The organism is Acidobacteriota bacterium (genome assembly GCA_020853395.1).
GTDB lineage: Bacteria > Acidobacteriota > Vicinamibacteria > Vicinamibacterales > SCN-69-37 > JADYYY01.
In genome coordinates, this window is record JADYYY010000002.1 from 403,701 (window position 1) to 488,929 (window position 85,229).

An 85,229-nucleotide genomic window follows, 5' to 3' on the forward strand; every position below is an offset into this window, starting at 1 on the left:
GGCAGCGAACGCAGCGTCACGAGTCGAGCTCCTTTGCCCCGCCGATCAGGGCAGTTCGCGGGCCCAGATGTTCCGGAAGCTGATCACCGGGCTGGGATCGCCATGCGCCTGCAGCTTCAGCGGCGCGCGATCGTAGGCTTTGTAGCTGGGCGGCCCGATGTACACCGTCTCGCCCTTGAGCTGCGCGTGATCCTGAATCAGCACGCCGTTGTGGAACACGGTCGCGTACGCCGGCGTCTTCACCGATCCGTCCGCGCCGAACGTCGGCGCGGTCCAGACGACGTCGTACGACTGCCATTCGCCGGGCTTGCGCGACGCGTTGACGAGCGGGATGTACTGCTTGTAGAGGCTGCCCGCCATGCCGTTGACGTACGTCTTGTTCTGATACGAGTCCAGCACCTGCAGCTCGTAGCCGGCGTCGCCCGGCCCGGTGCTCGCGAGGAAGACGCCGCTGTTGCCGCGCGCTTGGTCCGTGCCGGTGATGCTCGCGGGAATGCGCCACTCGATGTGGAGCTGGTAGTTCCGGAACGTCCGCTTCGTCTCGATGTTCCCGGCCGACTTGTCGACCGTGAGCACGCCGTCGGCGACGGTCCATTTCGCCGGCGACTTGTCGCGCGTCGCCACCCACTCGTTCAGGTTCGTGCCGTCGAACAGCACGATCGCATCCGAGGGCGGCACATGGTCCGTGGCGCCTGGTGTCACGACCCGCGGCTCGGGCGACCAGACCTCCGTGTCTTTCGGACTCGGCTTCGGGGCCTGACCACCCGCGCCCTGCCTGGCGAACACGGGCACGAGCGCACACGACACGAGCAGTACGAACGCAGCAATCGAGCTGGACAGGCGCATCGGCAAACTCGCTGAAGGGGTATGCAGCCGCGATTCTCCGCCCGAGCCGATAGCCTGTCAACTGCTGCGGCTCGCGAGGCGATTCGTGCTGGCACCCCGATGCCCGAGCCTCATCGTTCAGCGGGCGACGACAGGTGCTCGCCTTCCGATGAGCCGGTCGAGCACGAGCGCCGAACCGCCCGTGATGCCGGCGCCGACGAACGCGTACCACGTCCAGGCCACACCGTTCGTGGCCCAGAGCCACGCGAGCGCGGCGGTTCCGACGAGCATGCCCGCCAGCATCGCCCGGCTTCCGACCCTTTTGGTCAACACGCCGACGAGGAACGCGCCGAGGACCGGCCCGGCCGACAGCGACAGCACGGCGAGGCCTGCGTCGAGCACCGATCGATCCATCCAGCGGCAGCCGATCGCCACCGCGAGCTGGACGATGCCCCAGAACACCGTCGCCCGCCGCGCGACGCGCATCCGGTCGGTGTCGCTCGCCAGCGGACGAACGAACGGCACGTAGAAATCGTTCACCGTCGTCGCCGCCATCGCGTTGAGCGACGGCGACAGCGCGGCCGCGACGATGGCCGCGACGATGAAGCCGGCGACGCCGCCGGAGAGCGACGTCACGATGAACGCGGGCAGGATCTCGTCGCCGCGCGTGATCGCCGGCGCGGGAACCTGCTGGTAATACGCGTAGAGCATCACGCCGATCGTCAGGAACAGCGTGAACTGCGCGAACACGAGCACGCCGCTCAACACCAGGCCGAGGCGCGCCTCGCGAGCCGACCGCGCGGCGAGCAGCCGCTGCACGAGAAACTGGTCGGTGCCGTGCGTGGCGAGCGTGAGCGCGACGCCGCCGACGACGCCGGCCCAGATCGTGTAGATCGCGTGCGGGTCGGTGGACAGATTGATCATCGCGAACTTCCCTGCCGCCTCACCGCTCGCGACGACCGCCGCCCAGCCGCCCGGCACGCGCTCGAGCAGAGCGCCGAACACGAGCCACGCGCCGGCCAGGTACACGAACATCTGGACGACGTCCGTCCAGATGACGGCCGCCGCGCCGCCGCGCACCGTGTAGACGATCATCGCGGTGCCGAGCAGCACCACCGTCCAGCCGACCGGCACCTGCGTCACCACGGCGATCACGAGCGCCGTCGCGAAGAGCCGGATGCCGTCGGCCAGCGACCGTGTCAGCAGGAAGATGCCGGAGGCGACCGTCTTGACGCCAGGGCCGAAGCGCTGCTGCAGGAGCTGATACGACGTCATCAGCTCGCCGCGAAAATAGGCGGGGATGAAGAGCACGCCGACGATGATGCGGCCGATCACGTAGCCGAGCGCGAGCTGGAGGAACGCGTAGTTTCCGGCGTACGACATCGCCGGCACGCCGATGAACGAGAGCGTGCTCGTCTCGGTGGCGACGACCGTGAAGCAGATCGCCCACCACGGCGCCGACCGATCCATCAGGAAGTAGTCGCGCGTCGTCTTCTGGAACCTGGCGAACCACGATCCGAAGAGCGTGATGGCGACGAGGTACGCGCCGATGACCAGGTAGTCGGCCGAGGTCAGCACCATAGTGGAGCCGCGTGGCGCGCCGCATCGCGCGCGCGCAGGTCGGCCGGTAGTGTTTCGGGAGCGCGGGCTGGAGTCAAGCCTCGTCGGGCCGTGGACGCTCCGTCGGCGCGGCCGAGCCGGGGCCCGGCAGCGGCGGGCCCTCGACGCCCGCGGCTTCGCCGCGCAGCAGATCGTCGATCGACCCGTACTTGTAGATCACCCGCGCGCCGTGCCTGGGCAGGCCGCCCGTGTCGGCCGTCGGGCCGTAGGTCGAGTAAAGCGAACGGCCCAACAACCGCAGGTACGCCGTCAGTTGCCCGCGATGATGCGCCGAGTGCGCGATGCGCCGCGTCATCACCCATGCCCGCGATCGCTCGACGTCGAAGAAGCGGATCGTCTCGTCGTACCAGACGTCCGGCTGCTGCCGCAGCCCGGCGAGCCGGGCGGCCGAGCACGCGTCGTAGTGCGCGAGGAAGGCCTGCCGCGTTTCCTCCGGCGGCAGGGCCGGGTGGGCGATGCCGATGCCGAGCACGCCCGACATCCACGCCTCCTCGCTCAGGCACTGGTGCACCATGTGCTCGAGCGGCGTGCGTGCGCGCGGCTCCGGCCGGAACTCCATCGCATCGTCGGGAACCTGCGCCCACACGCCGAGCGTCTTCAGCCGTTCGGTGGCGTAGGTGTCGGCGAGGAACGAGAAGCGGGACAACGGTCAGTTCATCGAGCAGGCGCCCGGGCCGCGCGGATCGCCGCACGCCCCGCACGCACCGACGGGCGCCGGCGACGCGTCGCGCGACTTCGTCGAGAGGGCGAAGACCGAGAGCTGCTTCTCGAGCGCCTGACTCTCGCAGCTCGGGCACGACGGCAGGCGGCTCGCGGTGACGAGCGCCTCGAACGCGTGGCCACAGTCTCGGCAGATGTACTCGAAGAGCGGCATGCGACGATTCTACCTCGCACAGCTTGGCCGCCGCCGGCGCGCAGCCGCCATCAGCCCACGGCGACGTAGCGCCGGCACCTCGCCCGACTAGGGCGTCGAGACGTCCTGCCGTCGTGCGCGGTACGGAACATTGGTCGGACAATCTCCATGTCCGACTCGTGCCGTACACGTCTGGCTCGAGCCTGCCGGCGCGATCCTGCGCGCACTGTCGCATCGGGCGGGCCCGCGTGCTGTCCCGCCCGCCCTCCGGCCGGCGAGCGCCGGCCGTCAGCGCTCCGCGCCGGCGCGGCGTTTGACCTGCCCGCGCCGGCGCCGCAGGTAGTCCTGCAGCCGGCGGCGCGCGGCCCGGAACGCATCGTGGATCGCGAGCTCGATGTCCTTGTGCTGCGGCGCAGGCTCGTCCTGCTTGCGGAGGCTGCGCGCGCCGGTCGCGCGCGCCCCGCCTCGCGCGCTCGTCTCGTGGGAGATGATGACGTCCTCCCCCGGCACGCTCAGCTCGACGCGGACGTGGATCCGATGGGGGCTCCGCTGGCTTCGCTCCACCGGCTCAACGAGCACGCGCGCGCCGATGATCGTCGGGCAGAACCTCTCGAGCGACGCGACGCGCTTCCGGATGTCGCCATCGAGCGCCGGATCCGCCTTCATGCGGCGGAAGGTGATGACAGGTTCTACGGGCACAGCAGCAAGTTTCCGTCCGGCCATGAGCTACTCGACTTCGAACGTGATCTTCGCGTTCACGCGGTACTGGACGATCGTTTCGTTCGACACGACGCCCTCGAAGTTGGCGATGTAGATCGACTTGACGTTCCGCACCGTCCGCGACGCGTCCCTCACCGCCGCCTGCGCGGCGTCCTCCCAGCTCTTCTCCGACTGCGAGATCACTTCGATGACCTTGTGAATGGCCATGGGCCCTCCTTCCGAGCGTCCCCGCTCATCTCATCCCTTGATGCACACGATTGGCTCCAGCCGCGCGACGGCGCGCGACAGCCCCGCGCGATCGGCGGCTTCGACGACCGCGGTCACGTCCTTGTAGGCGCCGGGCGCCTCCTCCGCGACGCCGCGCGACGACGGGCTGCGGACGAGGATGCCGCGCCGCGCCAGGTCGTCGACGACCTGCCGGCCGCGAAACCGCTTCACCGCCTCGTGCCGGCTCATGCGGCGGCCCGCGCCGTGACACGACGATCCGAGCGACGTGCGCTCGCTGGCCTCCGTGCCGGCGAGCACGTACGACGCCGTGCCCATCGTGCCACCGATCAACACCGGCTGGCCGGCCGTTCTGAACGCCGGCGGCAGATCCGCGTGCCCAGGACCGAACGCGCGCGTCGCCCCCTTGCGGTGCACGAAGAGCTGGCGCCGGTGCCCATCGATCTCGTGCGCCTCGAGCTTGCAGGTGTTGTGCGAGACGTCGTAGAGCAGCGCCAGCCGCGCCTCCGGGACGACCCGGGCGAACGCCTGCCGTACCAGGTGCGTGAGAATCTGCCGGTTCGCCAGCGCGCAGTTGATGCCGGCGCGCATCGCGCCCAGGTACGCGCGGCCAGTCGGCGAGCCGAGCGGCGCGCACGCCAGCTCGCGATCGGGCAGGGTGATGCCGTGCTGCGGCGCCTCGATGGCCATCTGCCGCAGGAAGTCGGTGCCGATCTGGTGGCCGAGCCCGCGCGAGCCGCAATGGATGCTCACGACGAGCCCGTCCGGCTCGAGTCCGAACGCCCGCGCAGCGTCCTCGTCGAACACCGCGGCGACCTTCTGCACTTCGAGATAGTGGTTGCCGGAGCCGAGCGTGCCCATCTCGTCCCGCTGGCGCCGCTTCGCCTGGTCGGACACCGCCTCGGGGCGCGCGTCAGCCGCGCACCCGTGCTCCTCGATGCGATCGAGATCCTCGCGCTCGCCGTAGCCCTGCGAGACCGCCCACCGTGCGCCGCCGGTCAGCATGGCCTCCATCTCGTCGGCGTCGAGCGAGATCCGCCCCACGCTGCCGACGCCGGCCGGCACGACGCGCGCCAGCTCGTCGGCGAGCGTTCGCCGGCGATCGCCGAGGTCGGCCTCCCGCAGGCCCGTCGTGAGCGTGCGGACGCCGCAGGAGATGTCGAAGCCGACGCCGCCGGCCGAGATCACGCCGCCCCGCTCGGCGTCGAACGCAGCGACACCGCCGATGGGAAACCCGTAGCCCCAGTGCGCGTCGGGCATCGCGTAGGACGCCCGCACGATGCCGGGCAGCGTGGCGACGTTCGACACCTGCTCGTAGACTTTCTCGTCCATCTCGCGCACGAGCGCCTCGCTCGCATACAGCACGCCGGGCACGCGCATCGCGCCGTGCGGCTCGATCCACCATTCGACGTCGGACTTCCTGACGAGCCGGTCGAGATCCATGGCACCGTGTCCTGCTCGACGCGCCGCGGACGGCGACGTCAGTTCCGCGTGTCCGGGCCGCACGAGGTGGGCGCATCATGCGCAGCGGACGACGTGACGTCGGGCGCGGACCGACGTCACACGTCCACCACGCACTGCGCGATCCACCGCCCGTCGGCCTGCTGCGCAACCTCGAGCGCCGTGTGCGTCGCGCCCTTCACCTCGACGGCTGGCTCGTGTCGCAGCGGATCCACCGGTTCGCCGCGGACGAGCGCGTGGACCTCCGTGCCCTCGACGCGCACCTCGAACTCCCCGAACAGCAGATGCTCGGTCGCCATCGCGTACACCAGCGCGTTCAACCAGTCGACGAACAGCAGGTCCAGGGCCGGGGCGCGGCAGACGATCTCCGACACCTGACGGGAGCGCACCGCGGCCGGGTCGCAGACGACGGCGGTCAGCGCGACGGCGGCTTGCGCGAACGCATCTGCCAGCGTCCGCCCGACCCCGCGGACGCCGACGTCCGCGCCGTGGGCGAAGTGCTCCCAGTAGTTCCGCTCCGATCCCGGCCGGCCGCGCGCGCGAGCACCACCTGCCGTCGCCATCGGCTCCACCGTCACAGCCGGCCCGATCGCATGATGCCGATCGCCAGCCGGATGCCGAACACCGCGGCCACGACGAAGCCCGCAAGGCCGAGCACCGGGTATCCGTACGCCGCCACGCCGCGCCCTGCCTGGATCACGAGCGACGACCCGACGATCAACGCGGCGATGATCATCGCGAACGCCAGCCGGTTGCTCGATCGATCCATCTCGGTGACGAAGTGCTCGAGGTTCCGGTGCACGAACCGGATCTCCAGCCGGCCGTCGCGCACCTTGCGGCCGATGACGTCGAGGTGCTGCGGCATGGCCCGCACCGCGTGCAGCGTCTGCTGCAGCGCCTCGAGCACGCGACGGCCGAGCGCATCGGGCGCGAGCTCGCGCTGCCAGAGCCGCTCGGCGAGGGGCGCCGCGTGCTCGATCATCTTGAACGCCGGGTCGAGCCGCCGGCCGACCGCCTCGATGGTGACGAGCGCTTTCACCAGGAGCACCAGGTTGGACGGCATGCGAAGCTGGTGCCGCCGCAGCGTCGCGACGATGTCGGCGAGCACGTCGGCGGCCGACAGATCGCCGAGCGCGAGATTGCCGTACGTCTCGACGAGCGCACCGAGATCGCGCTCGAGCGCGCGCACGTTCACCTCGCCCTGCGGCTCGGTAATCTCGAGCGCGAGGCCCGCCAACTCGGCCTGATCACGCCGCCAGATGGCTCGGATCACGCGCGCCAGCGCATGCCGCGTCCGCTCGTCGAGCCGACCGACGATGCCGAGGTCGAGGAAGCCGATGACGTTGCCGTCCATCACGAGCAGGTTGCCGGGATGCGGATCGGCATGGAAGAAGCCGTGGACGAGCACCTGGGTCAGCATCGCGTCCGCGCCGCGCCGGGCGATCACGGCGCGGGCGTAGGGTCCCACGCCGGTCGCGTCCAGCTCGGCCGCCTTCAACCCCTCCAGATACTCCATCGTCAGGACACGCGTCGTGGTGCGATCCCAGTGGACGCGCGGGAAGCGGACGGTGGGATCGCCGGCGAAGTTGGCCGCACAGCGTTCGAGGTTCCGGCCCTCGCGGACGAAGTCCAGCTCGGCGCGGATGGTCCGCGAGAACTCCTCCACGAGACCCGACGGATCGAAGAGAGCCGCCGCCGGCACGTGACGTTCGAGCAGCCGCGCCAGATGACGCAGGATGTCGATGTCGCCTGCGATCGTGCGCTCGATGCCGGGCCGGCGGACCTTGACGGCGACGGCCTGGCCGTCGAGCGTGACCGCCCGATGCACCTGCGCGATCGACGCCGCCGCGATCGGCTCGCCGGCGAACTCGGCAAACCGGGACGCGAGTGGCCCGCCCAGCTCTGCTTCGATGGCGGCTTGGGCCGCGCCCGCCGGAAGCGTCGCCACGTGTTCCTGGAGCTTGGCCAGCTCCTCGACGAGGTCGGCCGGCAGCAGATCGGATCGCACGCTGAGGGCCTGACCGAACTTCACGAAGGTGGGCCCGAGCTCTTCGAGCACGAGCCGCACGCGGGCGGCGCGCGAGATCGCCGGATCGATTCGGGCGCGCTCGGGCAGCACCCGTGCTCCCCAGCCGAGGTACCGATCGAGGCGGAGCGCGTGGACCACGTCGGCAAAGCCGTGGCGCGCCAGCACGCCGGCGACCTCGCGGGTCCGCCGGGCAGTCGAGGTCCCGGCGCCGGTGGACATCACCGTTCGTCGCCCGGCGCGGCGACGCGAGCGAACGCGTGCTCGATTGCCGCGATCCGGCGCTCGAGATCGACCACGCTCGCCTGCGACGCGACGTTCGCCTGGCCGAGCGCGTCGACGACGGCCTCGCGGATCCGGTCGTCCAGCTCGTCGCGGCGAGTGGCCCGCCCGCGCACCCATTGCGCGGTCAGCTCGCGCGCCTCGTCGGCGGCCAGCTCACCGCGACGGACGAAGTCGTCCGCAATGGCGCGGACTTTCTCCTCGGTCAGCTCGATCGCGCCCGCCGCACCCAGCAACAGCATCCGAACGGTGTTCAGCACGTCGCCCTCCCCTCTGCGGATGTGGCCCGACAGATGGATCAGGCACGAAGCAACGACCTTGCCACGACGCGGCGCGGAGGAGGGCGAGTCGGCGCCGGCGGTCGAACGCTGCCAATCGGGCCCGCCTCGAAGAAATCACGGCGGGCCGTGGGAATGGCCGGTGCACGGGCCGCCGATCGGCTCGCGCGCGCGTGCTCGACACGACAGCTCGGCTCCGGTCGCGGCCGCGCGGGCGCCGCACCGCGCCGATGCTTGTCGCCGCTCAAAGTTGCCTTCGCGGATGGCGGTCTATACTGACCAATCATCCTCGAGCGCATGGGCTGACTCGAGCGGGAGTCAGCATGCACACGTTACCGGCGATTATCCAGGGCGGCATGGGGGCGGGCGTCTCGGACTGGCGCCTCGCGAACGCGGTGTCGTCGCTCGGACATCTCGGCGTGGTGTCGGGCACGGCGCTCGACGTCATCCTCGTCCGGCGCCTGCAGGTCGGCGATCCCGGGGGGCACATGCGGCGGGCGCTGGCCGCGTTCCCCGCGCCCGGCATCGCCGAACGGATCGTGTCGCGCTACTACGTCGAGGGCGGCAAGGCGCCGGCACGCCCCTTCGTCGTGCTGCCGCTCCACGAGCGGCACACGCCGCGCGACCTCGCCGAGCTCTGCATCGCCGCCAACTTCGTCGAGGTGTTCCTCGCGCGCGAGGGACATCCTGGCGCCGTCGGCATCAACTTCCTCGAGAAGATCCAGGTACCGCACCTGCCGTCGATCTACGGGGCGATGCTGGCCGGCGTCGACTACGTGATCATGGGGGCGGGCGTGCCCGTGAAGATTCCGGGCGTGCTCGATCGACTCGCCCGCCACGAGCCGGCCGAGTATCCGCTGCAGGTGACGGGCGCGGCCGACGAGGACACGACGCTCGCGTTCGATCCAGCGGCGTTCCTCACGGAGGCCGAACGCGGCGGGCCGCTCCGGCGGCCGACGTTTCTCGCCATCGTGTCGTCGCACGTGCTCGCCGCCGCCCTGCTCAAGAAGTCCAACGGCGTCGTCAACGGCTTCGTCGTCGAGGGCCCGACGGCCGGCGGCCACAACGCGCCGCCGAGAGGCCGGCTGCAGCTCAACGAGCGCGGCGAGCCGGTGTACGGCGAACGCGACGTCGTCGACCTCGAGCGGCTGCGCGCGCTCGGGCTGCCCTTCTGGCTGGCGGGCGGGTTCGGCCGGCCCGGTGCGCTGTGCGAGGCGCGGGCGCTCGGTGCCGCCGGCATCCAGGTCGGCACCGCGTTCGCCTTCTGCGACGAGTCCGGGTTGCGCGACGACCTCAAGCAGGCGCTGATCGAGGAGGTCGGGCGTCGGACGGCGCGCGTCTTCACCGATCCAGTCGCCTCGCCGGCCTCGTTTCCGTTCAAGGTCGTGCGCCTCGAGGGGACGCTGTCGGAGGCGCCAGTCTACGACGCGCGGGCTCGCGTGTGCGACCTCGGGTACCTTCGCGAGGCCTACCGGCAACCGGACGGCCGCGTCGGTTTCCGATGTCCAGCCGAGCCGGTCAGCGCCTACGTCTCGAAGGGCGGCACCGTCGAGGACACCGCCGGACGCAAGTGCATCTGCAACGCGCTCATGGCCAACATCGGCCTCGGCCAGATGCGCGGGCGCGAACCGGAACCCGCGTTGGTGACCGCCGGCGACGCCCTCACGGGCATCGGCGTCTTCCTGCCGCCCGGCCGTCGGCGCTACAGCGCGTCGGACGTCATCGCGCGTTTGACGGAGCCAACGCCAGCCTGAACGGACGCCAATCGGCTCGGCGGCGTCATCGCACCGGTCGCACACCTCGATCCGCTTCGCACGTCAGCTCCGCTCCATCTCCGGCAACGCGGGGTCTCCAGGGTAGGTCACGCGCGTGCCATCGACATGAGCCCAAGGCGTGAGCTCGTGAAGGGTCGCCGACGTGGCGCTGGCGATCTCTCGCACCTCGATGCCGTGAACCATGAGGGCGTCGGCCAGCAACGAGCGATGACAGCGCCACGGCACGGCCTCGGCGCACATGAACGCGCACCGTTCGGCGCGGGTGAGCGCGAGCGCTTCCCTCAGGTACGACTGGAACTCGAGTGTCTGCATGTAGTCGGCATAGCCGCGGAAGCTCGCGTTGCGCCAGGCGGTGTTCGGCGAGTCGCGCCGCGGGCGCCGCAGGCCACCGAGCCCGGGCATGTGCGTATAGCGGACTCCGGCAGCGTCGAGCGACGCGGCGAGCGCCTCGCGCGCGAACTGCGGGTTGTGCCGCGACTTCGGGATCGTGCGGACGTCGACCAGCCGCGCCACGTCGTGTCCCTTCAGCATCGCGAGAAAGTCGTCGATGGCACGCGTCGAGTGGCCGATCGTGAACGCGACGAGCGAGAGGTTCCTGGTCGTCACATCACCAGCCTACACGGCGGGCCACGCTCGGCACGCGGTCGGGTGAGCACCCAGCGGTGCGGTTGAACTCGCGACGAAGCCGGCTGCACGGAGGCGGTTCGCCTGAGAGCGCCGGCGAGGCCACTCGACGGTCGCCACCGGAGTTCGGCGGTATTCCACGAATGACGCCGATCGGCCGTCTCGTCGCGCTGGCGGGCTCGCCCCACCTTTTTCCACGTCGTCGCGGCCCAAGCAGGCGTATCGTCGACCAGGTGATCCCTCTCATGCCGAATCGCGCCATCGTCTTCACGTCAGCGGCATTGCTTGCCGCCTGCTCGGTCAGCCGCGTCTCGGACGGTCCGACGACACGCGAGCACCGGACAATCGCGCTCGCGAAGGCGGAGGTCGCGCGCGTGAAGGTCGACGTCGGCGCGGGCACGCTCCAGGTGCGCGGCGGCGCGCCGACGCTCCTCGAGGCCGACTTCGCCTACAACGTGCCGGAATGGAAGCCGTCGATTGAACAGAACACGTTCGGATCGGCCGTGGAGATCGCGGTTACCCAGCCATCGAAGTCGATCGCGGTCGGACGGCCGGAGAACCGCTGGGACCTCGCGCTCAACGACACGGTGCCGGTCGAAGTGGAGGCGCACCTCGGTGCCGGCGAAGCCAAGCTCGAGCTGGGCAGGCTCCGGCTCCGGGACGTGAAGATCAGCGTCGGCGCCGGACGGGTCGATCTCGACCTGCGCGGCACGCCGGCGCAGAGCTACAAGGTGGAGGTCGAGGGCGGCGTCGGCCAGGCGACGATCTACCTGCCTGCGACCGTCGCGATCTCCGCGATGGCGACCGGCGGCATCGGCTCGGTCGAAGTCCAAGGCCTGGAGCGCGCCGACGGCCGCTGGAGGAACCCACGCGTGACGTCCGGGCCGGTGACGATCGGCGTCGATGTGCACGGCGGCGTCGGACAGGTCCGGCTGATCGCCGAGTGAACGGCCGGCGGCGGACGCGCGCGCGAGGCTTCGAGCGCGGGCCCGATCGCGCTCACGCGGCCCTCTGTCCTTGCCTCTCGCCCGCCATCGCTGATGCCTTGACATCCTACATGTGTACATGTAGAACGTCTTTGCATGCCGGCCGACTCGCCGAAATCGGATCTGCTCCAGGGCACGCTCGACGTGCTCATCCTCAAAGTCGTCGCGCTCGGCCCGATCCACGGGTACGCCATCGCGCAGCGGCTACAGCAGATGTCGGCGAACGTGCTCCAGGTGCAGCAGGGCTCGCTCTACCCCGCGTTGCACCGGCTCGAGAAGCGCCGCTGGCTCGAGGCCGAGTGGGCGGCGTCCGACACGGGACGCGAGGCGCGCTTCTACACGCTCACCCGTCTCGGCCGGGCGCAACTCCAGGAACAGCGCGCGAACTGGGACCGGCTGTCGGCGGCCATCTCCGGCGTGCTCGCCGCAGCCGAGTGAGCCATGTGGCGGCTGCGCCGAGCTCGCACGCGTGACGAGCTCGCGTTCCATCGGGATCGGCTGATCGACGACTACGTGGCAGGCGGCCTGGACCGCCGCGCGGCCGAGCGCCGCGCCTTCCTCGAGTTCGGCAATCTTGCCAGCCTCGAAGAGGCCTCTCGGGACGTGCGCGGGCGGTGGATCGAGGATGGTGCGCGCGACGTGCAGTACGCGCTGCGAACGCTGGGCCGCAGCCCGGGCTTCGCCGCGGCGACCGCCCTGTCGCTAGCGCTCGCCATCGGCGCCACCAGCGCGGTCTTCAGCCTCGTCAACGCGGTGCTGTTGCGCCCGCTGCCGGTCGCCGATCCGGATGGGCTCGTTCAGATCACGCGGTTGACGCCGGATGGACGAGCGGCGAACGTCTCGTTTCCGCTGTTCGAGCACCTGCGCGACCACCTGCGGTCGATCACCGCGGCGTTTGCCTTCAGTTCCACGCGCACCACCATCCTCGTCGACGGCGAGCCCGAGCTCGTGTCGGCCGATCTCGTGTCCGGCGCCTACTTCGACGTGCTCGGCATCCGGCCCGCCGCCGGCCGGCTGCTCGCCAATGAGGACCGGCACCCTGCACCGGAACCGGCCGCCGTGATCAGCGACGGCTATTGGCAGCGGCGCTTCAGTCGCGATCCGTCGGTCGTCGGCCGGACCGTCAGGGTGGCCGATCGCGTGTTCACGATCGTCGGCGTGCTGCCGGCGTCGTTCCGGAGCGTCCGCGTCGGGACCGCGCCGGACGTCGTGCTGCCGCTCGTGCTGATGACGAGTGCCGCGCAACGCGGCGAGGCGACGAACAACTTCCTGAAGCTGATGGCACGGCTCGCACCCGGCGTCACGATCGCGCAGGCCGGCGCCGAAGCCCAGGGTCTGTGGCAGGCGTTCATCGAGCCGATCGCCGGCGCGGCGCCGAGCGGGCTGCGCGACGAACTGCGCAACCGGCGAGTGGGCGCCATCGCGTCGCCTGACGGCATCAACGAGTTCCGCGCCGACTTGGGTCAGCCGCTGATCATCCTGATGGGCGCGGTCACGCTCGTGCTGCTCCTGGCATCGATCAACGTCGCCGGCCTGCTCGTGGCGCGAGCGGTGGCGCGGCATCGCGAGATCTCGATCCGCTTGGCCATCGGCGCGGCGCGGGGCCGGCTCTTGCGTCAGTTCCTCGCCGAGAGCCTCGTGCTCGCCGTGATCGGCGGCGGTGCCGGGCTCGTGGCCGCCGGCTGGCTCAGCCAGGGCCTCGCGGTGATGTTCGTCAACGGACGCGAACTGGATCTGTCAGTCGCGCCCGACTGGCGGGTGCTCAGCTTCACGGCGATCGTCGCGCTTGGCGTCGCCGTGCTCGCGGGCTCCCTGCCGGCGCTCCAGGCCCTGCGCGAGAGCGTGATGCCGGCGCTCAGGCAGGTGCGGGCCGTCGGCCGCGGCCGCCTGGGACGCACGCTCGTCACGACCCAAATCGCGATCTCGATGGTGCTCGTCGTCTGCGCGACCTTGTTCGTCGGCTCGCTCATCAAGCTCTACGCGGTCGAGCGCGGGTTCGACGCCAAGGGCGTGTTGGTCGTGTCCATCCGCGCCATCACGCCGATTCCCGCCGAACGCAACGTGCCCCTCGTCGACCATCTCGTCAGCAGCCTGACGGCGATTCCCGGTGTGCGGTCGGCCGCGGCCGCAGTGGTGCTGCCGGTCAGCGGCAACAACTGGACCAGGGCGATTGAGTTGCCGGCCGACGCGTGGCGACCCGGCGGCGCGAACACGACGTTCAATGCCGTCACGCCCGGCTACTTCGCCACGCTCGGCATCCGCGTGCTGGCGGGCCGGGACTTCGACCGCCGTGACACACGCGTTGCGCCGGCGGTGGCCGTGGTCAACGAGAGCTTCGCGCGGCGATTCTTCGGAAGCCAGTCGCCCATCGGCCGCCGGGTGACCTCGGTGAACACGAGCTACGACATCGTTGGCGTCGTCGGCGACGCCACGTACGACGACCTGCGCGATGGGCACGAGGAGACGATGTACGTCGCGGCGGCGCAACGCGCGACCGAAGACCAGGCAGCCGGCTATGCCTACTTGGTGCGCGCAGCCAGTGGCGGCGATCCTGCTCGCCTCGCGTCGGCGGTCGCGTCCGCGATTGGCCGGACCGATCCCGCGCTGCAGGTGCAGCGCACGCTGACCTACGACACGCTCATCGACCGCGCGATTCCCGCGGAGCGAATCCTCGCGACGCTCGGCGGCCTGTTCGGCGTGCTCGCCCTCGTCATCGCCGGCATCGGCATCTTCTCGATGCTCGCCTTCCAGGTCGCGCGGCGTACCACCGAGCTCGGCGTGCGCATGGCGCTCGGCGCCACGCGCGGCTCGATCGTTGGTCTCGTGCTCCAGGACGTCGCGTGGATGCTCGTACCCGGTCTCGCCGCCGGCGCCGCCGGTGCCGCCCTGGTGACGCCCCTCGCACGCGACCTCGTCTTTGGCGTCGGGCCGATCGATCCGGCGGTCTTCACCGTCGCGGCGGCCGTCCTCACGACGGCCGCCCTGATGGCCGCTTGGGTTCCAACCCGCCGGGCTGCTCGTGTTGATCCGCTGATGGCGTTGCGACACGAGTAGACCTCCGTACGCTGCGCGGGTCGATCGCACGCCCACACGACGCGGGGATCGATGCGATGGCCGCGCCGACGCACCGTGACGTCCGTTCACGTCGCTGACTTTCTCGCGATTCTGCGGTCGAGTGCTCGCGGAGCGCCGATCACCCGCTGCTGACGGCTCTTTCCTCGCTCGTGACTGCTCTTTTCTCGCTCCTAACGGCGCTTTCCTCGCTCCTGACGGCTCTTTTCTCGCTCCTGACTGCTCGTTCCTCGCTGCTGACGCCGCCGCACTGACGTCTGAGGCTGCTTCGTCGCGTCCTGCACGTCGAGCACTGGCCGCGCGTGCACCCGCATCGAGAAGTGAACGGTCGTTTCTCGGTCGAAAGGCTTCAGGACGCTCGTTCCTCGCCTCCGGTCCCTGTCATCTCTGCCGTACAATGATGCGACGCGAGGGACTCGAATGGACCGACGGACATTTCTCCTGGGATCGACGGCAGCGGTGGGGGCAACAGCGCGTGTCTGGGGACGTCAGGCAGGGCGCGGTGGCGCGTCGGCCGCGACCCTGGACCGCATTGGGATCATGGCTTACAGCTTCGCGCGCGTCCTGAAGGTGCCGGGCCAGGCCGCCAGCCCAGAGCGCACGCTCGAGGTGCTCGAGCTGCCCGAGATGTTCGCGGATCGCTACAAGGTCCACAACATCGAGATGCAGCACAACTACTTCGAGTCCACCGAAGCGTCGTTCTTCAAGACGTTCCTCGATCGGCTCGCGAAGACCAGGTCTCGCATCAGCAACATCAACCTCGAGCTCGGCAACATGAACATCGCGGCAACGACCCCGGCGCTGCGGGCGCAGGCCGTGGATCTCACTCGCGCCTGGATCGATCACGCCGTCGTGCTCGGGTCGCCGCGCGTGATGATCAATCAGGGCCGGCTGACGCAGGAGAACAAGGCGACGGCCATCGAGGTGCTGCGCCGGATGACGGCGTACGCGAAGACGAAGAACATCATGGTCGGCGCCGAACCGCGCGACGACGACTTCGTGCTCCTGACCGAGGTGCTGCGCGGCGGCGGCGCCTACACGAACCCAGATGTCGGCGGCTTCGGCGGCGACGAGGCGCACGTCAAAGCCGGGATGCGGGCGATGTTCCCGTTCACCGACGGCAACTGCCACATGAAGATGCTGAATCCGCCGACGTACGACCTGGCCGACCTCGTGCGCCTCACGAAGGAGCTCGGCTACCGCGGTTTGTACTCGATCGAGAACGAGCTTCCCGGCGATCCCTACAAGAACGTCCAGGACGTCTACGACGTGTTGGTCGCCACGCTGTAGATCGGCGTCGCGGCTGGCAAAGCGCGGACGCGCGTGCGGCGGCTGGAAGCGATCGACGCGGCGCTCGAGGGACATCGATTGCCAGCGCCTACGACGACCCGCGGTTCCATCAGGGGCTGAGAATCCAGCGGGACGGCTCCGACTCCCGCGGCGGCGGTGGCGCCGGACGGGGCCGACCTGCGTGGCGCGCAGGCGACGCCCCGTGATCACGACCGTTGCGCCGAGCACCACGTGGGCTGTCCGGCGACAGGACCGCGCTCACCGAGTTGTGACACACACTCTGGGCGCTCATCGCGCGCGGCCCGGTGTGGAGCTTCGAGCGCCTCGAGGCGGCCTCTCGACCGCGCGGCTTCTTGCTGTTGACAGTCGACACCAACAGCGATAGTGTCGTCATTCGACATCAATGGCTGCCGCACCGGATCTGCTTCCCGGCACCCTCGACATGCTGATTCTCCGGACGCTGCAGAAGGACACGCTGCACGGCTGGATGATCTCGGAACGTATCCAGCAGATCTCCGGGGACGTGCTTCAGATCACCCAGGGGTCGCTGTATCCGGCGCTCCATCGCCTCGAGCACCGCGGCTGGATCGAGGCCGAATGGGCGGTGTCCGAGCTCGGCCGGCGCGCGAAGTTCTACCGGCTCACGGCGTCGGGCCGGCGCCAGCTCGCCGTCGAAACGCGCGCGTGGGCGCGCATGGCCGCGGCCATTGGCCGCGTCATGAAGCTGGCGTGAGCGATGGACCTGCGCGACGTGAAGCTTCGCGCGCGGGCGCTGCTCGCGCCCCGCCAGGCCGAGCGCGACCTCCGCGACGAGCTCGCCTTCCACGTCGATCGCGAGGCGCGAAAGCTGATCGACGAGGGCATGGCGCCCGCGACGGCGCGCGCCCGCGCGCACGCGCGGTTCGGTTCGGTTCCGCTCGTCGCCGACGAGTGCCGGGACCAGCGCGGCACCGCGTTCGTCGACGACGCCCTCCGCGATCTTCGCTGCGCGGTGCGCTCGTTCGCGCACGCGCCGCTCGCCTCGGCGACCGTCGTCGCGACGATCGCCATCGGCCTCGGCGTCGTCGCGGTGCTGTTCACGTTCCTCAATACGTTCCTGTTCCGCACCGATCGCGTCCCGGACGTCGAGCAGTTCTACGCGGTCGAACGGCTGCAACCGGGCACCGACGGACAATCGTCGCTCACCCGTGCCGATTTCGAGTCGTTGCGCCGGGACACGTCGGTGTTCACCGACGCCTACGCCGCCGTGTCCGGCATCGATCTGCGTGTGGATGGCCGGGCGATGGCCGTGACGCTCGTCACCGCCAGTTTCTTCGATCTGGTGCGTGTCCGCCCGTCGATGGGACGCGCGCTGACTGCCGCTGATGACGCGCCGAATGGCGGCAACCCGGTCATCGTGTTGAGCGACAAGGGATGGCATCGTCGCTTCGATCGCGATCCGGACGTGATCGGCCGCACGGTGCTCGTCGGCGGCGTGCCGTTCACGGTCGTCGGCGTCATGCCGGAAGGGTTCCGCGGTCTCGTCGTGGGTGCGCCCGATTTCTGGGCGCCTCTCGCGCAGCTCGGCGCGTTCCGGCCCAATCAGCGCGGACGCGAGAGCAGCGCTGTCGTGGAGATCGCCGGCCGGCTGAAGCCTGGCGTGTCCGGGGACAGCGCACGCGCGCAACTGCGTGCGTGGAGCGCCAACGCGCCGGCATCGACCGCCGAACGGCGTGCCGCCGCGGCCGCCACGATCGACGTGCTTCCCCATCGAGGCACGGTGCCGCGTCCGATGGAAGCGGTGATGCTGTTCGCGCCGTTGTTCATCGCCTTCGGTTTGATTCTGTTGATCGGGTGCGCCAACGTCGCCAATCTGCTGCTCGCGCGCGGCGTCGCCCGCCAGCGTGAGATCGGCATCCGTCTCTCGATTGGCGCGTCGCGTGGGCGCATCGTCCGTCAACTGATGACCGAGAGCCTGCTGCTCGCGCTCGTCGCCGCCGCGGGCGGCTATGTCGTGTCGCGTCTCGCGCTCACCGGCGCGGTTGTCTGGGTGGTCGGCATGATGCCCGCCGACATCTGGGACGTGAGCCTCAACGTGCCGGCTGCGGACTGGCGCGTCGCGCTGTTCCTCGTCGCCGCCGCGGTGGCGTCCACCGCGTTGTTCGCACTGCTGCCGGCGCTGCAGGCCACCCGGATCGATCCGGTGCGGACGCTGCGCGGCGAGCTGGTCAGGGATGCCCGTCCGGGCCGCGCCCGAAATGCGCTGATCGGCGTGCAGGTGTTCGCCTCGGCGCTGCTGCTGATCGGCGCGTCGATCTTCCTGCGCAGCGGCATGGCCTCCTCACAATACGACCAGGGCTTTCGCACCGCCGACACGGTGATGATCGAGCTGGTCAACGAGCCGACGCGAACGGCCATGCTCCAGGCGATCGCGGCGGACGCCGCCATCACGCAATACGCGGCGGTACGGCCAGGTATGCTGGACACGTTACCCGGGCTTGCCACCATCGGCCAGGGGAAGACGCCGCTCCGCTGCAAGTTCGTATCGGGCGACTACTTCGGCGTGATGGGCGTTCCGATGCTGCGCGGGCGAACGTTCACGCCGGCCGAACGCGACGGCGCTCCGGTCGTCATCGTCTCCGAATCGACGGCGCGAGCGCTGTGGCCGAACGGCAACGCGATTGGCGAGACGTTCCGGCTCGAGCCCGATCGTCCGTCCGAAGGCCAACCGGAGGATCAGCCGGCATTCTCCTCGCACCTGGTGACGGTCATCGGCGTGTCGCGAGACGTCACGGGCTCTCGATTCACCGGGAACAAGCCAGGCGTGTTCATGCCCACCAGCCTGGACGCGCCGGACACCGCGGCCATGGTGCGGATCGCCGGAGATCCGGATCTCGCCAGGCGCACGCTCATCGAGCATTTCATCAAGATCGATCCGAACCTCGGCAGGATCGTGACGATGCGAACGGTGGCGCGGCTCGAGAAGGTGTTCCTGACGATCGCGTTTTCGATTGCCGTGGCGCTCGGCGCGCTGGCGTTGCTGCTGACGGTGTCGGGACTGTTCAGCGTGTTGTCCTACCTCGTGGCGCAGCGCACCAAGGAAATCGGCTTGCGCATGGCGCTTGGCGCGCCGTCGCGAGCCGTCACGCGCTTGGTGCTCGCGCAGACCGCCCGGCCCGTGCTCTACGGGCTCGTCGCCGGCACGGTGCTCGCCGCCGCGCTCGCGACCGTATTGCTGTCGACGCCGTTCGGCGCGTTCATCTCGCCGATCGTGCACGTTGCCGATCCCGTCGCCTATCTCGCGAGCGTGGTGATCATCGTCGCCGCCTGCGTCGCGGCGGCGGCACTGCCTGCCACGCGCGCCGTGCGGCTCGATCCGATGCGGGCCCTGCGGGAGGAATAGACGCTCACTTCCCTCTCGGAGCGCGCTTCAGCCGCAGCCGCCACGGCGATCGTCGGTTGCCAGCCGCCTCGCACGGCGCGGACGGATCTTTTGCTCACGCCCGCGTCGATCGCTGTCATCACTTGACTCGAGGCGTCGCGGCCGACGCATCGAAGTTCCCCCGACCTTGCCGAGCGCCTTGACACCCGCTTGGCCTATAGGCATAGTTAATCTATGCCTCGAAACGACGGCCTTCCCCCTGGCACCCTGGCCATGCTGATCCTGCGGATCCTCGCCCGCGGTCCCCTGCACGGCTACGGAATCGCTCAACGCATCCGGCAACTCTCGAGCGATGCGCTCAGCGTCGAAGAAGGCTCGTTGTACCCCGCGCTGCAGAAGCTCCTGCTGAAGGGTTGGGTCAAGGCCGAAGCGACCGTGTCGGACACCGGCCGGAGCGTGCGCGCGTACCGACTCACTCCCGCGGGCAGGAAGCAGCTCGAGGTCGAACGCGCGAACTACTCACGGATGGCGAAGGCCATCGCGCTCCTCCTCGAATCGGCGTGACGCCCATGCTGAGCCTCGGCGAGTGGTACCGGCGGGTGCACTACCTCCTCCACAGGAGGGAGCTCGAGGATCAACTGCGCCTGGACATGGAGGCGCACCGCGCGATGATGGGAACCCCCGCGCGATTCGGCAATACCCTACGGCTTCGGGAAGAGGCGCACGACACGTGGGGTTGGCGGTGGCTCCACGATCTGGGGCATGACCTCCGGCACGGCCTCAGGTCATTCGTCGCCGATCGCGCGTACACGACGACGGCCGTGACGACGCTCGCGCTCGGCATCGGCACCACCGCCGCCGTCTTCACGGTCGTCAACGGCGTGCTGTTGCGGCCGTTGCCGTTTCCCGACGCAGGACGTCTCGTGCAGGTGTCGGGTCAGAGCGCCCTCGCGGAGCGCGGTGCGGTGCCGGACGTCGACGGCCTGCGCCGCGGCTCGGGCTCGTTCGCGGCCATCGCCGGGTACGAGGTCGCAGGCCGATACCTTCGCACGTCAACCGGATCCACGCGGGTGATGGCAGTGCAGGCCGAAGGAGATTTCTTCAGCGTATTGGGTGCGGCTCCACGACTCGGCCGGACGTTCACGGCGTCCGATCCACCGGATGCGGCCGTGATCGGCGAAGAGTTCTGGCGGCGAGACCTGGAATCGGATCCGAACGTGATCGGACGCACGCTGGCGTTCACCGACCGGAGCGTCACGATCGTCGGCGTGATGCCGCGATCGTTTCAGTTCCCGTACGCGGCGGCATCGATTCTGCCTGGCGTCGCTTCGGCGGCTCGCACCGACGTCTGGCTGCGCTTCCCCGGCGGCCGGGTCATCCACCGAATCGGAGAGGTCGTCGGACGGATCAAGGCGGACGTCTCGATCGAGGCGGCCGCTCAGGAAGCCGCGGCGGTGGGTGACCGGCTCGCTGCCGAGGCCCCACACCCCGGGCCTCCCACCCGCGTGATCGTCGAGCCGCTGGCCGACGCGATCGTCACGCCGCCCGTGCAGCGGCTGCTGGCGCTGCTGTTCGGATCCGTGGTGCTGCTCCTGGCGCTCGCCTGCGCGAACGTGGGCACGCTGGCGCTGGCACGGGTGACACGGCGCAGCCAACACGTGGCGGTTCGCGTGGCACTCGGGGCCGGTCGTGGGCGCCTGATGCGACAGGCCCTCGCGGAGAGCCTGCTGCTCCTGTCAGCCAGCGCGTTGGCCGGACTCGTGCTGGCCTGGTTCGCGACACGGTGGTTCCTGACCGTCGCGGCGGCCTACTTGCCGCGGGCGCACGACGTCGCGCTCGACTGGCGGGTCGTCGGGTTCGTCATCGCGGCTGCCGCGGTCGTGGGGATCATGGTGGCGCTCATCCCGATGCTCGCGGTGCTCGGAGCTCGGGATGCGCACGTTCAGTCCTCGATCCGGGAAGGCGCCGGCCGCGCCACCGCCGGTCCGGCCGCGAGCCGGCTGCGCGACAGCCTGATCGTCGCGGAGATCGCCATCGCGTTCGTGCTCGCGGTCGGCGCGGCGCTCCTGGTTCGGGAGCTGGTCCGGTTGAAGAACGTCGATCCCGGCGTGAGCACCCGGAACGTCATGACGTTCCACCTCGGCTACCGCGGCGCGTCGCCTCCCGATCCTCGCCAGTTCTACGCGATCGAAGACCGCGTCCGGCAATTGCCCGGCACGGCGGCGGCGGGCGTCACGCAGCTCGTGCCGCTCCAGAATTGGGGTTGGACGAGCAGCTCGTCCGATTTCGCCGTTCGAGGACGCCCGCGGCTGTCACCAGAGTTTCCGATCCAGATGCGCTACGTCACGCCCGGCTACCTGGCCACGCTGCGCGTGGCCGTCAGATCCGGCCGGGGATTCACGGCTGACGACACGGCCAGCGCGACTCCTGCCGTCGTGATCAACGAGACGCTGGCGCGCCGGTGTTGTGCCGGGTTCGATCCGGTCGGCCAGATCACCAACCGCGGCACCATCGTCGGCGTGGTGGCAGACGTTCGGCAGGCATCGCTCGATCGACCCGCCGAACCCGAGCTGTACTTCCCGATCGCGCAGAACTGGTCGCAGATCTCCGAGCTCGGGATGACGCTCCTCGTTCGGACGACGACGGCTCCAGCCGGGCTGACGGATGTCGTCCGCTCGGTCGTACACGACGTGAACCCCGACCTCGCGGTGTTCGACGTCAAGGGCATGGATCAGGTGATCGCCGACTCGCTCGCGGAGTTCACGCTGTATCTGTCGGTCGTCACCGCATTCGCTGCGCTCGCCCTGGTGCTGGCAGCGAGCGGGACGTACGGCGTGATCGCGTATCTGGCCGCGTCGCGGACACAGGAGTTCGCGGTGAGAGCGGCGCTCGGTGCCCGTCGGGCCGCGATCGCACGGCTCGTGCTCGCGCGCGGGGCGCGCATCGTCGGCCTTGGCCTGCTCATCGGCCTCGCCGGCGCGCTGGCCGCCAGCTCGATGGTGGTCGGTCTGCCCGTCAAGGTGCGCGAGCCCGACCTGGAGACGCTCGCGCCCTTGGCGGCCGCGCTCTTCGTCCTCGCAATGACGGCGTCGCTGCTACCCGCCATCCACGCTTCCCGCGTCGATCCAGTCCGGGCTCTGAAGGCCGAGTGAGGTGCGACTATGCCGGCGCCGCCGGCAGTTCCACCGTCACGCGGAGCCCGCCGCCGGCGCGAGGTGCGAGCGTCACGGTTCCGTCGTGCGCCGTCGCGATGCTCTTGACGATCGCCAGGCCGAGGCCGACGCCGGCGTGGTCGGTGCGGACCCGCTCGGTGCCCCGTTGAAAGGGCGCCATGAGCGTGGACACCAGGTCTGGAGCCAGTGTCTCGCCGGTGTTCTCGACCATGAGCACCACGGTTTCCGGTTGCAGGCTGGTCGTCACCCTGACGGTACCGCGTTCAGGCAGGTTGTGGACGATCGCGTTGTGCACGAGGTTCGTCGTCATCTGCAGCAGGAGTGCGTGCGAGCCGACCGTGGGCGTCACGTCGCCGGACGTCTCGATGCTGAGGCCGCGCTTTTCGGCGAGGGGGAGCAGCGTTTCCGTGGCCTCTTCCGCGACGAGGGACAAGTCGACAGGCTCTCGAGCGAAGGACCGCCGGTCGGCGCGGCTGAGCAGGAGCAGGGCCTCGGTGAGATCGATCGCGCGGGTGTTGATGACGCGGAGACGGTCGATGAGCTCGCCGGTGTCGCTCGCCGGATCGTTCCTGGCGACATCCAGCATGGTCTGCGTGATCGTCAACGGCGTGCGCAACTCGTGGGAAGCGTTGGCCGCGAACCTCCGTTGCTCGCCGACATGGGCCTCGATCCGCTCGAGCATGGTGTCGAACGCGTCGGCCAGCTCGCGAAACTCGTCCCGCCGGCCCGGCAACCGGATGCGGTGAGCGAGCGATCCGCTCGTGGCCGCGCGCGTCGCATCGGTGATGCGACTCAAGGGCGCGAGCATGCGGCCCGCGAGAATCCATCCTCCTGCGAGCCCGAAGACGAGGAGAAATGCCAGCACGATGGCCGCGGCTGGAGCGTACGCGCGCAGCAGGAACGCACGGTTCCCGGGCACCAGAGCCCCGAGCGTGCTGATCGCCGCGTCGGGAATGTACCGCAACAGAAGGTGATCGACCGATCGCCCAGGCTGGCCCGCGAACCACGCGGCCACGAGCATCAGGAAGCCGGCCAGCATCAGGAATCCGGCGTAGCTCAGCGTGAGTTTGAGGCGAACGCTCAGCCCGGGATCTCTATCCACCACCACCTCGCTCACGCCCGCCGGGTCGTTTCACGCACGGACGCGTTCACGGCGTCGTGTCGATGCGGTAGCCAACGCCCGGCACCGTGGCAATCAGCCAGGGTTCGCCGAGCCGTTTGCGCAGAGCCGAGACCGTGATGCGCACGGCGTTGGTGAACGGGTCTGCGTGCTCGTCCCACGCGCGGGCCAGGAGCTCTTCGGCGCTCACGACCCCGCCGTCGGCCGCGACGAGGACCTCGAGCACGGCGAACTGTTTTCTCGTGAGCGCGACGTAGCGGCCGTCGCGGTAGACCTCACGGCGGAACGGATCCAGCCGCAGGCCAGCGATCTCGCGGACGGGCGGCCTGTTGTAGCCGCGCCTGCGGTTGAGGGCTCGAAGTCTGAGCACGAGCTCTCGCAGATCGAACGGCTTGGTGAGGTAGTCGTCGGCGCCGAGCTCGAAGCCGGACGCCTTGTCGTCCAGCCGATCGGCGGCAGTGAGCATGAGGATCGGCATGCCGCTGCCGGAGGCCACGATGCGCCTGGCGATCTCGTCGCCGGACGGACCGGGGATGTCGCGGTCGAGGACGGCGATGTCGTAGACGTTGATGCTCAGCAGTTCGAGCGCGGTGTCCCCGTCACCGGCGACGTCGGCGGCAATCGCTTCCAGACGCAGGCCATCGCGGATGGCGTCCGCCAGATACGGCTCGTCCTCGACGATCAGCACGCGCATAGCCCCTCGATGCTACGGGCCGCGACATATCGTCCGCATATCGAAAACCGCATACGCGCTGGCAACGCCATGCCGTCCAGACTACCGGTATGGCGCACACCGAGCCAGCGCGAACCGCAGCCCGGCGGCCCCGATCGATCGCGCTCGCGGCGCTGGTCGCCCTGAGCCTGACGTTCGTCGGCGTCGTCAGCGGTCCACCGATGGCGCTTGGCGAGGCAGATGGCGCCGTGCCTCGCGGCGCGACACCCTTCGATGACGCGCTGCCCGCCGTGACCCACCTCGATCCAGACCTGCTGGCAGCGCTCCGTCACGCGGCGGCGGATGCTGCCCGCGACGGGATCGAGATCGTTGTCAATGGCGGCTGGCGCTCGCCGGGTTACCAGCAACAGCTCCTTCGAGAGGCGGTCTCGACGTACGGCTCGGCAGAACGAGCCGCGCGCTGGGTCGCCACCGCGGCCACGTCGTCTCATGTGTCGGGACACGCGGTCGATCTCGGGCCGTCCCACGCCGCGGTATGGCTCGCGGCGCACGGCGTCGAGCACGGACTCTGCCGGGTCTACCGCAACGAACCGTGGCACTACGAACTGCACAAGGACGCCATCGCCCACGGGTGCCCACCGATGTACGCGGATCCCAGCCACGACCCAAGGATGCAACAATGACCGGTCGAACGACGCCGGCGCGCACGAGCCGTGCAGCCGTCGGCACCCCTACTGGACCACCGCTCCGCCTCTTCGCGACGATCGACACGTTCGCGCAGGACGCCCGTCACGCGTTGCGGTTGATGCGGCGCGATCCGGCGTTCACCCTCACCGCGCTCGCCACGCTCGCGCTCGGCATCGGCCTCAACACCGCCATCTTCTCCGTCGCGTACGGCGTGCTCTGGCGTCCGCTGCCGTATGACGATCCCGATCGGCTCGTCGTGGTCTCGTCGGCGCAACAGACGCCGGTGGGCATCAAGACCTTCCAGACCTGGGCACCTGTGACGTTCGAGGGGCTTCGCCCCCGCGTCTCCGCCCTGGACGATCTCGCGGCGTACAACCCGATCGATGCCGAGCTCACCGGACGCGGCGAGCCGCTGCAGGTGCCGGGGCTTCACGTGAGCCCGAACTTCTTTGCCATGCTCGGCGTCCAGCCCGCGCGCGGCCGCGCGTTCCTCGCCGGCGCCGCCGCGCCCGAGGACGATCGGAGCGCCATCGTCAGCGACCGGCTGTGGCGCACCTCGCTCGGAGCCGATCCGGCGATCCTCGGACAGTCGATCGCCGTGGACGGCGTCCCGCGCACCGTCGTCGGCGTGCTGCCGCCAGATTTCAGCTTCAGGCCGGTGATCCGGCCGGGCGCGCTGCCGGAGGTCGATATCTTTCTGTCCAACCGGTGGGCCGGCGACACCGGCCAGAGTGCGTTTCTCTTCTTGCTGGGTCGCATGAAGCCAGGCGTGACGCGGCCACGCGTGGAAGCCGAGCTGACGGCGCTCGTGAACGGGTCGTCGATCGTGCCCGCCGGCGCGATGTCGCAAGCCGGCGCGTTCGTGGCGGGCGCCCGCACGCTCGCCCGCACGGTCGGCCTGCAGGAGTACGGCACCGAGCCGGTGCGCACGCTGCTGCTGATGCTGGTCGGGGCGGTGTCGTTCGTGCTGCTGATTGCCTGCGTCAACGTCGCGAACCTGCAGATGGCACGTCTCACCGCGCGCCGCGGCGAGCTGTCCATCCGCATGGCCCTCGGCGCGGGCCGTGGCCGGATCGTGCGCCAGTTGCTCACCGAAGCGGCCGTGTTGTCGCTCGCGGGCGCAGTGCTCGGCGTGTTGCTCGCCACGATCGCCATCGCCGTCACGCTGCCGCTCGTGCCGCAATCCGTGCTGCCGCGCGTTGGCGGCATCGTGATCGACGCTCGCGTGATGGCGTTCTGTCTTGGCCTGTCGCTCGTCTCGACGCTCGTGATCGGCCTGCTGCCGGCGCTCCGGGTCAGCAGCGCCGCGTTCGGCGAGGCTCGCGCGCTGCATGCCGGCGAGACGCGCACGACGAGCGACCATCAAGGGGACCGTCTGCGGACGCTGCTGGTCGCCGGGCAGATCGCCATGACGCTCGTGCTGCTGATCGGCGCGGGCCTGCTGATTCACAGCTTCGTGCGTCTCACGTCGGTGTCGCCCGGCTTCGTTGCGGACGGACGCGACGGCGTCGTGCAGGTCGTCAGGGTGGCCCTGCCGGAACGTCTCTACGCCGAGCCCGAGCGCATCCAGTCGTTCGCGCGCAGCGTGCTCGATCGCATCCGATACCTGCCGGGTGTGAAGTCCGCGAGCGTGATCAACTCCGCGCCGTTCGGGCGGATGTTCATCCAGGGCGCCTTCGAAATCGAGGGACAGCCGAAGCCGACGCTCGCGGCGGGCACGCCGAAGATCGAGGCGGGCTACTTCACGACCATGGGAATCCCGCTGCTGGCGGGACGCGAATTCAGCCCCAGGGACACGGCGGACGCGCCGAAGGTCGTGATCATCAGCGAGCGCATCGCGCGCGAGTACTTCCCCGGTGGCCCCGCCACGGCGCTTGGCCAGCGCGTGCGCGTCGGGATCTTCGACGCTGACGGCGAGTGGCTGACGGTGGTCGGCGTGGTCGCCGACATCCGGCAGCAGGGGCTCGATGAGGACCTGAAGCCCATGATCTACGCGCCGTTCCAGCAGGAGCGCGCGGCGCCGTTCCTGCTGCGCTTCGTGTCGTTCGTCGCGCGCACCGTCACACCCGCCAGCGTCGTCGAAGGCATCCGCGCGGAAATCCGCCGTGCCGCGCCCGACCTGCCGATCGCGGGCATGACGACGATGGACGAAGCGGTGGCGGCGTCGGTGGCGGCGCCTCGTTTCCGGACGTTGCTACTCGGGCTGTTCGCCACGGCCGCGACGCTGATCGCCACCTGCGGCCTCTACGGGTTGATGGCCTACACGGTGACGCAGCGCCGCCGCGAGATCGGCGTACGCATGGCGCTCGGCGCCACGCGCCGCGACGTGCTCCGCCTCGTGCTCACGCGCGCGCTCCACATCGTCGTCGCCGGCCTCGTCGTCGGCCTCGCGGGCGCCGCCGGCGTCACGCGCGTGCTACGGACGTTCCTGTTCGGCGTGACGCCCACCGACCCGCTCGTGTTCGTGGCCGTTACGCTGCTGCTCCTGGCGGTCGGGCTGATGGCGGCATGGCTACCCGCGCGCCGCGCCACGCGGATCGACCCGTGGGCGGCGTTGCGCGCCGAGTAACCGTCGACGAACGTGGCCGCGGCCAATCGAGCACGGGCGGCCGAGGAGTGTCTGTCAGCTTCGGGCTGACCGACTTCATAAGGAGTGTCAATTCATGCGACGTATGACAGCAGTGCTGAGCGTGGCGGCCGTTGTCCTGATGGCGGTTGGTGTGGCCGCGCAGGCGAAGCCCAACTTCGCGGGCGAGTGGAAGCTGATGGTCGCGCGCGGTCAAGGCGAGCCCGGGGTGGACCTGACCGTCATCCAAAGCGCCAGCGCGATCGCCTTCGAGTACCGGGGCGGCGTGAAGCTCACCTGCAAGCTCGGGAGCGCGGTCAGCCAGAACGTGATGCCGGGAGGTGGCAACGCGCGAACCGACCAGATCGCCAAAGCGGTATGGGCTGGCAACAACCTCGTGGTGACCGCCACGACAGGCGCCGGTGAAGAGACGCGCACGTTCTCGCTCGAAGATGGCTATCTCGTGGTCGATGTAGCGACGCCAGCGGGCAGGGGTGAAGTCCCGACCATTACCAAGATGGTCTACGAGAGATACGAACGCGGCTTCGGCGGCTAGGGCGTCAGGGGGCTGCCATCGCGCGTCGAGGAGCTACGAAGGGGAAGGCGCACAGGGTCATGACGGTCCTCGATCTGACTCTGATCTGATGTCCAAGCACGATCGCGCCAGCGATGGACCAGACGAGCATCAGAAGCGCCAGGCGATGCCGCCGCGTACGGGAAAGCGTACGCCGAAGTAGTCCGATACGGCCTCGAGCGCCATGATGAACCGGGCGTCGACGAAGGCGTCGATACGCGGGGCCAGCGGCACGCGCACGCCCGCGCCGTAGTAGATCACCTGGATGTTCCGCTCGTTGGCGTCGGGGAAGAACTCGTTCACGGTCGGCCGCGAGACGCCACGGCCGGCACCGCCGACGACATAAGGAGAGACGCGCCTCTCTGCCAGAAACGCGTAGCGCAGTTCGGCGCTGACGAACGTCTCCGTCCCGCCCCGCTCGAAGGCGTATCCGTCTTCGAGTTGCTCGATCTCGTCCCGGACGTGCGACCGCTCCACGGTGACGAGCAGGCTGAGCCTGCGAGTGGGCGCGAAGCCGAGCGCGGCCGAGACCGTGCTGCCGACGTACGAGATCTGCGGTCCGGCGGCGGCTTCAAGGCTCAGCCGACGGTCTAACGCGCCCGAGGGCGTGCCTGTTCGATCCTGCGCCGTCGCTGCATGGGTCACCAGCCCGAGCGCCAGCGAGACCAGCCCGCCGACGCGCCATATGCTCCCTGCCCCTCTCGCGGCCATGATGCCCTCGTCTCATCGTGTCATGCGCAAACGGCGGCAATCCCGGCTCATGCCTCCTTCGGCACGCCCGATGTGACCATCCGCTTCTCCAAGACCGCGGCCGCCGGCCGTAGTGATGACCTCGTGTCGGGTATGCGTGGCGCGCGGCGATCGCAAGTCAGGTGCGACCGTCGAGGAAGCCATGCGTGCGCGCGTCGTGCGCGCGGCGCGCACGGCCAGCGAAGAGCGATCGGCGAGCGTTAGACGAACAACTCCATCAGGAGCTCATCGTCTTCGACACCATCGATGATCACCTGTCGTGTCAGCCGTCCACCTTCGCGGAATCCGAGGGTCTCGTAAAAGGCGCGGGCGGCGGCATTGGAGGCTCGAACCTGGATCACGAGCTTGCTGTATCCCGAGTCACGGGCGAACGCCCGCGTCGCGTTCCACAGGAGACGGCCGACGCCGCGCCTGCGCCACGGCTGCAGAAGAAACGTGCCCACTTGGCCTACATGGGCCATCGAGCTGAGCGACGATGACCATCGATCGAGGATTTGAAGGCCGACGATGTGTCCCGTCTCGTCGACGGCGACATGAATCGTCTCTCGAGGCGAGAGCGAATCGAGGTAGCGTCGTTCCTCTTCGACGGTCCACACGCGGTCGATGGCCGAGTGAACCCGCTCTGAGGCGACCGCCTCGAGCACGGCGACGATACCCGGCGCATCGTCGGCGACGGCGCGTCGAATGCGCGGGATCGCCGGCGCCGATCCCAGGTCAAGGTGCAGGAACTGATTGAACTCGCTCGGCTCGTAATCGCCGAAGGCGCTTCCGTTGACGAAGCCGCGCTTGCGATACAGCGCCAGCGCCGGCTCGAACGAAGCCCCCGAACCCGTTTCCAACGACAGCCGCGCATAGCCGCGTCTGCCGGCCTCAGCGATGATGTGCTCGAGGATCCTGCTCGCCACGCCTCTTCTCAGATGGGCGTTGGCCGTGCGCATGGATTTGATCTCCCCGGCTCTCGCGTCGAGCTCCTTGAGCGCGCCGACACCCAACAACTCTTCGCCCTCCCACATTGCGTAGAAGGTGATGTCCTGCATCTGCAAGCCAGACCAGTCGAGCGCGAACACATGGCCGGCGGGAGAGTTAGCGTGCATGTCTTCGAGATGGCGCCTGAGCAGCGCCTTCACGCGATCGTCGTCGAAGTCGCCAGGTCTGATGTCCATTCGCTCCGCCTCGCCGGAGCCATTCGGGCTTGGAGCCGGATTCGCCCTTCCGCTCGATCGCCCAATGTGAGCCGTCGTCGATGAACTCTGAGAGTCTCGCAGGAGAAGGATGGTGGAGCCGCCACTGCTCGATCCCGACCTTGGCTTCAATCCGATTCCGAAACTCCACGGTCAGGTACTTCTCATCGCGCAGACGTGCGGGACGCACCGCCTCTTCGAGTCGATCGGCAACGCCCGGGCGCTATGGCGCGGCCGGAGGCGTGAGACCCGGGACGCCGTAGTCCCCGAACTGCTCGCCGGGCTTCGGCTTCTTGTTGAGGCGGATCGAGAACACGAACGCCATCGTCCGGATCCGCTCGACGTTCGTGCTCGTGCTGAGGAGGGCCGCGTCGACGCCGATGCGATCCGAGACGTTCCAGCCGATGCCGCCGGCCGGGTGCCAGCGGTCGCGCGCATAGCGAAGCCCGGCGCGGTACTCGAGCCGCGTGGTTCGATACTCGAAGCCGTTCTGTACGTTGTTGCCGTCGAAGCGGCGCGAGTACTCAGTGGACACCGACCATTTGTCCGCCGTGTAGGAGAGGTTCGTCGAGATGTTGAGCGGCACCTTCACCCGTACCGGTTCGATCACCACCGGCGGGTCCACTTCCTCCATCTCGCTGCCGTCGAAATAATTCGCGAGTTGCGTGCGATGCGCTTCGAAATCCTCCCAGTCGATTCGATTGGCGATGCCGTTGACCCCGATGCCGAAGTCCCACCGGTCGATGGTCGCGGCCACGCCAAGGTCGAGCACGCGCCCGCGGCCTTTTCTCGCCGTCACGAAGTTCACGTCCACTACCGGCGCAGGCGGATTCAACGCGAGCAGACCCGTCTGATCCGTGTCGAAGCGAATCGTCGAATCCACGCGGCCGAGAAACAGGCCGAACAGCGTGCTGTAGTTCGCATAGACGTAGATCCCCTCACGGCGCGGGCCGGTGGTCTGGTGTGGAATGTAGAGGCGATAGCCCACGATCGCAGCGATGGCCGCCTGCCCCTGCGTGAGGTGAGCAATCGGCATCGACGTGTTCGGAAGGAGCGGCGCGCCGGGATCGCCGAGCAGGCCGGAGAGTTCCTGATCCACGCGTGTGTCGGTTGTCACCGTGAGATACGGACCCGCGCCGACGTAGACGCCTTGATAGCCATCGCGATCGCGCTCCTCCGGTTTCAGCGTCTTGTCCTTGTTCTTGCGGCTCTTCAGCGTGATGCCCCAGTTGGGCGCACCCACACCCTCGGCGAGATACTTCTCGGCCGGGGCGAACGGACGGTAGACCCTGAGGTCTCTCGTCAACTGCTTGTCGATGATGTCGTCGACGAGGCTCTTGGCCGTGTGACTCCGATCGCGCTCGAGCGTGAAATGAAACGGATTGCGCGCGTATTCCAGCGACCGGAGGAAATCGAAGTTGCGCGGACGATCGCTGTCGTAGAAGAAGACGTCCTTGTTCTGCAGCACCTGAAACAGCAAACCGAACGGCAGCCCGATGCGCCGATAGCTCCGGCGCTCGCCGATGTGTTCGTCGGCGATGTTTCTGGTGCTGCCGATCGCGCCCATGCCGACGTTTCGCGCGTCGAGATCGTAGTTCTGCGCGAGCGCTGGGGTGGCGACAGACAGGATCGCGAAGACCGCAGCGGGCAGCAGGCGAGCGAGACGCGCCGGCATGAAGGACCTCCAGGGAAGACGGAAGAACCGACGAATCCGCCAGGTGCGCCTGGCCGCGCAGAGGATACCGCGTAGGTGAGCCTCCCGGTCAAGCGGGTCGTTCCCCGGGAGACGCACCGGTCGCCGGGGCCGCGAGACCGGCTCAGGACGGTCCACTGCTTGTCGGTCAGATCCATGCCCGTCCGGTACGACAGACCGCACGGGCCGTTCATGAGATGACTTCTAGGCCCTCGGCGTTCAGCGGATCAGTCGTCGGCCTCCAACCAGGAGCGACTCTACAGAAGCCGATTGACATCGTTATGTCGAAGGTCTAGGTTTATGTGTCGAAGGTTGAGACCATATTCATGCCACCGGCACGGTTCCCAATTCCCCAAGGCACGCTCGACATGCTGATCCTGCAGATTCTGTCCCTCGACCCGGCGCACGGCTATGCGATCGCCCAGCGGTTGCAGCAGATCTCTCGCGACACGATTCAGGTGAATCAGGGCTCGCTCTACCCTGCTCTGCATCGGCTCGAGCAACGCCGCTGGCTCGAGTCGGAGTGGCGCCCGTCGGAAACCGGCCGGGCGGCGAAGTTCTACGCGCTGACCCGCGCCGGACGAAAGCAACTTGCGGTGGAAAGAGCGAGTTGGCAGCGTCTAACAGGGGCAGTTGACCTGATTTTCACCGAAGGACGGTAGGCCATGCGTCGCTATCCGATTGGGCCAAGGCGACGGCAGATGGAAGTCGAGTTGGATCGCGAACTGGCCTACCACATTGAACGCCGCGCCGCGGAGCTCGTGAGCAGCGGCATGGATGCCAACGACGCGAGGCGCCGTGCCGCTATCGAGCTCGGGGGCGTTGCCCAGGCGCAGGAGCGCGTCCGAGATACATGGACGTGGCGCTCGGTCGACGCACTTACGCGCGACGTACGCCAAGCGGTCCGCAGCCTTCGCAAGAGCCGGGGGTTCACGCTCGGCGCCGGCATCATTCTCACCCTCGGGATCGGCGTGAACACGGCCCTTTTCTCAGTCGTTCACGCCGTGCTGCTCGAGCCGCTCGCCTACCCTCAGGCCGACCGCCTCGTCGCGATGGAAACCGTGTGGACCAACACCGGGGAGCGGAGACCTGAGGTCTCTGGCCCCGACTTCCTGGACTGGCAAGCCGAGCGCGGAGTCTTTGACCTACTCGCTCACGCGAGCGGCGAGGACGACATGTCGACGACCGTCAATGCGCGCGGCGGATTCGGCAACCTTCGTCACGTGTCTGCCGACTTCTTCGGCGTGTTCAACCTTCCTCCTGCGGCGGGGCGGCTGTTGTCATCGCAGGATGCTTTCGGCGTTCGCCCGCGAAACGCGCTCTTGCCCGTCGTCGTCGGATACGAATGGGCGACGACGCACTTCGGCAGCGCCAGCGATGCCATTGGTGAGACGTTCCTACTCTACCGCGCCCCCGTCGAGATCGTTGGCGTGGCCGCGCGTGGCTTTCAGTACCCTGACGCCACCAACATCTGGATACCCGCGAGCCCGACGAATAGAACAGACCGCAGCGCGGCGTCCTACGTCGCCGTCGGCCGGCTCAGGGCGGACCTCAACGTGACCTCGGCGCAGGCAGCACTGCGTGTGGTGGCTGACCGCTTGGCGGCGGAACATGCAGAGAACCGCTTCAAGAACGTCGCGGTCGTGCCGCTCCAGGAGAAGCTGACGGGCAACGTTCAGCGGACGTTGTGGATGCTCATGGCAGCCGTGACGCTAATCCTGCTGATTGGCTGCGCCAACATCGCGAACCTGCTGCTCGCTCGCTCGGCGACCCGCGCACGCGAGTTCGCGCTCCGTGCCGCGCTCGGCGCCGGCCGCACCCAAATCGTCCGACAACTCCTGACCGAGAGCAGCGTGTTGGCCGGAGCCGCGACAGCCGCTGGCGTCCTCTTGGCGTACGTGCTCGTGCACGGTCTGATCGCGTGGGCCCCCATCGAGTTGCCTCGCCTGGACGAAGTGCGGATCGACGGCACGGTGCTCCTCTTCGCGCTCGCCACGTCAGCAGCGGCCGTGACGGTCTTCAGCGTCGCACCGGCACTGAAGGCATCGAAACTCGATGTGACAGAGACGCTCAAATCTAGTGGAGCAAAAGGTGCCGTATCGGGTTCTGGCACCTGGCTACGCTCCGTGCTAGTCGTCGTAGAGGTTGCCCTCTCCGTTCTGTTGCTCGCCGGCGCGGGCTTGCTCGTACGCTCCTTTCAGAAGCTCAACGCACAAGACCTCGGTTTCACGATTGACGGCGTGGTTTCCGCGTACACGCAGTATGCGCTCGACGAGACGCGCACGCGTCCGGTTCGGACGGCGTTCTACCGCGACTTGTTACCGCGCGTTCGCGCGCTCCCGGGCGTCGTGGCAGCGGCAGGTGTTTCGCGGCAACCGCTGGCCCCCGAGGACAGTCCACCAGGCGAGTTGTTCGTCGAAGGCCGGCCCTCAGGTTCACCCGGCGAACGGTTGTGGGCGTTCTCGTCATCGATCTCGACCGAGTACTACAACACCCTCGACATTCCGCTGCGCGCAGGACGCGACTTCAATGACGCCGACACCGCTGCCACACCCCGCGTGGTCATCGTCAACGAGGCGCTTGCACGAGCGGCATTTCGCGACGAATCCGCCATAGGCCGGCGCATCAGCTCCAACGTCAATGGTCCGTGGCTCGAGATTGTCGGTGTCGCGGCCGACACTCGGTGGCGAGACCCGAGCTCGCCTGCCCAGCCCGAGTACTACAACGCATCGAGCCAAGGCGTCGGTGGATCATTGACGATTCTTGCGAGAACCGCCGCTGATGAGGGTGTGACGGCCCGTGGATTGCTGTTGCTACTCCAAGAGGTCGATCCGAGTATTCCCGTGCGAACCGAGGCGCTGCGCGAATCGTTGGGCGCGAACTTGGCGTATCCGCGGTTTCGGACACTGCTCGTCAGTGCGTTCGGCGGTCTGGGGCTGTTGCTCGCCTCCGTGGGCGTCTTCAGCGTGCTGGCCTACCTCGTGGGACAGCGGACGCGCGAGCTTGCCGTGCGTCGGGCGGTCGGCGCATCATCCGGGGACATCGTGCGTCTCGTCCTCGTGCAAGGCGCGCGACTCGTGGGTGCAGGACTCCTGTTCGGCGTTGGGGCTGCACTCGCCGGTGGCGGCGTGGTCACAGGCTTTCTGTACCAGACGAGTCCGTGGGATGCGGCGACGTATGGTGCGGTAGTCACGGTTCTCGCGTGTGCAGGGACCCTAGCGATGGTCGTACCAGCGATCCGCGCAGCGACGATAGATCCCTTGACGGCCCTTCGACACGATTAGTGCCCACCGAGCGCCGATTACTCTCCTGAACGCGTGGTTGGCGTTAGGGCGCAACGAACGCCCAGCCCGATGCAGCCCTTCGCGGGAAGCCGTCTAGCCGCTGCGCCCGCCGCAATGGTGACGTTCCCGATTCCGGCCGGGCATCGCACCGCGTATGCACGCCGGTCTGCTGTGAGCATTCCCCCGGTCGTGTGCACCCCCAGAAGCGCACCCCGCCACAGGAGCCATTCTAGGTTCCTAACGGCTCGCAAGCACCTTCCCGCCGGTCGGCTGGCCGGTCGGCATCCTCAGCGATTTCACGCTCCGGGTCCAGGACCTCACGATGTCGTGGCGCATCTCATCGCTGCATCGCTGACGGATTCGGAGACAAGCGCGTATGCGCTGGAGGTGGACAGCGACATGTCTGCCGAGCATCCCGCCCACCGCTGGGCGCTACTGATGTCGGGCGGGCTCAATGCTCGGTTGCGCCGTTTCGACGCCGGCTGCCTCCACGAAGCGATTCTGGCCCCACGGAACCAGAACCGGACGGTCTTGCCTCGCTGTTTCGCGCTGCGTCGTATGCCGGCCTCGCGCGGATCCACAAGCCGACTGACCCCAAGCGTGCTCGGCAGTATGTAGAAGAGGGACTTGCCACTGGGGTCACTGGCGGCACCCGGACTGATCCCATCGGTTCGCAGAAGGAACTCGCCAGTCCTGAGCACGTCTTTGACCTGATCGTGGAACCGCATCGGGTCGACCGCAGCGGAAGCCATCGAGTCCGAGTACGGGCAGTTGCTGGTGCCGGGGGTGGGGATCGAACCCACACGGCCCTTGCGGGCCTCAGGATTTTAAGCCGTATCGACGCTCGCTCCGGGATCACGCGAAATCGTTCGAGAACTCGCGCGAACGCCTTGTCTGGCAGGCGTTTGCTGGCTATCGATCGTATCCGCAAACAGCCGCAAAGATCCGCACCAAACCGCAGCCGATGGGATCAGCTCGGGATCACATCGGGCTCAGTCCTGGTGGCTGTAGTGCCCGCGATTGAACCGCAGTATCTTCGATAGACTTGGCCTAGGCGTCCAGCCTACGTGGATGAACCAGGTCAACTCGAGCGAACTGCAATCGCGCTTCGCTGAACGAGTCCTCGTGTGGCGTATTCGTGTCGAAAGCGTTAGCCACACACCGAGTTCCATCATCGCCTTCGGCCGTCGCGACGAGCAACCAGTCGTGCCGAAAGTCGTCAAAGGCCCAGGTGATGAGTGGCTATCGGGACGAGTAGTTGACGCCTTCGCAAGTCGGGGTGTAGTTCAGGCGCTGGAGCATATTGATGGAGCGGTGCTGCTGGAACGACTGCTGCCTGGGAAGCCCCTCGCGAACGGGACAATTCCTGACGCCGAAGCGACCGCGATCATAGGGGATGTAATTGACCGGATGTCTCCAGGTCCACCACCGAGCACCGTGCCCACCGTTGAATTGTGGGGGAAAGGCTTCGAGCGGCATCTGCGCAATGGGACTCCGGCGATTCCCAGGTCGCTCGTTGAGGCCGCGCACAGACCCTACATGGAGATGTGTGCGTCGCAGCAGGCCACTCGGCTGCTTCATGGCGACCTTCACCATCAACACGTCCTTCTGGACGCGGAGCGGGGATGGCTAGCGATCGATCCAAAGGGTGTCGTGGGCGAACTTGCGTATGAAGTGGGAGCTTCGCTGCGGAACCCGTGTGAGCAACCCGAGCTCTTTGCGACACCTGCCAGAATTCTGGAGCGGGTCGATTGCTTCGAACGCGTGTTGCGTCTGGACAGGCGGCGTATTCTCGCATGGACGTTCGCTCAGGCCGTTCTCGCGGCCATTTGGGAGTTGGAGGACGACGGCGCTTTCAGCGCAGGAGCGGGTTGGATCTCGCTTGCGAGTGCAATCCGTTCAATGCTGTAAGGCCATGTTGACGGCTAAGAACGAGGGTTGGGGATTACCGCTACCGACAGATCCTTATGCCAGAGCAATTGCATCTCGTCTGGAAATTGGGAATATGCCGATCGGTGTGCCGCCCCAAGCACGCAGCCCTGACGTGCATAGAATCTGCACGCGGGCACATTGATGTTCTGTGTTTCGATTTTGAGTTGGCGACAGCCGCGAGATGATGCCCATTTCTCCGCTGCTTCGAAGAGCGCGGATCCCACTCCTTGCCCTCGGAACTGGGGTGAAACCCGAATATCCCAAAGCACCGCGAGATCAGTCCGGCCCTCAAGCATCGTGACGTTCGGGGTGTCATACGCAATGACCGCCCCGCCCACGAGCGTGCCCTTCGCGTGTGCCTGAATCAGGCCCCAGTTCGAAAGCTCGAAGTGTCTGGACCATTGGCTGGGTCCTTCGCCACTGATAGCGTCGTAGTCTTTGATGTAGGGCGAATCGATCAGACGCTCAGACAGGATGAACGGGCCAGAGGCATCCTGTTTCGTTACGTCATACACCCGATCGACTCTGAAGGCGATCGGAACACTGAGTAGCGCCTCAACGACGGCCATTGGGGCTTCAGCGACAGTGATCTCCATTCCGATGTTATTCAACTAGTGAGGGTTCCCGAGACTGATCTCTTGGCAAAGCATTGCGCATACGAATGACAGAGAACTGCAAGCTAGAGGCAACAACAGCGTCACGAAGCGACCACAACTTCGACGCGACCCGTAGTTCTACTCCACGCTGCCGTAATTCGGCGAGGAGGTCATCGAACACATCGACCCGCGCAGGCTCGACTGGCACGCGGCCTACAAAATAGCCGGCGCACTCGTCGATGCACTCAAATGTCTCCGGCGGCAAGTGATAGCAATACAGCCGGGACGAGCGCAGGCGGTCGAACCAAATCCATTCGATGGCGAGGACAGCCGCGCTTGACCCAAGAAATCGCTCGACGTCGGCGGCTGTCGTTTCAGGCCCGGCGTAGTAGGTCACGCGGGGGCACTCGCGAGGAACCAGATAGTTGCGCACGCGAGCGGCATCAATGGCCCACACTACTGGACTGGGGATGGCTTCCGCCGCACGCGGCTCGAATCTCTCGATACCCGGTGTCTCGCTCAGGTGGAACAACACGACTTGAGTCTAGCGGGACTCTCTGAACTGGTAAATTCCTAAAACGTCTCCTCGGCAACACCACATGTTCCCAGGGCTGACCTTGGTCCTCTGCCCGCCCGCAGTAGCGACAGTTCGCGTGCATCGGCGGCAATCCTCGTAGACTATCGAGGTGCCGACTTGGGCCATTGCCGTTCTTCCACTTCTTGGGGTCGTCCTTGGTGCAGGCCTGCAATTCTGGCTTAGTCGTGCGGCGACCCGTGAGCAGCACGTAGCTGCGCTCCGATCACAAGGTGAACGGCCGGCGAACGCTGGATGAAGTTCAGCGCAAGGTCACATTGCACCTGTTACCCTACTTTGGGGAACGTCGACGCATGATCTCGATCACGACCGCCGAGATGCGCGCCTTCGTTGCCGAACGGCAGCGCGAGGAGAAGGACGACGACGGCAAGGTGACGAAGCGGGCAGCCTCGAACGCCGAGATCAACCGCGAACTCGCCGCCCTGCGTCGAGCCTTCCGATTGGCGGTGCGGGCTGGCCGGCTAATCCAGTGTCCGCACGTCCCGATGCTCCGCGAGAACAACACCCGACGCGGGTTTCTGGAAGCCGACCAGGTCACGGCCATCTGTGCAGCACTACCGGAACCGCTTCGGCCCATCGTCAAGTTCGCCTACGCAACGGGCTGGCGCACCGCATCCGAGGTGCTGCCGCTCGAATGGCGGAACGTCGATTGGGTCGGCCGCTGTGTCCGGCTGGATCCCGGCACGACGAAAAACGGTGAGGGCCGGTCGTTTCCGTTCACAACCGACATCGAGAAGATCCTCAAGGATCAACTCGCGATTCACGAGACCCTGAAGAAGGCCGACAAGGTCGTGCCGTTCGTCTTCCATCGGGACGGCGAACAGATCCTGACCTTCCGCACGGCATGGAAGAATGCCTGCAAGGACGCCGGCTGTCCGGGCAAGCTGATTCACGACATGCGTCGGTCGGCCGTGCGGACCTTCGAGCGGGCAGGCGTGCCTCGCTCAGTCGCCATGTCGATCGTCGGCCACAAAACCGAATCGATCTATCGGCGCTACGCCATCGTCGATGAAGCGATGCAGCGGGAAGCGGCTGCTCGTCTCGATGCGTGGGTGGCTGGACCTTCGCCAGCGCGATCGACGGCCAAGATTACGACTCTTCGGGCGGGCAGTCGGAGCCGGGGGCTTTCAGTGAGGCCTCGCCATGACCTATAGACTTTGAGCCCCCTTGACCCTCACGCTGCGTCAGGTTCGATCCTTTTGATGAGGACTTCGGATGTCAGCAACACGGTCGGTGTTCCGCGTTGGTGAGTTCGCCAAGCTCGCGGGAGTAACTGTGCGCGCCCTGCATCACTACGACAGGGTCGGCCTGCTTCGCCCCAGGAGGGGTGCAGGAGGCTACCGCGTGTATACAGCCCGAGACTTGGAGATGCTCGAGCAAATCGTTGTGCTCAAGTTCGTGGGGATTCCGCTTCGCCAAATCGCCGGACTGCTTCGCGCAGGTTCGAGATCTCTGGCTGGCACCTTGCGAGCCCAACGCGGCACACTTGAGAGCAAACGCCAACTTCTTGACCGCGCAATTGCTGCCATCGGAGACCTTGAGGCCGCTGTTGCGGCCGGCGCTGATGCTGGGCCGCAGATGTTCAAGCGAATCATCGAGGTGATCGACATGCAGAATGACGCAACCAAGTGGAAGCAAGAATACGATGCACTCGTTTCAAAGAAGATGGACCGCCTGCGCGCGCTCTCCCCTGACGCACTCTCCGAATTGCGCTCTCAGTGGAATGCATTGGTGACCGAGATTAAGGGCGCACTGACCGAAGACCCTGCCGGAGGTAGGGCGCAGACCTTTGCTGACCGCTGGACCGCCCTGCTCGGCAAACTCATGGGGCAGACAGTTGACGAGAAGATGCTCGCCTCGCACCAGACGCGCGAATGGGACTCGCGCATGGCGTCGTTCGTGGACAAGCAGGTCTGGGACTTCATGTCGCGAGTGTTTGCAGCTCGCGGCTGATTCTTGACAACCCTTCCGGTGATCGCCGGAAGGGTCCTTCTTCTGGTGTGGCCGGGCCGGGGATCGAACCCGGACGGTCTTGCGACCAGCGAATTTTAAGTCCGCAGCGTCTGCCAGTTCCGCCACCCGGCCACAATCGGAGTGCTGATCCTGTCTCCGGCCCCGAACGGGATCAAAACGGGATCAGTTTACGGGATCAGCCGATTCGTCTCGCAAGAGCGGTGCTGTAAGTCCCGAACGACCATAGCGTTACCCGTTCGCGCCACGCAGCGAATTTACGAACGAACAGGATTTTAAGTCCTGTGCGTCTGCCAGTTTCGCCACCCCGGCCGTGGCGACGATACACCGATTGTCCGCGGCTCGCGTGTCTCGGGGAGAGATCAGCGGACGACACGGACACTCGCGGAGTGGATCGGCGGATGGCCGCCGATCGCCGCAGGGCCAGCAAAGAGCCGCGCAGCCCGGCCCTGTCCGTGCCGTTCCTCAGTGCACCGTCGTGGGACGGAACTGCTGCCGCTCCGCGCGCAGGACGCGCGTGATCATGCCGTCGAGCTCGACCTGTCCGATCGCGAACGGCCCGGCCACCGCGGCGCCCATCGGGATCTCGATCGCGACGACCACCTGCTGCTCGTCGGCGGGCTCGACGATCCAACTGAAGCCGTGGAGGACGACGGTCCGGTCGGGCGCCGCCGCAGGATTCTGCACGCGATCGATCGCGCGCAGGATCTCCACGAGCACGTCGTGCACGGCCGCGTCCGTCCACGTCGCCGGCGCACCGTACGGCACCGTCACCTGCGCCGTCACCGCCCGATCCTGCCCCTTCAGCACCACTTCCACCGGAAACGTCATCGTAGGGCCAGTATAGCCGCGTCACACGATCCGGTGCGGCGCGGCAATCTCGCGCACCTGCCGATCGAGCTCCGCCGGATCGGTCACCGGCGCGCGGCACGTGAAGTCGTGGCAGACGTACGCGGCCGCACGGCCGTCGACCGGCTGCATCGCCGCGAGCCACGGCAGCCGACGGCCGAGCGCGGCCTGCTCCGCCGCATCCGACACCGGGATCACGATCGACGCAGGCACGTAGTACCGGGCGGCGACCTGCTCGAGCGGCCGCAGGCCGTCCGATCCGTCGTGGCTCGCGACGAGCACGGCCTGCGTCGCGGGTGAATGCCAGAGCACGAGGTTCGACACCATCATCGGCATCACCCGCACGACACGCCCGATCTCGGGGCCGTAACGCTCGAGCGTGCGCCGCGCGCGATCGATGTACGCCGCGTCGCCCACGAGGTGCCCGAGCGCGAGCAGGTTCTGGACGGTCGCCGACTGCGCGGACGGCTCCGCCCCGTCGTAGTCCTCTTTCAGCCGCAGCAGCACCGATGCATCCTGCCCCGTCGTGCTGAACCAGCCGCCGTCGCGCGTATCGAGAAAGAGCGACGTCTCGGTCGCGGTCAGCTCGATCGCCCACTCGAGCCACGCGGCGCGGCCGGTCGCCTGGAACAGCTCGAGCAGGCCCCACACGAGGTACGCGTAGTCCTCGGCAAAGGCATCGACGGCCGCCTCGCCGTCGCGATACCGCCGCAGCAGCCGCCGGTCGGCCTGGCGCCAGAGGTGCTCTCGAATCCACGCGGCCGCCGTCTCGGCGCGCGCGCGCCATTCATCGCGTCGCGGGCTGTCGACGAGCGTACGCGCGGCCCGCGCGAACGCCGCGATCGCCAGCCCGTTCCAGGCCGTGATGATCTTGTCGTCGAGATGCGGGCGCGGCCGCGTCGCGCGGGCATCGAACAGCACCTGCCGCGCGTGCGCGAGCGCGGCCGTCGCGCGCTCGACCGGCACGCCGGCCCGAACGGCGACATCCTCGATCGACTGCGCGACGTACGGGATGTTCTGACCCTCGAACTCGCCCTGCGGATCGGCCAGCGCGTTGCCGCCCGGCTCGACGCCGAACCGCCGGCTGACGATGGCCGCGTCCTCGGCGGCGAGCAGGCGCTGGATCTCGCCGGCTGTCCAGACGTAGAACGCCCCTTCGCGCTTCTCGGCCGGCGGCGCGTGAAGCGCGGCGTCGGTGAGCACGATCGCTCCGCGGCCGGCTGACCCGCCCACGGCCTGCGGGCTGAGCGAATCCGCATCCTCGGCCGAGTAGAACGCGCCTTCCGGCGACGTGAGGTCGCGCGCGACGTAGTCGAGCGTATCCTCGGCGACCGACGCGTAGAACGCGTCGCCGCTCGCCTGCGCGCCGTCGAGGTACGCCAGCACGAGCTGCGCCTGGTCGTACAGCATCTTCTCGAAGTGCGGGACGCGCCACTCGGCGTCGACGGAGTACCGATGGAACCCGCCGCCGATGTGATCGCGGATGCCGCCGTCCGCCATCGCTCTCAGCGTGTCGAGCGCCATCGTCCACGCGCGGCGCTCCCCCGTGAACGCTCCGGCGCGCAGCAGGAACAGCAGCTCGGACGGGCGAGGGAACTTCGGCGCACCGCCGAAGCCGCCGTGCCGGGCGTCGAAGCTCTGCGCGAAGCTCGCGATCCCGGCGTCCAGCGCTTCCCGTCCCGCCACGGGCGCCGAATCCGGCGCCGCATCGTCCGCGCCCGTCGCCTGCCGCAGCCGGTCCAGAACGTTCTGCGCCGACGTCACGACTTCGAGCCGTTCCGTCTGCCAAGCCCGCGCCAGTTGCTCGAGCACGTCGACGAATCCCGGCCGGCCCCACTTCGACTCCGGCGGAAAGTAGGTGCCGCCGAAGAACGGTTTCAGGTCCGGCGTCAGCCAGACGCTCAACGGCCAGCCGCCGGCGCCCGTCGTCGCCTGCACGAACATCATGTAGACGCGATCGACGTCCGGCCGCTCCTCTCGATCGACTTTGATCGCGACGAAGTGCTCGTTCAGCAGCTTCGCGACCGCCTCGTCTTCGAACGACTCGCGCTCCATCACGTGGCACCAGTGGCAGGTCGAGTAGCCGATCGACAGGAAGATCGGCTTGTCCTCCTTGCGGGCGCGTTCGAACGCCTCGTTTCCCCACGGATACCAGTCGACCGGGTTGTGTGCGTGCTGGAGCAGGTACGGGCTGCGTTCGCGGGCGAGACGATTCGACATGATCTGATTCTAGGCTCGCGCCGGGCAGACGACGGCAACGGCCGGTCCCGCACGCACCGTCGGACCTACCGGCGCGCGGGCGCGGCGGGCGCCTGTTGAGGCAAGTGCTTCCGCACGCGGGCCACCGCGGCCGTGATGCCGGCGCCGAACAGCACCAGCACGGCCGAGAAGTACACCCACAACATGAACACGACGACGGCGGCGATCGACCCGTGGACGCTGAAGCGCGAGAAGTCGCGTACGTACCAGGCGAAGCCGTCGAACGTCAGCCGCCACAGGGCGCCGGCGACGACGGCGCCGAACCAGACGTCGCGCAGGCGCACCTGCGCGTTCGGCACGAAGTAGTAGATGAGCCCCACGACGAAGATGAACATGGGCGTCGGCGCGTTCCGGTAGGCATAGCCCGAGAGCGCCGCCAGGTGCGGAAACCGCAGCAGCACGCCCGCAAACCATCGAGACTCGACGATCTCCACCGCGCTGATCAGCACGAGCGCGAGGATGGTGATGACGCCGGCGGCGATCATCATCACGAACGCGATCACCTTGTGCATGAAGAAGCTGTAGTCGCGCTCGACGCCCCAGGCGTGGTTGATCGCCGACGTGATGGCGCCGAACACGCCCATCGACGCCCACAGCGTGACGAGCGTGCCGGCCAGGCTCAGGTTCAACGGCGCGGCGGCCAGCTCCTGCACCTGCCTGGTGAGGAACTCGAAGTTGCCGGGCAGCGCACGCAGGACGATCTGCAGCAGCGTCTGCCCGTTGGCGTCGTTGTGGCCGACGACGATCCGGCTCGTGATCGAGAGCACGAGCAGGACGAACGGAAACAGCGACAGCAGCGAGTAGTAGGCGATCGACGCGGCGAACGTGAGGTTCGCGCTCTGGTAGAAGCTGATGGACGCGAGCACCAGCGCCTGGCGCGCCATCGCCACGGAGCGCGACAGCCGGCCCAGGATTCCGGAAATCGGACCGCCGGCGCCGGCTGCTCGAATCTCAGTGTGCTCCACGCGCGTGCGGCCGCGCCGGGCCGCTGACGTTCATTCTACGTGAGCCCCCTCATATAATCGGCTCGTGCGTTTCCACGACCGCGCCCGCCTCGGTTCGGCTTGCGTGCCGGACGCCGGGCGCCCGGCCGATGCCGCGGCGCCTGATCCGACGGCCGGCCCGGCCCACACCACATCGTCGGCGGCCGAGGTGCCCTTCGCGTGCGAACGCTGCGGCGCCGGCATGTTCCGGATGCACTCGGTCTGGCGCTGTCCGTCCTGCGGCTTCAAAACGGACTGCTGCGGCTGGTGAGCGATGGAGGTGCTCCCCACGGCCATCCGGCTGGACTCCAAGGAGTTCCAGCAGAACCGTGATCGGATGCTCGCGCTCGTGCGTGAGCTCGACGAGCGAATCGGCCACGTGGCACAGGGCGGCGGAACACGGCCGCTCGCCCGGCATCGCGAGCAGGGCAAGCTGCCGGTCCGCGAGCGCATCGCGCGACTGCTCGATCCGCACGCCGCGTTCCTCGAGCTGTCGCCGCTCGCGGCGTGGGACCTCTACGATCACGAAGCGCCGGCCGCCGGCATCGTCACCGGCGTCGGCCGCGTCGCCGGCCACGATGTGTGCGTCATCGCCAACGACGCGACGGTCAAGGGTGGCGCCTACTTCCCCATCACGGTCAAGAAGCACCTGCGCGCGCAGCAGATCGCGCTCGAGAACCGGCTCCCCTGCGTGTACCTCGTCGATTCCGGCGGCGCCTACCTGCCGCTCCAGGCGGAGGTCTTTCCCGACCGCGAGCACTTCGGCCGCATCTTCATGAACCAGGCGCGGCTCTCGGCGGAGCGGATCCCGCAACTGGCCGTGGTCATGGGCTCGTGTACGGCCGGCGGCGCCTACGTGCCAGCCATGTCCGATCAGACCGTCATCGTCAAGCGCACGGGCACGATCTTCCTCGGCGGGCCGCCGCTCGTGAAGGCAGCGACCGGCGAGGACGTCACCGCCGAGGAGCTCGGCGGCGCCGAGGTTCACACGCGCGTCTCCGGCGTCGCCGACTACGAGGCCGAGGACGACGAGCACGCGATCCAGATCGCGCGGACGATCGTGTCGATCTTTAACCCGCAGCGCGCGGTTCCGTTCGACCGCGCGACGCCGGAACCACCGAAGTACGATCCCGACGAGCTGTACGGCATCGTCAACCCCGATCCGCGGCGGCCGTACGACGTGCACGAAGTGATCGGCCGCGTCGTGGACGGCTCGCGGTTCGACGAGTTCAAGAGGCGCTACGGTGTCACCCTGGTCACCGGCTTCGCCCGGCTGCACGGGTATCTCGTGGGCATCGTCGCGAGCAACGGCATCCTCTTCTCTGAATCGGCGCTGAAGGCGACGCACTTCGTGGAGCTCTGCAGTCTCAGGCGCATCCCGCTCGTCTTTCTCCAGAACATCACCGGCTTCATGGTGGGCCGGCAGTACGAGCGCGGCGGCATCACGAAGGACGGCGCGAAGATGGTGCACGCGGTTGCGAACACCGCCGTGCCGAAGCTCACCGTCATCATCGGCGGATCGTTCGGCGCCGGCAACTACGGCATGTGCGGCCGCGCCTTCGATCCGCGGTTCCTGTGGATGTGGCCGAACGCGCGGATCTCGGTGATGGGTGCCGAACAGGCGGCCGCCGTGCTCGTCACCGTCAAGCGCGACCAGCGCGCGCGCGAGGGCGGCACGCTCGACGAGGCCGAGGCGGCGGCGATCCGGACGCCGATCGTGGACAAGTACGAGCGCGAAGGATCGCCCTACTACTCGACCGCGCGGATCTGGGACGATGGCCTGATCGATCCGGCCGGCACGCGCGACGTGCTCTCGCACGGGCTGACGATCGCCGCGAACGCGCCCGTCGCCGACACGCAGTTCGGCGTCTTCCGGATGTAGCGATGGAGACACTGCTCGTCGCACCCGGTCCCGTCACGACCGTCACGCTCAACCGGCCCGACGTGCGCAATGCGCTGAGCGACGTCATGATCGCCGAGCTGGCCGACGTCGCCGGCCGCCTCGCCGCAGAACCGGGCATCCGCGTCGTGGTGCTCCGTGGGGCCGGCCCCGCGTTCTCCGCGGGTGCGGATCTGCGGTGGATGGCGCGCCAGGCGGACGCGACGAGGGAGGAGAACCTCGCCGACGCGCGGCGAGCGGCGCGGATGTTCCATGCGCTCGACGCGCTGCCGATGCCGGTGGTCGGACGGATCCACGGCCCGGCGCTCGGCGGCGGCGCCGGCCTGGCCGCAATCTGCGACGTCGTCGTCGCCACGCCCGCTGCAGTGTTTGGGTTCCCGGAGGTGACCGTCGGCCTGCTGCCGGCGCTGATCGCGCCCTACGTGATCCGCAAGATCGGCGTCAGCGGCGCGCGCGCGGTGTTCCTGACCGGCGAGCGACTGACGGCGGAACGCGCGGCGGCGCTCGGCCTGGTGCACGAGATTGCCGACGCCGCGACGATCGACGCCGCCATCGAGCGCGTCACGGCGCAGGTGCTCCGCGCGTCGCCGTCGGCCGTCTCGGCAGCCAAGCGGCTGATCGCGCGCGTGGCTGGCCGGTCTCCCGGCGATGTCCTTGCGCTCACCGTCGAGGCGATCGCCGATCAACGCGTCTCGCCCGAAGGCCAGGAAGGCGCGCGGGCCTTTCTCGAGAAGCGGCCGCCGGCGTGGATCCGATGACCGGCGTCGCACGCGACGTCGTCGTCGTCGAGGTCGGCCCGCGAGACGGCCTGCAGAACGAGAGCCCGGCCGTGTCCACGGCGGCGAAGATCGAGTTCATCGATCGGCTGAGCGCCTCGGGTGTGCCGGTCATCGAAGCCGGCGCGTTCGTCAGCCAGACCTGGGTGCCGCAGATGGCGGATTCCATCGAGGTGCTGGCCGGAATCGCGCGGCGGCCGGGCACGCGGTACATCGCGCTCGTGCCGAACGAGCGCGGGCTCGACAGAGCGACCGACGCACGCGTGGACGGGGTGTCGTGCATCGTCGCCGCGTCGGAGACGTTCAGCCAGCGCAACACGAACACGTCGATCGCCGGAGGGCTGGAGCGCGCGGCCGCCGTCGCGTCGCGCGCCGTTGCAGCGCGGTTGTCGGTGCGCACGTATCTCTCGACGTCGTTCGGCTGTCCGTACGAAGGGCCGGTGCCGACGGCGCGCGTGTGCACGCTCGTGCAGCGGCTGCTCGACGAGGGGGCGGAGGAAGTCGCTGTCAGCGACACGATTGGCGTCGCCGGACCTGGCGACGTGCGGCGGCTGCTGGACGCGCTCGTACCCTCCGTGCCGGTCGGAGCGCTCGCGCTCCATTTCCACGACACCTGGGGCATGGCGGCGGCCAACGTGCTCGCCGCGCTCGAGTACGGCGTGCGGACATTCGACGCATCGGCCGGCGGCCTCGGCGGCTGTCCGTACGCACCGGGCGCCACTGGCAACCTCGCGACCGAGGATCTCCTGTACTTGCTTCATGGCCTGGGCCGAAGCACCGGCGTCGACCTCGATCGCGTGTACGAGGCATCGCGCTGGATCGAGCCGGCGCTGACGCACGTCCTGCCCTCGCGATACGTGCGCGCCCGCACCGCCACGCACCAGCGTCGTGGCTGATCCAGCCGTCTCCTGGATCGACGCGCTCATCGCGCGGCACACCCGTCGCTTCAGCCCGCCCGAGTATCTGAAGGCCGTCCGCGCGCTATCGGCGCGCTACGTGGAACGCCGGGCGCAGTTGCCGCGTCGATCGGCCGTCGATTCGCCGGGCAAGCGCGCCGCCTTCGCCAGCTACTACGCGCCGCTCCACTTCCTCGCGGCGCGGGCGGTGGTGGACGCGATCGGCGCCGCACGGCAGCCGGTCGACCGCCTCGTGGACCTCGGCTGCGGCAGCGGCGTCGCCTCAGCGGCGTGGGCGATGACCGCGCAGCCTGGGCCGGAGATCGTCGGGGTCGATCGCGATGCGTGGGCGCTCACCGAAGCCGTCTGGAACTGGCAGCACCTCGGCGTCGCGGGCCGAACCAGGCGCGCGGACCTCGTGCGCGCGGCGGAGGACCTCGTCCGTGAGCGGCGCGCGCTCGACCGCACCGCGCTCGTTCTCGCGTGGAGCGTGAACGAGCTCGACGCGGCGGCGCGCCGGCGGCTGTTGACGTCGCTCGGCCGCGCGGCGGCGGCGGGCGCCAGCGTGCTCGTCCTCGAGCCGCTCGCGCGAACGGCCGTGCCCTGGTGGAACGAGTGGGCGGCGGCGTGCCTCGACTGGGGCGGCCGCACGGACGAGTGGCGGTTCGACATGGGGCTGCCGCTCGCGCTCGATCGCGTGCGCGAGGCCGCCGGCTTCCGCAGGCAGCCGCTCGGCGTCCGGTCGCTCTGGCGGCCGGGACGCCGCGATCCGCGTGCTACCATCGGGTGATGTCTCGCGATCCTGCGTGGGACGAAGCCGCGATGGTCGCCGGCTTGCGCGCCGGGGATCCGAAAGCGTTCGAAGCGATCGTGCGCGCGCACGGTCCCCGCATGCTGTCGACGGCGCGCCGGATCCTGGCGAACGACGAGGAAGCGCGCGAGGCCGTGCAGGAAGCGTTCGTGTCCGCCTATCGCGCGCGCGCCCAGTTCGACGCCAAAGCGCGCATCTCGACGTGGCTCCATCGCATCACGGTCAACGCCGCCCTGAACCGCCTGCGCACGAAGCGGCGCCGCCCGGAGGAGTCGCTCGACGAGCTGCAGCCGCAGTTCCAGCCGAACGGGCACTACGCCGAACAGCTCGCCGCGTGGACCGAGCCGGCCGACGTCACGCTGAGCCGCAAGGAAACGACGGATCTCGTCCGCCAGACGATCGGCGAGCTGCCGGACTCGTTCCGGACCGTGCTCATGCTGCGCGACATCGAGGGCCTCTCGACCGAAGAGACCGCTCGGCTCCTCGAGATCTCGACGAACGCGGTGAAGCTGCGGCTCCACCGCGCCCGCATGGCCCTCCGCTCGCTCTTGATGCCCCACTTCCAGGGAGCGCACGCATGACCTGCCGGGAGATGACGGAGTTTCTAGCAGATTACGTGGCGGGAGAGCTCCCCGACGGCCAGCTCCGCACCTTCGAGTCGCACATCGCCGCCTGCGTCGACTGTGGCGTCTTCCTGGCGCAGTACCGCACGACGATCCGCGCCGGCATCATCGCCTTTCAGGAGACGAACACGACGCCCATCCCCGAGCCGCTGGTGGCCGCGATCCTCTCGGCGATCGACGACGAAGGGCAATGAGAAGCACTCGTCAGAAGAGCGCGTTTCGTTCGCCGAGCATCGCCTGACGCACGAGCGGCAGGGCGAGCGGCCCCAGCCTGACGAACTCGTCGTGGAACGCGCGCAGGGAATACGCGCTCCCCCGCGCGGCGCGGTAGTCGTCGCGCAGCTTCAAGATCACCAGCTTGCCCATCGTGTAGTAGCCGTAGGTCGCGTCCGACGTGCCGCGCCGCGCTTCGGCGCGCGCGACCGGCGTGGGCTGGTACGCGTCGCGTTCGAAGCGGCGCATGGCCTCGTCCACCGTCATCCCGCGCGTGTGCATCGCGATCCCGGCGATGAACCGCACGTTGCGCAGCAGCGCGTCGTGCAACTGCGCGAGCCGGTACCGCGGATCGTCGCCGTGGAATCCTTCGTCGATCATCATCTGCTCGACGTAGTGCGCCCAGCCCTCCGTGTTGGACACGGCGCCGAACACCTTCCGGACGTCGGACTCGAGCTGCCGCGCGTGCAGGAACTGGAGGTAGTGCCCCGGCCACACTTCGTGCACCGACACGTTCGTGATCGCCGGGTAGTACCACTGCTCCATGTAGGCGTCACGGTCCGCGGCGGGCCAGCGCGGGTCGGGCAGCGTCATCGTGTAGTACGCCTCGGTCGCCACCTTCTCGTACGGCCCGGGGATGTCCATCGACGCCGTGACGGTCGCCCGCATGAACGGCGGCGTCTCGATCACGCGCACCGGCGCCGCTGCCGGCAGCGTGACGATGCCGCCCGCCTCCAGGAACGACGCCAGCGCGTCCAGCTCGGCCTGCGTCGCCGCCAGCAACCGGCTTGCCGGCGGTCGATCGCGGACGACCATCGCCAGCACGTCGGCCGGCGAGCGCGACGGATCCGGATCGATCAGCCGCGCGGTCCGCGCGAATGCTTCCTGGTTGCGGGCGAGGTCCTGCTCCGCGATCTCGAGCAGCCGATCGAGCGGCAGATCGATCTGCTCCTCGGCCAGCAGTCTCGCGCGGTAGGTGGCCTCACCGTACGCGAAGTCGCCCGTGGATCGAGGCAGCAGATCGGCGCGCAGCCATCGTCCGTATTCGTCGAGCGCGCGGACGACGCCTGCGGCCGACTCGGCCAATTGCGCCCGCGCCGCCCCCTTCACCGACGGAAAGGCGTCGAGCACGGCCGTCCGGAAGAACTCCTTGTTGCCTTCGATCTGCTCGATCGCGATCTCCGTGTACACCCGCGGCGGATGATCGAGGTTCCGGCGGGCTTCCGCGAGCGCTCCAGGCATCGCGTTCATCCGGGCGATCAGCCGGCCGGCGCGCAACGATGGCCGGGCGAAGCTCCGCTTGATGAGCACGTGCGCCGCCCGTGTGAGCCCCGAGCTGTACAGGTCCGGATCGCGGGCCCAGGGGCGGATCACCTCGATCTGCAGGAGCGCGGCGTCGAGCGCGTGCGCGAGTTGCTCGTGGTCGAGCCGGTACGGCGCCGTGAGCGCGCCACGATCGATGGCCTCGAGCCGTGACCGGAATCCGCGCAGCGCGGCGGCTTCGCGCTGGATGGCCGCGGCCGAGTACTCCTCCAAGCGATCGTCTTCGCGATGGATGCCGAGATCGGTGGCCAGCGTAGGATGCCGGTGCAGGTAGTCGTCGACGACTTCGCGCGCGAGCGAGATGAACCGGCTGTCGGCGCCGCCAGGGCCCGCCGAAGTAGCGGTCACGCCGCCGCACGACGCGCACGCCATCATGAGCCCTGCCACGGCCGCGAACGGGTAACCACGTGCCACGCCACCTCCCTGCCGGTTCGCCCAGCCTATCAGAGGAGTGTCCGCAGCCGCCTCACTCGGGGCACCCTTCTTGCACCGGCGGCGGTCGAGCCGCGAATCTGCGCGGCCCTGACGAGGTGCCCAATGTCTGCCCGTCCTCTCATCGTGGGGATCACGGCGCTGTCGCTGCTCGCCACGGCGTCGCCCGCCCTGGCTCAGCAGCATGTCGTGACGCCGGCCGTTCTCCAGCAGGCGATGGATCAACAGATCGCAGCCGATCGCGCCAAGCGCGACGTCGTGGTGCGTGCGCTGTCCCGCGCAGACGTCCGGCAGACAGCCGAGCGTCTGGGCCTCGATGTGCGTCAGGCATCGCAGGCGATCGCGCAGTTGTCCGGCGTGGAGCTGACGCAAGCCGCCGATGCGGCCCAGGCGCTGGAGGCCGATCTCGCCGGTGGCGCGCAAACGGTCACGATCTCGCTGACGACGCTGCTGCTCGTGCTGTTGATCGTCGTGCTGCTCGCGGATTGACCGGCGCGCAGGCGCGCGCCATCCTCCGCCGCGGCGCCGCACGATACAGTAATCGTCGATGTCGCGCGTGACGGCTCTGCTCGCCGCTGTCGGTCTGTTCGTCGCCACGCCGGCACGGGCCGACGCCGGCAGCCAGGATCGAGCGAAGGACGTGCTTCTCGACACGCCGTACGTGACGCAGACCGATCAGCTCTGCGGCGGTGCGGCGCTGGCGATGGTGCTCCGCTACTGGGGGGCACGAGACGTCTTCGCCGAGGATTTCGCTGGGCTCGTCGATGATCGCGAGCGAGGCATCCGCACGACGGTGCTCGCTCGTGCGGCCGCCGAGCGTGGGCTGCAGACCGTGCCGACGGCCGAGTCGGCCTCACTCGATGACGTGCGCGATCAGATCCGGATCGGCCGGCCGGTCATCGCGCTGGTGCAGGTGCGACCGGGCCTCTACCACTACGTCGTCGTCGTGGGCGTGACCGATGCTCTCGTGGTCTTTCACGATCCCGCCAGCGCCCCATACCGCGTCGTCAGCCGTGAGGAGTTCGAATCCCGCTGGAGCGCGGCGGCGCGATGGCGGCTCGTGTCGGTCCCGCGTGACGTTTCGCCGGCGCCACGCGCCTTCGCTGCGGTGGCGCACCACACCGAACCGGCCGATCGGCCAACCTCGCCGTGTCAGGCCCTCGTGGCCGCAAGCGTCGCCCGGGCGCATGGTGGTGAGATCGCCGCTGCCGAGCAGGGCCTGCGCGCGGCGACGACGCTCTGCCCCGACAATGCCGACGGATGGATGGAACTAGCGGGGCTGCGGTTCCTCGCCGAGCGCTACGGCGAGGCCGGAGCGCTCGCCACGCAAGCGCTGCAGGTGGATCCGCAGGCGCAGCACGCGTGGCGCGTGCTCGGCACGACCCGGTTCCTCGGCGGCGATCCCGTCGCCGCGCTCGAGGCCTGGAATCATCTCGGCGAGCCAACGGCCGACGGGCTCGCCGTCGAAGGCGCTGTGCGAACGCCGCACCCGCTCGTCGTGCGCACGGCGGGCATCGCGCCGCGCGCGCTCCTGACGCCGGCGCTGCTCGAGCGCGGCACGCGCCGGTTGCGCGCGCTGCCGGCCGTCGACGACGCTACCATCCGCTATGAACCACAGACGGGAGGCCGCGCGGCGGTGACGGCCGCGATCGAGGAGCGCGCGCCCTATCCCTCCGGCGCCACGGGATGGGCCGGAGTCGGCCTCAACGCTGCCTTCACCCGTGAGATTCCCCTGCGCTTCTACGGTCTGGCGCGGCAGGGCGAGGGTGCACAGGTCGCGTTCCGCTTTCGTCAGAACCGGCCCCGCCTTCGCGGCGAACTCGCGGCGCCGTTGCCTGCGCCGCTGTTCGGCGTCATCGCGCTCGACACCATGTGGGAACGACAGGCGTACGGACCGAGCGCGCTCGGCACCTCCTCCATCGTCCGCGAGGAACGCCGGCGCACGGTGGTGCGCTGGTCGGACTGGGCCACCGGCTGGCTGCGCTGGGAACTGGGACTGGGATCCGATCGGTTCGACGAGCGCCGGTTCCTGGCGGTCGAGGCGGACGTCGGCACGCGCTGGGCGCGCGATCGCGTCGCAGTGCACGGCGCATGGCGGCGATGGCTGGCGAAGGCCGCCGGAGGATTCACGTCGGGCGAGGTCAGCGCTGCCTGGCGATCGAACGCGAACGGCTGGGGATGGACCGCACGGAGCGGCGTCAGCGCGGCGGCCAACCGTGCGCCGCTCGCGCTCTGGCCCGTCGCCAGCTCCAGCAGCAGCCGTGGCGCGCTGCTCCGCGGGCACGACTTCCTCGACGATGGGATCATCATGACGAACGTGATCGGCCGGCGCCTGACGTTCGGCACCGTCGAGTACGCGCACATGCTGCGGCGGCATGCGCTCGGCACGGTCGGAGTCGCCGGGTTCGTCGACATCGCGCGCGCTTGGCAAGGCGCCGATGCCGACGGGGCGGCCTCACGCTGGCAGGCCGACGTCGGCGCCGGGCTGCGCGTCCGTGCGCCGGCGCTCAACGGGCAGATCAGGCTCGACGTCGCTTACGCGACGCGCACCCGCCGCACCAATCTCTCCGCCGGCTACATGCTCCCGTGGGGATTGTGAGGCCGGGCGCGCGAGATCCTGTGCGCGCGTGCGCTGCGGCAGCGCCCGATCCACGCCGAACAGATCGGCCCAGGCCGTCGACCGCCCGAGCGCGGCATCGACGGCCATCATGCCGGCCAGCGTGCCGAACGTGAGGCCGTTGCCGCCGAAGCCTGTGCCGACGAATCGGTTCGGTCCGAACTCGCCGATGAACGGCAGGCCATCGCGCGTCTCGACGATCTCGCCCGACCAGCGATGGGTCACGCGCACGCCCGACGCGATCGATTCCAGCCGTTGTGACAAGGCGCGGTAGCGGCTCCCCGCGCTCTCGGGCTGGCCAGCCCAGTGGTCGTGCCCGCCGACGATCACCAGATCGTCGTCACCGAGCCGACGATCGACACGAAGGTACTCGTACGGCGAGTCGACGTTCTCCCAGAACAGCCCCTCCGGCAGCGTGGTTCGCGGCGCCAGGCCGGTCGCTACGTAGCTTCTGTACGAGAACAGATTGCTCTCGAGCCAGGCGGCGCGCTCCGGACCGAGCGCGCCGGGCAGCGGGCCGTGCGTGGCGATGACGACGTAGTCGGCGCGGATGCGGCGATGACCGGCCCACACGGTGAGGGGACGATCCTCGATGCTCGTGACTTCGGCATCCTCGAGCACGTACCCGCCATCGCCGGGAATCCGCGACGCGAGCACCTGCAGATACGCCACGGGATCGACGCGCGCCTGGTTGTCGAACCGGACGGCCGGACGGCCCAGGCCCGGAATGTGCTCGACGTACGCGGCCTCGACGCCGAGGTCGCCGGCCGCGTCGGCTTCCCGCATGAGCGCTGCGCGGGCACTACCGTTCCCCGGCGATGGGGCCCAGAGGTAGCCGGGCACCCAACCGAACTGGCAATTGATGCGCTCGTCGCGAACGTTCGCCCGGATCCGCGCCAGCGCGGCGAACCCCGCATGCCACACGGCGCGCGCGCGCTCGGCCCCGAGCCGCTCGATGAGATCGGTGAGCCGTACGTCGGTGACCGCGGTCAAATGGGCCGCAGACCGGGACGTCTCGCCCATTGCGCACCGCGCCCGTTCGATGACGGCCACGCGGCGGCCTGCTCGCTTCAGCAGGTAACCCGCCGTGATGCCCATGACCCCGCCGCCGATCACAGCGACCTCGACGTCGAGGTCCGAGATGCTGGAAGGGATGGCGGACGGGCCGGCATTCGCGGCCCAGGGCGACATGGCGTGCGACAACAGATTCGACATTCGATTCGCGGTGTTCCGTCTGGAAGCGCGCCAGTTGGAGCGCTCGCGGCCGAGATTGCAAGGGCAAGGCCAGCCCACTCCTGCGCGTCTCGTCCGCGCCCGTCATACCTGGGGCCTGCGCCACGTTTCACCCCGTCCCGATGCCGACAAAAAGGGAATGCCTGCGCTGTCGCCGCAGCACGGGTCTCTCACGCAGGCGCAGTGAATCGGCGTGCACTGGCATGCCCGTTGCTCCGATCCGCTGCATCCGCAGCAAGGAGATCGATCATGAAGAGAACGTGCATCGGCGCCCTCGCGATCGTGCTCGTGGCGGCGCTGCCGGCGCCGGCCCAGGCGCAGACGTTTCTGACGCCGTTCGCGGGCGCCACCTTCGCGAAGGACGCGCCCGCGTCGAAGCTCACCGTCGGCGCGGCCCTCTCGTTTCTGGGCGACGTCGCTGGCCTCGAGCTGGAGGTCGGCTACACGCCCGACTTCTTCGACGAGTCCGGCGACGTCGCGCTCGTGGCCGGCAGCAACGTGACGACCGCGATGGCGAGCGTGCTGATCGCTCCTCGGATCGCCGACGGCCGCGTCCGTCCGTACGGCGTCGTCGGCGGCGGTCTGCTTCGTACACGCCTCGACGACAACGACCTGTTCGATCGCGTGACGACGAACGACTCGGGGGTGAACGTGGGCTTCGGCGTCATGGCGCTCTTCAGCGAACACGCCGGCGTGCGTGGAGACTTCCGCTACTTCCGGAGCCTGCAGGATCCGCCCGGCACCAACGTCGATCTGGCGCTCGGCAAGTTCGACTTCTGGCGCGCGACGGTTGGGGCGCTCTTGAGATTCTGACGCCGGCCTCTGGGCATCGGCGGTCGGTCATTTCGACGTTGAATGGCCCGTATCGCGAGTTGGACTCCGGGCATCGCAGGGCGATACCCCAGCGATGACCGGGTGGACGCATCGCGTCTGGCTCGTTCACGTCCAGGTGACCGCGGGCAATCGTGCCGCGCCTGCCCGAGAGCATGACCGCGCACGGCTGCGACTGCTCGCTCGCGAGCCGGTGTGACTTCGGTCTACTTCACCGTCACGGTAATCTTCTCGGACATCACCGGCGTGCTGTGCGGCGTGTGCGTGGCGTCGCCCAGCACGAGCTGCAGCGTGTGCTTGCCGGGCGGCAGCGTGAGCTCGACCTCGGTCTGACCGCCGCCGAAGTGGCGGATGTTGTCGGTCGCCGGCAGCGGCTTCGTCAGATCCGGTAGCTTCTCGACGTCGATCAGCAGGTGATGATGCCCGGTGTTGGCTTGGGTGACGCCGGCCGGCGCGATGCCCATTCCCTTCAGGCCGAAGCGCACGACGAACGGCGACGTGACCGCCTCGCCGTTCCGCGGTGAGATGAAATACGCCTGAGCCCCGGCGGGCGCGGGCGTGGACGTCGCCTGCGCCGCCGGCAGAGCGGCGACGACGAGGCTCGAGGCGACGATCGCAAGAATCGAGATGGGAAGACGCGGTGTACGCATGGCTTCAGATTAAACACGAATCGCGACGCCGCCAACAGCGATGAGCGGGCCGTCCAATCCCATGGCCGGACGTGAGCATCACCGTTCTTCGCTCCACCGCCTGGATCTCTCGAGCGCACGCGTCCAGCCCTGCACGAGGGATCGGCGGCGCGACGAGGTCATCGCCGGCGTGAAACGACGGTCCGTGCGCCACTGGGCAGCGATCTCGGCGGGACTCGTCCAGAAGCCCACGGCGAGGCCCGCCAGGTATGCGGCGCCGAGCGCCGTCGTCTCCCCGACCGTCGGGCGAACGACCGGCACGCCGAGGATGTCGGCCTGGAACTGCATGAGAAGGTTGTTGACCGCCGCGCCGCCGTCCACGCGCAACTCCTTCAGCCGAATCCCGGCGTCGCGCTCCATCGCGCGGAGCACGTCGGCGACCTGATAGGCGATGCCCTCGAGCGCCGCGCGCGCGAGGTGCGCGCCGGTCGTGCCTCTCGTGAGGCCGACGATCAACCCGCGCGCATACTGATCCCAGTGCGGCGCGCCGAGACCGGCGAACGCGGGCACGAAGTACACGCCGCCGGTGTCGGCGGCACGCGACGCCAGCGCCTCGACTTCCGCCGAGGATCCGATCAGCCCGAGGCCGTCGCGCAGCCACTGCACGACCGCTCCGGCGATGAAGATGCTGCCTTCGAGCGCGTACTCGGTCCGATCGCCGATGCGCCACGCGACGGTCGTGAGCAGGTTGTTGCGCGAGCGGATCGGCGTCGGCCCCGTGTGCATGAGCATGAAGCAGCCGGTGCCGTAGGTGTTCTTGACCATGCCGGGCCGCGTGCAGGCTTGACCGAACAGCGCCGCCTGCTGATCGCCGGCGATCCCGGCAATCGGGATCGGGGCGTCGCCGAGCAGGTGCGTCTCGCCGTAGACTTCGCTCGACGCCTTCACCTCGGGCAACATCGACGCCGGCACGCCGAAGAGCGCCAGCAGCTCCTCGTCCCACGCACCCGTTCGGATGTTGAACAGCATCGTGCGCGAGGCATTGCTCGGATCCGTGACGTGCTGCCGGCCGCTCGTGAGATTCCAGACGAGCCACGAGTCGATCGTGCCGAAGGCGAGGACACCGGCTCGCGCCTTGGCCTTCGCACCGGGCACGTTGTTCAGCAACCACTGCACCTTCGTCGCCGAGAAATACGCGTCGATCACCAGGCCGGTCTTGCGGCGGATCAGCGGCAGCTTGCCGCGGGCCCGCAGGCGATCGCACGCCGCCGACGTCCGGCGATCCTGCCAGACGATCGCGTGGGCGATGGGCTGGCCGGTGCGCCGATCCCAGACGACGGTCGTCTCGCGCTGATTCGTGATGCCGATCGCGGTGATGTCACGGGCCGTCAGGCTCGCGCGCTGCAGCGCATCGCGGGCGACCTGCAACTGCGTGGCCCAGATCTCCTGCGGATCGTGTTCGACCCAGCCCGGCTCGGGGAACATCTGCCGGAACTCCTGCTGCGCCGTCGCGATCACGGCGCCGCTCCGATCGAAGACGATCGCGCGCGAGCTCGTCGTGCCCTGATCGAGCGCGAGAACGTAGGCCATCGTTAGACCGCCGCCCGCAGCATCCGATGCGGTGCCCCGATCGTCTGCCCGGCCTCTCCGAAGAATGGACTCATAGGTGGGGGGATTCTACAGCCGAAAACCGTCTATATTGCTCGCATGCACACAGCCACCTCCGCTACGGATCGAACGCGCTCCCGCCGCGAGTGGCTCGCCGACGCGACGCGAATGCTCACGGCGGCTGCCGTCGTGCCCTTCGGCGCGGAGGCGACGGCTCGCGCCCGGCGCGCGGGCGGCCGCATCGGCTTCGTCGACGACAATCTCGACAACTACCACGCGAACGTGTACCTCAAGGCGCTCACCGGCACGCTGCAGGGGCGGGGCTTCACGCTCGCCGGCTGCACGGGCCTGCAGGAGCAGCCGGGCCGGGCATGGGCGGCGAAGAACGACATCCCCTACTTCCCCGACGTCGCCGCGCTGAATGCGGCCGTCGACTTCTTCATGCTCCTCGCCCCGAGCACGCCCGAGACGCACCTCGAGCTGTGCCGCCGGGTGCTGCCGCTGAAGAAGCCCACGTTCGTCGACAAGACGTTCGCCCCGGATTTCGCCACCGCCCGCGACATCGTTGCGCTCGCGGACCGCTCGGGCACGTCGATGCAGACCTCCTCGGCCCTGCGCTACACGAACGTGCAGGAGGAGGCGAAGAAGCTCGGCGCGGACGCCGTCGAGCACATGATCACGTGGGGCAACGGCGGCTCGTTCGGCGAGTACGCGATCCATCCGGTCGAGCTGCTGATCAGCGTGATGGGACCGGATGCCCAACGCCTCATGCGCCGGGGCACCGGCGATCGCTCGCAACTGCTGATCGATTTCTCTGGCGGGCGCACGGGTGTCGTCAACGTCTACACGGGCAGCGCCACGCCGTTCGCCGCGAGCCTGTCGTCGCGCAAGGGCACGCGGTACTTGCCGGTGGACCAGGCCAGGATGTTCGAGGCCAGCCTGTCGAGCACGTTGGACTTCTTCGAGACCGGCCGGCCGAACGTCGACCGGCGCGAGACGATGGCCGTCATGGGCATCCTCGAGGCGTCGCGGCTGCCCGAAGCCACCGAGCGTTTCGTGCCGATCCCTCGCTGACGTGGATCGCCGCCGATTCCTGGCCGCCGGCGCCGCTGCCGCCGCAACGGTCGGCACCGCGTGGCTGCGATCCGGACGCGCCGCGGCGTTTCAGGATCGCTCGCCCACCGCCCGCCGCGCCGACATCGCCATCGTCGGCGGCGGCCTCGGAGGCTGCGCGGCTGCCCTTGCCGCGCTCCGCGCGGGCCGCACGGTGATCCTCACGGAAGAGACGGACTGGATCGGCGGCCAGCTCACGCAACAGGGTGTGCCGCCCGACGAGCACCCGTGGATCGAAACGCGTGGCGCGCCGCGCTCGTACCGCACCTTGCGCGCGGAGATCCGCGACTACTACCGCCGCCACTATCCGCTCACTGCCGCGGCGCGGACCCTGCCGGATCTGAACCCGGGCGCCGGATCGGTCTCGCGTCTCTGCCACGAGCCGCGCGTCGCCCTTGCCGTCCTGGAGGCGCTGCTGGCGCCCTACACGAGCGGCGGGCGGCTGCAGCTCCTGCGCGAGCACGAGCCAGTGAGCGCAGACGTCGCGGCCGACCGAGTCCGCGCGGTCGCGATGCTCGATCTCCGCACCGGCCGGCGCGTGACGATCGACGCCGAGCTGTTCATCGACGCCACCGAGCTCGGCGATCTCCTGCCGATGACCGGCACCGAGCTCGTCACCGGCGCGGAGTCGCGGGCGCGGACGGGCGAGCCGCACGCGCGCGATCGCGACGACCCGGCCAATCAGCAGGCGTTCACCTGCTGCCTGGCGATGGACTACGTGGCCGGCGAGGATCACACGATCGATCGGCCGCGCGCGTACGACGAGTGGAAAGCGTTCGTGCCCGCGCTTCAGCCGCCCTGGCCCGGCCGGTTGCTGGACCTGACCTACACGTACCCGCGCACCGGCGAGCCGCGAACGCTGGGATTCAACCCTGAAGGCCCGACGCCCGGCGCGGCCGTGAACCTGTGGACCTACCGTCGGATCGCCGCGCGCGCGAACTTCGAGCCGGGCGCCTACGCGGGCGACATCACGATCATGAACTGGCCGCAGAACGACTACATGCGCGGCAACCTGATCGGCGTGAGCGACGCCGAGGCGCGTCGTCATCTCGACGCGGCGAAGCAGTTGAGCCTGTCGGTGCTCTATTGGCTGCAGACCGAAGCGCCGCGGCCGGACGGCGGCGCGGGCTGGCGTGGCCTGCGCCTGCGCGCGGACGTGATGGGCACGGCCGACGGGCTCGCCAAGTACCCCTACGTGCGTGAGTCGCGCCGCATTCAAGCGGCCTTCACCGTCCTCGAACAGCACGTCGCGGCGCCGACCGGCCCGAACGGCGCGCCGCGGGCCGCGACCTTCTTCGATTCCGTCGGCGTCGGCAGCTACGCCATCGACCTGCACCCGTCGTCGGGCGGCGACAACTACGTGGACTTCCCGGCGGCGCCGTTCGAGATTCCGCTCGGCGCCCTGTTGCCGGTGAGGATGGACAACCTGCTGCCCGCGGCGAAGAACATCGGGACGACGCACGTGACGAACGGATGCTACCGCCTGCACCCGGTGGAATGGGGCATCGGCGAGGCCGCGGGCGTGCTCGCCGCCATGGCGCTCGAGCGACGCGTGCCACCTCGGGCGATCAGATCCTCGTCCACGCTCCTCGACGACTACCAGCGCCAGCTCGTCGAGAACGGCGTCGAGCTGCGATGGCCGGCTTCGACGCCGGCGTAGCGCGGTTCTACTTCGGCTTCGCCGTCGCAGGCGCGGCGGGCTTCGCCGTTGCAGGTGCGGCGGGCTTCGCGCCGCTGCCGGTCGCGCGGCCAGCCGCGGGCGCGGGCACGATCTTCGTCGCCTTCCACGCGCCGTTCGGACCTGTCCCCGTCATCGTGTTCCCGACGACGCGCGCCTCGTACTTGCTGCCACCCACGGTGAACGAGAGCTGATCGCCGCGCAGACGGCCGTCGGCGATCGGCTGGCTGCCGAGTGAGCCCGACGCCTGCTGGAATTCCTGCGTCAGCCTCAACGGCCCGCCCGACACGCTCCAGTTGCCCGCCACCTTGGCCGGCACGATCCACAGCAGCGCCGTGCACCAGTTGACGCAATCGCCCTCGACCGTTTCGCGCTGGTCCGGCTCCCAGTCTTCCATCGTGAAGCTGTTGGAGACGATGCGCGTCCCGGGCCTGAGGTCGAGCAGCTTCGGCCGGAGCTGCATGTTGATGCTCGGCAGCAGGAACATCGTGATGACCGTCGCCTTCGAGAAGTCCGTCTGGAAGAGATCGGCCTTGCGGAACGTCGCCCGTGCGGTCACGCCTTCGGTGACGGCGTTACGCTGCGACAGCGCGACCATGTCGGGGTTGTACTCGATGCCCACGGCGGTGGCGCCGCGCTTGGCGGCCGTGATGACGGTTCGGCCGTCGCCGGACCCGAGGTCCATGACGTAGTCCTTCGGCGTCACACCCGCCATGTCGAGCATCTTGTCGACGAGCGCCTGAGGCGTCGGCACCCAGACGACGTCCTTGCCCGGCTGGCCTACGCTCGGCTCGAAACTGGGATTGGCAGCCGGTTGGGGCTCTTGTGCCGCCTCAGCCGGCTTCTGCGCCGGTGCGGCTTTCGGAGCCGGCGTCTTCGGCGCGCTCGTGGTCTTCGGCGCGGCGGGTTTTTGGGCAGTCGTCGTCTTCGGGGTCTTCGGGGCCGTCGCCGGCGCCTGCGCTCGTGCCGCGCCGCCGAACGCTACGATGCCTGCCGCCAGCAGTGCCGTCCACACCCGTACGCGTGCTCGCATGACTCCACCTTTCGCTCGTCCGGACTTCCGGGGACGATAGCTTGCCACAATTACGACACAGTCCGCGCGCCGCTACACTGATCGCATGCTGCGGCTGCTCGTTGCCTGGCTCGTGGCCGGCACCACTGTTCTCGGCGCGCAAGCCTCGCCGCCGCGCCTCGAGCAGATCCGCGCGCGCGGCACCCTTGGCTGCGGCATCGAGCCGAGGGTGCCCGGCTTCTCGTCGGTCGACGCGGCCGGACGGCACCACGGCTTCGACATCGACGTCTGCCGGGCCATCGCCGCCGCGGTATTGGGGGACGCGGGCAAGGTGACCTTCGTCGACGTGCGGACTGTCGCCGACTTCCGCGCCAATCCGCTCGTCGACGTCGTCGCTCGTCGTCTGACGTGGGAGCTGCGACGCGAGCGTCCGCTCGGCCTCCTGTTCGGTCCGATCACGTTCCATGACGGCCAGAGCTTCCTGCTCGCGACACGCCTGGGCGTCCGCGACCGGCAGGGTCTGCTCCCGCTGACGATCTGCGTGGCGGGCGGTACGGTGTTCGAGATCCAGGCGAACGAGTATCTCGGCACGTTCAGGAAGGTCATCGTCGAGTCGCCGCACGCGTACGCGGAGATTGCCGAGGCGCTCGCGGCCGGGCGGTGTCAGGCGTACACCGGCGACGTCTCTGATCTCGCGGCGATCCGCCGCCTGTTGCCTGCCCGGAACGACTTCACGATTCTGCCCGACGTCATCTCGAAGGAGCCGCTCGCGCCGCTCGTCAGAGACGATGACATGCAGTGGTTCACCATCGTCCGATGGACGGTCTTCGCCCTCATCAGCGCAGAGGAGCTCGGGATCAGCTCGGCGAACGTCGATCGGCTGCGAGCCGAAGCCGGCGCGCTCGAAGTCCGGCGGTTGCTCGGCAGTGTGCCGGGCAACGGCGCCGCGCTCGGTCTCTCCGAGGACTGGGCGGCGAATGCCATCGAAGCCGTCGGCAACTACGGGGAGATCTACGAGCGCAACCTCGGTCGCGGCAGCGATATCGGACTCGACCGCGGACCGAACCGGCTCTGGAAGGACGGCGGGCTCATGTACGCGCCGCCTCTTCGATAGAGTGCGACGGGTGGATGGCTCTACTTTCCGTTCGGTACCGCTTCGACGATGAAGTTGTCGAGCTCGACGGCGCCCTGCTTGTCGGGGACTTTCGGGGCGCGGACGATGCGGTAGCCGGCTTTCGTGATCGTGACTTCGATGTTGCGCGGGTCGACCGGCTTGCCGGCGCCCTTGATCGCCTTGCCGACGTCCGGGCTGCGGAAATGGCCAGGCGTGTCGTTCCTGAACGGGAACGTGAGACCGGCCCCCTTGTCCTTGATCGTCACCATGAACTTGTCGACGACCTGGCCCTGCGTATCGCGCACGTTGCCGAAGTAGTACAGCAGGACTTCGCCGTCGTGCTCCGCGTCGAAGAACTCGGTGCCGTTCGCCTGGACGATCCCGGGCGGCGACCCGCCGGCCAGCACGACGCCAAGCAGACCCAGGAGCGTCAACCGGCTGCACGTCAGACGCATACGCATACGCTCCTCCCAGAACCCGAAAGACCCTGTCGCTTCGATCCTAGGGAAACCGGGCGGCCTTGTCATCCACCGTTCAGTAGAACCACCGCCGCTCGTAGACCATGATCCCGACGAGCAGCGCGAGGGTGATCCCCCACGTCCACGAGTGCGGCAGCCGCTCGGCCAGCCGCTTCGGCACGGCGTACATGGCCGCCACGCTCACGACGAGCGCGCCGAGGATCCAACTGTACCAGTTGATCGGCAGCCCCGCCTGCTGCAGCGGCAGGGTCTCGAGCGAGAACGTCCCGATCGCCGGGTAGTACCGGAACATCGCGCACTGGCAGTGCTCCGAGTACAGGAAGAAGCCCATGTAGGCGAGACCGTAGACGATCGAGAAGACCTTGAACCGCGCGAGCTCGGTCACGGGAACATCCCTCTGATGTTGTTCAGCAGCTCGCCGACCAGGAAGTTGAACCACGCGAGGGCCGCGAGAATCCAGGTCAGGTACTTGCGCGTGGAGGCCCACTCCACGGCGAGCTTCGGCCGCCAGGCTACCCAGTAGACCGGCAGCACGCCGAGACCCACGGCGCCGAAGTGCTCCTTCGTCTCGAAGAGGCCGTTGGCCGCGCTGAGCTGCAAGTCCTCGAGGATGGGCCGCACGTCGATGCGGTACCGCGGATACAACAGCCCGCCGAGCACCACGCTCAACGCGAAGAGCACGACGACCGCATTGGTGAAGGACGGGGAGCTCACGCTCTGGAAGCGCTGGCGGAATCCGCGCGCCGGTGCGGTCTGCGCCCCCCTGGCCACGCTCAGGCTCTGGTGGGTCAACGCGCCGAGCAGCGCGGCTCCGACGACCACGTGCACGAGCAGCAGCAACTGAGTCATCCGCCTTGCCCCTTGATCTCTTCGGCCGCCGGCACGTCGACGGCCGCTCGTTCGCCCGAACCCGACGCGCCTTCGCGGTATGTGACTTTCTCGTAATACGTTGGAAACGCGGGAAAGGTCCGTGCGGCGATCCACACGCCGCGGGCCAGCGCCGCCGCTGTTCGGCGCCTCGCCGCCCGTGTCGCCGCGCCTGCCGAGAGCCGAGAGCATCGCCGACGCGGAATCGGACGCACCATCTGGACCGCTAGTTGGCGGGCAGCGGATCGAAGCTGAGGATCGTGGACGCGGGCGCGGTTGGAATGGCCGGTTTGATCTCGGACATCCGCAGGGCCGTGTGGCAAGCGTGGCAGGCGTCGAGCGTCTGTCGGTACGCGGCGTCGAACTCCTGCGCGTTCTGATCCTCGATGGCGATCTGGACGGCCGCAAACGCGCTCATGTCCGCGGCGGTCCACAGGCCCTTGACGTCGACGGCGCTGCCGTCCGGCAACTCGCGCGTGGGCCGGATCGCGACGGTCCAGCGGGCGCTCTGCCGGGCCTGGTCGAAGAAGAACCGCCCGAGCGTCCAGTTCTTGTGCCTCACGGCGAACCACAGGTTCGCCCAGTGGTCGCCGACGTCCTTCATCGTGTGCCCTTGCGTGGGCTGCACGCTCATCAAGTGCGCGACGTTGGCCGCCACGTCGTCGCCGACGGCCGCTTGCGCGCGAGGCGACGCCACGCCGCGCGTCACCAGCCAGTACTCCACCGCCATGCCGCCGATGACGGCCCCGAGGACGATCAATCCGAACATGACCGGCACACTGGGGCGTCTCGGCGCATCGCTCATTTCTTCACCGACAGGGACTTGACGTAGTTCACGACGTTCCAGAGCACCGGTTCCGGGAGCCGATCCTTCCACGGTCCCATGACGTAGTCGGGACCGACGCCGTCGCGGATGACGACGTAGATCTCGCCGTCGGTCGCCCCGTGATCCCACTCGGCGTCGTCGAACGCGGGCGGCGGCGGCAGGCCCTTGTCTTCGGTGATCGACAGGATCAGGCCGCCCTTGCCTTCCGGCGCATGGCAACCTGCGCAGTAGCTGTCGTACGTCTTCTTCCCCGCCGCGATGGACTCCGGCGTCGCCGGCACCGGATTCTCGATCCTCGCGGCGTCCGGATTCGCGCCCGCCGGCTGCTGCGCGGGCAGCCCTGCCGTCAAGCACGTCGCCACCGCCATCGACGCGAGCGCCCGCATGGCGGCGCGCCGAGACACGTGAAGCATCCTCGACTCCTTGGTCTGCCCGCTACTTCGCCAGCGGGTTCGGGCGCACCTGGAAGTGCACGGCCATGCCGGGTTTCCCCTTGCCGCCCTCGTTGTGCCACGGGTTGCGGTTGCCCCAGCCGGTCCAAAGGCCGCGGCCCTTCCAGCCGGCTTTCGGATCGTCGATGCGTCCGTTGATCGACTTGTTGTAGAAGCCGAGCGGGTACGGTACGCGCAGGATCACCCATCGACCGTTGACGAGCGCGAGCAGCGCACCGCCCTGGTTGCTCGTCGCGATCTGCACGTTCTCGCCGAGGCCGAGCGAATTGAACTTGTCGGACCAGTTGTAGTAGTTCGAGTCGGCCGTGGCGGCGTCGACGTCGCCCTTGTGCTTCGGCCCGGGGACGGCATAGAACGTCCAGCCCTCGGGGCAGAGCTTGCCGTCGGCCGCCTGCGGTCCGTTGAGCGGTCCCGTGCACTTGCGGCGATCGAAGCTCGCGAGCTGGCCGCTCGACAGCACGGTCCAGGCCACGCCGTCGCGGTCGACGTCCATGCCGCGCGGCCCGTAGCCGGAGCCGGACGCGCGCGGATCGTTGTAGGGCACCTGGTAGATCTCCGTCAGCGCGGTCTCCGGGAAGTTCGAGCCAGGGCTCATGCGCGTGAGCGATCCCGGGAAGCCCGTGTGCGAGCACCAGACGGCGTCGTCGACCGGACTGGCCATGATGCCGTAGCAGCTCGCCTGGATCCGCTTGTCCTTGGCCGGATCGACCGGCTGGTTCGGCTCGACGAACGCGTCGCGCTTGCCGTTGCCGTTCGTGTCCACGATCTGCTGTGTCCAGCCCTGCGCCCGGCCGGCGTCCTTCGTCTCGTCCCAGAGATTCACGTTGACGTAGCCGACCAGCCCACCGCCGCCGCTCCAAATCGTGTTGTTCGGATCGTTGTCGAAGTTCAGGTGGAACGTGGTGAAGCAGGTGTCGACGACCTGCCACGTGTTCGTCTTCGGATCGAGCACGGTGTACTGCCGGCCGCCTCCGCCGCGGCCCGCCGCGATGGGCGCGAGCCTGGCGGACGGGTTGCTCGAGCCTTCCTTGCAATAGTCGGGCAGCTCGGCACCCGTGCGGGTGGACGTCGTGTTCCAGACGCGCCCCTTGTGGTCCATTTCGTTGCTGTGCCCGTTGACGACGGTGTTCCAGATGATCTCGTCGCCCCAGTACGGCGACGGCGCGGCCATGGTGCCGCCGCGGCCCGCCACCGGCGCGCCTTCCTTGCGCGGGATGACCAACTGACGCCAACTCTGCTTCACGGGATCGAGGATGGTGATGTGGTCCGACGAGTTCTCGTGGAGGCCGAACACCTCGCCGTACGGGTTGACTGCGGGGTTGCGCTTGTCGCTCGCGATGACGTCGTGGAAGTACTCACGCGGGTCGGCCCAGTCCCATTGCGTGATGACGACGTTGCGCTCCTGACCTTGCGGTCGCGGCGGCGCCTGGGTCGGCACCTCGCCCTTCGCGATCCGATCCGTCCAGTCGGCCAGCATCTTCAGCGCGCGGTTGCGTCCGAGCCCGGTCAACTGGCCGTCCATGTTCGCCCCGTCGTGACCGGAGCGCACGCGGCGCGCCCAGGCCTCGACCGGCGAGGCGAAGGTGCCGAGCGTCGGCGAGATCTCCCGCGTCGCTTTCGTGCCGAGCTGGTGGCAGGAGACGCAGGTATCGGTGTTCAACGCGCGAACGAACTCGGCCTGCGTCGCCGGAGAGGGCTTCTCCTGCAGCGGGAACTCGCTCTTGGCCGGGATGTCGATCATCGAGAACCAGTACTGCGCGGGATAGATCTGCGCGGCTGCTTTCGGATCGGGCGCGATCGTGGCCGTGAGGTTCACGACCTTGCCGGGCGCGGTCGTGGTCTTCGCGGAATCGACGAGGCCGTAGCCGCGGACCCAGACCTGATAGTTCGCCTTGGGCAGGTCGGGCACGACGTACCGCCCCTGCTCGTCGGTGACGACGATGCGGCTGAACCAGGTCGGCAGATCCCTCGTCTCCGCGACGACCCATACGCCGGCTTCCGGCCCTTTCGTGCTGCGCACCACGCCGCCGATGTCGTCGGCGTCGATGCTCACTGCCCCGCTGGCGTTCTGAGCCTGCCCCGCGCCAACCCCGGTCAGGGCCCCCGCCCACAAGGCGGTCACGGAGAGTGCCGAGATCACGACCTGCTTCCTCATACCTTCTCCCTGGCGTTCGCCGACCGGGCGCTCGCGCCGCCGGATCGGCTCACACGCGCGCTGCGCCACCGGCCAGGACCTCGCCTGAGCGGATCGGTGGTGCATCGAACCTGTGTCAAGACCCGCATCCTAGCATGTACGTCGAGGCCGCCGGGCCGTGGACCTCGCGCGGCGCATCGATACCCGATACCGCGATCGCCCGATGTCCCGATAGTATTGGTCGCCCATGTCCCTCACCCTCCTCGACTGGATCATCGTCGCGGCCTCGCTGCTGCTCTGTTTCGTGCCGGCGCTCTTCTTCGGCAAGCGGGCGGGCGAGAGCACGTCGGAGTTCTTTGCGTCGGGACGCGCCGTGCCGTGGTGGCTCGGCGGCCTCTCGATGGTGGCCACGACGTTCAGCAGCGACACGCCCAACCTCGTGACGGACATCGTGCGGCGCAACGGCGTCGCCGGCAACTGGGTGTGGTGGGCCTTCACGCTGACCGGCGTCGCGACCGTCTTCTTCTACGCCCGGCTCTGGCGCCGATCGGGCGTGCTGACGGACCTCGAGTTCTACGAGCTGCGGTACTCGGGGACGGCCGCCTCGGTCGTGCGAGGGTTCCGCGCGGTCTATCTCGGGCTGATCTTCAACTGCATCATCATGGCGACGGTCAACCTCGCCGCCGTGAAGATCGCGGGGATCCTCTTCGGGCTGGAGCGGTGGCAGACGCTGCTGATGGGCGGGCTGCTCAACGTGGCGTTCGCGACCGTCTCGGGTCTCTGGGGCGTGCTCGTCATCGACATGATCCAGTTCTTCATCAAGATGTCGGCCGTCACGGCGGCGGCGTACTTCGCCGTCACGGCGCCGCAGGTCGGCGGCCTCGACGCGCTCGTCGCGAAGGTGTCGGCGCTCCACGGCCCCGGCGGCGTGAGCTACCTGAACTTCCTGCCGGACTTCCGCAGCTCGTGGGACATGGCGGTCGCGGTCTTCATCATGCCGGTCGCCGTGCAGTGGTGGGCGGTCTGGTACCCCGGCGCGGAGCCGGGCGGCGGCAGCTACATCGCGCAGCGCATGCTCGCCTCGAAGTCCGAGAAGGACTCGCTCGGCGCGGTGCTCTTCTTCAACATCGCGCACTACGTGCTCCGCCCGTGGCCGTGGATCCTCGTGGCGCTGGCGTCGCTCATCGTGTACCCCGAGCTGTCCGACATCCAGCGTGCGTTTCCGAACCTCGATCCGAGCCTGCTCGGCCACGACATCGCCTACCCGGCGATGCTGGTGTTCCTGCCCACCGGCTTCATCGGGCTGATGGTCGGCGGCCTCATCGCGGCCAACTCGTCGACGATCCTCACGCACCTCAACTGGGGCGCGTCGTACCTCGTGCACGACTTCTACCGGCGGTTCATCCGCCGCGACGCGACCGAGCAGCACTACGTGCAGATGGGGCGCCTCGCCACCGTGCTGCTGTTCGTCGCCTCGTCCGGCATGGTGTACCTGATGGAGTCCGCCAAGGACGCGTTCGACGTGATCCTCCAGATCGGCGCCGGCACCGGGCTGCTGTACCTCGTCCGCTGGTTCTGGTGGCGGGTCAACGCCTGGTGCGAGGTCGTCGCCATGGTGAGCTCGCTGCTCGTGTCGGTGCTCCTGCTCGTGCTGAGCCGGAACGGCGTGGTGTTCAGCACGCACGTCGCCCTGCTCGTGACGATCGCCGCGACGACGATCTGCTGGGTCGCGGCCGCCTATCTCGCTCCGGCAACCGACCGCCAGGTGTTGATCGCGTTCTATCGGAAGGTGCGGCCAGCCGGCGCGGGCTGGCAGCCGATCCGCCGGGCAGCCGGCATCGCGCCGAACGATCCGGCCGATCGGGTCGCGCGCGGCAACGTGCCGCAAGCGCTCCTCGGCTGGGTCGTGGGCTGCACGTCGATCTGGTCGGCGCTCTTCACGGTGGGCAGTATCCTGTACGGCCGGACGCTCCAGGCGTGGCTGCTGGGCGCGGTGTTCACGCTCTCGACGGCGATGCTCATCCGCATCGTGAGCGATCTGTGGGGCGGTGAGGCGGAGGCCTCGCGCTGACGAGGAGGCGAAGATGAAACGGCTGGTCGTCGTCGAGCCCGGCGGTCCCGAGCGCATCGTCCTCGACGAGGCGCCGGTCCCGGTGCCCGGTCCCAAGGATGCGCTCGTCGCCATCCACGTGAGCGGCGTGAACTTCATCGACGTCTACTTCCGCACCGGTCTGTACGCGAGCGACCGGCCGATCGTGCTCGGCAGCGAAGGGGCTGGGGTGGTCGAGCGCGTCGGCGACGAGGTCACCGAGGTGGAGCCCGGCGACCGCGTCGTGTTCGCCATGCACCGCGGATCGCACGCCGAGTACGTGGCCGTGCCGTCCCGGCTGCTGGCGAAGATCCCGGACGACGTGGATTTCAGGACGGCCGGCGCGGCGATGCTGCAGGGCACGACCGCGCACTACCTCACGCACTCGACGTTCCCGCTGCAAGCCGGACAGACCTGCCTCGTGCACGCGGCGGCGGGCGGCGCCGGCGGCCTGGTCGTGCAGATGGCCAAGGGCCGGGGCGCGCGGGTGATCGGTACGGCCGGCACGGACGCCAAGGTGACCGAGGTGCGCGCGCTCGGCGCGGACCATGCCATCAACTACGCGACGGAGGACTTCGAGGACGAGGTGCGCACGATCACGGGCGGGCACGGCGTCGACGTCGTCTACGACTCGGTGGGTCGCGCGACCTTCGACAAGGGGCTGAAGGTGATCCGCCCGCGCGGCATGATGGTGCTGTTCGGCCAGTCGAGCGGCCCGGTGGAGCCCATGAGCCCGACGGTCCTGAACACGCGCGGCTCGCTCTTCCTGACGCGCCCGAACCTCGCCCACTACGTGGCGACGCACGACGAGCTGACGTGGCGCGTCAACGACGTCATGCGCCAGATCGCCAGCGGCCAGGTGACGATCCGGATCGGCGGCGAGTACTCGTTGGACGAGGCGGCCGGCGCCTACCGCGATCTCGAGGGACGCAAGACCACCGGCAAGCTCGTGCTGAAGGTTCGCTCGTGACGCGTGCGGCGGAGGCCGCGGCGATCCTCTGGGATCACTGGCGGCGCGGCGCGCGGATCGACGCGCTGCCGGCGTCGTGCCGGCCGGCGACGAGAGCCGAGGGCTACGCCGTGCAGGCCGAAATCGGACGGCTGACCGGCTTCGTTGCTGCCGGCTGGAAGATCGCCGCCACGAGTCTGGCCGGCCAACAGCACATCAACGTGGATGGCCCGCTGGCGGGGCGGCTCTACGCCGATCGTCGCCTCACCTCCGGCACGCCCGTCTCGCTCGCCGGCAACGTGATGAACGTCGCCGAACCCGAGTTCGCCTTCCGGATCGCCGCGGCGCTGCCGCGCCGCGCATCGGCCTACACGGTCGACGAAGTGCTCGCGGCGACGGCGAGCCTGCATCCCGCGATCGAAGTGCCCGACTCGCGCTACGTGGACTTCACGGCGGTCGGCGCCGCGCAGCTCATCGCCGACACCGCCTGCGCCTGCTGGTTCCTGATCGGCCACGCCGCCCCCGCGAGCTGGCGCGACGTCGATCTCGCGCGGCACGCGGTTCACGCCTACAGGAACGGCGAACCCGCTGGCGACGGCGGCGGATTCAACGTGCTCGGCGATCCGCGGGTCGCGCTCGCCTGGCTGGCCAACGAGCTGGCGCAGTACGGACCCGGCCTGCAACCCGGTGACGTCGTGATCACCGGCACGTGCGTGAAGCCCGTGGCGGTGATGCCCGGAGATACCGTCGCGATGGACTTCGGCGCGCTCGGCTCGATCGCCGCGAGCTTCGTCTCATGACGGCCCAGAAACGCGAGCGCAGGACAGGTCGCGCCTTGCGTGGGAGCCTTTTCACCGTCGCACTGGCGGTCCTGCGGCTGTCGCTCGAGCAGACACGTCCCGCCCTCTGACCCGCGGGCGCCGCGCGGCGTAGAATCGAACTCACCGCGCCGCCCTGATCTCGTTTCGAGATCGACGGCGCGACATGGCAAATCATGAGGCCGGAATCCAACATCCTCGTGGCCCTGCTGCTCGGGATCCTGGCGTTCGCCAGCCCGGCGCGCGCCCAGCAGCCCGCGCCGCGCCCGACGCCGAACCTCGCGCAGTGGCGGGCGTACCACGAGCGGCTGGTGGACGTCGCGAGCCAGCTCGCGCCGCAGTCCTCGCTCGTCGACCTGCTCCAGCCGATGCTCGCCCTCGCCGAAACCCGCGGACGGACGGGCGACGCTGCCGAAGAATCGCGCAGCGTGCTCCTCGCCGTGGCGTTCTACGTGAACGGGTGGCCAATCAGCGCGGTCGTCCCCGAAGCGCGTGCCTGGCCCAGCCCCGCCCGGCGCACCATCGTCCTTCGCGGGCGCGGCGATCTGGCCCAGCACTTCACCGTGTCGGCGTTGATCGCCGCGATGGCGGGCGAGCCGCTCGCCGCGATGATCGGCCTCTACAAGGAACTGCGCGATGCGCGCGGCGGCAGCGGCTTCTCGTTCTCGGATCTGGCGGCCGATCGGGCGGGCACGATCTTCGGGCAGGTCGCCGGCACGTCGGACGAGTCGGCGCACCAGCTGCACCGGAAAGTCGCCGCGGGGCTGACCGAAGACGCCATGATGCCCGCGATCGCGGGCCTGCCGGACAATCTGTCCGAAGCCGAGCTCACGCGCAGGTTCGGCGGCGTCGGCGGCGCGGCGTACAACACGCTCGTCGCCGAGATCGACGCTCGAGTCGGACGTCTGCCGCTATTTCGCTGAGGGGCGCAGGGCCTGATCGAGGTCCTCGATCAGATCCTCGGTCGCCTCGAGCCCGACCGACATCCGGATCAGCCGATCGCTGATGCCGAGACGCTCGCGATCGGCTCGCGCCATGCCAAGATGTGAGGTGGCCGCCGGCCGAGTCACCAGCGTCTCGGGACCTCCGAGGCTCGGCGCCACCACCGGGATGCGCGTCCGCCGCATGAACGCCTCGGCATCCTCGGCGCCACCGTGCACCTCGAAGCTCATCATGCCGCCGAAACCGTCGAACAGCGCCCGCGCGCGTGCGTGATCGGGATGCGTCGGCAATCCGGGGTAGTGGACGGCCGCGACCGCCGGATGCGATGCCAGGAACTCCGCGATCGCCTGCGCGCTCCGGTTCTGGTGCGCGACGCGCACCGCCAGCGTCTTGAGGCCGCGATGCAGGAGAAACGCCGCGTGCGGATCGAGTGAGCCGCCGAGATGGTTCAGCTTGCGGCGAACGGCGGCCACGAGCTCCGCTCTCCCGATGCACGCGCCGGCGACGATGTCGGAGTGGCCGTTGAGGTACTTCGTCGCGCTGTGCAGCGAGAGATCGAACCCGTGCTCGACCGGCCTGAAGTTCACGGGGCTGGCGAACGTGTTGTCCACGATCGACACCAGGTGGCGCGCCCTCGCGAAAGCCACGGCCGCCTCGAGATCGGCGACCTCCATCAGCGGATTGGAAATCGTCTCGAGGTAGATCGCCTTCGTGCCGGGCCGGAGCGAGGCGCCCCAGCTCGCCGGATCGGCGGGATCGATGAAATCGAAGGTGATGCCGAACGCGGGCAGGTCCTTGGTGAGCAGATCGTGCGTGCCGCCGTAGAGGCAGTCCTGCACGAGCAGGTGATCGCCGGCTCGGAGCAGCGCCAGCAGCGTCGTGGAGATCGCCGCCATGCCGCTTGCGGTCACGAGCGCGCTCTCGGCGTTCTCGAGCGCGGCGAGCTTCCGCTGCAGCACGAGATGGTTCGGCGAGTTGCTCAGCCGCAGGTAGCGGATGTCGTCGTAGCGCTCGGCCTGATCGCCCGTCTCGAACATCGCGGTCTGGAAGATCGGCAGGACCACGGCGCCGTCCACGCGAGGATCGGGTTCTCCGGCGTGGATGAGCTTCGTTTCGAGACGACCCGACGGCTTCGACATGCCGTGATCTTACTTCGTCACCTCGAAGCCCTTCCGGTACGGCCGCGTGAGCAGCGCGTCGGCCTCGCGATCGTTCACGAACCGCTCGGCCCTTCCGTCGAAGGCGACCTGGCGCCCCAACCGGTACGAGATGTTCGCGAGCAGCGGCAGGCACGAGGACAGGTGCCCCTCCGTGATGTCGCAGGTCAGCACCTTCCGATCGTTGGCGCGGATCGCGTCCACGAAGTTCTGGTAGTGCGGGTTCTCCGGGCCGCCGGGCCCCGGACCGTTCGGGTTCTCGGTGCCGGGCCCCATCTCGTTCTTGGGACCGAAATACGACTGCCACTTCCGCCCGGACTCGTCGATCCAGAGCCATCCCTTCGCGCCGTAGAACAGCACGCCGATCCGCACGCCGCCCTCGTCGTTGGTGAACTCACCACGCGTGGCGAACTCGATCATCCGCCCGTCGGCGTACTCGAACATCGCGGTTTCGGTGTCGGGCGTCTCCTGCGAGGCTTCCGGTCCGTAGTAGCCGCCGTACGATCGAACGCGCACCGGATGTTCGGCGATGCCGAGGCCCCAGCGCGCGATGTCGAACTGGTGCGGCCCCTGGTTGCCGGTGTCGCCGTTGCCGTAATCCCAATGCCAATGCCAGTTGTAGTGGAAGCGGTTCCGGTTGAACGGGCGCGCCGGCGCCGGGCCGAGCCACAGGTCGTAGTCGACCTTCGAGAGGTACGCCGCGTCGTACGTCGGCTCGTAGGTCGTGGACGTGGTCGTCAACGCGAACTTCTCGCCCGGGGCCATCGGCCCGTCGGGATACTTGCCGATCGGCGCGCGCGGCTTGAAGCACAGACCGCGGGCGAGGTACAGCGTGCCGAGGCCGCCCTCGTGCAGGAACCTGATCGCCTCGCGGACGGCGGGCCGGCTCCGGTTCATCAGCCCGACCTGGACGATCTTCTTCGTCCGCGCGGCCTCCTCGACCATCCGCCGGCCCTCCCAGATCGTGTGCGACGAGGGCTTCTCGACGAAGACGTGCTTGCCGGCGTCGAGCGCCCAGAGGGTCGCGAGCGCGTGCCAGTGATTCGGCGTGGCGACGATGACGGCGTCGACGTCCTTGTCGTCGAGCACGCGGCGAAGGTCCTGCGTGAACCCCGGCTTGAACGACGGCACGTCCTTCAGTTGCGCGTCGTTCACGCGCGACGGCGCGAGGTTGGCGTCGATGTCGCAGAGCGTCTTGATCTCGACGTTCGACAGGCGCGCGAAGCCGCGCTTGACGCTGTTCCCCTGGCCGCGCACGCCGATGCTCGCCAGCACCACCCGGTCGTTGGCGCCGAGCACCCGCGACAACGGTGACGCGCGGACGACGCGCGGGGCCGTGCCGCTCCCGACGGCGGCAGCGGCCGCCGCCGCACCAAGCCTCGACGCGAATTCCCGGCGCGACATCCGACGCTGCATCGATTTCCCGTCCGCCACGGCGCACCTCCCCAGAGATCGCGGCATGGTACATCGGGTCGAGGCGGTCCCGAGCCGAGAGTCGCGGGGGCCCCGCGTTCGCGCTCGCGCCACGATTCGCGGCCTCACCCCCCATCGCTCACGACGCAGACCTGCAGTTTCGGCTCGCCGAACCGCAGGTCCCGCTCGCTGATTCCGAGCTCAGGACCGTCTCAGTTCCATCGGTTCGGCGGCCGGACGTTCGATCTGGATCGTCACGTGGTTGATGGCGAAGCGGTCTTTGATCATCGCCGTCGCGTCGGCCAGCACTGCCCCTTCCTTGGCGCCGGGCTGCAGCACGAGGTGGACGGTGAGCGCCGTCTCGGTCGTGCTCAAGGCCCAGATGTGCAGGTCGTGCGTACCGGCAACGCCCGGCACCCGCGTCAACTGGTTGTGGACGGCCCGCACGTCGATGCCTCGCGGTGCGGCGTGCAGCGCGAGGTTCAGCGAGTCGCGGAGCATCCCTCGCGTACCGTGGACGATGATCGCGACGATGAGGAGGGTGACGAGCGGATCGATCCAGCCGGCGCCCGTGAACCGGATGGCGATCCCGGCGATCACGACGCCTGCCGAGACGCCGGCGTCCGCCAGCAGATGGGCGTACGCCGCGCCGACGTTCAGATCCTGGTGCCGCCCCTTCAGGAACGGCAGCGCGCTCGCGCCGTTGACCAGCACGCCGACGCTCGCGACCAGGATGACGAGCGTGGTGTCGACGGCCACCGGATCGCCGAACCGCGTAATCGCCTCCCATCCGAGCGCCCCCATCGTCAAGAGGAGCAGCACGGCGTTGGTCAGCGCGGCGAGAATCGACGCGCTGCGCAGGCCATACGTGTGGGTGACGGTGGGACCGCGCTTCTCGAGCCGCCTCGCCCACCAGGCGAGGCCGAGGCTCAGGACATCGGAGAGATTGTGGCCGGCATCCGCGACGAGCGCGAGCGAGTTCGCCAGCAGGCCGAAGGCGACCTGCGCGACGACGAACGCCAGGTTGAGGCCGACGCCGAAGGCGAAGGCGCGGTCGAGATCCCCACGAGCGGAGCCGTGCGGGTGGTGGTGGTGGCCGTGTCCATGGTGATGCGACGCCGCGAACGCCACGACGGCACAGACCTGGACGACGGTCATGAGCGTCCTCATGAACGACTTCGAGCATAGCCGGGTCCTGCGAGGCGGCCAAGCGACGGCCCTCAGGCGTTCCGGCCGGCCGCAGCGAGCCCGAAACCCTGTAGCCTGAATGGATGGAAGGCCCGTCGATCCATCTCGCCGCCGAACAGCTTCAGCCGTTCGTCGGCCGGCGGATCGGCGCGGTCTCGGGCAACAGCACGATCGGGATCGAGCGGCTGCGCGGGCGGCGCGTCGCGGACATCTTCGCCTGGGGCAAACACCTCGTGTTCCAGCTCGACACGTTCGCCCTGCGCGTGCATTTCCTGCTCTGGGGGACGTTCGCGGCAACCGTGAGGGGCGCGTCGGTCACCGGAGACTACCGGCGTACGGGGCCGCCGCGGCTCGTGCTTGCGTTCCCGAACGGCGAGATCACGATCTGGAGCGCGTCGCTTCGGTACCTCGATCTGCCGCGCGCCCGCGACGAGTACGACTTCGCGGTGGACGTGCTCTCCGACGCCTGGGATCCCGCGGCGGCGCTCGAGCGCGCGCGGCTGTATCGGGCGAGCGAGATCGCCGACGTTCTGTTGGACCAGGCCATCTTCGCGGGCGTCGGGAACATCATCAAGAACGAAGTGCTCTTTCGCACGCGGACCAGCCCGTTCGCGCGGGTGGGCCGTCTCGGCGCGGCGAGGCTTGCCGCCATCGTCGCCGACGCGCGCGTGTTCTCGTTCCGGTTCCTCGAGCTCCGCCGCCAGTTCGCGCTGCGGAGCCACCTCGAGATCTACGGCCGCAGCGTCTGCCCATCGTGCGGCGGCAAGGTCTCGCGCGCGGTGCACGGCCAGCGCGCGCGGCGCAGCTTCTTCTGTGTGCGCTGCCAGCGCGTGCGGCGGCCGCCGTTCGGCCGCTCGCCTAGCGGGCAGGCGACGGCCCGCTGACGCCGAGCTCGGCGCTGATCGCGGACGCCCGGTAGACGTCGCGCAGCGCCGCGCGAATGTAGGCCGGGTGGACGGCGACCGAGCGGTTCTTCGCCGGGTCGTACCAGTAGCTGCCGGCGATCGAGTGGATGTTGCCGTCGAAGATCAGCCCGACGATCTCCCCCGCCGCGTTGACGATCGGGCTCCCTGAGTTGCCGCCGACGATGTCGTTCGTCGTCGAGAGGTTCACCGGCGTCGTCGGATCGAGCGACGACCTGGCCGCCAGCCACCGCTTCGGCAGCACGAACGGCTCGCTGCCGGTGGCGCGCTCGTACATCCGCCCGAGCGTGGTGACGGGCTCGACCCGGCGGCCGTTCTCCATCCAGCCGTCGACGGCGCCGTATGACAGACGGAGCGTGAACGTCGCATCGGGATAGCGGCTGGCGCCGTACGCCGCGAAGCGCGCATCGGCCAGCGCCTGCTGCGCGCGCTGCGTGGGCGCCGTGACCTCGCTCTCGTACCGCGTCCGCAATGCACGCGCGTCGGCGTCGATCGCCCGCGCCAGCGCGATCATCGGATCCTTGCTCGCCGCGATCGCCTGCTCGCCGCCGTCGAAGAGCGCGAGCCGCGCGTTGGCGTTGGCCAGCGTCGATCGCGCGATCAGGTCACGGGCGCGGCGATCGGGCGACAACGCGCCCAGCGTCCGCGCAACCACGGGATGATCCGCGCCGAGGTACTCGCGCATGCGCTCGAGGGCGAACGACAGCCGGACCTGCTCGACCGCGGGATGGACCGGCGTGGCCGCGCCCAGCGACTGCCGCAGCGCGGGGAGCCGCGCGTCCGTGTACTCGCGGAGGCGCTCGGCATTCGGCTTCGTGCGCTCGGCCGCCGCCCGCACGAGCTGGCGCGCATACGAGAACAGGTCGCTGTCGAATCCCGCGCCGCTCTCGATCCAGGTGTAGGGCATCAGGATCTCGCGGTAGACCGCGTCGGCGCGCACGATGTCGTCCCATGCCGCGCTCACCTGCCCGGCCAGGTCCGTCCGGCCGGCGACCGCATCGCGCAGCGCGCGATCGTCGGCCGCGCGCCGGTCGATCACCGGATCCCGCAGCAGCGTCGTGAGCTGCATCCGGCGTACCTTGTGGCTGTTCTCGATTGTGTCGAGCAGGTCCTTCGCTTCACGCGCGGCTTCGGCCGACGACCTGGAGTGCTGGATCAGCCGCCCGCGCAGCTCGGAATACCGCAGCAGCCAGAACGGCAGGAAGACGTCCCGCTGCGTCTTCAACTGCTCGGCCGTGAGCAGCCGCTGCGTCGTGCCCGGGTGGCCGGCGACGAACACGGGGTCGTGTGCTTTCGGCCCCGCCCAGTCGATGGTCAGGTGCGCCGGCGGCGTCGCCGGCTTGCCCTGCTCGTAGGCGCGCAGCAGCGAGAAGTCGAGACACCAGCGCGGAAACTGGAAGTTGTCCGGATCGCCGCCGAACGCCGCGACCTCGGCCTCGGGCGCGAACGCGAGCCGCACGTCGTCGTATCGCTTGTACTCGTAGAGCCAGTACTGGCCGCCTTGATAGAGCGTCACGGCCTCGCACTTCAGGGGACGGCCGGCCTGCGTCGCTGCGGCCTCGCACTGCTCTTCGAGCCGCGTCAACGTCTGATTCCGGATCCGCGCCAGATCCGCCGGCGCCGCGCCCGAGAGCATGCTCGTGACCTCGGACGTCACGTCCCGCGTGTCGACGAGGATGGATGCCTGCTCCCCTTCGCACCGAAGCTCGCCGGACCGGGCAGCCGATTGAAAGCCGGCGGCCACCAGATCGCGCGCGGACGTCGAGTTCTCCGCGAGGCAGGTCTGCGCGCAATGATGGTTCGTCAGGATCAGCCCGTCGGACGAGACGAACGATCCGGTGCAGCCGCTTTCCAGCCTCACGACAGACTGCTGCAGCCGGCCGAGCCACGCGTCGGTCAACGTGACGCCGTACTTCTGCTGAATCTGCTGGCGAGGGACGTTGTCGAACGTCCACATCCCTTCGTCTCCACGAAGCACCGCGAAGTACGCCACCGGCGCCAACGCGACGACCACCGCCGCCACGACCGACTGTCTGCGCTGCATAGCCGCACGATAGCGCACTTCGCGCCGAATCAGGCGTCAGCCTCCGCACTCCCAGGCGTCGAAGTGCTCGCCCCGCTCGACCAGCACGTAGTGCGCCCGGAAGGCCGCCACGAACTCCGCCGGAAAGAGCGCGACCCCCGGAAGGTACGCGCTGGTCAGCTCGAAGGGCTCGCTGCCGCTCGGCACGAGCCAGGTGCGCACCGTGCACGCACGCAGCGACGCGACGACGGCCGGCGCGAGCGCTTCGCCGGACACCTGCGCATCCATGACCGAGACGGCGTCGATCGGATTGGGTCCGCCGTCGAAGACCAGCAGCGGCCGGAGGAACGACAGCCGATACCCGGACGCGTATCCCATCGCGACCGGCGTCGGGTGTCGCGCGGCCATCGCCTTCAGCTCGGCGACGGTTCGCGAATCGGCGGCGCCCATCACGGGCCGGATCCAGGTGACCTGATCCACGATGCCGATGGCCGCGAGCGCGATCACCACCGAAACGCCGAGCCGACACGCCGCCGGCGCGAGAAGCCCGCCCGCCACGCTCTCGAGATAGGCGAGCGTCGGCACGAACGGCAGGAAATGATGCGGGCCCGTGCCGCGCTTGGCGGCGAGCCAGCACGTGCCCACGAGACACGCCGCCAGCGCAATCCGGCCGATCGCCTGGTCGTCCAGCATGCCGCGCCGGCGTCTCCAGAATCCGGCGGCCGGCAGTGCCGCGAGCACCACCGCCCACGCGAGCATCGACGGCAAGGAGCGCCACCGCATGCCGTGACGCGTTGCGCGCTCGAGCCAGTCCACGTACTCCCACATCCCGATCCGACCGTTCAGTGCGAACGGCAGGAGGGCGACCGGCGCCGCAACTGCCGCGGCCATCGCGAGCGCACCGGCGCCGTGGCGCCACGCCACCATCGCGATGACGGGCGCGAGGTACAGGAGCGCGGTGATCTTCGTCGCGACGCCGATGCCGGCCGCCACGCCGATGAGGACCGCCGCGCCGACGCGGGAAGCGCTGCTGAGGCCGAGCAGGGCAACCGCAACGGCGAAGAGAACGACCGGCTCCGGCCGCACCCAGAAGGACGCAGAGCCGAAGGTGAGGTAGCCCACGAGCGTGACCGCGACCGCGGCAGGCGCCGCTCGCCCCGTTCGCCGTGCCGCCCACCCCGTGACCACGATGCTCAGCAAACCCGCGGCAATGCCGGCGAGCTTCGATGCGGCGAGCGACGGCCCGAGCAGAGACATCGCCATCCCGTTCACGACGTACAGCACCGGCCCGTACGGAAACGCGAATCGCACCGGCGCATCGTCCGCGTGATAGGCCGGCCCGCCGTGCGAAACGGACCAACTGATCGCCGCGACGCCCGGCTCGGCATGATCGGAGTACTGCGGGACCCACAGGTACCAGGCGCAAATCACGGCGTAGATGACGAACAGCGCAGCGGCCACGCGCGTCCACGCGACGATTCGCGTGGCCGACCGGCGCATGAGCAGCAGGCGCACCACCAGCCAGACGATCGCCAACACGAGGAGCGGATGACTCGTGGCCAGCGTGCGCGACACCGCAAGCAGTCGAATCGCCATGCGGATGCGAGACTAACCCAGTCCGGCGTGTACGAGGGTACGAGGGCGCCGTTCCGACTCCGGCGGCGGTGAGCCTGTTCCGTCCGGCTTCGCGCAGATACTGGGTGGGCGGCCGAAATGACCTCTGCGCGTTCGTTCGCACTGATGCTGGCGTTGATGCTGGTGGGCGTCTTCGCTCCCGAGGCGATGGCGCAACAGGCCGCCGACCATTCAGCCGTCCTCGACGTCGGGCTGTCCGCGGGCCGGCGCGACTCGCTCATCGAGAGCTCGACGTGCGCCGACGGCGGCCAACGGGTCTACGGCGGCGGCCTGCGGCTGCACCGCCGTCACGCCTTCGGCGTGTCAGCGGAGGTCGCGCACGCCCAGCGATGCGACCGCCCCGCGTTCACGTTCTATCAGCCCGAGACGATCGTGCTCGTGCAGGCCATCCGCGACATCGGCCCCGGCGCGCGCGTGCGGCCGTACGTGATCGTCGGTGCGGGGCTCGTCACGCATCGGCAGCTCCAGCCGTCATCACGATTTCCACGCGTGCGTGGACTCCTGGCTGCGGGCGGCGGCGTGCGGCTCTCGCTCGAGGGGCGGATGTCCGTGTCGCCAGAGCTCCAGCTCGGCCACGACGGCAACTACTTCAACCGCTTCGTCGTGTGGGTCGGGTACCGCCTGCGCTGACCAGGCCGTTACCTGGTGCCCGACGCAGAGCGTCGCGAGCCGGCTTCACGAGCAGGAAGTACGCCGTCGCGGGCTGCGATCCTTCCTCCACGACCTGAAATCCCGCGCCGGTGATGGCTTCACGCCACCACGGACGGCCGTACGTGCCGCCGTGAGAAACGAGCGGACCGAACGCGAGCTTGGCCCACGCGTTGTCGAGAGAACGAGCGTCGGCACGAGACGAGCCGCGGCGGTCACCCCCGGATCGGTCCGCCCGCATGCGGTTTCAAGACCGCGTACAACGTCGCGAGAATCGGCGTCGACACGCCGGCCTGACGGCCGCGTCTGACGACGCTCCCCTGAAGCGCCTCGACTTCGATGGGCTTGCCCGCCTGCAGATCGATCAGGAGCGACGATCGTGTGGACGGATCGAGAGCATGCGCGTAGTCGACGATGCGCTGCCGGCTGCCGGCCGGCAGCGCGATCCCGTGCGCCCGCGCTACGGCCTCGACTTCGTCGACAGCCTCGAGGAACAGGCGGCGCGTCTCGGCGTCGGCCCACAGCGGACCGAATGGCAGCCGCGCTGCACCCGTGAACGCGGCGAACGGCGCGAGGTAGGCGAACTTCTCCCAGATCGCCGGCCGCGCGTCGGCGACGGCTTCCGCCTGGATGTCGGCCTTCGTGAGCGCGTCGGCGATCGCCGCCACGCGCGCCGACACGGTAGCTGCGGGCGCGAAGCACTCGCCGAAGACGATGCGCCGGTGCGTGCCGGTCTGGCGGATGACGCCTGGCGCCTCGATGGCCGTGGCGATGTACGCCGCGCCGGCCAGCGTAGCGGACTGGCCGACGACCGACGCGACGGCGTCGGCGCTGTCGACGCCATTCTGCAGCGTCAGCACGACCGTGTTCGGTCCCACGAGCAACCGCACGATCGGCAGCGCGGTGACGTTGTCGTACGTCTTGACGGTGAGGACGACGACATCGGCCGGCTCGAATCGGGTGGGATCCGATTGGGCCGGGGCGTGCACGGTGAAATCGCCGAGCGGTCCCGTGATGCGAAGCCCGTGGGCTCGCATCGCCTCCAGGTGCCGCCCGCGCGCGATGAACCGCACGTCCTGCCCATGCCGCGCGAGCATGGCGCCGAAGAAGCCGCCGACCGCGCCGGCGCCGACGAACGTGAACGACAACGGCATGCGGCGATGCTAGCGCATGCCGTGCCGGTCTGGCGCGCGCCGCGTTCGATGAGCCGCGCGGTTGACTCGTGTGCGGAACGCCGCGGTCTCCGAAGCGAAGCCAGCGCCGAACGCCGACTCGCAGGACCTGTCAGAAGCGGAAGCCGACGCCCACGCGCGTCGTGAAGTTGTGCGTCGTGCCGCTCGAGAACGGCGGGGCCGTGGCGTCGGCGCGATTGCGGATCATCGTGTCGCCGACGTCGAACCGCATGAGCGTGCTGGGCGTCCAATGGAGCTCGACGGTGCCGCCGAGGTCGAGGGCGAGCGCGGTGTCGTACTTCGGAGGCGCGATCAGGATCAGGGCGCACACCTGAAGGCAGTCCACACCGCGATCGGTCAGCCGCGTGAATCCGGGACGCACACGCCCGAAGACGCCAACGCGAGGGCCGCGCATGCCGGCCTTCACGCCGACGAGCGCGTCGACGCGCCGACGGTTGTAGATGATCCCCACGTCCTCGCCGTTGATGCGCGATGTGACCTTGTAGTCGTCTCTCGGGAAGAACGTCAGCTCGCCTTCGATGGCCAGCCACGGCGCCACGGCGACCGTGAGCCGGCCACCAATGCCCGTGCTGATGCTGCCGGCGTCGTCGACGTGCAGCGACTCGAAATGTGCGCCGACCTCGAGGCCGACACGTTGCGGCTGCGCGACCGCCGGCGCGGCGACGCCCACGACCGAACACACCATCAAGAGCAGGACTTGCGTGCGAAACATCAGGCCCTCCTCAGGCAGGCGCACGAGCAGGGCGCAAAGGCCGTGCCGCCAGGTCCATGCGTAGCGTCGGCGCATTGGACGCCAGCCGTTCCGGATGGCCGGATCGAAACTCCAATGGTTCGGTCCGCGTGCTGGCGGCTAGCGGGTCGCCCGATCACGAGACCGAGCTCGTTTATCGACGCGGTTTTGCTAAGGAAAGTTGGAGGCGCCGCCCGGAATTGAACCGGGGATGGAGGTTTTGCAGACCTCTGCCTTACCGCTTGGCGACGGCGCCCTGGTGGGACTCTCTATTCTACGGAAATCGCGTGAGCCAGCCAGCGTTTCGGTGAGCAACTCTCGCAGACATCCTGACCGCCAACGAACGTCGTCAGCTTACCGTAGACCGGCGACATGAACAATGGCGTGCGGCGGCCGCGATCGTCGAAGCGCCGGACAGCGCCGCGCCATCGACAACACCATCTGTGAGCTGGCTGAGCGGCCGTTGAACGGTGCGGCCGGAACGACGGCCTGGAGACGGGGGGCAGATGCCCCTGCCATTCAAGAAGATTGGAGCGGGAAACGGGATTCGAACCCGCGACTTCGACCTTGGCAAGGTCGCACTCTACCACTGAGTTATTCCCGCGCAGTGAGTTTTGTTATTTATCAGACTGGAGAGCCGGTGTCAACATCTTTGTTGTCTCTGAGGAAAATTCACTCATTTCTCCGCACAAAAAGCTGAGGACGTTGAGTCTGTTCTTGTGTGTAATCAGGGCTGCTGAGTGAGCATGACCCGGTAAACCTCGGACAATTGACGCCCGCGGGTATTCCAGGAATGTTCACGCAGGGCTTTATTGCGAACCTTGTCTGAGATGCCGGACCTGGTATCGATGCCTTCAAGCAGAGTCGTAATCTTTGCGGCCAGATCCTGAGAATCGCCGTATGTGGCGTAAACCCCTGTATTGCCTAGAACCTCACGGTTGACCGGAGTATCAAAGGCAACCACCGGCAGGCCGCAGGCCATGTAGTTGAATATCTTGCCGTTGGCCTCGGTCGGCGACAGTTTCGGTGTCACGGCGATGTCGGCTGCCGAGAGCATCAGCGGGGCCTTGTTATAATCGACCTTTCCTGTGAAATGGATCATGTCCGACAGTCCTCGTGCCTCTGCTTCACGACGGTAGCGCTCATCGGGAAAGCCCATGATCAGGAAGAGTGCCCTGATGCCGCCAGTTTTCAACAGTTCAATGCAGTCGAGCAGCAGGTCCGTGCCCTGGTAGCGGCTCAGAATCCCCAGGTAGGCGACGACAAAGCTGTCGGGGGAGATCCCCAGCAACTCACGTCCCTCTCGTTGTGTCCCCGGACAGAAAATATCCGTATCTACTGCATCGATCAGCGGGGTCACGCGCTGCGGTTGAACTCCCCAGTTTTTGACGAGATCGTCCGTGGCGGCGCTGGAACTGGTGATGACCCGGTCGGCAAAACCGTTGCTCATGCGTTCGATCCTTCTGAACAGCGCTGCCATCCTGGATGTCGCCCCGAAAAAACCATGATCGATGCATTCGCCGGTCAGGCTTCCTTGATAATCAAAAACAAGTGGTACACCGGCTAGCTTTTTCAGAAAATACCCGATGAAGGCGCCTTCGTGAAGATGCGCATGAATCAGGTCGGGACGAAAATCAGGTATCAGGAAGGCTGCCTTGAAAAACAGAAGC

At 68.7% G+C, this 85,229-nt stretch carries 76 protein-coding genes and 3 tRNA genes (1 of these 79 only partly in view); 36 read left to right on the top strand and 43 right to left on the bottom strand.

Annotation, left to right across the window (positions count from 1 at the left end):
* The 11 genes from IT184_02440 to IT184_02490 all read right to left on the bottom strand — a co-directional run.
* Positions 1-20: the 5' portion of a hypothetical protein gene (locus tag IT184_02440; GenBank protein ID MCC7007652.1), read on the bottom strand. Its footprint begins 1,081 nt before the window's first position; 20 of the gene's 1,101 nt are visible here — the first part of the coding sequence; the start codon lies at positions 18-20; its stop codon lies beyond the left edge, outside the window.
* A 25-nt stretch (positions 21-45) separates the two neighbouring features.
* Complete coding sequence (locus tag IT184_02445) at positions 46-846, bottom strand: DUF1080 domain-containing protein (protein ID MCC7007653.1); 801 nt, start codon at positions 844-846, stop codon at positions 46-48.
* A 117-nt stretch (positions 847-963) separates the two neighbouring features.
* The gene (locus IT184_02450; GenBank protein MCC7007654.1) at positions 964-2,406 is read right to left on the bottom strand and encodes a sodium:solute symporter; all 1,443 of its coding nucleotides are present in this window, start codon (positions 2,404-2,406) and stop codon (positions 964-966) included.
* Positions 2,407-2,479: 73 nt separating this feature from the next.
* Entirely contained in the window at positions 2,480-3,091 is a 612-nt protein-coding gene (locus IT184_02455) for a DinB family protein (protein MCC7007655.1), read from the bottom strand.
* 3 nt (positions 3,092-3,094) lie between these two features.
* On the bottom strand, positions 3,095-3,319 hold the full coding sequence (locus IT184_02460; protein ID MCC7007656.1) for a zinc ribbon domain-containing protein: 225 nt from the start codon (positions 3,317-3,319) through the stop codon (positions 3,095-3,097).
* A 267-nt stretch (positions 3,320-3,586) separates the two neighbouring features.
* Positions 3,587-3,997 carry an HPF/RaiA family ribosome-associated protein gene (locus IT184_02465; protein MCC7007657.1) on the bottom strand — a complete coding sequence of 137 codons (411 nt, stop codon included), beginning with the start codon at positions 3,995-3,997 and terminating at the stop codon, positions 3,587-3,589.
* A gap of 27 nt (positions 3,998-4,024) precedes the next feature.
* Positions 4,025-4,225 (bottom strand): dodecin domain-containing protein, encoded by a 201-nt coding sequence (locus IT184_02470; GenBank protein MCC7007658.1) that lies wholly within the window; start codon positions 4,223-4,225, stop codon positions 4,025-4,027.
* A gap of 30 nt (positions 4,226-4,255) precedes the next feature.
* Complete coding sequence (locus IT184_02475; protein ID MCC7007659.1) at positions 4,256-5,686, bottom strand: RtcB family protein; 1,431 nt, start codon at positions 5,684-5,686, stop codon at positions 4,256-4,258.
* A 116-nt stretch (positions 5,687-5,802) separates the two neighbouring features.
* Positions 5,803-6,267: an archease gene (locus IT184_02480; GenBank protein MCC7007660.1), complete on the bottom strand. Its 465-nt coding sequence runs from the start codon at positions 6,265-6,267 to the stop codon at positions 5,803-5,805.
* Positions 6,268-6,278: 11 nt separating this feature from the next.
* On the bottom strand, positions 6,279-7,952 hold the full coding sequence (locus IT184_02485) for an AarF/ABC1/UbiB kinase family protein (GenBank protein MCC7007661.1): 1,674 nt from the start codon (positions 7,950-7,952) through the stop codon (positions 6,279-6,281).
* Positions 7,952-8,272: a hypothetical protein gene (locus IT184_02490; GenBank protein ID MCC7007662.1), complete on the bottom strand. Its 321-nt coding sequence runs from the start codon at positions 8,270-8,272 to the stop codon at positions 7,952-7,954. Before IT184_02490 ends, IT184_02485 begins: the two co-directional genes overlap by 1 nt.
* A gap of 341 nt (positions 8,273-8,613) precedes the next feature.
* On the opposite strand from IT184_02490, the gene IT184_02495 reads away from it, so the two are divergent.
* Positions 8,614-10,044 carry a nitronate monooxygenase gene (locus IT184_02495; protein MCC7007663.1) on the top strand — a complete coding sequence of 477 codons (1,431 nt, stop codon included), beginning with the start codon at positions 8,614-8,616 and terminating at the stop codon, positions 10,042-10,044.
* A 63-nt stretch (positions 10,045-10,107) separates the two neighbouring features.
* Here the strand turns inward: IT184_02495 and IT184_02500 are convergent, their stop codons facing one another.
* Positions 10,108-10,596 carry a DUF488 domain-containing protein gene (locus IT184_02500; protein ID MCC7007664.1) on the bottom strand — a complete coding sequence of 163 codons (489 nt, stop codon included), beginning with the start codon at positions 10,594-10,596 and terminating at the stop codon, positions 10,108-10,110.
* Positions 10,597-10,934: 338 nt separating this feature from the next.
* Here IT184_02500 and IT184_02505 point away from each other — a divergent pair, with 338 nt between their 5' ends.
* From IT184_02505 to IT184_02540, 8 genes are all read left to right on the top strand, one after another.
* Positions 10,935-11,636: a hypothetical protein gene (locus IT184_02505; GenBank protein MCC7007665.1), complete on the top strand. Its 702-nt coding sequence runs from the start codon at positions 10,935-10,937 to the stop codon at positions 11,634-11,636.
* Between the two features lie 135 nt (positions 11,637-11,771).
* A complete protein-coding gene (locus tag IT184_02510; protein ID MCC7007666.1) occupies positions 11,772-12,113 on the top strand; it encodes a PadR family transcriptional regulator in 342 nt (113 codons plus the stop codon).
* A 3-nt stretch (positions 12,114-12,116) separates the two neighbouring features.
* Complete coding sequence (locus tag IT184_02515) at positions 12,117-14,729, top strand: ABC transporter permease (protein MCC7007667.1); 2,613 nt, start codon at positions 12,117-12,119, stop codon at positions 14,727-14,729.
* 558 nt (positions 14,730-15,287) lie between these two features.
* Complete coding sequence (locus IT184_02520) at positions 15,288-16,037, top strand: sugar phosphate isomerase/epimerase (GenBank protein ID MCC7007668.1); 750 nt, start codon at positions 15,288-15,290, stop codon at positions 16,035-16,037.
* Between the two features lie 403 nt (positions 16,038-16,440).
* On the top strand, positions 16,441-16,770 hold the full coding sequence (locus IT184_02525) for a PadR family transcriptional regulator (protein MCC7007669.1): 330 nt from the start codon (positions 16,441-16,443) through the stop codon (positions 16,768-16,770).
* A 3-nt stretch (positions 16,771-16,773) separates the two neighbouring features.
* Positions 16,774-19,419 carry an ABC transporter permease gene (locus IT184_02530; protein ID MCC7007670.1) on the top strand — a complete coding sequence of 882 codons (2,646 nt, stop codon included), beginning with the start codon at positions 16,774-16,776 and terminating at the stop codon, positions 19,417-19,419.
* A gap of 213 nt (positions 19,420-19,632) precedes the next feature.
* Complete coding sequence (locus IT184_02535; protein MCC7007671.1) at positions 19,633-19,962, top strand: PadR family transcriptional regulator; 330 nt, start codon at positions 19,633-19,635, stop codon at positions 19,960-19,962.
* The gene (locus tag IT184_02540; protein MCC7007672.1) at positions 19,959-22,550 is read left to right on the top strand and encodes an ABC transporter permease; all 2,592 of its coding nucleotides are present in this window, start codon (positions 19,959-19,961) and stop codon (positions 22,548-22,550) included. Before IT184_02535 ends, IT184_02540 begins: the two co-directional genes overlap by 4 nt.
* 7 nt (positions 22,551-22,557) lie before the next feature.
* Here the strand turns inward: IT184_02540 and IT184_02545 are convergent, their stop codons facing one another.
* Positions 22,558-23,673, bottom strand: a complete 1,116-nt coding sequence (locus IT184_02545) for a HAMP domain-containing histidine kinase (protein ID MCC7007673.1) — start codon at positions 23,671-23,673, stop codon at positions 22,558-22,560.
* Positions 23,674-23,719: 46 nt separating this feature from the next.
* Positions 23,720-24,385, bottom strand: coding sequence for a response regulator transcription factor (locus IT184_02550; GenBank protein ID MCC7007674.1), 666 nt, complete (start codon positions 24,383-24,385; stop codon positions 23,720-23,722).
* 89 nt (positions 24,386-24,474) lie between these two features.
* Between IT184_02550 and IT184_02555 the strand changes: the two genes are divergently transcribed.
* The 3 genes from IT184_02555 to IT184_02565 all read left to right on the top strand — a co-directional run bounded on the left by IT184_02555 (position 24,475) and on the right by IT184_02565 (position 28,173).
* Positions 24,475-25,047, top strand: coding sequence for a D-alanyl-D-alanine carboxypeptidase family protein (locus IT184_02555; GenBank protein MCC7007675.1), 573 nt, complete (start codon positions 24,475-24,477; stop codon positions 25,045-25,047).
* On the top strand, positions 25,044-27,620 hold the full coding sequence (locus tag IT184_02560) for an ABC transporter permease (GenBank protein MCC7007676.1): 2,577 nt from the start codon (positions 25,044-25,046) through the stop codon (positions 27,618-27,620). The genes IT184_02555 and IT184_02560 overlap by 4 nt, the downstream gene beginning before the upstream one ends.
* 112 nt (positions 27,621-27,732) lie before the next feature.
* The gene (locus IT184_02565) at positions 27,733-28,173 is read left to right on the top strand and encodes a hypothetical protein (protein MCC7007677.1); all 441 of its coding nucleotides are present in this window, start codon (positions 27,733-27,735) and stop codon (positions 28,171-28,173) included.
* A 129-nt stretch (positions 28,174-28,302) separates the two neighbouring features.
* Here IT184_02565 and IT184_02570 read toward each other — a convergent pair whose 3' ends face one another.
* The 3 genes from IT184_02570 to IT184_02580 form a co-directional block, all read right to left on the bottom strand.
* Complete coding sequence (locus IT184_02570) at positions 28,303-28,902, bottom strand: hypothetical protein (GenBank protein ID MCC7007678.1); 600 nt, start codon at positions 28,900-28,902, stop codon at positions 28,303-28,305.
* A gap of 239 nt (positions 28,903-29,141) precedes the next feature.
* Positions 29,142-30,254 carry a GNAT family N-acetyltransferase gene (locus IT184_02575; protein MCC7007679.1) on the bottom strand — a complete coding sequence of 371 codons (1,113 nt, stop codon included), beginning with the start codon at positions 30,252-30,254 and terminating at the stop codon, positions 29,142-29,144.
* A gap of 91 nt (positions 30,255-30,345) precedes the next feature.
* Positions 30,346-31,797, bottom strand: a complete 1,452-nt coding sequence (locus IT184_02580) for a hypothetical protein (GenBank protein MCC7007680.1) — start codon at positions 31,795-31,797, stop codon at positions 30,346-30,348.
* 344 nt (positions 31,798-32,141) lie between these two features.
* Between IT184_02580 and IT184_02585 the strand changes: the two genes are divergently transcribed.
* The 4 genes from IT184_02585 (at position 32,142) to IT184_02600 (ending at position 37,010) form a co-directional block, all read left to right on the top strand.
* Positions 32,142-32,477, top strand: coding sequence for a PadR family transcriptional regulator (locus IT184_02585; GenBank protein MCC7007681.1), 336 nt, complete (start codon positions 32,142-32,144; stop codon positions 32,475-32,477).
* A 39-nt stretch (positions 32,478-32,516) separates the two neighbouring features.
* Positions 32,517-35,099, top strand: coding sequence for an ABC transporter permease (locus tag IT184_02590; protein ID MCC7007682.1), 2,583 nt, complete (start codon positions 32,517-32,519; stop codon positions 35,097-35,099).
* 327 nt (positions 35,100-35,426) lie between these two features.
* Entirely contained in the window at positions 35,427-35,717 is a 291-nt protein-coding gene (locus tag IT184_02595; protein MCC7007683.1) for a hypothetical protein, read from the top strand.
* A gap of 453 nt (positions 35,718-36,170) precedes the next feature.
* A complete protein-coding gene (locus IT184_02600) occupies positions 36,171-37,010 on the top strand; it encodes a phosphotransferase (GenBank protein ID MCC7007684.1) in 840 nt (279 codons plus the stop codon).
* Between the two features lie 14 nt (positions 37,011-37,024).
* On the opposite strand, the gene IT184_02605 is transcribed toward IT184_02600, so the two are convergent.
* Both IT184_02605 and IT184_02610 read right to left on the bottom strand, forming a co-directional pair.
* Complete coding sequence (locus IT184_02605; protein ID MCC7007685.1) at positions 37,025-37,627, bottom strand: GNAT family N-acetyltransferase; 603 nt, start codon at positions 37,625-37,627, stop codon at positions 37,025-37,027.
* A gap of 7 nt (positions 37,628-37,634) precedes the next feature.
* Positions 37,635-38,162, bottom strand: coding sequence for a hypothetical protein (locus IT184_02610; GenBank protein MCC7007686.1), 528 nt, complete (start codon positions 38,160-38,162; stop codon positions 37,635-37,637).
* A gap of 353 nt (positions 38,163-38,515) precedes the next feature.
* On the opposite strand from IT184_02610, the gene IT184_02615 reads away from it, so the two are divergent.
* Both IT184_02615 and IT184_02620 read left to right on the top strand, forming a co-directional pair.
* A complete protein-coding gene (locus IT184_02615) occupies positions 38,516-39,376 on the top strand; it encodes a site-specific integrase (GenBank protein ID MCC7007687.1) in 861 nt (286 codons plus the stop codon).
* Between the two features lie 61 nt (positions 39,377-39,437).
* Entirely contained in the window at positions 39,438-40,175 is a 738-nt protein-coding gene (locus IT184_02620; GenBank protein ID MCC7007688.1) for a MerR family transcriptional regulator, read from the top strand.
* A 48-nt stretch (positions 40,176-40,223) separates the two neighbouring features.
* Here IT184_02620 and IT184_02625 read toward each other — a convergent pair.
* The 4 genes from IT184_02625 to IT184_02640 all read right to left on the bottom strand — a co-directional run bounded on the left by IT184_02625 (position 40,224) and on the right by IT184_02640 (position 44,266).
* Positions 40,224-40,307 (bottom strand) — tRNA-Leu (locus tag IT184_02625).
* A gap of 351 nt (positions 40,308-40,658) precedes the next feature.
* Positions 40,659-41,024: a hypothetical protein gene (locus IT184_02630; GenBank protein MCC7007689.1), complete on the bottom strand. Its 366-nt coding sequence runs from the start codon at positions 41,022-41,024 to the stop codon at positions 40,659-40,661.
* Positions 41,025-41,045: 21 nt separating this feature from the next.
* A complete protein-coding gene (locus tag IT184_02635; protein MCC7007690.1) occupies positions 41,046-43,262 on the bottom strand; it encodes a thioredoxin domain-containing protein in 2,217 nt (738 codons plus the stop codon).
* 65 nt (positions 43,263-43,327) lie between these two features.
* Positions 43,328-44,266, bottom strand: a complete 939-nt coding sequence (locus IT184_02640; GenBank protein ID MCC7007691.1) for a YihY/virulence factor BrkB family protein — start codon at positions 44,264-44,266, stop codon at positions 43,328-43,330.
* 292 nt (positions 44,267-44,558) lie between these two features.
* Between IT184_02640 and IT184_02645 the strand changes: the two genes are divergently transcribed.
* Genes IT184_02645 through IT184_02670 form a run of 6 tightly spaced genes read left to right on the top strand, consistent with a single transcriptional unit; the run spans position 44,559 to position 49,484 of the window.
* Entirely contained in the window at positions 44,559-46,166 is a 1,608-nt protein-coding gene (locus IT184_02645) for a methylcrotonoyl-CoA carboxylase (protein MCC7007692.1), read from the top strand.
* A gap of 2 nt (positions 46,167-46,168) precedes the next feature.
* A complete protein-coding gene (locus tag IT184_02650) occupies positions 46,169-46,942 on the top strand; it encodes an enoyl-CoA hydratase/isomerase family protein (protein MCC7007693.1) in 774 nt (257 codons plus the stop codon).
* The gene (locus IT184_02655) at positions 46,939-47,856 is read left to right on the top strand and encodes a hydroxymethylglutaryl-CoA lyase (protein ID MCC7007694.1); all 918 of its coding nucleotides are present in this window, start codon (positions 46,939-46,941) and stop codon (positions 47,854-47,856) included. Before IT184_02650 ends, IT184_02655 begins: the two co-directional genes overlap by 4 nt.
* Positions 47,849-48,646, top strand: a complete 798-nt coding sequence (locus tag IT184_02660) for a methyltransferase domain-containing protein (GenBank protein ID MCC7007695.1) — start codon at positions 47,849-47,851, stop codon at positions 48,644-48,646. The genes IT184_02655 and IT184_02660 overlap by 8 nt, the downstream gene beginning before the upstream one ends.
* The gene (locus tag IT184_02665; GenBank protein MCC7007696.1) at positions 48,646-49,248 is read left to right on the top strand and encodes a sigma-70 family RNA polymerase sigma factor; all 603 of its coding nucleotides are present in this window, start codon (positions 48,646-48,648) and stop codon (positions 49,246-49,248) included. Before IT184_02660 ends, IT184_02665 begins: the two co-directional genes overlap by 1 nt.
* Positions 49,245-49,484: a zf-HC2 domain-containing protein gene (locus IT184_02670; GenBank protein MCC7007697.1), complete on the top strand. Its 240-nt coding sequence runs from the start codon at positions 49,245-49,247 to the stop codon at positions 49,482-49,484. The genes IT184_02665 and IT184_02670 overlap by 4 nt, the downstream gene beginning before the upstream one ends.
* Positions 49,485-49,494: 10 nt before the next feature.
* On the opposite strand, the gene IT184_02675 is transcribed toward IT184_02670, so the two are convergent.
* Entirely contained in the window at positions 49,495-51,240 is a 1,746-nt protein-coding gene (locus IT184_02675; GenBank protein ID MCC7007698.1) for a DUF885 domain-containing protein, read from the bottom strand.
* 123 nt (positions 51,241-51,363) lie between these two features.
* Between IT184_02675 and IT184_02680 the strand changes: the two genes are divergently transcribed.
* From IT184_02680 to IT184_02690, 3 genes are all read left to right on the top strand, one after another.
* Complete coding sequence (locus IT184_02680; GenBank protein ID MCC7007699.1) at positions 51,364-51,747, top strand: hypothetical protein; 384 nt, start codon at positions 51,364-51,366, stop codon at positions 51,745-51,747.
* A gap of 67 nt (positions 51,748-51,814) precedes the next feature.
* Positions 51,815-53,857 (top strand): C39 family peptidase, encoded by a 2,043-nt coding sequence (locus IT184_02685; protein MCC7007700.1) that lies wholly within the window; start codon positions 51,815-51,817, stop codon positions 53,855-53,857.
* 1,500 nt (positions 53,858-55,357) lie between these two features.
* Complete coding sequence (locus IT184_02690; protein ID MCC7007701.1) at positions 55,358-55,921, top strand: porin family protein; 564 nt, start codon at positions 55,358-55,360, stop codon at positions 55,919-55,921.
* 224 nt (positions 55,922-56,145) lie between these two features.
* Here IT184_02690 and IT184_02695 read toward each other — a convergent pair whose 3' ends face one another.
* Both IT184_02695 and glpK read right to left on the bottom strand, forming a co-directional pair.
* Positions 56,146-56,589 (bottom strand): DUF4399 domain-containing protein, encoded by a 444-nt coding sequence (locus IT184_02695; GenBank protein MCC7007702.1) that lies wholly within the window; start codon positions 56,587-56,589, stop codon positions 56,146-56,148.
* Between the two features lie 78 nt (positions 56,590-56,667).
* Complete coding sequence (gene glpK, locus IT184_02700) at positions 56,668-58,158, bottom strand: glycerol kinase GlpK (protein MCC7007703.1); 1,491 nt, start codon at positions 58,156-58,158, stop codon at positions 56,668-56,670.
* Positions 58,159-58,275: 117 nt separating this feature from the next.
* Here glpK and IT184_02705 point away from each other — a divergent pair, with 117 nt between their 5' ends.
* Positions 58,276-59,250, top strand: coding sequence for a hypothetical protein (locus tag IT184_02705; protein MCC7007704.1), 975 nt, complete (start codon positions 58,276-58,278; stop codon positions 59,248-59,250).
* A 19-nt stretch (positions 59,251-59,269) separates the two neighbouring features.
* Entirely contained in the window at positions 59,270-60,949 is a 1,680-nt protein-coding gene (locus IT184_02710) for an FAD-dependent oxidoreductase (protein MCC7007705.1), read from the top strand.
* Positions 60,950-60,956: 7 nt separating this feature from the next.
* Here the strand turns inward: IT184_02710 and IT184_02715 are convergent, their stop codons facing one another.
* Positions 60,957-62,000: a methyltransferase domain-containing protein gene (locus IT184_02715; protein MCC7007706.1), complete on the bottom strand. Its 1,044-nt coding sequence runs from the start codon at positions 61,998-62,000 to the stop codon at positions 60,957-60,959.
* 85 nt (positions 62,001-62,085) lie between these two features.
* Between IT184_02715 and IT184_02720 the strand changes: the two genes are divergently transcribed.
* On the top strand, positions 62,086-63,093 hold the full coding sequence (locus tag IT184_02720; GenBank protein MCC7007707.1) for a transporter substrate-binding domain-containing protein: 1,008 nt from the start codon (positions 62,086-62,088) through the stop codon (positions 63,091-63,093).
* A 20-nt stretch (positions 63,094-63,113) separates the two neighbouring features.
* Here IT184_02720 and IT184_02725 read toward each other — a convergent pair whose 3' ends face one another.
* From IT184_02725 to IT184_02750, 6 genes are all read right to left on the bottom strand, one after another.
* Complete coding sequence (locus IT184_02725) at positions 63,114-63,554, bottom strand: hypothetical protein (GenBank protein ID MCC7007708.1); 441 nt, start codon at positions 63,552-63,554, stop codon at positions 63,114-63,116.
* A gap of 73 nt (positions 63,555-63,627) precedes the next feature.
* Positions 63,628-63,957, bottom strand: a complete 330-nt coding sequence (locus IT184_02730) for a hypothetical protein (GenBank protein MCC7007709.1) — start codon at positions 63,955-63,957, stop codon at positions 63,628-63,630.
* On the bottom strand, positions 63,954-64,421 hold the full coding sequence (locus IT184_02735; protein ID MCC7007710.1) for a hypothetical protein: 468 nt from the start codon (positions 64,419-64,421) through the stop codon (positions 63,954-63,956). Before IT184_02735 ends, IT184_02730 begins: the two co-directional genes overlap by 4 nt.
* Before the next feature lie 244 nt (positions 64,422-64,665).
* Positions 64,666-65,244 (bottom strand): hypothetical protein, encoded by a 579-nt coding sequence (locus IT184_02740; GenBank protein ID MCC7007711.1) that lies wholly within the window; start codon positions 65,242-65,244, stop codon positions 64,666-64,668.
* The gene (locus IT184_02745) at positions 65,241-65,678 is read right to left on the bottom strand and encodes a c-type cytochrome (GenBank protein ID MCC7007712.1); all 438 of its coding nucleotides are present in this window, start codon (positions 65,676-65,678) and stop codon (positions 65,241-65,243) included. The genes IT184_02740 and IT184_02745 overlap by 4 nt, the downstream gene beginning before the upstream one ends.
* Positions 65,679-65,700: 22 nt before the next feature.
* The gene (locus IT184_02750) at positions 65,701-67,872 is read right to left on the bottom strand and encodes a carboxypeptidase regulatory-like domain-containing protein (protein ID MCC7007713.1); all 2,172 of its coding nucleotides are present in this window, start codon (positions 67,870-67,872) and stop codon (positions 65,701-65,703) included.
* 226 nt (positions 67,873-68,098) lie between these two features.
* On the opposite strand from IT184_02750, the gene IT184_02755 reads away from it, so the two are divergent.
* From IT184_02755 to IT184_02770, 4 genes are all read left to right on the top strand, one after another.
* Entirely contained in the window at positions 68,099-69,922 is a 1,824-nt protein-coding gene (locus IT184_02755; protein ID MCC7007714.1) for a Na+:solute symporter, read from the top strand.
* Positions 69,923-69,935: 13 nt separating this feature from the next.
* Positions 69,936-70,910, top strand: coding sequence for a quinone oxidoreductase (locus IT184_02760; protein ID MCC7007715.1), 975 nt, complete (start codon positions 69,936-69,938; stop codon positions 70,908-70,910).
* Positions 70,907-71,689: a fumarylacetoacetate hydrolase family protein gene (locus tag IT184_02765; protein MCC7007716.1), complete on the top strand. Its 783-nt coding sequence runs from the start codon at positions 70,907-70,909 to the stop codon at positions 71,687-71,689. Before IT184_02760 ends, IT184_02765 begins: the two co-directional genes overlap by 4 nt.
* 194 nt (positions 71,690-71,883) lie before the next feature.
* Positions 71,884-72,630: a hypothetical protein gene (locus IT184_02770; GenBank protein ID MCC7007717.1), complete on the top strand. Its 747-nt coding sequence runs from the start codon at positions 71,884-71,886 to the stop codon at positions 72,628-72,630.
* Here IT184_02770 and IT184_02775 read toward each other — a convergent pair.
* From IT184_02775 to IT184_02785, 3 genes are all read right to left on the bottom strand, one after another.
* Complete coding sequence (locus tag IT184_02775; GenBank protein ID MCC7007718.1) at positions 72,619-73,788, bottom strand: aminotransferase class I/II-fold pyridoxal phosphate-dependent enzyme; 1,170 nt, start codon at positions 73,786-73,788, stop codon at positions 72,619-72,621. The two genes, IT184_02770 and IT184_02775, sit on opposite strands and share 12 nt — an antisense overlap.
* 9 nt (positions 73,789-73,797) lie before the next feature.
* Positions 73,798-75,240, bottom strand: coding sequence for a Gfo/Idh/MocA family oxidoreductase (locus IT184_02780; GenBank protein ID MCC7007719.1), 1,443 nt, complete (start codon positions 75,238-75,240; stop codon positions 73,798-73,800).
* A 180-nt stretch (positions 75,241-75,420) separates the two neighbouring features.
* Positions 75,421-76,377: a cation transporter gene (locus IT184_02785; GenBank protein ID MCC7007720.1), complete on the bottom strand. Its 957-nt coding sequence runs from the start codon at positions 76,375-76,377 to the stop codon at positions 75,421-75,423.
* A 113-nt stretch (positions 76,378-76,490) separates the two neighbouring features.
* On the opposite strand from IT184_02785, the gene IT184_02790 reads away from it, so the two are divergent.
* Complete coding sequence (locus tag IT184_02790; protein ID MCC7007721.1) at positions 76,491-77,291, top strand: endonuclease; 801 nt, start codon at positions 76,491-76,493, stop codon at positions 77,289-77,291.
* On the opposite strand, the gene IT184_02795 is transcribed toward IT184_02790, so the two are convergent.
* On the bottom strand, positions 77,266-79,374 hold the full coding sequence (locus IT184_02795; protein ID MCC7007722.1) for a S46 family peptidase: 2,109 nt from the start codon (positions 79,372-79,374) through the stop codon (positions 77,266-77,268). The two genes, IT184_02790 and IT184_02795, sit on opposite strands and share 26 nt — an antisense overlap.
* A gap of 36 nt (positions 79,375-79,410) precedes the next feature.
* A complete protein-coding gene (locus IT184_02800; GenBank protein ID MCC7007723.1) occupies positions 79,411-80,949 on the bottom strand; it encodes a hypothetical protein in 1,539 nt (512 codons plus the stop codon).
* Positions 80,950-81,066: 117 nt separating this feature from the next.
* Between IT184_02800 and IT184_02805 the strand changes: the two genes are divergently transcribed.
* On the top strand, positions 81,067-81,618 hold the full coding sequence (locus tag IT184_02805) for a hypothetical protein (GenBank protein ID MCC7007724.1): 552 nt from the start codon (positions 81,067-81,069) through the stop codon (positions 81,616-81,618).
* Between the two features lie 233 nt (positions 81,619-81,851).
* Here the strand turns inward: IT184_02805 and IT184_02810 are convergent, their stop codons facing one another.
* From IT184_02810 to IT184_02830, 5 genes are all read right to left on the bottom strand, one after another.
* Positions 81,852-82,784, bottom strand: coding sequence for a 2-dehydropantoate 2-reductase (locus tag IT184_02810; protein MCC7007725.1), 933 nt, complete (start codon positions 82,782-82,784; stop codon positions 81,852-81,854).
* Positions 82,785-82,920: 136 nt separating this feature from the next.
* Complete coding sequence (locus IT184_02815) at positions 82,921-83,541, bottom strand: outer membrane beta-barrel protein (protein ID MCC7007726.1); 621 nt, start codon at positions 83,539-83,541, stop codon at positions 82,921-82,923.
* Between the two features lie 200 nt (positions 83,542-83,741).
* A tRNA-Cys gene (locus IT184_02820) sits at positions 83,742-83,815 on the bottom strand.
* Positions 83,816-84,088: 273 nt separating this feature from the next.
* Positions 84,089-84,163 (bottom strand) — tRNA-Gly (locus tag IT184_02825).
* Positions 84,164-84,286: 123 nt separating this feature from the next.
* Positions 84,287-85,229: glycosyltransferase family 4 protein (locus IT184_02830; GenBank protein ID MCC7007727.1), on the bottom strand; the 943-nt coding region annotated here is incomplete at its 5' end.

Bases quoted from the DNA above. Each gene is read 5' to 3' on its own strand.
- IT184_02445 (MCC7007653.1), bottom strand. From the start codon at position 846: ATGCGCCTGTCCAGCTCGATTGCTGCGTTCGTACTGCTCGTGTCGTGT.
- IT184_02450 (MCC7007654.1), bottom strand. From the start codon at position 2,406: ATGGTGCTGACCTCGGCCGACTACCTGGTCATCGGCGCGTACCTCGTC.
- IT184_02460 (MCC7007656.1), bottom strand. From the start codon at position 3,319: ATGCCGCTCTTCGAGTACATCTGCCGAGACTGTGGCCACGCGTTCGAG.
- IT184_02470 (MCC7007658.1), bottom strand. From the start codon at position 4,225: ATGGCCATTCACAAGGTCATCGAAGTGATCTCGCAGTCGGAGAAGAGC.
- IT184_02475 (MCC7007659.1), bottom strand. From the start codon at position 5,686: ATGGATCTCGACCGGCTCGTCAGGAAGTCCGACGTCGAATGGTGGATC.
- IT184_02480 (MCC7007660.1), bottom strand. From the start codon at position 6,267: ATGGCGACGGCAGGTGGTGCTCGCGCGCGCGGCCGGCCGGGATCGGAG.
- IT184_02485 (MCC7007661.1), bottom strand. From the start codon at position 7,952: ATGTCCACCGGCGCCGGGACCTCGACTGCCCGGCGGACCCGCGAGGTC.
- IT184_02495 (MCC7007663.1), top strand. From the start codon at position 8,614: ATGCACACGTTACCGGCGATTATCCAGGGCGGCATGGGGGCGGGCGTC.
- IT184_02500 (MCC7007664.1), bottom strand. From the start codon at position 10,596: ATGCTGAAGGGACACGACGTGGCGCGGCTGGTCGACGTCCGCACGATC.
- IT184_02505 (MCC7007665.1), top strand. From the start codon at position 10,935: ATGCCGAATCGCGCCATCGTCTTCACGTCAGCGGCATTGCTTGCCGCC.
- IT184_02510 (MCC7007666.1), top strand. From the start codon at position 11,772: ATGCCGGCCGACTCGCCGAAATCGGATCTGCTCCAGGGCACGCTCGAC.
- IT184_02515 (MCC7007667.1), top strand. From the start codon at position 12,117: ATGTGGCGGCTGCGCCGAGCTCGCACGCGTGACGAGCTCGCGTTCCAT.
- IT184_02520 (MCC7007668.1), top strand. From the start codon at position 15,288: ATGGCTTACAGCTTCGCGCGCGTCCTGAAGGTGCCGGGCCAGGCCGCC.
- IT184_02525 (MCC7007669.1), top strand. From the start codon at position 16,441: ATGGCTGCCGCACCGGATCTGCTTCCCGGCACCCTCGACATGCTGATT.
- IT184_02530 (MCC7007670.1), top strand. From the start codon at position 16,774: ATGGACCTGCGCGACGTGAAGCTTCGCGCGCGGGCGCTGCTCGCGCCC.
- IT184_02535 (MCC7007671.1), top strand. From the start codon at position 19,633: ATGCCTCGAAACGACGGCCTTCCCCCTGGCACCCTGGCCATGCTGATC.
- IT184_02550 (MCC7007674.1), bottom strand. From the start codon at position 24,385: ATGCGCGTGCTGATCGTCGAGGACGAGCCGTATCTGGCGGACGCCATC.
- IT184_02555 (MCC7007675.1), top strand. From the start codon at position 24,475: ATGGCGCACACCGAGCCAGCGCGAACCGCAGCCCGGCGGCCCCGATCG.
- IT184_02560 (MCC7007676.1), top strand. From the start codon at position 25,044: ATGACCGGTCGAACGACGCCGGCGCGCACGAGCCGTGCAGCCGTCGGC.
- IT184_02570 (MCC7007678.1), bottom strand. From the start codon at position 28,902: ATGGCCGCGAGAGGGGCAGGGAGCATATGGCGCGTCGGCGGGCTGGTC.
- IT184_02580 (MCC7007680.1), bottom strand. From the start codon at position 31,797: ATGCCGGCGCGTCTCGCTCGCCTGCTGCCCGCTGCGGTCTTCGCGATC.
- IT184_02585 (MCC7007681.1), top strand. From the start codon at position 32,142: ATGCCACCGGCACGGTTCCCAATTCCCCAAGGCACGCTCGACATGCTG.
- IT184_02590 (MCC7007682.1), top strand. From the start codon at position 32,517: ATGGAAGTCGAGTTGGATCGCGAACTGGCCTACCACATTGAACGCCGC.
- IT184_02600 (MCC7007684.1), top strand. From the start codon at position 36,171: ATGAACCAGGTCAACTCGAGCGAACTGCAATCGCGCTTCGCTGAACGA.
- IT184_02605 (MCC7007685.1), bottom strand. From the start codon at position 37,627: ATGGAGATCACTGTCGCTGAAGCCCCAATGGCCGTCGTTGAGGCGCTA.
- IT184_02615 (MCC7007687.1), top strand. From the start codon at position 38,516: ATGATCTCGATCACGACCGCCGAGATGCGCGCCTTCGTTGCCGAACGG.
- IT184_02620 (MCC7007688.1), top strand. From the start codon at position 39,438: ATGTCAGCAACACGGTCGGTGTTCCGCGTTGGTGAGTTCGCCAAGCTC.
- IT184_02630 (MCC7007689.1), bottom strand. From the start codon at position 41,024: ATGACGTTTCCGGTGGAAGTGGTGCTGAAGGGGCAGGATCGGGCGGTG.
- IT184_02635 (MCC7007690.1), bottom strand. From the start codon at position 43,262: ATGTCGAATCGTCTCGCCCGCGAACGCAGCCCGTACCTGCTCCAGCAC.
- IT184_02645 (MCC7007692.1), top strand. From the start codon at position 44,559: ATGGAGGTGCTCCCCACGGCCATCCGGCTGGACTCCAAGGAGTTCCAG.
- IT184_02650 (MCC7007693.1), top strand. From the start codon at position 46,169: ATGGAGACACTGCTCGTCGCACCCGGTCCCGTCACGACCGTCACGCTC.
- IT184_02655 (MCC7007694.1), top strand. From the start codon at position 46,939: ATGACCGGCGTCGCACGCGACGTCGTCGTCGTCGAGGTCGGCCCGCGA.
- IT184_02665 (MCC7007696.1), top strand. From the start codon at position 48,646: ATGTCTCGCGATCCTGCGTGGGACGAAGCCGCGATGGTCGCCGGCTTG.
- IT184_02670 (MCC7007697.1), top strand. From the start codon at position 49,245: ATGACCTGCCGGGAGATGACGGAGTTTCTAGCAGATTACGTGGCGGGA.
- IT184_02680 (MCC7007699.1), top strand. From the start codon at position 51,364: ATGTCTGCCCGTCCTCTCATCGTGGGGATCACGGCGCTGTCGCTGCTC.
- IT184_02690 (MCC7007701.1), top strand. From the start codon at position 55,358: ATGAAGAGAACGTGCATCGGCGCCCTCGCGATCGTGCTCGTGGCGGCG.
- IT184_02695 (MCC7007702.1), bottom strand. From the start codon at position 56,589: ATGCGTACACCGCGTCTTCCCATCTCGATTCTTGCGATCGTCGCCTCG.
- glpK (MCC7007703.1), bottom strand. From the start codon at position 58,158: ATGGCCTACGTTCTCGCGCTCGATCAGGGCACGACGAGCTCGCGCGCG.
- IT184_02705 (MCC7007704.1), top strand. From the start codon at position 58,276: ATGCACACAGCCACCTCCGCTACGGATCGAACGCGCTCCCGCCGCGAG.
- IT184_02715 (MCC7007706.1), bottom strand. From the start codon at position 62,000: ATGCGAGCACGCGTACGGGTGTGGACGGCACTGCTGGCGGCAGGCATC.
- IT184_02720 (MCC7007707.1), top strand. From the start codon at position 62,086: ATGCTGCGGCTGCTCGTTGCCTGGCTCGTGGCCGGCACCACTGTTCTC.
- IT184_02725 (MCC7007708.1), bottom strand. From the start codon at position 63,554: ATGCGTATGCGTCTGACGTGCAGCCGGTTGACGCTCCTGGGTCTGCTT.
- IT184_02735 (MCC7007710.1), bottom strand. From the start codon at position 64,421: ATGACTCAGTTGCTGCTGCTCGTGCACGTGGTCGTCGGAGCCGCGCTG.
- IT184_02740 (MCC7007711.1), bottom strand. From the start codon at position 65,244: ATGAGCGATGCGCCGAGACGCCCCAGTGTGCCGGTCATGTTCGGATTG.
- IT184_02745 (MCC7007712.1), bottom strand. From the start codon at position 65,678: ATGCTTCACGTGTCTCGGCGCGCCGCCATGCGGGCGCTCGCGTCGATG.
- IT184_02750 (MCC7007713.1), bottom strand. From the start codon at position 67,872: ATGAGGAAGCAGGTCGTGATCTCGGCACTCTCCGTGACCGCCTTGTGG.
- IT184_02755 (MCC7007714.1), top strand. From the start codon at position 68,099: ATGTCCCTCACCCTCCTCGACTGGATCATCGTCGCGGCCTCGCTGCTG.
- IT184_02760 (MCC7007715.1), top strand. From the start codon at position 69,936: ATGAAACGGCTGGTCGTCGTCGAGCCCGGCGGTCCCGAGCGCATCGTC.
- IT184_02770 (MCC7007717.1), top strand. From the start codon at position 71,884: ATGAGGCCGGAATCCAACATCCTCGTGGCCCTGCTGCTCGGGATCCTG.
- IT184_02775 (MCC7007718.1), bottom strand. From the start codon at position 73,788: ATGTCGAAGCCGTCGGGTCGTCTCGAAACGAAGCTCATCCACGCCGGA.
- IT184_02785 (MCC7007720.1), bottom strand. From the start codon at position 76,377: ATGACCGTCGTCCAGGTCTGTGCCGTCGTGGCGTTCGCGGCGTCGCAT.
- IT184_02790 (MCC7007721.1), top strand. From the start codon at position 76,491: ATGGAAGGCCCGTCGATCCATCTCGCCGCCGAACAGCTTCAGCCGTTC.
- IT184_02795 (MCC7007722.1), bottom strand. From the start codon at position 79,374: ATGCAGCGCAGACAGTCGGTCGTGGCGGCGGTGGTCGTCGCGTTGGCG.
- IT184_02800 (MCC7007723.1), bottom strand. From the start codon at position 80,949: ATGGCGATTCGACTGCTTGCGGTGTCGCGCACGCTGGCCACGAGTCAT.
- IT184_02805 (MCC7007724.1), top strand. From the start codon at position 81,067: ATGACCTCTGCGCGTTCGTTCGCACTGATGCTGGCGTTGATGCTGGTG.
- IT184_02815 (MCC7007726.1), bottom strand. From the start codon at position 83,541: ATGTTTCGCACGCAAGTCCTGCTCTTGATGGTGTGTTCGGTCGTGGGC.